The following is a 115343-nucleotide window of genomic DNA, read 5'->3' on the forward strand; positions in this document are numbered from 1 at the left end:
CACCTTAATATTGGCTTTTATTACATCACCTGTAGCCGTTACAAATCCTTCTTTGGTGACTTCTTTTACCTGCACACCTAAATGTAATTTTACTCCGAGTTTTGATAAAACGGTTTGTGCTCTAGCGCTGACTTGTTCAGGCAGCTGCGGTAAAATTTTATTTGAGGCTTCAATAAGATTAATGTCTAGATGATCTTTACTGATATTTTGATAGCCGTACTCTTTAACAGATTCAATCACATGATGTAGTTCAGCAGCTAATTCAACACCTGTAGCCCCTGCGCCTACAATACCAATGCCTAGCTGATCCTGGGTTTCATTGAGTTGTAATAAGGCATCCATCAATTTGTGGTGAAATAAATTTGCACTATCGAGACTGTCTAGAAATATACAGTGCTTTTCGGCACCGGGCGTATTAAAGCTGTTTGAAACCCCGCCTAAAGCTAATACCAGGGTGTCATATTCGATATGACGTGCAGCAATGATCTCCTCTCCTTCATCGTTACTGACAGGAGCGAGCTGAATAGACTTAGTTTGAGGATCACACTGCGCAATTTCACCTCGAACATAGCGATAGCCATTTTTTAAGCCATGATCTCGGTATTGCACCCCTTCAATTGATTGATCTATAACTCCCACAGCAACTTCATGTAATTTGGGCTTCCAAATATGAACGGTGTTCTTATCAATCAAGCTGATATCGACTAAAGGATTGTTACCGAATTTACGCCCCAATTTTGAGGCTAAAGCTAAACCAGCAGCCCCGCCACCCACGATAACAATTCTTTGTTGCATAATTTACCTCTGAAACCCTATAAAACAATACGACTAACAAAATCAACTGACATTAAAAAGGCCCTAATGGGCCTTATACTGCTTCTTCGTTTTCTTCACCGGTACGGATACGAATAACGCGCTCGACATCAGTCACGAAAATTTTACCATCACCAATTTTACCTGTTCTGGCGGTATCAACAATCACATCGATGGCTCTCTCTAGTAGCTCATCTTGGATCACGAGCTCAATTTTAACCTTAGGTAAAAAATCAACCATGTATTCTGCACCGCGATAAAGCTCAGTATGGCCTTTTTGGCGTCCAAACCCTTTTACTTCTGACACTGTCATACCCGTAATGCCAATCTCAGCGAGTGACTCACGCACATCATCAAGTTTAAATGGTTTAATAATGGCTTCGACTTTTTTCATTACATACTCCTGTCATCGGCTAATTCTTGGTTAAGCGTTTGTCGTAGTTGACGTTTATGGTAACCAAATTTATTGCAAATATCTTACTTGAATCTACAGCAAATTGTCGCTGCTATTTTGCGTATTTAGAAAAAGATATTTCACAGCAAACACATTGGTCATTTTCTATACTATTGAGCTCATGGCTGGATGCTCCACTAGATTAAGGATGAACTAACATGACCGCTATTTATCTCACTAAGGGCTTTAGCCTTATTGAAGTCATTGTAACAAGTTTGCTAATTATGTTGCTCTCACTCATTGCTATCCCCTCTTTTAGTGCCGTTAATGAACAGATTAGAGCGCAAAGCAGTATTAAAGTAATACAACAAACAATTCAATTTGGTCGTAATATGGCCATTACTTATGGAACAAGGGTGACGGTATGCCCTATTGTTGATAACAAATGTTCTGCTGATTGGAGTATTGGTTTAAGCGTATTTATTGATCAAGGCAAAAAGAATCAATTAGATGCTAATGATCAAATACTACAGCAAACATCTGCATTTAATGAAAATGATTATGTTAGCTATAACCGCGCAGCTGTTCGCTTTCAACCTGATGGATTAGCATCTGGCACTAATGGCACACTAACGTATTGCCCTGGGACGGTTGATAGCGAATACTCAAAAGCTGTGATTGTCAATCAAGCTGGCCGAGCAAGAATGTCGAAAAAGAAGAACATCATATGTAAGTCAAATTAACTTAGTAAATAGTGAGATAGATATTGTGAAATGACCGAACCTCAAGACAATAAATAACCAATTAAACGCTGTAATTCACGCTGTGCTTAGTTATACTCTTCTTATATAGCTGAGGATACACACATGAAAAATTTACAGCCAGGTTTTACCTTAGTCGAGGTGATGGTTACGGTTGTTATAGCCGCAATTCTTATTACTGTTGCAGTGCCTTCATTGAATTCTCTCTATGAAGGAATAAGAGCAAGAAGCGCAATTAGCACTATTGAATCTTCACTCGTGTTTGCTAGAAGCCAAGCTGTTAGTTATGGCAGTAGAGTATCTGTTTGCCCCATGACATCGACATCCTGTGGTACTGACTGGACACAAGGTTTTAGCGTATTTATTGATAACGGGACTATTGGTGCAATAGATACTACTAACGGTATTACTGATACTGTATTACGTAAAGTTGATGCATTTCACAGTAACGACATTATTAAATCTGACTTATCTCGATATAGTTTTAACCCAGATGGCATGGCGACTAATGGGCTAAGTGGCACTTTCAGATACTGCCCTGGTGCTGCTGACAGCAGCTCTTCTGAGGCCGTCAGCATTAATTCATCAGGTAGAATGTCTAAAGTTACTACAACAGTGACTTGCAGTTAGTAAAAAGGCTTACAAATGTAAGCCTTTTTCATTTTAAACTTGAATCAATAATTAATGTGTACGCTGAGCATCCTGTTCTCTGACTAAGACATCTTTAAATACTTTATCTTCGGTAATGCACTCAATGACTCTTTTCACTATCAATCGTTCATTAGTAATGGTAGGCACATAATCGGCAAGTAACGCGCTTTGCTCTTGCACAACCTGTGCTGCATCCCACGTAAACAACGCAATATTTGAGCCATTAGGAGTCTCTATATGACACTTATAAGGTGTTAATGTCGTTGTTTCATCCGCTATTACATTCATTGATAATAACAAGGTTAACACTGTAACAATCGGTTTAATCATGTTCATTTCCAACACTCCGTAGGGGACTTGGTACCTGTTGAAGTTAGCGATATTGTAGCACAAGCCGTATCTCGAGTAGCCTGAACCCCAACAGCTGTTGCAGTGACAGTATAATCATCCCCGCTTAATGTGGTGTCCACTTTATAGTAGGTATTTTCTACAATCCAAGGATCTGCTGACAAGCCGATTTTAGTCATATCGTTAGTAAATGCACGGTGATCAAGATAATACTGCTCTTGCAAATTAGCCACGTGCATTACACCAGCCAATCCATCACCTCTTGCCCCTTTGGCAACAAACTGGGTATAACTTGGATAAGCGATTGAAGCCAAAATCCCCACAATTACAACGGTAATCATGACTTCAATTAAAGTAAATCCTCTTGCATTGGTAATCATTATTTTTTGCTCATTGCTATTCATCTATATGATAATAAATTTTATTTACGCCTAAACCACCACCGATACATTTATCATCACCAGCGGCACAGCCATCACTTTCATCATCGTCTACTTTTTCCATGTCATCGCCCGCGGAGCCAATACCAATTAAGTACATATAACTTTCTGATGTACCATTTGGCGGTATGACTAACTGTGGAGTGTCTGGAACCCTGGCACCCATCTCTAAATATTCTTGAGTATAGGTACGAGTGCCCTTGTGCAAATCAAAACCGTATAACCGGCCTTGACCAACCGCTAAACATTGGTTTGCAGAGGTATTGTCCCCTGGAACATAAGAGGTAAAGTACACCTTTCCTTGAATGATTGTAGAAGCAGATAAGCTTTTTTCGCCTTTAGATGCAAAGCTATAATACCACCCACGCTTACTGCCAAATGCAATATTCTGTGCTTCTGTTGTTGGCGCGACTGAAGTGACATCATACAAATCAGTTAATTCAAGTGCGGCTGGTATTTCTTTACCTGTCGCACCAGTAAATGATTTGGTAACAACATTTCGATCTTGCAACATAAAGAACATATCTGAACGAGTTGTATCTAATGGATGTGGTCGATGACCTGTCCCGACAGTCACAGCATCGTAAGGGATGTTTTGATAGGTCAAACTTGTTGTCGTATTTTTTGATGCATCTGTCACTGTCACTTGAGATATATTTGTAAACACTGTTTGGGCCACTGCGGCTTCGGCAAAAAAGCGTCTATCTGTTGCTTGTGTTGAACCACCTAAACTTGCAAATTTAAATGCTGTCCACGGGCTAGTTGAACTAGTAGGAGATGCACTGGGTAAATCCATACGCCAAATATTAGCGCCAGTATCAGTTGCATACAATCTGTCGGTTAAGTTGTCATTATTACTGTCTAATATAGCAACGCTATTGGGGATACTGTCAACAATGCCAGGTAATTGCGTACCACTAGCACCTGTGCCAAATCGATAAACAAGCGCTCCTGTATCAGCATTTAAGATGTAAACACTGCGACCAGTTGTGTCATCGGTACCGACCCCTGATCCATCTTTTGTTGAAGGATTATAGCCACCACCAATAATCACCACAGGAGATGCACTATCTGCTGATGTATTACCGGCTGGAACGCCAGGGATCAAGGTAACTACAGGTTCAGACCATGATTGGCCCATGTCACTCATGCCTGTGGAGCTAGGGTCTACTTTCCATTTAAACTGTGGTGAATCAGGATTAGTAATGTCGAGTGCGTAGTACGACTTACCACCACGACGCATACCAACAAATAACCAAGCCTTATCAATAGTACCTGAAGCATTTCTTTTTACATATGCCACTGGCGGGCTATCCATACCATAAACAGAATGAACCCCTGTTGGCACGTTTGCCCTTAATTCACGAAGGTTAGGCAATAACTCTTGCGGCATAAATGCCCACGACTCTTCTACATTAGCACCGCTATCTTTAAACATGTGTAGAAAACCAGCGTTAGTGCCAAGCAAAATGCGAACATCTGGAGACCCCTCAGTACCATAGTTAATAGCTAATGGTTTAGAATGCAATGGATCGCCCATAATATCGGCACGCTTATCGGTTGTTGAGCCGTCGTCATCTTCATCATCGACATCGATACCAATCGTCCAATCAAATAATTTAGTTAGCTCTGTTTTATCAACGCCCATAAACGTCGCTAACGCAGCTTCACTCCCTAAACTAGTCGCAGCATTTGACTTGTTAAATGCTTTAAGTGCACCGCCTGTACCAAAATTACCATATAAGGTTCTACTAGAAGTCGATTGCAACTTAGTTAATGCACCTCCAATTTGAACGTTATTACCATCACCCCCACCACTCGTTGCGCTACAGACTGAATCATCAGTCCAATAAGAACAAGCCGACGAGGCTAAATTACCATCATCGCCAATGGCATCATTACCATTTTTATCGACAATGTCCCCTGAACCAGTCACTTTGAACTTTTTCAAGTTACCGACCCAACGAGGGCCTTCATTAGGTAAAAACATCGCATAATAAACAGAATCTAAAGTTTGGGTTCTGTCAAAGTTATTACTAGCAATAGAAGGAGAGGTAAAACTAGAGTTAGTTTCTAAAATATTTGAGAAAATTGACTGCAATGCTTCCTGTAATTTTTGAGCGTCAGATGCAGTGTATGTCGCTCCACCACCACGTGAAGCAGTTTCTTTCAAAATACCGGCAACTGACGCGGCATCAGAACCAAAACCGATAGTGTAAGTCGATACAGTCTGAGTGCCATCAAGGCTAGTATTAACATCGTTGTTATTTAACCAACCAGCAAGCGCCGGTAAATAGTTACCTGAATATGCACTTGTAATACCTGGAAGATTTTTTATCTCATTATTAGCATTATTGTCGTTTGTGGGTAATCCATCAGTGATATAAATGACATAGGCCTTGTCTTGGCACTGCTTACCAACAAAAGGCGATTTGTATACACTACTGACTTCTACGCTTGTATCCCTGTAAGGAGTTCTAGTTGGCTCATCATCACCATAACGAACCCCTTGACCAGAAAAATAAAGATAGGCTTCATAAAGATTTTCACACAAAGGAGTCCATCCATCGGCATTAAATGAACCAATTGTAGATAGCAAGTTAGATTTATTGGCTTCATTATTAGTGGTTATACCATACACGATTCGCCCACCACTGTTTGAGCTGCCTGAGTTTGTGTTAAACACAGACAGGCCAAAATCAACACCAGGAGTGGTAACAATGGTGTCTTCAATTACACGTTGAGCAACAGATAATCTTGAATAATTTTTTTGGCTTTTAGTGCTGTGATACCAGCTCACATATTTTTCTGTATAAAGTGTAATGGGTTGCCCGATACCAAAATTTGTTAACTTAGCTTTTTCAATTGCTGCATCAATTTCGGCTGTGGATGATGAGTTATTAGCGGCCACATAACGGATAGGATCTGCACTGCTACCTAGGCCATCAACAGGAAACCCCCAAAAATTAGTGCCATTATTATAATAGTTTCGCTCGGCAATATCTTCGTAACAATCAACTTGTTTGATTGAACTACCGTCTGTCAGTGGTAATTCAGACCAAACACCATTTTCACCTACATACTTGTGCTCACGAATATAACCGGTGAACATACCGTAATCTTCAAGGTATTTTTCACCCACATCACAGCCGTTTACACTGTGCAAGAAAAACTGACTACTGCTCACTTCAGGAATATTTGAACTACTGCGAGTAAAATACAACTTAGTGTCACCCTTTAAGGTACCCTTTGAAGTGTTTTCATTGCCTCGTTCATAAGGCTCGTCTGTTTTAAAAGTAGAACTCATACTACCAGACGTATCAAAAATAATGAGCACTTGTGGTTTAGACCCCGTACGAGCGGTGGATTCAAGTACATACAATTCGGTATCATCGGCCAAGCTGATGGACGAGTAAGCCAAAATTGCAAATAGCAATGTAGATAATAATTGTTTTAAAAACATGACTAACTCCCTGTTAACACTTCTTGTTCAATACCAGCAACAACGGTTACTAACCCCATATCGCTGCGGCCGAATGTCGCGGCACTCGAAACTTCCACTCTACGACAACTGATTAAATTTCCTGAACTCGCTGTAGCACTTCGCTGACAACTGACATCACCAGCATTCATAGGCGTTATAGTATTAGAAACACCTAAAGCACCATCTAAAGAGGTAGTTTCTACCGTCATTGTTGCCATTGTGCTACCAGCATTAGCTGAAATGACTTTATCTTGCGCGCCTTTTGCTGATGCCATTGCTTCAATTCGCTCAGAACCCGCACCAGCCATACGTAATGACTGAGTAGAATTAACAGCCAATGCAACACCGATAATGGTCATCAGCACGAGCACTATCAATGAAAAAAACAACACGATACCTTGTTGCTTTTTTTGCGATGTAATCATTGTTAACACCTTCTAAAAGTAAACCAAGCAATACACCAGCATTATGGTGTACTCATAAAACTAAAGATTAATTAAAATGGGGTTTTCTAAAATAATAGTACTAGACACAACCTTGCGACGATATTTGTCATTAAGCGGCCCTATCGTTTTATCACCCAACGAGTACTTATTATCATTTTTATAACTATTGTCTTCTTCACTTGCACGAACTAACAAAAACACTCTAAGCGCAACTAATCGTTGAAACAGCTCATTATCCCACATCAATGTGGTGACATTTTGCGCTGGCATATAGCTGTCCGCAGTACCGTCACCATCATTATCGAAGCCGTACATAATACGCATATTTTCTATGCCTTCTACGAGTTGCTCTTCGTTATTCATGCCATTATTGATTGATAGGGTGCGCCTTCTCAGCACAGGAGTTGAGCCGTCATCGCGAATAAAATAAACATGATGCTGAAACTCCCACACACGACTGTTTAGAAGAGTAGGCGGAGTTGCGCTACCATCAAAAAAGATAATTTCATTAGACGTAGTTGAAGCGTAGTAACGTGAAGATGTCAACGGAGCTGTGGCTGGTGGACCAATCAAACGTTTTATTTGGATAACATCAGTACCACTATTAGGTGAAACACAAGCCAATGAGTCAGCGCTGACACCTTGCTCGTAGCCCCAAAGTCGACGAAAATGAGCTGGTTGGGCATTAGGAAAGCTGGCATTGTTTAACCCTGCACCCACACAATCTGCCGTCACCGCTGTAGATGACATAGTGGTATTAGTACCTATAATAAAATCAGTACCAGTAATATCCCCCATAAAACCTAATTGGCTTAAGTCTCGCTCCATAATAGCCAACGCAATACGGCCGTTTTCTTGCAATTGATTAAACTGACTTGTTGTGGTGACGTTACTCGATGACATACTGAACATGGTAAAAAGACCAGCTGTTAAAAACAAACTGATCAGCATTGCAACCATTAATTCAACAAGTGACATACCCTGTTGTTTTTTTATTGCTTTCATCATCTTATAATCGCCGTATTAACTGCTAACGCGCGTCGTTTATCGCTGCTGCTACCACAGCCTTTTATAAAGGTTGACTGACCTTCGGTGCCATCTGAGGTTGCACGTACACCTTTCCATGTCATCACAACAGTGACATCCGTGCCAGTTACACTAATACACGCCGTAGCAGAATCGAGCCCACCAACATTATTATTATCTGATGATTTTTCATTTTCACCAGCAAATGCGCGTTCCCACTGATATAAATCCCAAGTTCTTGTTTCGGTATTAGTGCAAACGGCATTCACACCAACGGCTACATCGCAGGCTTTAGCAGATGTGATTGAAGTGCCTGAGTAAGTGCCTGCGTAATTTGCAAGTTCACTACTATTAATACGCATGCGATTGATAATATCATTAGCATAATACGAGGCTTGGGTTTGTTGAAAAGACTCAAAACTGCCTTTTTTGGCAACGAGATGCAGATTAAAAATGCCAATAAGGCCTATCACCAGAATAACTAGTGAAACCATTACTTCGATTAAGGAAAATCCATTCCTTTTTGATGACATCAGAGCCAAACCTCCATGAAAAGGCAATAAAAACTTTGGTTTGCCTTAAACCTAATCTACTGATAATTACATTAACCAATTTATAATCATAGCTGAGTTAAATGTAATCAGTAAGTAGCATGAATATATATTTACATTGATTTATAAAGTTAACATTTATTCAGTATTATACTCGGTTTAACGCACAAGTACAAAAAACCCGCAACCTAATTTAAGTTGCGGGTTTATATTTGTAGTCAATTGAATTTATTAGCGTAATTCAGCAGGGACCGCAAAAACCGTGTCTTCTTTTCTGCCTTCTACCTCAGTGATAACACTCGGGGCTAATGTAGCGATGGCGTTAACAACCTGTTGTACCAAAACCTCTGGTGCCGAAGCCCCAGCAGTGACAGCAACCTTTTTAACATGACTAAACCAGGCAGCTTCAACATCTGCAGCGGTATCAACTAGATAAGATTGGGTACCTGTTTTTTCAGCTAACTCACGTAGTCGATTAGAATTAGAGCTATTTTTTGACCCCACAACGATAAGCAAGTCGACTTCTGCTGACAAACTTCTTACTGCATCTTGACGATTTTGCGTTGCATAGCAAATATCATCTTTACGTGGCCCTTCGATGGATGGGAAACGTTTTTGTAGAGCAGCAATGATATCTAATGTGTCATCAACAGAAAGCGTTGTTTGAGTAACAAAGCATAAGTTATCAGGGTTGCTCACCTGTAGATTATTTACATCTTCTGGTGACTCAATCAGATAAACCCCGCCTTTAGGGTTGTCGTACTGGCCCATCGTACCTTCAACTTCTGGGTGACCTTGATGCCCAATTAGAATGCATTCTATGCCTTTACGACTCGCACGAGTCACTTGTAGATGCACTTTAGTCACCAACGGACAAGTTGCGTCAAATACTTTTAACCCACGGGTTTTCGCTTCTTTCCTAACGGCTTGCGATACACCATGAGCACTAAATATAACGATGCTGTTATTTGGTACTTGCTCGAGTTCATCAACAAAAATAGCGCCACGCTGCTTTAGGTTTTCAACCACATAACGATTATGCACCACTTCATGACGCACATAGATAGGCGGTTCAAATAACTCTAAGGCTCGCTCCACAATGCTAATGGCACGATCTACCCCTGCACAAAAACCACGAGGATTAGCGAGTAAAATGCTTAACTCTGGCGATGTAGGATCTACTTTCAACATGTTTTGCCTTTATTCGGTAATAACACTGACGACATCAAGTTCAAACGTAACGGTATGCCCTGCAAGTGGATGGTTTAAATCTACAGTAATTGAATCCCCAGCTGTATCACGCACAATACCAGGTATTTCACTGCCACCAGGACCTGCAAAACTGACAATGACACCGGCTTCCAGTTTCATGTCTGCAGGAAAACGGCTGCGGTCCATATAATGGATTGCGTCAGGATTCGACTCACCAAAAGCATCTTGTGGCGCTAGAGTAAACTTGTGTTTATCTCCTGCTTTTAGTCCTTTAAGTTGGGCCTCAAATGCAGGGCTAAGGCTATTGTCACCAATATTCAGCCTTGCAGGTTTTCCTGATGCTTTAGTGCTATCAGCTGTTGAGCCGTCTTCAAGCACGATATTCATGTGGCACAATAATGCATGGTTATCTTGTTTAGATAAATCAGTCACGGCTTGATTGCTCCTCTGATGCTTTAACATCAGGTTTGAACGATTCCCAAATAATCAATATGGCACCAACAAAGATGCCAGCATCTGCGATATTAAACGCTGGGTAATGGCTGGTATTCCAGTAAAAATCGATAAAATCCACAACAAAACCGTGCATTAAGCGATCAACTAAGTTACCTAACGCTCCACCTATGACGAGAGTAAAAGCCAAATTACTGCGCCACATGGTGTGCGATTGTTTACGCAACCAAATGGTCAATAAGGTACTAAACCCAATAGCAACAATGGTAAACAACCAACGCTGCCAACCACCGGCATCACTTAAAAAACTAAATGCTGCGCCATAATTTCTCACATAAGTGAAATTGAAAAATGGCAGTAGTTTTACCGACTCGTACAGTTCAAAATTAGCCAAGACCCATTGCTTAGATAGCTGATCGGCTAAAAACACCAATGCAGCCACCCAATACCAACGCAAGCCACTGTCTTTCCACGTTAATGGCACAGAACTCATTATTATTCCCTTAAGCGAATTCGCGTTGCTCGCCTTCACCTTCAATATTAGTCACACAACGTTGACATAATGTTGGGTGAGCCTCGATGGTGCCAACTTCTTCACGGTAGTGCCAACAGCGCTCGCACTTTTCAGCTTCGCTTTTATTAACGACTAATTTAAGCGAACTTAATTCGGTATCGATGGCATCGTTACCTGCTTGCGACATGTCTGCAACAGCGGCTTTTGAGGTCAGTAACACAAAACGCAATTCATCACCGACTTTAGCCAATTGCGCCGCTAAATCAGCATCTGCAAATAAGGTCACTTCAGCCTCTAATGAACCACCAATACGCTTATCACGGCGTGCTTGTTCAAGTACTTTGTTCACTTCGTTACGAACATCTAACAATTTAGCCCAGTAGTCATCGCTTAAATCACTGTCTAATGTGACAGCTTCTAAACCTTGGTACCACTCCTGGGTAAACACATACTTTTCACGCTTGCCTGGCAGTAATTGCCATACTTCGTCAGCAGTGAAACTTAAAATAGGCGTCATCCAACGTACCATGGCCTCTGCAATATGGAATAATGCAGACTGACAACTGCGACGGGCATGCCCTTCTTGTTTAGCTGTGTATTGGCGATCTTTAATAATATCAAGATAAAAACTGCCTAACTCAACTGAACAGAACTGCATCAGCTTTTGAGTCACCTGGTGGAAATTATATTGATCGTATGCTTCGATGATTTCTTTTTGCAAAGCTGCTGCACGGCGCACAACCCAACGGTCAAGTGCAACCATGTCTTCAGACGCAATCATGTCAGTTTCTGGATTAAAACCACTTAGGTTTGCTAACAAGAAACGCGCGGTATTACGAATACGGCGGTATGCATCTGCACTGCGGTTTAAAATCTCGTCAGATACAGTCATTTCTCCGCTGTAATCAGTTGCAGCAACCCATAAACGTAAAATGTCAGCACCTAGCTTGTTGGTGACCTGTAGTGGCGCAATCACGTTACCTACAGACTTTGACATCTTGCGGCCTTTACCATCAACGGTAAAACCATGAGTTAGCACTTGTTTGTAGGGTGCTTTACCGTTCATCGCGGTTGAAATCATCAGCGACGACATAAACCAACCACGGTGCTGATCGCTACCTTCTAGGTATAAATCAACGCCATGCCCTTGAAATTCAGGGCGCGCAGCAACCACAGATGAGAAGGTTGAACCAGAGTCATACCATACGTCTAATGTGTCTGTGACTTTACGATATTGTTCAGCTTCATCACCAAGTAATTCGCTTGCATCAAGATCCCACCAAGCTTGAATACCTTGCTGTTCAATACGATGTGCGACTCGCTCCATTAATGACACGCTGTCTGGGTGTAACTCTTCTGTTTCGCGATGTACAAACAAAGTAATGGGAACACCCCATGTGCGCTGACGTGAAATACACCAGTCTGGGCGGTTTTCTACCATTTTTTCAATACGGCTTTGACCCCAATCAGGGATCCATTGCGTTTGTTCAATTTCTTGTAATGCTTGCGAACGTAAACCATGGTTATCCATAGAGATAAACCATTGTGGCGTTGCACGGAAAATGATCGGTGTTTTATGGCGCCAACAATGCGGATAGCTATGGCGATAAGGTACATGAAGCAGTAACGCACCCTTTTCTTCAAGTAATTCAACCACACTAGCATTGGCTTTAAATACATGCTGACCTGCAAAAAATTCAGTATCTGGCTTGTAAACGCCATTATCGCCAACAGGGTTTGCCACTTCTAGGCCATATTTTTGGCCAACCACAAAGTCGTCTTGACCATGCCCAGGAGCGGTATGCACAATACCAGTACCAGCATCGGTGGTGACGTGATCGCCTAAGATAGCAGGGACATCGAATGCGTAAAATGGATGATTAAAGCGCATTAATTCAAGCTCAGCACCTTTTACTTCACCTAAAATAGTGTGTGACTGAGCACCATAACGATCAAGACAAGACTCAACTAAAACTTGGGCTAGGATGATGGTTTTGGTTTCGCCGTCTTTTGTAAATTCGACTAAGCTGTAATCTAAATCAGGGCTTAAAGATAATGCGCGGTTAGCTGGTAATGTCCACGGCGTTGTAGTCCAAATTGCCATTGAAACTGAGTTAGCATAGTTTGCAACACCAAATTTAGCCGCCACGGCTGCGCTGTCTACAGCAACAAAGGCCACATCGATTGCAGGTGAGGTTTTATCTTCGTACTCAACTTCTGCTTCTGCTAATGCAGAACCGCAATCGGTACACCAGTGCACAGGCTTAACGCCTTTATGCAAATGGCCGCTGTCAATCACTTTTGCCAATGAACGAACGATATTGGCTTCAGTTGAAAAATCCATGGTTAAATACGGATTTTGCCAATCGCCGAGCACGCCTAAACGGATAAAGTCGTCACGTTGACCTTCAACCTGAGTGGCAGCATATTTACGGCATTCTTCACGAAATTCCGCCGCAGAAATCTTGATACCAGGCTTACCGACTTTTTGCTCTACTTTTAATTCTATCGGTAGACCATGGCAATCCCAACCTGGAATATATGGGGCGTCAAAACCAGACATGGTTTTAGACTTAATAATAATGTCTTTAAGAATTTTATTTACAGAGTGACCAATATGAATGCTGCCATTGGCGTATGGAGGGCCGTCATGCAAGATGAAAGGTTTACGACCTGTACGGCTGTCGCGGATCTGCTGATACAGCCCGTCTTCCGTCCAACGGTTTAACATTTCTGGCTCGCGATTTGCCAAATTACCGCGCATCGGAAACTCAGTTTCCGGCAAATTCAAAGTAAATTTATAGTCGCTCATTGATCCCATACCGTTATTAAAGCTGATTCTTTTCAGCTAGCATCGTTGCTAAACAAAGCGCGTGCTTCATTTGCATCATTTAAAATTTGTTTTTTTAGCGCGTCCAATGATTCAAAAGGTTGTTCATCACGGATTTTTGCTACTAATTCTACTTCCACTCGTTTACCGTATAAGTCACCGGAAAAATCAAACAAGTGAACTTCTAATCTGCAAGTTTGCCCATCAACTGTGGGCCTAAAACCCACATTGGCAACACCTTCATATATATCACTGTCATCCCAATATACACGTACTGCAAATACACCGCGTACTGGAACCACATTTCGCTTCAAAGCAATATTAGCTGTAGGAAATCCAATCGTGCGGCCAATTTTTTGCCCATGAGCAACACGACCACTGAGTATAAAAGGATGCCCAAGCAAACGTCTTGCTTGCTCTAAGTGCCCAAGTGCAAGTTGCTCTCGAACAGCAGTAGAGCTAACCCTTAACGACCCCACCATAAAACTTTGAGTACTCACGACGGTAAAGCCAAACTTTTTACCCGCCTCAACTAGCATACTAAAATTACCCGTTCGCCCCTTACCAAAGCAAAAATCATCTCCCACAACCAGGTACTTAATCCCTAGTTTTTTAACCAATAAATCTTCAATAAAGACTTCGGCGGGTTGGTTTGCAAAGGCGACAGTAAAATTGATACACAGCAATCTGTCGACGTTAAGTTCATCGAGTAATCTAATCTTGTCGCGTAACAAGCTTAAACGGGCTGGCGCATCTGCCCCCCTAAAGCGTTCTTGGGGCTGAGGCTCAAATGTCATTAAAGTTGCAGGTAGTTGAAAGTGATGCGCTTTATTGACTAAATTGCTTATCACCTGCGCATGACCACGATGGACACCGTCAAAATTCCCAATGGTTAATACGCAACCATGATGAGAAGGTAAAATATTGTGTATACCGCGGATTAATTCCATTGCGCCCAATTACTGCCAATTATAAATCGGCAGATTATATACCCAAACCAATGTCAGATGCGAGTTTCAACCTCAGTTTATTACGGAAGTTTGCTTACTTAATCCCTTGTTGGATTATTAAATTACCCAAGCGAGTAATTTATGCTAACTATGCCTGACGTTTAATCTTCCATGGACGAACGCCAAGTAGCAATAAACTGGCTAAATAAACAAGGGCACCACCGATAATAAGCTCTATTAACATCATCATACGTTGTAACGTAGGCCACTCCAACCACACGCTTATTTGTGGCATAACGTATATGATTGCAAAAGCCATAAGGGCTGTGGCAATTATGACTTTACCTGAAAAAATAAGTGTTTGACGAGACACTCTATACACACCAGCAAGATGTAAGCCGCGATAAAGCAAAGCAGCATTTAATAAAGCTGACATAGAGGTTGCCATTGCTAGACCGACATAACCAAATGGAATGGCTAAAATAAGGTTAAACACCATATTACTCACCATGGCAATGATGCCAAATTTTACTGGTGTCTTAGTATCTTGACGTGAATAATACCCAGGCGCCAACACTTTAATCATCATAAAACTTAATAAGCCGCAGCCATAAGCGACTAAACTGTAAGAGGCCATTTCAACGTCATTAATAGTAAATGCGCCGCGCATAAACAACACCATTAACATAGGTTTGGCTAAAATAATTAACCCCAACATTGCAGGGGCGCCAAGTAATAAAATAGCTTTCACCCCCCAATCCATTGTCAGGCTAAATCCGCTACCTTCGGCATTGACGTGTTTTTTAGATAACGCTGGGAGAATGACAGTTGCAATAGCAATACCAAATAGCCCTAATGGAAACTCGAGTAATCTGTCTGCGTAGTACAACCAGCTTATTGAGCCTGTCATTAAAAAGCTGGCGATAAAGGTATCAAACAATAAATTGATTTGTGAAACTGATACACCAAATAATGCCGGGATCATCAAGGTTCTGATTTTTACAACGCCAGGGTGAGTCCACCCCCACGAAGGTTTAACTAACGCTTTTTCGCGAAGTAAAAATGGAATTTGGAACAAAAACTGAATTAAGCCACCAGCAAAGACACCCCATGCTAAACCAATTTCAGGGTTCTCGAGGGTGTGGGCGTACCACATAGCAACGGCAATAATGGCGACATTTAAAAATACTGGTGTAAAGGCCGACACAGCAAAGCGTCCTCGTGTATTTAAAATAGAGCCAGCAAGAGCCGTAAACGTGATAAACCAAAGATAAGGAAACGTTATTTTTAGCATTAATGATGCTAACTCAAACTTCTCTGCATTGGGGCCATCATTAAGCCAATCTAAAAACCAGCCACCACCAAATAATGCTGCTAATACTGGCGAGCAAATAACACCAAACAAAGTGACAACTGATACAAGCACGCCCAATGTACCAGCAACCTTACCAATTAACTCACGGGTTTCTTCAGGCGTTTGTTTTTCTTGATACTCGGTTAACACAGGCACAAAAGCTTGAGCAAAAGCTCCTTCTGCAAAGAGTCGCCTTAAAAAGTTTGGAATTTTATTAGCAAAGAAAAATACATCGGCGCTACTGCCAGCCCCCATTAAATTGGCAATTACCACATCGCGAACTAAACCTAATACTCGCGAAATCAGCGTCATAACACTAACTATAAGACCTGATTTAAATAATTTTTTGCTCAAACAGCCCCCAGACACACGGTCACTTCAAATAAAATTAATGGGAATTATACAAATATTCGGTTCTAGCTCTGTCACACAGACCCAAGAGCTGGTAGAATTGCGCCACATATTACACGAGTTGGGTTGAAGATAGGCATGCTAGGTTGGATTAATTTATCTTTATGATGAATATTCAATCGTAGACGTTGACAAGACGACAAAAAGCAGGCATATTCCTCGGCCTTTAAAAGTATCAAATCCAGTTTTTAGGAGTTGCACCTTGGCTAATAGCAAGTCTGCAAAGAAGCGCGCGCTTCAGTCTGAAAAGCGTCGTCAGCATAACGCTAGCCGTCGCTCAATGTTACGTACATACGTTAAAAAAGTTATCGCTGCTATCAAAAGCGGTGACCATAAAGCGGCTACAGAAGCATTCGCTACTGCACAACCAATTGTTGACCGTATGGCGACTAAAGGCCTTATTCACAAGAATAAAGCTGCTCGTCAAAAGGCACGCTTAAACGCAAGAATCAAAGCACTAGTTGCTTAATTCTTCTGATTTAAGATTTAAAAAACCGGCTTAGGCCGGTTTTTTTATATCTGCACGTTAGGGACTGTTGCTCGTAAACGTTAAAAAGTAACATTACCAAACGATTTTTCTGCGTTTCATTTTTGCATTCATTTGCCAAACCGTTCATTCCCCCCCAGTACAACTAATTCCAGTGCGTTATACAAATCAGGATAAATAAGTGATCAAAGATTGCATAAGAATAGTCGTATAGAATACGGCAGAAATAGCAGCGACCTAGTTGCTCTACCTTCAACATTTCTGAGCGATATTAACCAGTAAAAATGATCACATTCTTGTGCTGGTAGGTATTAGCACAGGTCAAGCACAATGGCAGGCCACTATGTTATGTCTGTGAACCCCTTTGAGTAATATGTGGTGTGAAGGTATATAAGAAACGTCTTAATGAGCTTTCATTAAGACGTTCGTGAGGCGGTATTAATTAATGGCAATACATATTATTTAGCACTTGGATCAGCTCTTTTACCTCATCACTCTTTAATGAATAAAAAACAGTCTGCGCTTCTTTTCTGGTGCACACTAAATTATCTTTTCGAAGCCATGCTAAATGCTGAGACAACGCCGACTGGCTCAATCCCAACTTTTTATTCATTTCTCCGACACACATTTCACCTTCATTAAGAAGATGGCACAAAATAAACAATCTACGTTCATTTGCTAATGCTTTTAGCAACACTACTGCATGATCTGCTTGCTGCTGCATTTTTTCAATATTCATCACGAGTATGTTCTCCTAATCTAACCCCGCACTAATATAGCGTTCCCTTACAAATAGAGTCGGGACATAAAGCACACTTTTTGGTAGATTGTTGTAAAAAATGAGACTTAGCTAAAATATTCGAAGGAAACTCATGAAACACTTTCAAAAAGCCAGCCTGGTTGGCGCTATTTTTGTTGCGCTAATTGGTTGCCAAACCGTATCACCAATCAAAACAACCACACCTAAATTAATAATTAATGATTCTGATGATGCGCAAATCAGTCAACAACTTGCTAAGCAAGCATTATCATCACGATTAAGCTACGACATTGTTGAATCGCTTACCGTTGAAGTCGGTCCTCGATTAGCCGGAACCGATAAAGACATTGTTGCAGTCGATTGGGCAATGGAAAAACTGTGGTTGATGGGATTTGATAAAGTCTATAAAGAGTCTGTGCAAGTGCCTGCATGGTCTCGTGGAACTGCACATGCCAGTATTGTTTCACCTTATGAGCAACCCTTGGTGATAACGGCTCTGGGAGGCAGCATTGGTACTCCGCTAAACGGTATACAAGCTCCTATCGTTAGATTTGAAAGCCTAGAAGAACTTCAGGCCGCCTCCCCTGGGCGTATTGAAGGAAAGATCGTGTTTATAGACCATAAGACCGAGCGCCATATTTCTGGTAAGGGTTACGGCGAAAGCGTTGGTGGCCGCTCTCGAGGTGCAATTGCTGCGGCAGAAAAAGGCGCCTTAGCCATAGTAATCCGCTCAATTGGCACCGACCATGACCGTATGGCACACACAGGAATGATGCGTTACGAAGAAGGGATCCCTAAAATTCCTGCTGCAGCAATGTCTAACCCAGATGCAGACTTAATTAATGCCATGTTAAAACGTGATCCTAATATTGTGCTGTCATTAAATATGACTTCAGAAAACCAGGGGATTGCAACGTCATATAATGTGATTGCTGAAGTAACAGGGAGCAGTAAACCAGATGAAATCGTATTAATTGGTGCGCATTTAGACTCATGGGATGAAGGCACAGGAGCCATTGACGATGGCGCAGGTGTCGCCATAGTGACAACAGCAGCTAAATTGATTTTAGACTTACCTCAAAAACCAGCCCGTACAATTAGAGTGGTATTATTTGCTGCAGAAGAAGTCGGTATTGTTGGCGCAAAAGCCTATGCAGAACAACATGCAGATGAATTAGATAAGCACTATATTGCAGCTGAGTCTGATTTTGGTGCTGGGCCTGTGTATAAAATTGATTTTAATGTCAATCCAGAGACTTTTGAACAGGTTAAGCAAGAGCATTCAGCCATGACATTATTTGGCGTAGAACTTGGCAACAATGAAGCCTCTGGCGGTCCTGATGTATCAATCATGCCAGGCTTAGGAGTGCCTGTAGCGTCATTGCATCAAGATGGTACTGACTATTTTGATTATCACCACACACCCAATGATACCTTAGATAAAATTGACCCTAAAAAGCTCGCTCAAAGTGCAGCCGCTTATGCTCAATTTGCTTATATGATGGCGCAGTCTGAAATTGATTTAAGACCAATAAAACCCAAAGATCCTCAGCAATAATACCGAAACGACTTGCCGAACTCATCAAAAAAGCCCCTAGTGAAATAATCTAGGGGCTTTTTTGTATGTTCATTTAACTATCAGCCTTGTTCTGCACGTAAAAAAACAGGTGCTGACGGAGTTGATTGCTCTGGGCTGTAATAATAGCCTTCGAGATCAAACTGGGTTAGTTGTTCGATACTTTTAGGCTGATTGTCTACAATATAACGCGCCATCAGACCGCGCGCTTTTTTGGCATAAAAGCTAATCACTTTAAATTGACCATTTTTACAGTCTTTAAACACTGGCGTAATAAGCGTTCCTGCAAGTTGCTTGACTTTGACCGACTTAAAATATTCGTTCGATGCTAAGTTAACAATAATATCATCGCCCTGCTCTTTTACTGCCTTATTCACTTCCTCGGTAATGCTGTCGCCCCAAAATGCATACAGGTTACTGCCTTTAGGATTAGCGAGTTTGGTGCCCATTTCTAAACGGTATGGTTGAATTAAATCAAGCGGCTTAAGTAAGCCATACAAACCAGACAAAATCCGCAGGTGCTTTTGGCTTGCCTTAATTTGCTCACCCGATAAGTTATCAGCATCAAAACCGGTATACACATCGCCTCTAAAAGCAAAAATTGCTTGTTTTGCATTATCTAATGTAAAAGGCGGCTGCCATTGTGAAAAGCGTGCAGCATTTAATCCGGCAATGTTATCGCTCACCTTCATTAAGCTGGCGATGTCCATTGGAGTGAGTTCACGGCAAACGTCTATCAAGTCTTGGCTTTGTGCTAATAATGGCGCTTGAGTAAAATCATTCGTGATTGGAGGATTTTCAAAATCCAATGTTTTTGCAGGTGAAATCAAAACCAGCATATGTTCGCTCCAAATAAAATCATAGCGTTATGATACTGGACTGACATAAAAAAACCATGCCGCAATGACATGGTTTTTTCGATTACCTTAACCTACAAATATCATTTTTTGGCAGGTTCGGTAGAGTTTGGCCAAATTTTTTCTTCTAGCTGATCTTCAAGCTCAGGAAATTTACTGGTATCAAACTTAGGATCGATCCCTGCATCAATCTGCTCACGATAATCATTGATTACTCTTACCGCTAGACCAGACAACAAGACTAACGCGACCAAGTTAACAATCGCCATCAATCCCATTGATACATCGGCCAGATCCCACACTAAACTGATTTTAGCCAGCGAGCCAAACATCACCATAGCCAAAACAACTAAACGAAACAGTGGTAGCGCTTTTTTGCTGTTACCAGATAAAAACATCACATTAGTTTCTGCATATGAATAGTTAGCAATAATTGACGTAAAACAGAAAAGCAAAATAGCAAAAGCAATGAAAGCACCACCCCAATCACCAACATGACTTGTTAATGCACTAATTGTTTTTGCAATACCATCGGAGCCTTCTGCAGCATCACCTGAGAGCAAAATAATCGCGGCGGTAGCTGTACAAATCACAATAGTGTCCACAAACACCCCCATCATTTGCACAAAACCTTGTGAGGCTGGATGGTTAGGATTAGGTGAAGCACTTGCTGCTACATTAGCAGCACTCCCCATACCGGCTTCGTTTGAAAATAAACCACGGGCAATACCGGCCTGCATAGCTTGAGCAACACTATAGGCAATACCACCAGCGGCGACTTCTTGCCATCCAAATGCACTATTGATAACTAACATAAATACATCTGGTAACTTCTCAATATTCATTGCAACCACAACAAATGCAATTGCAATATAGGCTATTGCCATAATAGGTACGATTAACTCTGAGGCTTTTGCCACTTTTTTTAATCCACCCACAATCACAAATGCACTACAAATAACAATACCGATACCAACATAGATTGGTTCAAAACCAAATACTTGGGTCATCGCACCTGTAATGGTATTAGCTTGGACGGCATTAAAGACTAAACCAAACGCTAAGATTAAAAAGAATGAAAACAGCACACCCATCCAACGCTGGCCTAAGCCTTTTTCCATATAATAAGCAGGACCGCCGCGATATTGCCCATCACCATCCTTAACTTTATAAACTTGCGCCAGAGTCGACTCTATCATCGCTGTTGCCATACCTAATACAGCAATAGCCCACATCCAGAAAACGGCGCCTGGGCCTGCGGTACCAATTGCAACAGCCACACCAGCCATATTACCAGCACCGACTCTTGCAGCCATACTGGTACAAAAGACCTGAAATGACGACAACCCGTGCTTACCAGGACGACGACTGATAGCCAACACTTTAATACCATGAACAAAGTGAGTTATCTGTATAAAGCCCAGACGGACGGTAAAATATAACCCAGCACCAACCAAGCCATACACTAACAATTTACCCCAAAGCAAACTGTTCATGAAATTAACAATCGTTTCTAACATCGCCATATTGTTTTTTCTTCCCGTTATAAGGTTATTTTTTTTGTTTCAGGTGTAATCCCGATGTAAATCATCACAAAACAGCCAGAGCACGTCACTGTGCAAACTGTTATGCACTAATGCAGACCACTAAATCATCAAAGTGAAGCCAACATTATAAAAGCTAAAACTTGTAGATTAATAGGTATTGTTTGTTTCGGCTTTATAATGCTAAGAGCTTGTTACTTACCGGATACTTGATTTAAGTAAATAGCACGGCAATGCAACAAAAATAAAACAAAAACCACAAGTGACCTCCATCACACTTTATCACTTCCAACGTGAATGCTCTATTCATAAACCGCTGGATAATCGTTATTAAATTTCAAGCAATTAAGCTGCAATTGACGAAAAGTGAGATTCAGGCATACAAACAATCGCTAAAAGTTAGATAAAGGCCACATTATTGTAACTAAATTACGAATACAGTGTTCTCAAAGAAAGTTAATTTAATATTTTCACTTTTAACCGAGGTCACTATGACTAACTCAAATGAAATCATCGCGCTAAAAAAATATGTAAGAGCAACCAACTTCCTTGCGACTTCACAAATTTATCTAAAGCAAAATGTGCTATTCAAACGTCCTTTACAGCACACAGATATCAAACCACGTTTATTAGGTCACTGGGGTACTTGTCCGGGGATCAACTTTGTTTACGCCAACGTAAACCGTTTGATTGTAAAACATAAGCGTGAATTCATTTACCTTGTTGGTCCTGGTCATGGTTTCCCTGCGGTACAAGCTAACTTATTTGTTGAAGGTTCATTAAGCCATTTCTACCCTGAAACGATCCCTTATACCGAAACGGGTATTGAAGATATCTGTAAAAAATTCTCAGCTGCATACGGCTACCCATCACATGCAAACCCTGAAGCGCCAGGCCAAATTTTAGAAGGTGGCGAATTAGGCTATTCACTTTCTGTAGCATGGGGCTCTGTACTCGACAATCCTAATCTAATTGCCGCCTGCTTAATCGGTGATGGCGAAGCTGAAACCGGCCCTTTAGCTGCATCTTGGTATGCTAACCGCTTGGTATCTCCAGCTAATAACGGTGCTGTATTACCCATCGTTCATATTAATGGCTATAAGATTTCAGGCCCAACACGTATGGGCCGTATGAGCCATGAGGAATTAGATTTAGAATTCCGTGGCCTTGGTTACCATCCGATTATTGTTGATGACCAACTAGATACTGACATTTTTGAACAAATGACAGCAGCAATGGACTTATCATATGAGATGATAAATGACATTCAGCGTCGAGCTCGCTCTGGTGAGGATGTGGTTAAACCACGTTGGCCAGTTATTTTAATGCGCACAGCAAAAGGTTGGACAGGTACCTCTGAATATAATGGTAAAAAATTAGAAGGAAACTGCGAATCTCACCAAGTTATTGTCAATAATTGCGCTACAGACAAAGGCCACCTTGCAGCACTTGATGCTTGGTTAGCCAGCTATAAATTTGACGAATTAGTACAAACGACAGAAACAGGTGAGCTAGTTTTTGATAAAGACATCATGTCGTTAATGCCACCAAAAGAGCTTTGTTGTGGACGTCAACGTTTGAGCTACGGTGGTGAAGTGGTACGTGCATTAGCAAACCCAGATTTAACCAAGCTCAGCTATGGCGCAGAGACGCCTCGAGGTCAACGTGGTTACTCTATGCTTAAAATGGGTCAGTGGATGCGCGATGCATTCAAATTAAACCGTGACCAACGTAACTTACGCATCTTCAGCCCAGATGAAACTTATTCAAACCAGCTTCAAGCTGTATTTGAAGAGACAGATCGCGCTTGGCAGTGGCCAATTGAAAGCTGGGATGAAGACATGTCTCGCGATGGTCGTGTTATCGAGCTGCTATCAGAAAACTTGCTTTTCGGTATGCTCCACGGCTATACCGTAACAGGCCGTCACGGTATGTTCCCAACGTATGAGGCTTTTTCTCAAGTGGTGTCATCAATGGCCGATCAATACTGTAAATATGTACATGCGAGCCAAGGCATTCATTTCCGTAAGCCTATTCCTGCATGTAACGTAGTACTTTCATCGCTTCTAGAGCGTCAAGATCACAACGGTTATTCTCACCAGAATCCATCGTTCCTTGGCGCTATGTTAGAAAAACACCCAGACATTATCTCTGCTTATTTACCAGCAGATGCTAACAGCACCTTGGTTTATACCGAGCGCGCTTATGCAGACAGAGACAAGTTAAACATTATTGTTGCGGGTAAAAAATCGCTACCACAATGGTTATCATTAGATGAAGCTCGTAAACAAGCTAAAGATGGCGTGATGGTATGGGATTTTGCCTCTGACGAAAACCCAGATGTGGTACTTGCAGGTTGTGGTGATTACGCCACTCAAGAATGTATGGCATCACTGGTATTAATTCGTGAAATCTTACCAAGAGTTCGCATTCGCTTTGTCAGCGTATCTGAATTACACAGTAGCGGTTTGGGTAGCCTTAAATTCCAAAGCAAGCCTTGGATGATGGATGAAGTATTCACCGCAGATAAAGGGGTTGTCTTTAACTATCACGGTTATCCAAACACCATCAAAAAATTAGTGTTTGACTATAAAGGCAACCGTCGCTTCCGTATCAAAGGTTATGAGGAAGAAGGTTCAACAACCACACCATTCGACATGGGCGTGCGTAATGGTACGTCTCGATACCACTTAGTTATCGATATGGCTTATAAGTTGTTCCAACAAGGTGTAATTGATGAAACACAACATGTGGCCATTACAACAGACATGCTTCAGCGCTTGGTCGACCACAAGAACTACATCAAAGCTAACGGTGTAGATCCTGAAGAAATAGAAAACTGGGTATGGACACGTTAATTTAAGTGACTATAGCTCTCAGAAATACGCCGTTAAGGCGTATTTCTGTTTTAACTATGCCCAAAATCCAATAATCTGAGGCGTATTTGATTAACTCATTAAAAATAAAGACGATATTTAACACTCATTAAAAATCCTCCTCAAGACAAAACAATAAGCCTTAACATCTGTTTTTACAGACTTTTTTAATTAAAAGTCAAATAAACAGCGGTGCCTTATAATTGACCATTACAAAAAATTAATCCTTTTTACTATGGAAAAACATCTAATTACAGCCCATAATTGCGCCGCTGACTAAAACACAAAGAATCACCACGCTAAGTGTCAGTAATGCATGACCCTAACAACTCCGTTACATGCATGTATGGTGGAGTAAAATAACAATGGACTAAAAATTATGATGAAGAACACATTAAAAGTAGTATTACTCACCTCAATGTTACCTTTCGCAGCGTCTGCAGCAGAAGGCTTGTCGCCTTGGTATGTTGGTGGTGGTTTAGGTATTAATGATTATGAACAGAACTGCGATAACGCATTAACATGTGGTGACGATGACCCATATGCTTGGGATGTGTTTGGTGGTTACTTATTTAACGAATATATCGGTATTGAATTAGGTTACCGCGATTTAGGTAACGCTGATTGGACTGGTAATGATAACCGCAAATATGACGTTGCCGCTTCAGGTGTTAGCGTTGGTGTTGTCGGTTTTTACCCTTTAGCTGACAAATGGAGTCTTTCTTCTGAAGTTGGTACCTACAGCTACCTACTAGAAAACGACCAAAAATTTAACGGCGTTAACCTAAGTGACTCAGGTGTAGCTCTATTCCTTGGTGCCGGTGTTGGTTATAACTTTACTGACAATCTTAAGCTTCAAGCAAAATACCGTCGTTATGAAAACATGGACGCCGATGTATTAAATAACTTAAAAATGGAAAGCAACTACTGGGGATTAGCATTAAGCTATCGCTTCGGTACTGCTGCTGCCGCTCCAGTTGCTGCTGCTCCAGTTGTTGCACCAGTTGTTGTTGCAGCTGGCGATGATGACAAAGATGGCGTAACAAATAACATCGATAAGTGTCCAGATACTCCAATGACACACAAAGTTGATGCAACTGGTTGTACTGTTTATGAAAACGTAACAACCAAGTATGATTTAGGTGGCATTTTATTTGCTAACGATTCAGCTGAAATCCGCGCGGGTTCATTTGCTGATTTAGAAAAACTAGCAGACCACTTAACTAAGTACCCACAACACACTGTATCTATTGAAGGCCACGCGTCTAATGTAGGTAAAGCAGAATACAACATGAAGCTTTCTGAGCGTCGTGCGGTTGCAGTTGCAAATGCATTGAATAACAAATACGGTATCAAAACTACACGTATTAGCTCAATTGGTTATGGCGTGACTAAACCTGTTATGCAAGGCAACTCAGCTGAAGCTAACCGTGTTAACCGTCGTATCGAAGCAATTGTTACTGGTACTGAAAAACGTCCAGTAATGCGTTAATTGTCACAATAATACGCTACACTTTAAAAGTCGCTGCTTGCAGCGGCTTTTTTGTTTTCAGAACAACCTAAACTTAGTACAACAGTGATTAGTACTGACGTTGCAGTGATAGAGTGGCAAGCACCTTTCAACTTGGTTAACCAATTCTGTCTATTTAGCAACAATATCCACCTAAACAGGGCGTAAATAATGGATTATTTCGTAATTTTTTTACAATTTAAGTTGGAATAATCCGCAAAATCGCTTCTAATAACGATATAGTTCTATATTTATTGCTTATCGAGAGGAAATTTTCATGGCCAACACACTCGCGCAACTCAAATCATTTACCACCATCGTTGCTGACACTGGCGATATAGAGGCAATTAAGCGTTATCAGCCTGAAGATGCGACCACCAACCCATCATTAATCTTAAAAGCATCTCAAATTCCAGAATATGCACCGCTTATTGATGATGCAATTGCATGGGCAAAAACACAAAGCAACAATATTGAACAACAAATCGAAGATGCAGGCGATAAATTGGCTGTGAACATCGGTGTTGAAATTTTAAAACTAGTGCCAGGCCGTATCTCTACAGAAGTTGATGCTCGTCTATCGTTTGATAAACAACGCTCAATTGATAAAGCACATAAACTAATTAAGCTTTATCAAGCAGCAGGTATCGACAAATCTCGTATCTTAATTAAATTAGCTTCCACCTGGGAAGGCATTTGCGCAGCCAAAGAATTAGAACAGCAAGGTATCAACTGCAACTTAACCTTACTGTTTAGTTTTGCTCAAGCTAGAGCTTGTGCTGAAGCTGGCGTATACCTTATCTCGCCTTTTGTAGGCCGTATTTTAGATTGGTATAAAAAAGACACAGGTCAAGATTACACCGCAGAAACTGACCCTGGTGTGGTTTCAGTAACTGAAATTTACAACTACTACAAGCAACACGGCTATAGCACGGTTGTGATGGGTGCAAGCTTCAGAAACATCGGTGAGATAATCGAATTAGCTGGCTGTGATCGCCTCACTATTGGCCCTGCATTACTTGAGGAACTCGCGAACAGCGATGTCACAATTAGCCGCAAGCTAGTTGCTGCTACATCAACTGTTCCGGCACCTGCGGCATTGACTGAAGAGCAATTCCGTTGGGACTTTAATGAAGACCCAATGGCTGTTGACAAGTTAGCAGAAGGTATTCGTAACTTTGCCATCGATCAGGGCAAACTTGAAGTTATGCTAAAAAGCAAATTAAGCTAAACAGTAGGAGGCTTTACTCGTGACTACACTCACTCAAAGCGCTACGTGGAAAGCACTGCAAGCTCACACAAGTCAATTACCTCATATGCGCACACTGTTTGATCAAAACCCACAACGTTTTGAACAAATGAGTGTTAAGGCTTGTGGGCTGTTTTTAGATTATTCTAAAAACCGCATCAACAGTGACACACTTGAACTGCTCTTCTCACTGGCGAATGAAGCCAATTTAAGTGAAAAAATTAGCGCCATGTTCAAAGGTGATGTGATAAACAATACAGAGCAGCGTTCAGTATTGCATACCGCCCTTAGAAGCAAAGCCGATCAAGTGATTATCGCTGAAGGCGCTAATATCGTACCAGAAGTACAACAAACCCTAGCCAAAATGGCCGAATTTGTTGAGTCGGTTCAATCTGGACAATGGAAAGGCTACACAGGTAAAACCATTACAGATGTAGTCAGTATTGGTATTGGCGGCTCATTTCTTGGGCCTAAGATTGTCTCTCAAGCGTTAAGACCTTATTGGCATGCAGGGCTTAATTGCCACTTTGTCGCCAACGTTGATGCAACATCGATTTGTGAAAAGCTTAAAGGCCTTAATGCTGAGACAACTTTATTTGTCATGTCATCAAAGTCATTTGGCACTCAAGAGACGCTCACAAATACGTTAAGTGCTAAAAACTGGTTCTTAGCCCAAGGCGCGACACAGCAAGATATTGCAAAGCATTTTGTCGCCGTAACATCCAATGTCACTAAAGCAACTGAATTTGGAATGGATGCCAACAACATTTTCCCAATGTGGGACTGGGTTGGTGGACGCTATTCTTTGTGGTCAGCGATTGGTTTACCTATTGCGCTATTAGTTGGGATGGATAACTTTAAAGCCTTACTTGATGGTGCTCACCAAATGGATGAGCATTTTGTGTCAGCCCCTTTAGCGCAAAATATGCCGGTGATTATGGCTATGCTGTCTGTGTTATATGGTAATTTCCATGGTGCACAGTCTCATGTAATTTTGACCTACGATCATTATTTACGTGGCTTACCTGCATACTTCCAACAGCTTGATATGGAAAGTAACGGCAAGTCAGTCACCCTTAATGGCACTGATGTAGATTACAGTACTGGCCCGGTAATTTGGGGAGGCGAAGGCACAAATGGCCAACACGCTTATCACCAATTACTGCATCAAGGTACTGCGTTAATTCCTGCTGACTTTATCATGCCACTACAAAGTCATAATCCTTTGGGTGAACATCATGATCAGCTAGCATCAAACTGCTTTGGACAAACTCAAGCATTGATGCAAGGTCGTACGTTTGAAGAAGCATTAGCGGAGCTCAGTAACAGTAAACTTGATGAGCAGCAAAAAGCACTTATTGCCAAACATAAGGTGATGTCAGGTAACAAACCAAGCAATACCTTATTAATGGATAAACTAACCCCAACCACCTTAGGCGCATTAATTGCGCTATATGAACACCGCACATTTGTGCAAGGTGCAATATGGCAAATTAACTCATTTGATCAATGGGGTGTCGAGCTTGGTAAGCAGTTAGGCAATGATGTACTAGAGCGCATTGGTGCAGACCAAGATGCAACAGAACTAGACAGTTCAAGTAATGCTTTAATAAACCTATATCGTCAAGGTAAATTATAAAAGCCCACTAGTGTGAACCGATAAAGCGTGGTTAATTAATAATGCCGTTCAACTTGTTTGAACGGCATTATTGTTTTCTAGCAAATTCACTAAACTGTGATTTTTTAGTAACTAAAATGCAACACAAGTGTTGCACCCTATAGTTGAAATATGATATTTATTCATTGAGAGACATCATAATAACAAGGGAGGTTACCATGGATCGATTAGACTATGGTGGTGCGCTAGACGAAGTTGTTGAAAGACCAAGCCGCTCAAAAAGCTCGTCAAAGAAACGTAAATGGCGTGAAATTGAAGCCATTAAAGATAAACAACGTTTACTCAAGGAATTGCAAGATATCGATGATTCATTCGATTTCGATGTTAGTACATTAGTTCTCTAATGACCCCAACGCACAATCTTTGATTGTCGCTATCATCACTAAAAAGAGCGCATTTAGCGCTCTTTTTGTTAGGCATGATTCAACAAGACGCTAGATTGGGTTTTCAGCTTTTTCTATGTAAGCACGTAACTCTTCAAACATGGATTTATCATTGTCATTAAATAAAGGGTCATCCACAAGACGTTGTTGACAAAGAACCGATACCCTATCCCAATCATTCTCATTTAACGTGCTGACAAAAAGCGGAAATACCTCTCTTTCTTCGTACTCCATATGTAATTGCTGTAATTGTATATAATCTCCTAGATCTTTGATTAATTTCTCACGAGAAATAACCACATCAGACAAAATCATATTTAGACTATAAATCAATGAGCCTGACGCTTCTGCTAACTTATGATGTTCGTTATATAACTGGCCACAGTTTGCCAATCCGGCCTTATTACTATAGTAATCGTAAATAATATCTTCCAATGGGTGATGGCTATGCTCGGCATAACCTTGCATATACTCAACAATATCCCTGACAAGATTAAAGTTAACCCCATGCCCCTCAGCTAATCGAGCCAATTTATTGGAAAGTATATTCAACAAAATGGCAATATGCTTATGATCGCGCATTAAACGTTGCAACATAACCTTCTCCCGTCATTTCGTAACAGCAATGTATAAATAATAGCCAATATTGGTGCTTTTTCTAATCTACACCATGATATGCAAAATGAGGTATGACCAAGATCATAATATTGGAATATAAAAAAACACCTAACCACAACCCTGTTGCGTGTTAGGTGTTAGAGCAAAACCAAGACGTTACTTTAATACAGAAAACATATGAGCTTTTAGCTGCTCAAAATCGGCGTCTAATTCTGCAGATAATATGGGCTTTTGTGCAACTGCGACTAATTCAGGAGGTAAAGGCAAATCCGTCGATAATTGTTGATCGACCACATCTTTAAATTTAGCAGGGTGAGCGGTGCCAAGGAAAATCCCTCTTTCACTCCCTGTTAACCCCAACGTTAATGCTTGAGCCGCAATAGCAGCATGTGGCTCAGACTGATAGCCCAATTGATAAAGCTCGGCTAATGCCAAAGCCGTTTCTGATTCGGACAAAGCAACGCCTGTCACTAACGATAAAGGCCAGCCCATTTGCTCACAAATGGCTTCAACTCTTGGCCAGTTACTTGGCTCAGAAACATCCATTGCATTAGACATAGTCGCCACTGTTTTATGTGGCTGCCAAGCGCCATCGTGCAAATAACGCGGTACTGTATCATTGCTATTAGTTGCAGCAATAAAACGTTTAATAGGTAAACCCATTGCTTTTGCAAACAATCCCGCGGTTAAATTACCAAAGTTACCGCTTGGCACTGAAACAACAATGTCATCATTACCCGCTTTTTTCGACTGAGCAACTGCCTCAAAGTAATAACAAATTTGGGCTAACAATCGGCTGATATTAATTGAGTTAGCAGAGTTTAATGCTAAACCATCACGCACATCACTGTCGTCAAATGCTTGCTTAACAAGGTGCTGACAAGCATCAAAATCTGAAGTCACAGCGACGGTATGGATATTTTTACCTAACGTAGTAAACATCTTTTCTTGTAGCTCGCTGATTTTCCCCTTGGGATACAGCACCATCACATTCACTTTATCTAAGCCATAAAATGCATCAGCTACCGCAGCCCCCGTATCGCCTGAGGTTGCAGTTAAAATAGTCAGCTTTTTATCACCTGCAAGTAAGTTAACGCACTGAGCCATAAAGCGGGCGCCAAAGTCTTTAAAGGCTAATGTAGGCCCGTGAAACAACTCTAAACAAGCGCGCTTTTCATCAACGTTGACTAGAGGCACATCAAAGGTAAAAGCATTATCAACAAGCTTATCAACACTATCTTGACCAAGCTCATCGGCCAACCAAGCCCCTAAAACCTTTTTGCTTCGCTCAGCAAAAGGTAATGCCAACAATGCATCAATATCAGTTAACACAGGGATCGATTTTGGAAAAAACAACCCTCTGTCTTTGCCTAATCCCAGCTGTACCGCTTGACTGAAATTAACTACCTGTGATGGATGTTTTAAATTGTATAATTCCATTACGACTGCCTTTTTTAAATTCAAAAAATAAATAATGTCGAGTTAAACGCAGCGAGTGCCTAACTCATCAAGTTTACACACATGTGCAAACCCACCAGATTCAGAAATATAATGCTCAATCAACCAGGCTTTTGCTTTTTCTGCGGTGGCGAGATCATCGGTAACACTAAATAATGTCGGGCCGCTGCCTGAAATCCCCGTGGTTAACATACCCAGCTCAGCTAATGCAGCTCGTGCATCGGTATAACCCGGGATCGCTGCGGCACGATATGGCTCAGCTAATACATCTTTAAGCATTTCAATAGCCAATGGGGCATCTTGTTGGTAACTGGCATGAACAAAAGCACTTAAGTAGCGACCAAAATCAATGGCGACTGATTTGTCATATTGTGCTGGCAGTAATTCACGCATTTTTGCCGTAGACAATGAAATACCAGGATAGGCTACCACCCAGTACCAGTTATCAAAACTGGGAATAGCAGCACAAGCTTTATTGCTTGCATTAAGCATTAATTGCATGCCACCTAAATAACAAGGTGCGACATTATCATAATGCACGCTGCCTGAAATTTTGCCTTCAAACTCCCCCATTAGCCCTAGCAAAGCTTGCTCATCAAACGGTTTTCCAAAATGCTCATTTAACGCATAAAGCGCTGCAACGACCGAGCTCGCACTCGATCCTAAACCACTCCCAACCGGAAGATTTTTTTCTAAACTAATCTTAACGCCATCTTGGCGTTCCAGCTTCTGTAAAAAAAATTCAGCACATTGGTAAACAATATTGTCTTTACCTTCAGCGGGTAATTTATGAGCCCACTGGCCTACTTGGCTAAAATGAACCCCACTGCTAGCCGCACTGATCATCACTCTATCGCCAAGTAATGAGCCATCGATGGGCGCTAGCGCTGCGCCCAGTAAATCAAAACCTACACCTACATTGCCCATTGACGCTGGCGCATACACAGTAAGCATCTCTTGGCTTACCTTTACCGCTTGATTCATAGCCCAACCTCACGAGTCCAGTTTAGGGTTCTTAACACGTCAGCAAAAGCACCTGCTGCGGTAACATCAGTACCGGCACCATAACCTCTAAGCACAAAAGGAATAGGTTGATAATAACGGCTGTAGAACGCAAGCGCATTCTCACCACCTTTAACGCTGTATAATGGATTTGTGGCATCAACCTCAACGATTCTTACATGGCATTGCCCCTCATCGATTTGGCCAACATAACGTAGCACTTTACCTTGGGCTTTAGCCGCGGCGACTCTTTCTGAAATCGCCACATCAAGAGATGCTAGGTTAGCCATAAACTGCTCAACATCACCTGAATCATCAAATGATGCAGGCAGAACTGACTCAACATTAATATCTGAGAGCTCAAGCGGCAACCCTACTTCACGAGCAAGAATAAGTACTTTACGGGCAACATCCATACCGCTTAAATCATCACGAGGATCTGGCTCTGTAAAGCACTTTTCGCGCGCAATAGCAGTTGCTTGAGACAAACTCATGCCCTCATCTAACATGCCAAAAATATACGACAACGAACCAGAAAGAATGCCGTTAAACTTGTGCAACTTATCGCCGGCATAAAGCAGTTTTTTCAAGTTATCAATAACAGGCAAACCTGCCCCGACAGTGGTTTCATATAAAAACTGTCGACGCTGGGCCAATGCCGTTTGGCGTAGTGCTTGATAATAAGCATAATCACGAGTGTTCGACTTTTTATTAGGAGTCACCACATGGAAGCCTGCATTCATGACTTCAATATAACAATCAGAAACCAGTTCGCTAGAGGTACAATCAACGAGAACTGGGTTTAACAATTGCTGTTCTTGACCCCATTCGAGTAACTTAGTTAAATCGTAATCTTGGCCCTTTTCAGCTAATAATGATTGCCATTCATTAAGCTCTATCCCCTGGCTATTGAGCAGCATTTGGCGAGAATTGGCGATACCACATACGCGAATACTGATATGTTGTTCTTTTAACATGGCTGTTTGTTGCTTAATTTGATCCAACAATCCAGCCCCTACATTGCCGCTGCCCACTAAAAAGACATCAACATATTGCTGCACATCAAAAAAGGCTTGATGACAGGCACCTATAGCGTGCTTTGTCTTTTTTTGCTGAATAACGGTTGAAATCGAGCGTTCTGATGATCCTTGAGCAATAGCAACAATGTTCACACTCGCTTTAGCTAATGCACTAAAAAACTTAGCGGCTACGCCTTTGTGGGTTTTCATTCCATCGCCAATCAATGACACTATCGACAGGTCTTTACGCTGCTCAATTGGCTCTAACAACTCATTTTTTATTTCAAGCTCAAACTCTTGTTCTAACGCAGATTTGGCTTTGTTTGCCTCATGAGTCGCCACACAAAAACTGATGCTATACTCAGATGAGCTCTGTGTAATAAGCGACACAGAAATACCACTACGAGAAATGGCCGCTAAAGTACGACTTGCCATCCCCACCATGCCTTTCATTCCTGGACCTGAAACGTTAAACATGGTTTGGTTATCTAAATTAGAAATCGCCTTAACTTGCAACCCTGTTTTATCTACCTCATTGGACACTAAAGTACCGGGAGCCGAAGGATTGAAGCTATTTTTGATGTAGCAAGGAATGTGATACTGAGCAATAGGCGCAATTGTTTTAGGATGCAATACCTTAGCACCGAAATAAGACAGCTCCATCGCCTCCTGATAACTTAATTGCGACAAAAGTTTTGCATCCGCTACAACACGAGGATCAGTGTTGTACACGCCGTCTACGTCTGTCCAAATCTCACAGCTTGATGCATCTAAACATGCTGCTAATACAGCTGCTGAATAATCAGAACCATTACGCCCTAACGTCACCACATTTCCGTGGGCATCGGCAGCGGTAAAACCAGGCATCACCCAAACACGATATTTATCTAAAGGCAGGTTTGCAAATCGAGGTTTACTCACGCTGATATCAACCACAGACTCTAATGGTTGGCCTTGACCTAAAAACAAAGCAACGGGGTCTAATTGTGAAGACGACAGCCCTTTAGCCAACATAACCTGTTCCATTAATGCTGCGGATAAGCGCTCACCCGTCACCACAATTTGCGCTCGTACGCTGTCAGGACATTCACCAAGCAACTTAATACCATGGAGTTTGTCTTGCCAAACCAACATTTGCGCCGCAAGTTTTGCTGATAATTGTTCAAATTGTTGCACATTAAGAAGTGAAACAGATGCTTCGGTAAACAAACTGCTAAATACTTGGTTTATGTGGTCTAAAACAACTTGATAATCTTGTTGGCTAACGGCCAAATCGACCATTTCAAGCAATGCGTTAGTCACTGTAGCAGGGGCAGAAAGTACCGTAGCAACAGATTCTGTAACTGAAGAGTCTGCAATAATATCTGCTGCCATTGAAAAACGAGACCAATTTGCCAGCGAAGTTCCGCCAAATTTCATTACTTTCATTTACTTCTCCCTGCCACCAAAGCATGGTGACCATAATTTAATATTATTGAATTAAAAACAAAAAAGCCCGCTTCTATTGTGGGAAGCGGGCTTGTTGTACAAATCTTTTAGGGTGTAATCAGCCCGCCCCCACTATGGTGATAGTGGTGGTTGTAATGGTAGTAATTACAACGAGCATGATGGTCAACATTAACAATCTCATTTTTATTTTAGCGGCAAATACAGAGTTGCCGCTAAATCAGCTGATACACATTGGGTAACAGAATTGCTTTTTTTACCTAGACTTGTCAACCCCTGCTTACAGTTTATTTGTTAGTTATTTTTAAAAATAAGTTGATTTATATTATTTTCAAACTTCACAGTTTAGCAATAACGACATTCGGCCAGTTTTTTTCTCCCTAAATCGCCTAAAAATCACACTTAACACGGCGCTATAAAATTTAAACATCTGTTTATAATGATTTTTTAAAATATTCAAAAATACGTATCTAACAACTATCACAAAGAGGAACGCGCGATAAACACAAACTGAAACAGCATAGTGACAATGTGCCGCATAAAGTGATTTATTTTCAACATAACCTCAATTTTGACATTTAACTGGCTACAAAATAAAAAAAGCTGTGATTGAATAAGCAAAAACTGATGTTTATCGTCGCAGGCGACTCGTAAAATACGGTATGATGCGCAAATCACGAATTGGAGGCGATATGAAAATTACAAAACATGCAGCGGTCACGATTCATTACCGCTTATCTGATGAGCAAGGTGAATTGATCGAAAGTTCTTTTGAAGGTGAACCAATGGTTTACTTACATGGGACAGAAAACTTAATCCCTGGTCTCGAATCAGTCTTAGAAGGCAAATCCGCTGGCGAAAAAGTAGAAGCCAATATCCCCGCAGCTCAAGGTTATGGTGAGTACCACCCTGGCCTAAAGCAAGAAGTCCCTATCAGTGCTTTTGGTGACATCGAAGATATTATTCCTGGCATGCGTTTTATTGCCGAAACAGAATTAGGTCAACGCCCTGTTCAGGTTACTGAAGTAAAAGATGACGTCATTGTAGTTGATGGTAATCATCCTCTAGCTGGCCAGTCATTAAACTTTAGCGTTGAAGTGATTGCTGTACGTGAAGCGAGTGCAGAAGAGCTTGCACATGGCCATATTCATGCGCAAGGTGGTTGTGGGAGTCACGGACACGATCATGACCATGAACACGGTTCGTGTGGCTCAGAAAAACCAGGGTGTGATGGTAATGGTGGCTGTGGCTGTCACTAATAACGCTGAGTAAAACTCACTCTGCGTCATCAGAAAGATTGAAAAAACAACAAGGCATTGTCTAAGTTCTAGGCAGTGCCTTTCTATTTACGTTATACTTTAATCAGAAAACAACAATTAGTTAGACTTATCCCCATGGTGGAAATGGACAACAAAACCATGATGATCCTTTACTAATTGCCTACTCATATAAAAATTAATACATAGCGACGGAGTGCTTATGTTAATCAAACCAATATACGAACTATTGCCATACAGCTACATGATTGTTGGCACAGCTAGCATATTTTTGCTAGAACCAAGTTACGCCCTTGCGGCTTCGATAGTGGTGTATTTATACGGTGCTCACATCTATAACTTACGCTCTAAAAATCGTCGCACGGATCCCAAGCGCAAACGTAAAGCAGGAGCATTACCTGAGACCTTGTACGGTTTAATGCCTTTTATCTATGTATTTTCGGCGCTCAGTCTTTATCGTTTTTACCCCAAAGATTCGAGCACGCTATTTGCTTTGTGTTTAGCCACCTATGGCGCTTACTTGTTTATGCGACGGTCAAGCTACCGACACCATAAATACCCTAAAGGGATACGGCAATAAACGAGCATAACAATTAAGCCAACAGGCTCTAGTCAAGAATTAACTTTCTGACCTTAGCTCGTTGGCTTGCAGACATATTTTTTAAATAGTTTGAACATCGAGTAATGGTTGCGATACTCACTTGATGTTCTGATGCAATTTGTCGCTGGCTCATTTCACCTGCTAACAATGTTTGAAATACCTGTAATCGCCCTGACACCGCACTGCGCTCTTCTTCTGTTAATAATAATTGAAATAACACTGACAAGTCTTCTTCGTTTGTATGGGTCAATATTTTATCTACAACTAAATTCCAGTTGGCACGCATAATTTTTTCTCTTTGTAGTAATGCCGAAACAGTACAAGTGTATCAATTATTCTCAGTACTTTGCAAAAGTACTCCGTTGATAAGTAGTAAGAAAACTTATCGCATCTAGATATAAAAATTGTGTAGAATAAACCGTGACTGATTGCACATTTATACTATTAACGATATGTAGATCAGACTAAACCAAGTGCTTATGGAACCCTTACTATTACTAGAAAGATGAGAAGGAATATGATGAAAAAGACATTACTTGCCATTGTAGCAACTGCAATAATCATCCCTGCAGCAATCGCTAACAACTTTGAAAAGCCGACTGATGCCATTGAATATCGTCAATCTGCGTTTAGCCTAATTGCATACAACTTTGGTGATATGGGCGCCATGCTCAAAGGCAAAAAGCCATTTGACGCAGGTGTATTTAGTGCTCGTGCAGACAATGTAGCAGCACTTTCTAAGCTCCCTCATGAAGGCTTTATTGATGGAACCGAAACAGGTGACACTGAAGCGTTAGCTAAAATTTGGCAAGACAAAGCAGACTTCGATAGCAAAATGACAGCATTTAAAGATAACGCTGCAGCATTGGCCGTTGCCGCTAAATCAAGTGACCAAAACCAAATCAAACAAGCTTTTGCTAACACGGGTAAAAGCTGTAAAGGTTGTCATGACGTTTACAAAAAAGATTAATAAGTACTAGAACAATCTAAAAAATAAAGCCCGTTATGGGCTTTATTTTTATCATCGCAAAAATGCTGATCTACAAAAAGCTCACCACAGGCCCTAACAATAGCAACCAAATACCAGCAAACAACAACGCCACTATCACCAATGCTAACCAAGGTGAGCGTAATGCAGGCGCAGTTACTTGACCACTCACATATTTATAACCACTAAACATCGCCTTAACTAGATTTTCGCCTTTAACCACGTGCACAATCACAGCAGCCACGTGCAATACAACTAAACCTAAAATCACATTAAAATTTGTTTTATGTAACCAAGTTAGCCAATTGGCAGTATCAGAAGACACTAGATGAATTAACGGGCCTTCTGTAAAAATCTCATCTGTGGCAAATAAGCCCGTTGTTAATTGCAACATTATCAATCCAAGTAAGGCAAATACCATATAGGCACCCAAAGGGTTATGCCCTAAAGAACGGGGTTTAGGCTTGGTCAATGCATATTGAATGACTTTTTTAGGCCCAACAAAAAAATGGCTAAACTTAGCCGTTTCACTGCCTATAAATCCCCAAACCAGCCTAAATAAAATCAGCGTCATTAACACATAGGCCAACACTTGATGCCATTGCATTTCACCTATTTCGGCGGTCCACCACAAGCCAGCCAGTAAGCCAACCATAGACCAATGGAATAATCGTATTGGAAAATCCCACACCTTTATTTTTTGCTGTTCTATACTCATTGATAACTGCCTATAACCATTTGCTTACGGGGATTATAATCCAAATCTGTGTCAGATTTTGCTGCTTTAGGAAAAAAGACTCAGGCAGTGTCAAGCGCTGATTTATCGTGCTCACACAATGGTGGATAAACGAACAGCTAACTCTGTTTTATAAGCTAACTATGTTTTATAAGCTAACTATGTTTTATAAGAGTGGAGTAACAAGAGGAGTAAAACAAACGCAGTAACAATGCAGATTTTAGTAGCTTACCCGACGTTGTAAATAGTGCAATAAATACACAAAAAAGTTAATAGAGTATCAACTTATTCATTCAAATATGAGCTGTTCTGCTGCGTAACACAAGCACATTTTGCCATTTTTTCGTTAAAAATGCCTAAGCGATCAAATATGCGGCAGTCAAAAATAAACACAGGCAAAAATGTGATTTAGATCACGATTTTTATGTTCAACCTTGGTAATCTGAAGTCAAGCAAACAACAAGAAGGTTCTAAATATGCTGAAAATCACTAGCAAACAACTTGAAGTCACTGCCCTTATCCGCGAACGCATTGAAGGAAGATTAGAAAAACTATCTCGACACGATATTCAATTAATTAATCCGCACGTTATTATCACACAAGAAAAGCAACTGTTTAAAATTGAGGCTTCGGTTGGATTACCTAGTGGAGATTTATTTGCCCAGGCGAAAAGTGAAAACCTATACGCAGCGATTACTGCAATGGGACAAAAGCTGGAAAAACAGCTAAACCGCCTGACTCACAAACCCCATGCTCAACGACATGTGTCATTACCCAATGACACAGATGACGAGTTTGAGTATGTCTATAAGGAGGAAAACGCAGCTTGATGTTATTTACTATTAACCAGCGCACCTTCGGGTGCGCTTTATTTTGTCAGCAATTCATCCTTGTTGAGTAAAATTACATTGACAGGTTAACCCAGTAGCTTTAGTTTTAATCCATGAACACAAAAATATTCAGCCTTTTTATTTTCTTTTTTTCTCAGCCCACCCATGGAGGCGGATTTTCTGTGTAAAAACGAAAATGAAAATTCCAAAGCCTCCCAATTGGGAGGCTTTTTTGTATTATAAATACTGTTGTATCCAACCTACATCAGTCTGTTGCGTCACATTGAGGTTAATATGCAAAAACCACCAGAGTTAAGTCAAACTCGTGAACAAATAACAGCCTTAGATAAATCGTTATTAGAGTTGCTGTCTAAACGTCGTCAATTGAGCTTAAATGTGGCGCGCAGTAAAGAAATCGATGTCAGACCAATACGAGACACCCAAAGAGAAAAAGAACTCCTAGAACGCTTAGTGCAGCAGGGGCGGGAGCAAGGGCTTGACGCACACTTTGTTCTGTCTCTATATCAAAATATCATTGAAGACTCAGTTTTATTTCAACAAACCTACCTGCATGGCCGGGCTAATCCTGATACTCAAAAACAACAATATACCGTTGCCTATTTAGGCGCGCGAGGTTCTTACTCCTATTTAGCAGCCACTCGCTATTGTTCACGCCGTCAAGTAGACATGATTGACTTTGGTTGCCAAAGTTTTGATGACATCGTCAACGCAGTAGAATCAGGCCATGCTGATTACGGTTTTTTACCCATAGAAAATACCTCGTCAGGTTCAATCAATGAAGTGTATGACGTACTGCAACACACCACATTATCCATTGTGGGTGAAACCACCATCGAAGTTGGCCACTGTTTACTGACAAAACCTGATAGCAAGATAAGTGATATCAAAACCATTTACGCTCATCCGCAGCCTATTAGCCAATGTAGTCGTTATTTAAGTCAGTACCCTCATATTAAGCTTGAGTATTGCTCCAGTAGTGCAGAAGCGATGACAAAAGTAATTGAAGCTGATAATAACACTGTGGCCGCCATTGGTAGTGCTGAAGGTGGAGCACTTTATCAATTAGTAGCGTTAGAAAAAGGATTGGCTAATCAAAAAATAAATCAAAGCCGTTTTATCGTGGTTGCCAGAAAAGCATCTGCTGTTCCATCGCAGCTGCCGGCAAAAACTACATTGATTATGGCAACAGGTCAAAAGCCAGGTGCGCTCGTTGAAGCGCTATTGGTATTAAAGGCACATAACTTAAACATGAGCAAACTGGAATCTCGCCCTATTCCAGGTACTCCATGGGAAGAGATGTTTTATTTGGACATTGATGGCAACTTAGCTACTCGCGAAGTGCAGCAGGCAATTAAAGAGCTTGAGCGATTAACACGCTTCATTAAGGTGTTAGGATGTTACCCTTGTGAAACGGTTAAACCCACTCAATTATCTCAAGCACAATTGCTGATAGAGCCAGACAGTTCTAAACAAGAGCCCGTAAAAACTCAACCTAACAATCAAGCAAAACATGCTAGAGCTTATAAAGCCCAGGATACACAGTTAATTTGTCAGCATTTTCAACTAGGTGCCGGTCAATTTAGTGCACTGCAACAAATTAATTTACCAATAGACAATACCGTACTGGCAACCCAGGCAAAACTGATTAAAGAATCGGGTTTTCAAGCAATACTGCTTAATGACTTAAAAAATCAATTAAATGAGCAACAGCTAAAGCAACACGTTCAAGTCATTGAACAAGCCGGTCTTCTTTGCGTAATGCAAATTGAGCAAGAGCAAGAGTTCGTTTTAGCGAGTCCATTAGCTGACATGTTAATACTGGCGGGTAAACAAATGTATAATCCGGACATGCTAGCGTTAATTGGTTCGGTGAATTTGCCGGTAATATTAGAGCGAAATACAATGGCGAGTATTGATGATTGGTTAAGCGCCGCTGATACGGTTCTTAGCCACGGCAATCAACAACTTGGATTGTGCGAGTCGGGGGTTAGAAGTTTCACTCATCCTGAACAGCTCAACCTGGACCTAGCGGGTATTGTTGAAGTGAAATCGCGCAGTCATTTGCCCGTGATTGTGAATACCAGTTTTTGTATCAACGAAGCATTATTACCTAATCATGCCAATGCCATTAAACAACTCAAAGCTGATGGTATTGTGCTACTGCATCATGATGAGAGTTCTCAAGCAGACATTATTCATGCCTTGTATCATAATCTGAGTACTTAACCCACTTGAACATAAAGTAAAACGCCATAAAAAAAGCCGAAATGACTTTCGGCTTTTTTATACCAATTACGATTAAAGACTTCCCAGTTTAGCCCAATCTCTGTGACACAATCTTTTTACCCTGTCCTTGCACTCAATGAATGTATTCCATGCACGACAGCATTCCTCACTAAACCTTGGTTCAAGAAGCTTGATACCCAATCATTCACACTTCGACGACTGACATTTAAGCGCCTGGCGACTTCTGAGCGATTATTAATTTGCATAAACATCGCAACTGCTAATAAGCGGATCCTCTTATTAGCTTTTTTCTCTTGTTTAGCGTAATAGAGTATTTCTTGGTAGGTTAACGTTTTCATTCATAAACGGGGTTGAATGTTGTGCTGTTATTAGATCACATTTCAATCATAATTGGTATTATTTGGGGATTAAAAAATTTAAACAGCTATTCCATCATTAAGGCTTATCCAACCTTTAAATATCCGGTAACTAAACCAGCTAACGCCAAGCAAATACATAGGTACGCTTAACCACAATGGGCTAGTCCAATAACCCGCAATAAAAAATGGGCATAAACCAATTATACTTATACGTTGCCAACGTAAATGGCTGGCTAGCACTGAGTCTGGATTAACGTTTTTTTGAATTAAATTAACCCATAGGCTCAATAAAACAGGCACAAAAAATAATGGGAAAGCACTCATTAAGCCGTAAAGAAAATGCCCAAGGGAATTATCTTCAACCTGTTGTATAGGCAACATATTCGATGGCGTCATCGACATGGTTCTCCTCCAAAGGCAAATTTTTGATGCAAGCTAAAATAAATAAACCAACAAGTTCAGTATATCTTATTAGCTAAACATAAGCCTTGTGTCACGGTTTAGCAATAATTTGAACGATTAAAAATCATTAACCTGCTTTCATATCATTAACAGACTGTAACATGGCACGGCTTTCATGCTGAAACTGCGGTGCGAAATCGCCAAACCATTTTGCAACACGTTGAAATTGCTCTACAAACTCTTCTCTGTTACCCGACTTTAGCATGGCAAGCGCATCACGATAGTTATCTAAATAATCACTAATTGCGTGCAAACTACCTTCTTGGGCAAAAATAATATCGGCATAAAGCTCAGGATCTTGAGCAAATAGTCGGCCAACCATAGCAAGCTCTAATCGATAAATAGGTGAACTAAACTGCAACAAATTATCAATATCGGCTTCCTCTTTACAGAGGTTTAAACCATAAACAAATGTCGAAAAATGGCGCATTGCTTGAACAAGTTGCATTGCATTATCATGACGTTCGGCTTGTGCTTCAACAATACGCGCACCCCAGATTTCAATTTGCTGTAATAGCCATTGATAGGCATCTGATTGACGCCCATGACACACCACCACAACTTGTTTAGCTAGGCTGCCTACATCTGGGCCAAACATTGGGTGTAACCCCACTACCGGCCCTTTATGAGCTTCAAGCATGGCAGCCAGTGGTTTCTCTTTTATGGAGGTTAAATCGGCTAAAATACACTGTTCAGGCAAATGGGTTAACTTTTCGCGGATAACTTCACAGGTGACATTAATCGGTACAGTAACAATGACTAGGCCAGCACCATCAAAAATTGCATCAGCATGTTGCCAATCATTTTTGTCCAGGCTTTTAACCTTATAGCCAGATAACTTCAGCATCTGGCTAAAAAGTTGTCCTAACTTGCCTTCACCGCCCACAATCACAACATGCCCTAAATCTTGCTTAATTTGCTTAAAGCCGACATCCTTTTCATTAAGATACGATTCACGCATTAATCGCCGCAAAATATCTTCAATTAATTGCGGCGAAACATTCATGTTTTCAGCTTCGGCGCGTCGCTTAGCTAGCATAGATGCTTCACGTTGTGGAGCATAAATTGGCACACCAGCTGAGTGCTTAACGGCTCCAACTTGAGCCACTAAATCTAAACGTTTTCGAAGTAAATGTAACAATTGCTGATCTACACCGTCTATTAGATCACGTAAATTCTCAAGATCAGCAGTAGTCTTTTCGTTCATATTCTTATCCATTAACCATTGGCGACCTGTAGCATATCGAATCGCGTCGGTAAAACTGCAGACAACTGGTTAGCGCCTTGTCGTAAAATCGTTTCAGTTGTTTCCCAATCAATACAGGCATCGGTTACAGAAACACCGTATTTAAGCTCTGATAATGGCTTATCTGAACTTTGATTGCCTTCATTGATATTGCTCTCAAGCATAACACCAATGATCGATTTATTGCCTGCTTCAATTTGGTTAAATACATCTTCACAAACATTTTTTTGACGTAAATGGTCTTTAGAGGAATTACCGTGACTGCAATCAACGACTAAACGAGCATTAAGTTTGGCCTTGTGAAGTTGTGCTTCACATTCTGCCACGCTAGCTGCGTCATAATTGGGTACAGAGCCACCACGTAAAATAATATGACCATCTGGATTACCTGCAGTTTGCAATAATGACACTTGGCCTTCTTGGTTTATTCCCATAAAACGATGGCTGCTCGCAGCTGACTTTAATGCATTAATTGCTACATCTAATTTACCATCCGTGCCATTTTTAAAACCTACAGGCATCGATAAACCTGAGGCCATTTCACGGTGGGTTTGCGACTCAGTTGTACGCGCGCCGATAGCAGACCAGGTCACGAGCTCTGAAAGATACTGCGGGCTAATAGGATCTAATGCTTCTGTAGCAATTGGAAGCTCAAGTTCAGCTAACCAAATCATCAGCTCGCGCGCCATCCTTAAACCCTTTTCAACATCAAATGACTCGTCCATATCTGGGTCATTAATCAAGCCTTTCCAGCCAACTGTTGTGCGTGGCTTTTCAAAATAAACACGCATTAAAATATAGAAATCATCACTGAGTTCATCATGAAGTTTTTTTAGCTTTAATGCATATTCTTTCGCGGCATCAATGTCATGAATAGAGCACGGACCGGTAACGACTAACACTCGGTTATCACGTTTATGAACAATATCTGCCACTTGTTTACGCGCATTGAGAATATACTGATAAGCATGACTCGATAAGGGTAATTCTTGCTTTAATTCTGCTGGCGTTACTAATACTTGTTCTGAACTAATGTGCACATTGTTAATCGTATCTTGTTGCATACTCATTACTCTCTTATGACTGCTGGCCTAGACCACACGTAAACTGTTATTTTGTTATTGATGTATTTTTGTAACGCTACACCATTACACCTTTTAAGCAACTATGCCTGCGCTCACATCAGAGATCAAGGCTTATTTAAGTAAATGATTAAAATTAATTAAAATGCAGATAATGTTAAATAGAAGTGAATGAGATATGCCTCATTTTGGTTGTAAGCAAGAGTAATACCAATTCCACTAATTATCTGGTCATTCAGCGGGAATTCTGTGCCTTCTAGGCAAGTAATAGGATTGTAGGCATAGTTGCTCTACGTCAAAATACTATTAAGCAGCATAGAAGGCACAGAAACCCGCCTTGCAGGAGACGCTCAGACAGTCCATTTCTTTGTTGCATTGCCTTAGAAGGGAATAACCATTATTTCAACAATGCGCCTCAAACTGAACAGTCTGAGCGACTCTGATTGGTCACATAATTAATGGAAATGGTATAATATCCATCAGCACAAGAATGTGAACATTCTGACTGGTTAACATCGCTTATAACCTCGTTAGAAATATTGAAGATAGCACAACTTGCTCGCTGCAATTTTGCCTAATTTTAAGCGATTTTCCTACGCAATCTCTGATCACTTATTATAAATCAGCAATTGATTGAGAAGATTAATACCTGAAAACAAAAACCCGCCTTTCGGCGGGTTGTTGTGCGAACACTGCATCTTTATTCTGTATCGGTAACTATTACTTAGTTGCCAATTTTTCACGGATACGTGCAGACTTACCTGAACGCTCACGTAAATAGTACAGCTTAGCACGACGTACACGGCCGCGACGCTTAACTTCGATGCTAGCAATTAATGGGCTGTGCGTTTGGAAAGCACGCTCAACACCTTCGCCATTAGAGATTTTGCGAACTGTGAATGCAGAGTGCAAACCACGGTTACGCTTAGCAATAACGATACCTTCAAAAGCCTGAAGACGCTCTTTATCACCTTCTTTAACACGTACTTGAACCACTACTGTATCACCAGCACCGAATTCAGGTACGTCTGTTTTCATTTGCTCATCGTTGAGCATTTTAATGATGTTGTTCATAACTACTCCGTTCTAGAATTAACTGAGCATTGACTATGCGGACTTGTCCGTTTCATTCACGAACTGCGCTAATAAAGTCGTTTGTTCGTCAGTCAGAGCTAGATTTTCAAATAATTCTGGTCGTCTCAAAAAAGTTCTTCCGATACTTTGCTGTAAACGCCAGAGTCTAATTTTTTCGTGGTCACCGCTTAACAGCACTGCCGGTACATCCATACCATCCAATTGTTCAGGGCGTGTGTAATGAGGACAATCCAGTAAACCTTGAGAGAAAGAATCTTGCTCTGCAGAAGCTTGCTTGCCTAGTACACCAGGTACCAAACGCGCCACTGAATCGATTAATGTCATTGCCGGTAATTCGCCACCCGAAAGTACGTAATCACCTACAGACCATTCTTCATCCACTTCCGTTTGAATAATGCGTTCATCAACACCTTCGTATCGACCACACACTAAAATCATTCGGTCTGATTTAGCCAACTCAGTCACGCCACGCTGATCCAGCTTGCGTCCCTGAGGTGACAAATAAATCACTTTTGCCCCATCACCTGCAGCAGCTTTTGCTGCATGGATGGCATCGCGTAAAGGTTGCACCATCATTAACATTCCTGGGCCACCACCATAAGGACGGTCATCCACAGTACTGTGTCTATCATGGGTGAAATCACGAGGATTCCACGTTTGCACCTTAAGCAGGCCGCTTTTCACGGCTCGACCCGTAACACCAAAGTCTGTAACGGCACGAAACATCTCAGGAAACAGGGTGATTACCCCTAACCACATATGTTGTACCTCGACTTAGAAGTCAGGATCCCAATCCACTAAAATCTGTTTACCTTGCACATCCACCTGTTTGATGAATTGCTCAGGGACAAAGGGGATCATACGTTCCGCTTTGCCGAAGGCATCTTTAGCGTTAGCTTTAACTAGCAGTACGTCGTTTGATCCTGTTTCCACGATCTGATCAACAATACCCATGTTATAGCCGTTTATATTGGTTACTGCACAGCCGATAAGATCACGGTGATAAAATTCATCATCAGCGAGTTCTTTCATTTGTTCCGGCAAAATCGCAATCTCACAATTTGTGAGCATTTGCGCATGCTCTCGTGTAGTCACACCTTCAAGTTCAGCCACAAGTGCCTTACCCTGAAAACGCCACTGCGCAACCTTAACTTCACGCCACACGCCTTGTTCTTTAATCAACCAAGGCGAATAATCGAAAATACCTTCAACAGAATCGGCATAGGAAGTGATTTTTAGCCAACCTTTAATACCATGACTGGATCCTAATTTACCCAGTACGATTGGCTGTTGGTTATCGCTCATCTATCTATACCTATATATTTACGCAATTAAGCAGCAGCTTTACGTGCGTCTTTGATCAGTTTTGCAACACGCTCAGATGTTGCAGCGCCAGTAGCAACCCAGTGCTCAACACGATCAAGATCTAAACGTAATGTTTCTTCTTGGCCACGAGCCAATGGATTGAAGAAACCAACACGTTCGATGAAACGACCGTCACGAGCATTGCGGCTATCAGCAACAACGATATTGTAAAATGGACGCTTTTTTGCGCCGCCACGAGCTAAACGAATGGTAACCATGCGTTTTATTCCTCTAATGATTTGCTAGAAGCAAAAATAAAAACTGGAACTCCGTGTTCGCGAAGAGTCCCAGAAAGAAAGCCGGAAGATTTTACCTGACTTTTGAACTAATGCAACCCAATCTGATGATTTTTAACTCACAGATTTTATTGCATTAGATTCAACGCCATAACCTAACCAACTGAAGTAAGTGAATATTAACCGTATTTATGTGTGAAAGGCAGCTAAATTATCTTCCTGGAAACTTCATTCCGGGAGGTAACATGCCGCTCATTCCACGCATCATTTTTTTCATTCCACCCTTTGCAGACATTTTTTTCATCATTTTCTGCATTTGAGTAAATTGCTTCAATAAACGGTTAACGTCTTGGATTTGAGTGCCAGAACCTAATGCAATTCTGCGCTTACGAGAACCTTTGATTAAATCTGGGTTTTTACGCTCTTTGGCTGTCATGGAGTTAATAATCGCTTCCATTTGACCGGTCATTTTACCGTCTTGCACCTGAGCTAGGGCTTCTGGTGGCAATTGCCCAACACCTGGGAGCTTTTCAAGCATGCTCATCATGCCGCCCATGTTTTTCATTTGCTGTAATTGCTCACGAAAATCTTCAAGATCGAAACTGCCGCCAGACTTTACTTTAGAAGCAAGCTTCATGGCTTTGTCTTTATCAACGCCACGTTCAACTTCTTCAATCAACGACAGCACATCACCCATTCCTAAAATGCGTGAAGCGATACGATCAGGATGGAATGGCTCTAAGGCATCGGTTTTTTCACCCACACCTAAAAATTTAATCGGCTTACCCGTGATATTACGGATTGATAACGCAGCACCGCCACGGGCATCACCATCAACTTTGGTTAAAATAACCCCTGTTAACGGTAAAGCTTCGTTAAAGGCTTTTGCTGTATTAGCCGCATCTTGACCTGTCATGGCGTCAACAACAAACAAGGTTTCAACCGGCTTAACCGTTGCATGAAGCGCCTTGATTTCGTCCATCATGGCTTCATCAACGTGCAAGCGACCTGCCGTATCGACAATAACAACGTCAATAAACTTAAGTTTAGCGTGACTAATTGCCGCATTGGCGATATCAACTGGTTTTTGGCTAACATCTGATGGGAAAAACTGCACATCAACTTCTGCCGCCAGTGTTTCTAGCTGTTTAATCGCAGCCGGACGGTATACGTCAGCACTCACCACTAAAACTGATTTTTTGTGGCGAGTACGCAATAGTTTACCTAACTTAGCCACGGAGGTGGTTTTACCCGCCCCTTGTAAACCTGCCATCATGATCACGGCGGGTGGGGTTGCGGCTAAATCAAGTGCTTCATTTGACTCGCCCATGGCTTTTTCAAGCTCACTTTGAACGATTTTGATGAATGCTTGGCCAGGGCTGAGGCTTTTAGAGACCTCTTGACCTACAGCGCGTTCTTTTACGCTGTTAACAAATTCTCTGACAACGGGTAAAGCGACATCCGCTTCAAGTAGCGCCATACGTACTTCGCGCAGGGTTTCTTTAATGTTGTCTTCTGTTAAGCGACCACGACCACTAATATTTTTTAGTGTACGTGACAGTCTGTCGGATAAATTTTCAAACATTGATGAGCTCTTTTAAGCATATCGATAATTGACGCTATTATACCCAAGCCACCTTAAATTACGATACTTACGACGATCAGTTATTGTGATTAGGTAAATTATTTGCCGCTAAGGGTAAGATACTGTTAAATTTTGAGCCTCAGGTCACTGCCATATTAGGCCCTGATCATGTTAATCTAATGAAAATAATGAAAATGCGATATGCAAGCACTACATTCTGGCATTCACTTAAGTTAACAATCGCTTTTCAGTAACGCGTTCACTACTTTGATAGGTTGATTTCAAATGGTAATTTTTTCAGCTGCGGCCATGTTATTTTATTGCATTGCATTGGTCTTGGTCACCAGTCGACTGTTCCATGCTCAAGGCCCCAATCGTAAAGCGGTTATGGTCGCATCTTGTATTGCCGTTATACTTCATGGTGTTGCACTGTCTAATGCCATTTTTACCCTAGATGGGCAAAATTTTAGTTTAACTAACGTTATTTCGTTAGTTAACTGGATTATTGCACTCACCTTTACGATTACAATGCCTCGCTTAAAAGTCATCATTGTCGTACCAGTGGTGTATGCCTGTTCGGTGTTATCGGTGGCATTATTATGGCTATTGCCTCCACAATTTATTACCCACTTTGAACTGCACCCAGAAATTTTAGCCCATGTTGTATTATCACTCATGGCATACAGTGCATTAATGATTGCAGCGCTCTACGCGATTCAACTGTCGTTTATTCAATCTAAGCTCAAAAAGAAACAAATGATGATGAGCCCTGCTATGCCGCCACTAATGACAGTAGAGAGGCAGTTGTATCACCTTATTATTATTGGCTTTGTACTGTTGAGTTTATCGTTAGTAACAGGATTTGTGTTTTTAGAAGACATGTTTATTGACGGTAAAGGCCACAAAGCCGTGCTTTCTATTATGGCTTGGGTCGTTTATGCCATTATGTTGTGGCAACAATACACCGTAGGCTGTAGAATTCGCACCGCAGTTATCTACAGTTTATCTGGTGCAGGTTTGCTATCACTAGCCTATTTTGGCGCAAGAATTGTTAAAGAATTGATATTAAATTAGTTTTATAATCAAAATCCTTAGTAGCAAGACTTAACTGATCGAAATATCAATAAGATAACTTGACACTAACAGCCATTAATAAATAATGGCTGTTAAATTTTATGTATTGGCGATGTTTGCCAACTTTACTGTACTTAAATGGGGCCCCCTTTTTGGACGCTATATCTACCAGCGCACTCCTTATCTTCCTTCTGGTTTTAATTGTTATTTCTGCTTACTTTTCAGGTTCAGAAACGGCAATGATGAGCTTAAACCGTTACCGCCTACGACACCTCGCGGGAAATGGTCATAAAGGCGCACAACGTGCACTCAAAATGCTTGATCGTCCAGACCGACTCATTGGCTTAATCTTAATCGGAAATAACCTAGTAAACATTTTAGCCTCAGCTATCGCAACCATTATTGGTATGCGCTTATTTGGCGACCTAGGTGTGGCCATCGCAACTGGCGTGTTAACTATTGTGGTGTTGGTGTTTGCCGAAGTAACACCGAAAACCTTCGCGGCATTACATCCTGAGCGGATCGCTTTTCCATCAAGCATTTTATTAGGCTGGTTATTAATTTTGTTATCGCCATTAGTTAAAGCGATTAACTTAATTACATCAGGCTTTTTGCGTTTAATGGGCATTAAAACGGTAAAAACCAGCGATGCGTTAAGCCAGGAAGAATTACGTACTGTCGTTCATGAAGCAGGCGCACTGATCCCTCAGCGACACCAAGAAATGCTGTTATCTATCCTTGATTTAGAAAAAGTCACCGTTGAAGACATTATGATTTCGCGAGCAGACATTTACGCCATAAACGTGAATGACGACTTTAAACTGATCAACAAATTAGTGATCCAAAGCCCTCATACACGGGTGTTAGTCTATCGTGACAATATTGATGATGCTGTTGGCTTTATTCATTTGCGAGATGCATTGCGTTTGCAATCAAAAGAGCAATTCAGTAAGTCATCACTGTTGCGAGCCGTAAAAGAGCTGTACTTTATTCCTGAAGGCACGCCACTAAACGTGCAGCTGAGTAATTTTCAGCAAAACAAAGAACGCATCGGTTTAGTGGTTGATGAGTATGGCGATATTCAAGGTTTAGTCACACTAGAAGACATTCTTGAAGAAATTGTTGGCGACTTTACTACGTCAATGATAACCACACCGAGTGAAGATATTAATATTCAGCAAGATGGCAGCTTTCTTATTGATGCAACCATTAACATTCGTGATTTAAACAAAGAAATGAAGTGGCATTTCCCGATTGATGGCCCTAAAACACTTAATGGATTGATCATTGAATATTTAGAGGAAATCCCAGCAGCTAATACAAGTTTACGAATTGCAGGTTATCATATCGAAGTGATTGAAGTTGCAGACAATATGATTAAAGCTGTAAGGGTTTTACCGAGTAATTTAGATGTTATCACCAGTGATAATGACGACGAATAGCCTTCGAAAAGCCAAATAATGAGTAGCAAAAAGGCGCGTTAAGCGCCTTTTTTAATTATGTTATCTGTCACCCGTGATTAGTGACGTAACACTAGCTCTTTAGCTTCGCCTCTAGTGCTCGACGCTTATCTCTTGCAATAGGTTTGATTTCGGCTGCCAACTCTTTTTCCCATCCCAGCATAAAGTACACTTCAGCCATCAGAAAAAACGGACCAATTAACAACTGATTTAAATCATCCATAAAGGCCGGTTTTGCTTTCTCATATTTGTGACCAATAAACTGGATAGCCCAACCCACAACAAAAAAACTTATGGCAATAACAAAAGGATGTTCGCTATGCACCACCAACTCCGTAGTGTAGAGAACAGGTAAAATAAACAATACTAAGCCTAATGCTAGGCGCACATGCAGCATCATATAATATGCAAGCACAACAAGGGTAACGATCATTGCCAAACTAATCTGGTAATCTTGCCACGCAAATCTTAAGGTGCCTAACATTAAAAATGCTGACCAAATAATCATAGGAACCCCAATAAAATGGGTGCGAATATTGTTAGGATTTAAGTGGACACTTTTATAAGTTGATAATTGTTCTACGGCCGATTTCATGTTGAGTCTCGTTATATTAGTTTTTGTTATCTTGTTAATTTAACCTAGTTCATCCTCTTTTAAAAGGGCACAAAAAAGGCGCTAATGCGCCTTTATAGAATAATTATCTCTCTAAAATGACGGTGGCAACGGCATAGTGTTGCTCATCTGCAATACTAATAAAACCTTTATTACCACCAAGTTGCGTTAATCGTGCTAAAGCGCCATCGGTAAAATGGATGATTGGGGCTCCGTTGATGTCATTATCAATGTGGATATGTTGAAACGACACGCCTCGACCAATCCCTGTACCTAAGGCCTTAGCTGCAGCCTCTTTTGCGGCAAAGCGCTTTGCTAAAAAACGCTCTGCTTGCTTAGACTGCAGGTATATTGCAAGTTCTACCTCGGTTAGCACCCGCTTAGCTAATTTATCACCTAAACGTTCACGCTGCTCATGTATTCGGGCTATCTCAACAATATCAGTCCCTATACCTACAATTGCCATTACTCGCCTCTGCGGCCTTCTAACATTAGCTTTTTCATATCGCGCACGGCCTTTTCTAAGCCATCAATGGCGGCACGTGCTACAACGGCATGGCCGATGTTTAACTCATACAATTCAGGAATGGCCGCTATGGGTTTTACATTATGATAATGCAAACCATGTCCAGCATTCACCACTAAGCCTTTACTGTGAGCATATTTAGCCATTGAGGCAATGCGGGCTAATTCTTGGGCTTGCTCTGCATCAGTTTGTGCATCTGCATAACAGCCTGTGTGAATTTCAATGTAAGGTGCTCCAACTGCAACAGCTGCATCGATTTGGGTTTTATCGGCATCAATAAATAATGACACTTTAATCCCTTCGGCGGCTAGGCGGGCAACTGCTGAGGAAATTTTATCTAATTGCCCCGCAACATCGAGCCCGCCTTCTGTGGTGAGTTCTTCACGCTTTTCAGGAACTAAACACGCATATGCGGGCTTTATATCACACGCGATAGCAATCATTTCTTCGGTCACAGCAAACTCAAAGTTCATTCGAGTTTTGAGTGTTTTTGCTAATAAGTACACATCGCGGTCTTGGATATGACGTCGGTCTTCACGCAAATGAATCGTAATGCCATCCGCTCCCGCATGTTCAGCTACGGCTGCTGCGTGAATTGGATCAGGGTAATGAGTGCCACGAGCCTGACGTAATGTAGCAATGTGATCGATGTTAATACCTAATAAAATTCCGCTCACCACGAGCTCCTTAAAGTTAATAAATAAAGAAAACACTTAGCGCTAACCTTGTACGAAATGAATTGTACTTGGTTCAGTTCATAATACGAAAAGCTTATTGTGCATTTTTGGCAAATAACTGCCGACTTAACAGCGGTTTGTTACCGAGTAATGGCGTTAATAAATATCGCATTAACCCTTTGGCCTGATTAAGTTGTTCGGCATGTAGATTATGTGAGGCTAGCGCCAATAGCATTGCGCCAGACAAAATGCCTTTACCGTGTGAAAAACCGTCTGAATGCTGCACCACAGGTAAAAAACCACTTTCTGCTACAAAACGATAGTTGCAGTCTGCAACTAATGCATTACCCTGTGTGTCGTAGTTTAATGACGGAAAGGCCCCTAGCTCAAGCAGCAAAGCCATTTCAAAATAACGCAAATGGCTGGAGCAAAAGCCTGTAGCAAGTGACATTAGCGCGCGATGATACGCTATAAATAGCCCTTCAGCCTGATGCTCTACAGACAATAAGCGTACGAGTAATTCGTTAAGGTAAAAACCAGAATACAAACTATTACCGACTAACGGCATAGCCGGTGCTGCTGCTTCTATTTGGGTGATGGTTTTTAAACCAAGATTTTTGGCTTCTGATTGGGCACTAAATTGAACAATAAGCGGTTGGAAAGGCTGCAAAATACTTTTGATTGAGCGTTTACCTGTGCCGACGCGAGTAATGGCATCAACTCGACCAATACCTTCTATCAATAAATTGACAATCACACTCGATTCGCGAAACGGTCGGTGATGCAGAACATAGCCACGTTTCATGGTGGCCATGCCTACTGCATAACACTAAACAGCAAGAGCGACGACTTAATCTTCGCCATAGCCTAAGCTTCTTAAGGCGCGCTCATCATCTGCCCAGCCTGATTTGACTTTAACCCAGACTTCAAGAAACACTTTATTATCAAATAAGGTTTCCATATCAAGTCTTGATTGGGTCGCAATGGTGCGTATACGCTCACCTTTATTGCCAATCACCATGCGTTTTTGACCTTCACGTTCCACTAAAATTAACGCATTAATTTGATAGACACCGTTTTCCATCATCTTAAATTGCTCGATCTCAACCGTAGCATCATAAGGTAATTCATCACCTAAAAAACGCATCAGCTTTTCACGGACAATTTCTGATGCCATAAAGCGTTGCGAGCGATCGGTAACGTAATCTTCAGGGAAATAAAAAGGCGCTTCAGGTAACGACTCGCGTGCCATATCTAATATACGCTGTACGTTAGTGCCTTTACTGGCTGAAATAGGTAGAATTTCGTCAAAGTCGAATTTTTTTGCTAATTCAGTTAAATACGGGAAGAGCGCTTCTTTATCTTTAATATTATCAACTTTGTTGATGGCTAAAATAATTTTACGATCGTCATTACGGTGTTGCAGCTTTTTGAGCACCATTTCATCGTCTGCTGTCCATGTCATGCCGTCAACCACAAAGATAACCATGGCAACGTCAGCTAACGAACTTGCAGCCGCGCGGTTCATTAAGCGGTTAATGGCGCGTTTTTCTTCAATGTGTAAGCCTGGCGTGTCAATAAACACGATTTGGCTTGGGCCATCGGTATGGATCCCCATAATACGGTGACGCGTGGTTTGTGGTTTTTTAGAAGTAATACTGACTTTTTGGCCAAGCAGTTTATTCAGTAGTGTCGATTTGCCTACGTTAGGACGACCGACAATCGCCACCATGCCACAATAAGTAACATCATATTGCGCTGCGGCGGTTGGGGCTGCTTGGTTCATCCTTGCTAGCAGTTCGTCTAAGCTAGGCTCTTGATTAGCAGCCGCTGGCAAGTCTGTTTTTTTGGTCATTTATTCAGTAACTCCAATACCTGAGCAGCAGCAAGCTGTTCAGCTTTTCTTCTAGAACTTGCCACACCTGTGACAACTTGGTTCAATTCGCTAATTTTACACTCTACAGTAAAGGTTTGATCATGCGCTTCACCTTCAACAGCGACCACTTGGTAATCGGGTAATGGTTTTTTAAATCCCTGTAAGTGTTCTTGCAATATTGTTTTAGGATCTTTTTGGTTAATGCCTGGCTTAATTTTGGCTAATCTTTCTTCATACCATTTCAATAATAAATCACGGCAAGTATCAAGATTTGCATCAAGGTATATGGCCCCAATAATGGCCTCTACTGCATCAGCTAATATCGATTCGCGTCTAAATCCGCCACTTTTTAACTCACCTGGGCCCAAATAGAGGTAATCACCCAATTTAAATTCTTTTGCAATAAGCGTTAAGGTGTCACCTTTAACTAAAGTGGCACGCATGCGGCTTAAATCGCCCTCTGTGGCTTTCGGAAATTGGTGATATAAGGCATCTGAAATCACTATCGATAAAATCGAATCACCTAAAAACTCTAAACGCTCATTATGCTTATTTGCTGCGCTACGGTGAGTTAACGCCTGAGTAAGTAACTCAAGGTTAGTAAACTCGTACCCTAGAGTACGACATAGTCGCGGCAAATTTTTAATGGGTTCCATCAATGTATTCCACCTACTCTATCAAAACGCACACCCGTAGGTACCCATGTAGGTAACCAATCATTTGGGCTACGCTCAAATTCAAAACTAATCCAAATAGCAACAGCTTTACCGACTAAATGCTCTTCTGGAACAAATCCCCAAAAGCGGCTATCGGTGCTGTTATCACGGTTATCACCCATGGCAAAGTACATGCCTTTTGGTACAACAAACTCACCGGCAGGTAAATTAGGCTGCGGATAAAAGTGTTGTCTAAAGTCTGGGCGAGATGGATTAATCAAAATATCATGATTAACGTTTCCGAGTTGCTCGTTTAAACGAATTAACGGCACGTCATTTTGACTAAACTCACCGCGATTAAGCTCGTTATGTTCAATGATTTTTGGCTCTGGGCAATCAGTCCCATTAGCGCAAGCTTCTTGGATGATTAACTGCTTATTACGATATATAATTTTATCACCTGGTAAACCTATTACGCGCTTAATGTAGTCGATTTTAGGATTTTCAGGGTATTTGAAAACAAAAACGTCTCCACGTTCAGGCTCGCCAGTTTCAACTAATTTACTGCGCCATACTGGGTCACGTAACCCGTAGCTGAATTTTTCAACCAAAATGAAATCACCAACAAGCAGTGTTGGCATCATTGAGCCTGAAGGAATTTGAAATGGCTCATAAATAAACGAGCGTAAAATCAACACAAATGCAATGACAGGAAATATAGAATGGGCCGTCTCTACTAACATTGGCTCTCGTACAATTTTGTCTATTGCATCTGCACTTAATTGATTTGAATTAGCTTGGGCTAGCGCTAATTTCTCACGGCGTTTAGGCGCAAAAAATATAACGTCAATCAACCAGATAAGACCGCTACCTAAGGTTACGAGCACTAGAATAAGTGAAAAATAGGCTGCCATTACTGATTTATCTCCTGCAGGATAATGTCGTTGTATTTGTAGGGTTAGTCTAAAAACCCAATGTACTCATTCTAGTATGGTGATTCACTTAAAAACATTCACCCTGTTGAGTGTTACAAAATATATAGAAAATATAACGATAACGCCGCAATGCGCGGCGTTATTAAGCAAACTAAAACAATTAATTATTATTAATCGTTAAGTTTTAGTACCGCTAAAAATGCCTCTTGTGGCACTTCTACGTTACCCACTTGCTTCATGCGCTTTTTACCTTCTTTCTGCTTATTAAGCAGTTTCTTCTTACGCGAAACGTCACCACCGTAACATTTAGCGGTTACGTCTTTACGTAATGCTTTAATCGTTGAACGCGCAATAATCTGACTGCCTACAGCAGCCTGAATGGCAATATCAAACATCTGGCGTGGGATCAGTTCTTTCATCTTTTCAACTAGCGCTAAGCCACGATGACGAATGTTAGAGCGGTGAATAATCATCGCTAGAGCATCAACACGATCACCGTTAATTAAGATATCTAAACGCACCATATCTGCTGGATCAAAACGAATAAAGTTATATTCAAGTGAGGCATAACCACGACTGGTTGATTTTAGACGGTCAAAGAAGTCCATTACCACTTCTGCCATTGGCAAATGATAGGTTACTGCCACTTGGTTGCCGTGATAAACCATATTGGTTTGCGAACCGCGCTTTTCGATACATAAAGTAATAACGTTACCTAAGTACTCTTTTGGCACAAGGATATTGGCTTCAACTATCGGCTCACGTAGCTCTTCGATATTATTCAGAGCAGGTAAATCCGATGGATTATCAACATATACGACATTGCCATTGGTCATCAACACTTCGTAGACTACGGTCGGCGCTGTGGTGATCAAATCAAGGTTATATTCACGTTCTAAGCGCTCTTGAACAATCTCCATGTGGAGTAAGCCCAAATAACCAATACGGAAACCAAAACCAAGTGCACTTGAGGTCTCTGGTTCAAAAAACAGCGACGCATCGTTCAAGCTCAGCTTGTTTAATGCATCACGGAAGTTTTCGTATTCGTCAGTAGAAATAGGGAACACACCAGCATAAACCTGTGGAGTAACCTTTTTAAATCCTGGCAAGGGTTTGTCGGCACCATTTTTTGCGTGAGTTAACGTATCACCCACTGGTGCACCGTGAATTTCTTTAATACCCGAAATAACATAACCTACTTCGCCTGCGCGCAGTTCAGGTTCATCTTTTTCTTTAGGCGTAAAAATACCTACGCGGTCAGCGTTGTAGTTTTGACCTGTCGACATCACTTTAAACTTGTCGCCTTTCTTTAATACGCCGTGTTTAATACGTACTAATGAAACAACACCAAGGTATGCATCAAACCATGAGTCAATAATCAACGCTTGTAATGGGGCATTCTCATCACCTTCTGGTGGTGGAATTTTTGCAATGATTTCTTCTAAAACAAGATCAACACCGACACCGGTTTTTGCTGAACAACGAACAGCATCTTTAGCATCAATACCAACAATATCTTCGATCTCAGCCGCGACACGCTCAGGCTCTGCTTGTGGTAAGTCGATTTTGTTAAGGACTGGCACCACATCAAGATCCATATCAAGTGCGGTGTAACAGTTTGCCAGAGTTTGCGCTTCAACACCTTGACCCGCATCAACGACCAATAATGCACCTTCACAAGCAGCAAGCGAACGCGATACTTCGTAAGAGAAGTCAACGTGGCCTGGGGTATCAATAAAGTTTAATTGGTAGGTATTACCATCTTTTGCATGGTAATCAAGGGTTACGCTTTGGGCTTTGATCGTAATGCCACGCTCACGTTCTAGATCCATCGAATCTAAAACCTGTGCAGCCATTTCACGGTCAGTTAAGCCGCCACATACCTGGATCAGGCGATCGGATAAAGTTGATTTACCATGGTCGATATGGGCAATAATCGAGAAGTTTCTAATGTGTTTCATTATGCTGCAATGACTACTACTAAATTTGATTAAAATTAAGGTGGCAAATTGTACCTGATTAGGGGGGCAATACCAATCAGATTAAGCAATAGTCTCCATTTTGCCTCAAAGACAGGCCAAAATGCCAAGTTTATTTGGGAAATGATAGCCCTTACGGGTAACTCACACAGGAAGATTTTGGTATTAAGTGGCTAATCAGAGAGAAATCTGCCACTAATAATAGCAACTTCTTGCCCTAAATAGGCAATGACCACTGGTGATGCATCCTTTTCCAACTGATTGGCAAAACGTTTACCAATAAACCAAGCCAAACCAGCGCCAAAAGCGCCGAAAATCATCGCGAATGCATTGGTGTTTAAGTCTAGCCCAGAGGCAAGTAATTGTCCCAGTAAGGCAAACACAAACAAACCCAACAAAGGCAACAAATACACTAACGCTGCCGCCTTAATAATCACGCTTTCTGGCAAGCCGACTTTAAGTAAATCACCTTCACGGCAAGGTTTATCGGCAGGTAATGAAAAACGCTGTGTTTTAACAGAGAAAGCTTTAGCAACAGTTGATGTACCGCAGTTGTCACTGCTAGCACAATGATTACAGGCACTTTTTAATTCAACTTCTACCGTTGCCCAGCCATTTTGATAGTCGACCACTCGGGCAATTTCTTCCATCATTGTTGTTTGAGGCGCTGCGGATTGGCTCATAAAAATAACCTTTAACCTAAGATAAGCAAATGTTAGCACAAAGCGAATTAGCACAGTTATTTCTTTGTGTATGATGCTAATGCTGAATCATTTGAGGGATAGTGATGAGCAAAATTAGAAAAATATCAAAGCAGGTTAAAGCACCAATTGATGCTTTAACCATAACAAGTTTCCAAAATTGTCATTTGTATTGCTAAATCAAGTGAATTAACGCAGTTAGCAACACAAAGGGCTGTTTGAATAGCGTTTGTTATCTAAAATCAGGCTATTTCAATACCAGACTGTTGGCTATTTTCTCTAGTGTTTCAGCAGGGACTTTACCAATAGCAACCACTTCTAAATTGCCCACCTGAACAACCACCATGGATAAGCCATTTCGGGTCAGTAATTCATTTGGCATGGGGTTTTCACCTGAGCGTGCAACATAAACAGATATATTAGCCAAACCATCAGTGAGCGCGATGTATTCTACGGGCTCATGAATACCAATCAACCGATGATGATCACGAACAACCACATCAAAACCTTGAGGTAGCCATGTAAACTGCCAGTTTTTACCGTCTGAACGCTCTGCTTGGTTCATTACGGCTGGCCAATCTTGCTTAGCAGCTTGGATCAAAATATTGGCAGGTTCAGAAAGCTCAATCAACTCAACGACCATGGTTTGCTCAAGCAGCTGCTTTTCTTTGTTTAAGGTATCAAAACGAAGCGGCAAAAATGTGTCCATGTCGATCCACACTTGGGCATCGTAACGGTTTTCGTCATTTGCCAATAAGCGGATCATTTGCCCTGGGCGCCCCGCTATTCGACTCCGCCCACCAATCACAAACTGATAGCCTTTTTCAAGTTGGCTAATATCACCTGCTAACGCCGCGGGCCAAACCCCTTGAATACGAGGAGCTGTCACACTATATGGGGTTTGATCATGTTCAATAAAAGTAACCCGATTGCCAACTCTTACAGCATTTTTAGGTGGTCCATTGAGGTATTCTAGCAAGGCAATCTCTTGATTGTCGACAATGCCATGGACGTATAAAAGCGGGCGAATATGATCGGCTTGTAGTTGAATAATAGAAACTTTGAATTGCTTATCTCGCAAAGCTTGGCTCATATTTTTTAGCCAAGCTTTTGCCGATAAATCTTCTTCAGCGTGTGTAGAAAAGGTTAAAACTAACAGTGCTAGCAGGATAAGGCGCAAGCTAACTCCTAAAATGATAAGCCAAGGTTTCGCTACAGATTATTGATTAACCGCAGCATCTTGATTGCTATTTTCATCGATAACCACACCAGGATTCAAGCGTTGTTGCAACATATGATCCTGAATATAGGCATTGATACGACGACGCTGTTCAATGACTTGCTCGTTTGAGTAATTTTGTTGATTTTGCACCGAACCAGTTTGATAACTAACAGGCGAAACCGTACCCACTAAAGGACGTGTAGTTAACACGGGTAATGGTGACTCTGCATCATTTGTTTGATTGTATGACTGTACGCCCACGATGGCGACCATAGCAACTGTCGCAGCAATAGCATATTGACCAAACTGCTTGAAAAATGGCACCACATTGCTGGTTTTAGCCGCTGGTGCAATTTGCTCTGGCTCGGCTTGCTGAGCTTTAGGCGCGATAATTGTTGGCTCAAGCTCAATTGCTGCCATGATGTTAGCAGAAAAATCTAAGTCAATGGCCTCAGGCAATTCGCCGCGCATCGTATCACCAATCATGTGATAACGTTGCCATTGTGCATGTGAATCAACGTCAGCAGAGAGTTTCGCTAATGTTTTATCATCGGCTTCACCGTCAACTGCTGCAGATACCCATTCTTGACTTGATTTAAGCATTATTCACCTATTTAGCGTTAAGGCAGTTACTTTTCCAGCAAAGGCTGGAGCTGTTTGTCGATTGCTTCTCGAGCACGGAAGATACGTGATCTTACGGTCCCTACTGGACAATCCATGATATTGGCAATATCTTCGTAACTCATACCGTCTAGTTCTCTAAGCGATATCGCCATTTTTAATTCTTCAGGTAACGTGTCGAGCGTATCAAAAATCACTTTACTCATTTGATCTTTCATCAACAAACGTTCTGGCGATGCAAACTCTTTTAACGCGTCGCTACCTTCATAATATTCTGCATCTTCAACATCAACATCGTTTGCAGGTGCTCTGCGCCCTTGTGATGTAAGATGGTTTTTTGCGGTGTTTACCGCAATACGGTACAACCAAGTATAAAACGCACTTTCACCTCGAAAATTTGCCAACGCTCTATATGCTTTAATAAAGGCTTCTTGGGTGACATCTTGCACATCCGCTTGATTGCGAATATAACGAGAAATCAAACTCATCACTTTATTTTGATACTTCAGCACTAACAGGTTAAATGCGTTTTTATCGCCTTGCTGTACTCGTTCAACTAATTGTTGATCACTATATTGTCCACTCATCCGAGCCGACTACTCCTAAATCTGTAACACTGATTTCTCAGTCGCTCGAATCCTGTTCATATAAGTAGACTCACTGATATGAAAAAAGTTCGATGTTGAATTAAAAAAAGTTAATTATTTTGAGATATAAATAAAATAAACTCGGTCAAACCGCAATAAAACACGCTGTAAAAGTACCCAGCCTAGATATTTTGATTTACTATAATCAAACCACTTGGCCACACCATGATACCTGATGAAACAAGCAGTTGAACACCAATCTGACATTTTGGTCATCGGCAGCGGCGCTGCAGGACTGACTTTAGCATTACATCTAGCTGAAAAATCAAAAGTAATTCTACTTTCAAAAGGGCCTTTATCTGAAGGTTCAACCTTATACGCCCAAGGTGGAATTGCCTCAGTTTTTGATGAAGACGACACAATTGAGTCACACGTTAATGATACCTTAATTGCAGGTGCTGGGCTTTGCGACAAATCCGTTGTGACTTACACAGCAGAAAACGCCAAAAGTGCCATGCAATGGCTTATTAATTGCGGCGTTGCATTTGATAAGGAAGAAAATAACACTGCTGATAGCTCTGCTTCAATGCCATATCACCTCACCCGTGAGGGAGGCCACAGTCATCGACGCATTTTACATTCTGCCGATGCAACGGGTAAAGCGGTACAGACCACTTTGCAAGAATGTGCATTAGCCCATCCCAACATTACCGTCTTAGAACGCTACAATGCCATCGACTTAATCACCACACGAAAATTAAATCGTCCAGGCAACCGAGTATTAGGTGCCTATGTTTGGAATAGAGATAAAGAGCATGTTGAAACGGTTAAAGCCAAATTTGTCGCGTTAGCTACTGGCGGCAGTTCAAAAGTATATCAATATACCTCAAACCCTGACATAGCCAGTGGTGATGGTATCGCCATGGCCTGGCGTGCAGGATGCCGTGTGGCTAACATGGAGTTTAACCAATTTCACCCAACCTGCTTATTTCACCCAAATGCCAGAAACTTTCTTCTCACTGAAGCGTTACGTGGTGAAGGTGCATATTTACGTCGCCCTGATGGCAGCCGTTTTATGCCCGACTTTGATGAGCGTGCAGAACTTGCCCCACGAGACATCGTCGCACGAGCAATAGACTATGAAATGAAACGCCTTGGTGCTGATTGTGTTTATTTAGATATTAGTCACAAACCAGCTGACTTTATTATCAAACACTTTCCAACCATTTATCAGCGTTGTCTTGAGTTAGGCATAGATATCACCAAAGACCCGATCCCAGCCGTTCCAGCAGCACATTATACCTGTGGTGGCGTGATGACAGACTTACATGGTCAAACCGACATCAATGGTTTGTATGCAATTGGTGAAGTAGCGTATACAGGTTTGCATGGTGCCAACCGTCTAGCGAGCAACTCATTATTAGAGTGTCTAGTGTTTGCACGAGCGGCCTCTCAAGATATTGAAAGCCAGTTGCATAAAATACCCATGCCATGCCCATTACCCGTTTGGGATGAAAGCAAAGTCAGTAACTCAGATGAAGAAGTTGTCATTGCCCATAACTGGCATGAGCTACGCTTATTTATGTGGGATTATGTTGGCATAGTGCGAACTGACAAACGTTTAGAGCGCGCATTACGTCGCTGCTTGATGCTGCAACAAGAAATTGAAGAGTATTACTCAAACTTCAGAGTAAGTAATAATTTACTGGAGCTGCGTAATTTAGTCCAAGTTGCAGAACTGATTATTCGCTGCGCGATGGATCGAAAAGAAAGCCGTGGTTTACATTACAACATTGACTATCCTGAACAAATAGATAATCCCAAGCCAACTATTTTACAGCCGGGACGCTAGGACGGTTGACCTTTCAAAGTTGTTTTGCGGCCAATTGCTAGGGTCTGTTGATCTTTCAAGGTTATTTTTGCAGCGAATTGTTGGTCTTTTATACAAGGCGGAGACTTTGAGGTGTAGTTATTCTACATAAAAAGTCGATAACGAAGTAAAAATGGCCAACAAACGCTGCCTGAAAGGTTCGGCTAAAAACGTTTTACTCTTTGTTGAGTGGATTTTGCTTAGATGACTAGGCATCAATCCATTCGTCTCGATTAAAACGTTTTTAACTCGAACAAAATTCAAACAGCAAAGATCAACAGACCCTAAGCAATCTTAAGTTGTAATAATAACCGACATAGAGTGCGATATTCTGTGTCGGTTAACATATCATGCCAAATCCAAAACCATCGTTTTTCACCGCTTTTGACATCTTGAAAAAACACCACACACAACAAAGTACTTACCATAGCCGGCCGGCTCAATACCACCCGAGCAGCCGATAAACCATGTTCAGATAACGTTATACTACCAAGGTGATTTAAACTCAAACAACATTGCCATACAGTCAACTTACGCCAACAATAGAACAGTAAACCTAAGGTGAGCAGGACGAGCAATAATTGAATACCCAGAAATATCAATGAAGTCCATTGTGGCCAAGCAAGAAAACTGCAAAGCAAAATGGCAAACCAACACAACAGAAATAAACGAGATAGAAATGAAGCACTCAACCCAAATTGATGCTGATGAGTGCGAAAGGAAGACGTTGTAACTTGCGAGGCCTTAAGGTGCTGCTCGTCCACGAACGGTAACAATCATGTCAGCAAGTAACGGATCAGGACATTGCTCATGTCCCATAAACCAAGCAAATAACTCTGGGTCTTCGCATTCTAATAAGCGAATAAACGTTTGCTTGTCGGCATCGGACAATGCTTCGTATTGGGTTTCAACAAAGGGTTGAAACAACACATCTAACTCTAACATTCCGCGGCGACATGCCCAGCGAACACGGGCAATATTCATTAATTCCAACACAATTCTCCTGATGTTTCTGTTAAAGCTACCCTAAACGATACTCAAAATCTTGTACTTGTTGATCTCGCCCTGCAAACAAATCACCAAAATCAGTCGCTAGCAAAGATTTAACGGCCGGGTGTTGAATCATTCGCTCAGCAAACATGACATGATATTCTTCTTTTATATCGGTAGTTTCGCCCAATAAAACCATTCCTTGCGACAGTATATCATGACGATAAATAGACGGTGCGACAAAAATGCCGCGATTAAAATACCCAAACGCTTTCATCATTTCGGCATCATCAAATTCACCTAAAATACTCACATCAAGATTCTTCTCGGCAAACCAACGGTGTAATTGTTGCCCAAGTGAGGTTCGCTTTCCCGGAATAAGTAACTTACGCTCTTCTAAACACGCAGGAAAAGGCAATGACGACGCTTCTGCGGCAAAAAAACTAATACCGCATTCACCTAATTTTTTAGATAAAATCTCAGGATACTTTAGCGAACCGCCAGCACAATCAGATAAAATCATGTCCAGTTTATGCTCACGTAATCGCTCAATTAGACTTTCATGGGTTGATTCATAACAGGCTAAATGCACCGAACCATCATTTGGAATAACCGTTAATAACACCCGACTGACCAGCGCTTTAGATAAAGCATCGGCAATACCCACCTCAAATAATAAAGAATTATTTTTCTGGTAATTAAGCAAATCAAGCATTTCATAACTGAGACTAAACATTTTATCGGTATACCGAAAAACCAACTCACCTAACTCAGTGGCTTCAAGGTTACGCCCTACTCGTTTGAACACAGCCCCATTTAAACGCTCTTCCAACGCTCGAATTTGCCCAGTAATAGTCTGCGGGGCTAAACACAATGCTTCAGCCGCTTTTGTTACTGAGCCTTTCTTTTGTACCATCCAAAAATAATACAAATGGTTATAATTTAAATGCTGCATATCAGTCTAATACCTAAAAAAATCAATTAACTTACTATAGCAAATAACCCTTCAAATCCAGGAAATGTTGAGTTTGCTGAGTGCAATATTATTCGAGAGAAAACGGATTATACCAATCAGCACAACGAATGAATGCCGCCTGGCAATTTACGCAACAACTGCTCAGCAAAGCTGGAGCCGTTTTTAGCCGCCCCTTCGCTACAAAAACTGACAACATAACCAGCTAAACAAAAACGCAGCCTGGAGGCTGCGTTAATAACAAGGCGATTGCTATTTAGGTCGTGGGCAATCCATTAAACTGGTAATAACAATTTCTAACTCGTCGCTATTGCTCACATTATTTAATGACACTTGCTCAGTTAATGCCGAAACCACCTCAGACTTAACCAACACATGGCTTGCACAATAATTGATGTTAGCCGTTTGGTAACGTTTACCGGCACGATACTTTAGCGCACGAGATTCATAGTTATTGGGATCAATTCGTTTTTTTGCCTGGTTATCACGGTACATCATGGCACCATCAACCACACCTTCTAGATAACTTTGGCAAGTGGCTGACTCTGATGACTTAAGGCAAACGTCAAATGAATTTGCAGACACAGGTAAAATAAACGTGCTGAGTAATAATCCTAGCGATAATTTAAATAGTTTCATGGTTTTCTCCTGTTTTAGGCAGAACTTTGGCTAACCAAAAATAACCAATTAGCGCTGCAATTAACGATCCTGTTAAAATACCTAACCTTGCATAATCCCCATACTCTGCGGGTGAATGTTCAAATGCCAACGATGCGATAAAGACTGACATGGTAAAACCAATACCGCACATAACAGCAACGGGTATTATGTGTCTCCAACCAATTCCAGGAGGCAACTCAGCCAATTTACACTTCACTGCCAAGTAACTAAATAGCAACACACCTATAGGTTTACCTAACATTAACCCCATCACAACACCTAAGGTAATAGGTTCTGCAAACGACTCGATAGACATATTCGTTAATGACAATCCTGCGTTGGCAAATGCAAATACGGGAAGAATTAAAAACGTACTCCACGGGTGTAACTTATGTTCTAAATGTCCCGAGGGGGATGTGCCATCTTTGGCCCGTAACGGGATACAAAATGCGATAATCACACCAGCTAATGTAGCATGCACACCAGATTTTAGTACTGCAACCCATAGCATAAATCCAACTAGTGCATAGGGTGTTATTGCGGTTATGCCTTTGCGATTCAGCGCCACCATCAACACGATTGATACTGCGGCAATGATTAAGCTCATCATTGACAAGTCTGTGCTGTAAAACAATGCAATAATCACAATGACGCCTAAATCATCGATAATGGCTAAGGCCAATAAAAACACCTTTAATGCAACAGGCACCCTATTACCAAGCAATGCCATAATACCCAAAGCAAATGCAATATCCGTTGCAGCAGGTATAGCCCAACCCACTTGAGTTTCAGGGTTTGAATAATTAAATGCTAAATAAAATAACGCAGGAAAAACCATACCACCAATCGCTGCAAAGCTCGGTAATGAGGCTTTAGCGACGCTCGACAATGCGCCTTCTAGTAACTCACGCTTAACCTCAAGTCCTATCAATAAAAAGAATAACGCCATTAAGCCATCGTTAATCCATAGCAATAATGGTTTATTAATATCGAGCTCGCCGATACGCATTTGAACGCCTGTGCTCAAGAAGCCTTGATACAAACCCGCTAATGGCGAGTTAGCTAATATCATTGCTAAAGCCACCGCGACCACTAACAAAATACCGCCAGCAGACTCTTGGCTTAAAAAGTTTCTTATTGCACGTTCCATATGACACTCCTAAATGAACAATACATTGACTCTAGCGTATCCTTTCAAACAATAATAATCGATTGTTTCTTGCTTTAAACTCGAAATTTCCGAGTTATTGGTGATTTTTATGCTGGAATGTCTCGCAATTAAACCTAACACGTTTACAGATTTGCCCGCGTTGATTAGGTATAATCACATTACGCAAAAAAAGGAATTGAAACAAATGAAACAGTATTTAGATTTGTGTAAACGCATTGTCAACGAAGGCCAATGGGTTAACAATGCCCGTACCAATAAAAAGTGCCTTACCGTCATTAATGCCGATCTTGTATATGATGTTGGTAATAATCAATTCCCATTAGTGACAACACGTAAAAGTTTTTGGAAATCGGCAATTGCCGAAATACTAGGCTACTTACGCGGTTATCAAAATGCAGCCGATTTTAGAGCATTAGGAACCAAAACATGGGATGCTAACGCCAATGAAAACCAGACTTGGCTCAATAACCCAAACCGTAAAGGCCATGATGATATGGGACTCATTTACGGTGCTTTAGGTCGTGCGTTTCCAAAACCGACAGGCGGTCATGTTGATTTGCTTCAACAAATTGTAGATGATTTAAGTCAGGGCATTGACAACCGTGGAGAGATTTTAACTTTTTATCATCCTGGTGCTTTCGAACTTGGCTGTTTACGCCCATGCATGTATGAGCATCACTTCTCACTCCTAGGTGACACCTTATACCTCAACAGCACTCAACGCAGTTGTGATGTGCCCCTTGGGCTCAATTTCAATATGGTACAAGTGTATGTGTTACTCGCGTTAATGGCACAAATAACCGGACACAAGCCCGGTAAGGCATATCATAAAATTGTTAACGCACACATATATGAAGATCAACTGGCTCCAATGCGTGATGTTCAATTAACTCGTGAACCTTTTGATCCACCCAAATTAATCATCAACCCAGAGATAAAGAGCTTAAAAGACATTGAAACCTGGGTCACATTAGACGATTTTAGCGTTGAAGGTTATCAACACCATGACGCCATTCAATATCCATTTGCGGTATAAATAGACTAAAAGTCAACGCCCTTGTTATAACTTAACAAGGGCGTTTTTATTTGGGTAAATCGTTGGGCTAAGATGAGCTGATTTCTCAACAAAATTGAAATCTGCATTAACTTATTTGTGTTAACTTAACAGTAGTTTTAAGCCAACCACAATCAATAAACAGGCAAATATTTTCTTCAGCACGGGGGTTGGCCACGTACTTGCCGCTTTGACTCCCAAAGGTGCACACAATATTGAACTAATGATAATGCCACACAAGGCTGGTAAATAAATAAACCCTACGGCTCCAGCAGGTAAATTAGGCGCATCAATACCTGCAATGACATAACCAATGGTGCCAGATATGGCAATAAACATCCCGGTAACCGACGAGAAGCCAACTGCCTGGCGCATTTGCAATCCACAGTAACTTAAAAAAGGCACCAACAATACTCCGCCGCCAATCCCCATCAAGCCAGCAATTAAAGCGATGAGAACAGAAATCGAAAATAACACGCCAAATTTTGGCATGTTATCACCGGTTTTCACCTTAAAAGGGAATGCCATTTGTATGGCCATTAACACCACAAAAATAGCAAAAGCCTGCTGTAAATCTTCAGATGATATTTGTTCAGAAACAAACGCCGAGGCCAATGAACCCACCACAATTCCCGGCATAATAGGCTTGAACAATGACCATGGCACATTACCCCTCTTGTGATGAGCAGTAGCAGAAGACATAGAGGTTAAGATAATTGATGCTAACGAGGTAGCAATGGCCACATGAGTCAGTTGAGCGACATTAATCCCAACTGACGGTAGAATGTATAACAGCGCTGGCACAATAATAAGGCCACCACCGATACCGAGTAACCCAGCAAGAAAACCAACGACTGAGCCAAGCAACAGACAAATAATAAAAACCTGAAGCATACTATCCATGATGACATCCTTTTTAATAAGCTATTATGGATTGATCAAATCAGCTAAATCGTGAGTTTGCATAAATTGTCCCAGTAACGTGCGCACTTGCTGCCCGTTAGATTGCCTGAGTACTATCTTAAGTAACTCCGACAGATCTTGTTGAGATACACGTCTTACTATGTAGTTAATTCTGGCTAAGCTAGCTTGGTTCATGCTTAACTTTCGATACCCCATTGCCACAAGCAGCAAAGCACCATAAGGTTCACCCGCTAACTCACCACAAACACTCACATCTAAATCATATTGGTGGCATTCATCAACAGCCAATTGCAGCGCCCGTAAAATACCCGGATGATAACTGTCAAACAATGAACTGACACTGGGGTTATTACGATCTACGGCTAACAAATACTGAGTTAAATCGTTACTGCCCACAGACACAAAATCGACTCTTTTAGCCACGTCCTGTAATTGGTAAAGCAATGCTGGAACTTCCAGCATGACACCCACTTTTGGTCGAACTAAAATAGTGTTGAGCTCTTGATTTAGCTCAGTAAATGCTTGCTCGAGATACGCTAATGTCTGATCTATCTCGTCAAGGTTGCTTACCATTGGCAGTAGTATTTGCAGTTGATTGCCTCTACCGCCAGCTTGTAACATGGCACGTAATTGCACTAAAAATAATTCTGGATGGTCTAACGACAAGCGAATACCGCGCCAACCTAAAAACGGGTTATCTTCTTTAATCGGGAAATAAGGTAAAGGTTTATCACCACCAACGTCCAGGGTACGCATCACTACAGGCCGTTCACCTGCCGCACTTAATACTCGTTTGTAAACATCGATTTGCTCGCTTTCACTAGGAAATCGTTGATGCAACATAAATGGTATTTCAGTCCGATACAGGCCAATACCATCGGCGCCTTCTGCTATTTCAGAGGCAATACCACTGAGTAAACCAGCATTAAGGTAAAGTTGGATCCGTTGGCCATCAGTGGTCACCGATGGCAAACTTAATTCTGCTGAAAATTGCTTTTGTTTTTCAACATCGGCATCAAGTAATAATTGATATTCTTCAACCACCGCAGGTGAAGGCGACACTAATAACTGACCACGTGTCGCATTAAGCACTAAAAGCTTTTTATCAATGTCTGTCGACAATACATCGTCGGTACCAACAATTGCAGGCACCCCTAAAGCACGCGCTAAAATGGCAGCATGGGCATTAACGCCGCCACGCTCAGTAACAATACCAGCCAACTTTTGGCGGGGAAACTCGGCCAACAGGGTCGCATCCACTTCATTGGCAACTAAAATAACCGGTTTGTCTGGGTCTACCTCTAAACGGCCAGGCTCTATCAATTGGCGTAATACTTTTTGGCCCAGTTCGCGAATATCACTCGCGCGCTCTTTTAAGTAAGGGTCCTCCATGGCCAAAAACTGCTCTATATAGCGCAGAGACACACGGCTTACAGCAGACTCAGGCTGCCAGCCCAGAGCCACTTCACGAGCGTACTCACCACCTAAACTTGACTCATCGAGTAGTAATTGGAAAGCGGTAAAAATAGAGGCAACATCACCAGACTTTTCGCGCTCAAAACGTTGCGAAATTGCCGACAACATATCACTGCAGCGCTGCATGGCCTGCTTAAGTCGCAACAACTCACTGTCAATATCAACGCAATGTAATTCTGGTTGCTCTAACGAAATGGTACCGCCCAAAACCAAACCATGGGCAATAGCAATACCACTTGATGCTGTAACACCATTAAATACAACTTGTTGTTGTACATTAGTGATTGTCGCTTTGTGCTTAAGGCTTTTAATCACTACGGCAAGCTGTGCTGCCAAAGTCATTAAAAAAGCCTCTTCGTTTTCGCTAAATTGTCGAGCTTCGGGTTGCTGCACAACAATGACACCAACCACTAATTTTTGAAAAATAATCGGCACTGCCAAAAAGGCACGATAATCTTCTTCAACTGCTTCAGGAAATAATTTAAACCTGGGGTGAATACGCGCATCAGCAAGGTTAATGGCTTCTTCACGCTGAGCAACTAACCCAACTAACCCTTCTGTTAATGGCATGCTTACACGGCCAACAGCTGACTTTTCAAGCCCTTCGGTAGCCGATAACACAAGATTATGTTGCTCGAGGATGTATATAGAACAGCAATGCGTCGCCATAGCAATACGAGTTTGCGACACTAAAATATTTAACGCACTCTCCAGGCTGTTTGCTCTTGCAACAGCCTGGGTGATATCCCTGAGCATATTTAACACTGTTCCAACCCTCTATGAAATCAGTTAACTCCGTTGTTTGCTTCGTTTCTTACTAAACTCACGCGTTTGCAGCGCTAATGTCGTCGATGCGAACTCTTTCATTACTTTTCTATATACATCGCGCTTAAAAGACACAACTTGACGTACAGGATACCAATAGCTTACCCAGCGCCAATCATCAAATTCAGGGTGACCTGAAGAGTTTAAATTGATTGTGTTGTCGTGGCCTTTTAACTGTAGTAAAAACCATTTCTGCTTTTGACCAATGCAAACAGGTTTGCTTTCTTGGCGAACCAAACGCTTAGGTAACCGATAACGTAACCAAGAGCGAGTGGATGTCAAAATTTGAACATGCTCAGGTCGCAGTCCCACTTCTTCGTAAAGTTCACGATACATGGCTTCTTCGGCCGACTCGCCATCGTCTAACCCACCTTGTGGAAACTGCCATGAATGTTGACCAAAACGTCTAGCCCACATGACTTGTCCAAATTTATTACAGATAATGATGCCCACATTTGCGCGAAAGCCGTCGCTATCAATCACATGGACTCCAAAATTAACAAATTTTATATGATCTGATTGTTTCACAAAGCATGCCTATCGGCAAACCTCTATTTAGTAACAATTAGGCTTAGTGAGTGTAATAATTGAACTAAAATCAGGAAATTGCACATTATTCAATCTTTACAATGCTTCTGGCTGCATTTCATATACTAATACTGGCGGTTAACCTTGGATATTTACCCGTCAAACACTGATGAATATTTTTGCTGTTTAGCTGACGCGAAAAAGTGGTAATTGTGGATAATTTAATAACATTGTGTACAAACGCAAATTATCAACAGCCAAAGACCACTCACCTGCAGATTATCCACAAAATCTGTGGATATCTCTGTTCGAAACTTTGGTAAACCTCAATTACGTTGTAAAAAACACCGAATTTCAATTTATTAAAACACCCCAAAATAAACTAATAAACCAAATAAAATCATACAAATACAACAACACCGAATTAAATCAAACTATCGATCGCCACGATCGAACAAAAATCAAACACCTCTAAATAAGTACCTCACTCGGTTAAATCAACCTATGAGTTATACACAAATAACAAGGCTTTTTTTAAAATAAACCGATAAAAAAGCGATTTTATTGCGTTGACTTGGCGTTTTTAATCAGTTAAAGGCAACAAAAATTACAGTTATCCATTAAAACTGTGGATAACTGTGTGTGAAATACAGGGGAAATAGGAGAGTAACTTGGGACAAAGTGATTCAACACAAAACACCTAACGACTTATTCATTTAAAAACAGTGACTTAGTTGGTATTGAAAAGATATTTTATTAGCGAACAAATTGGCGGTTATTTTTTAAACAACACCAGTTCAGCGACTAAGTTTGTTTTTTTTGCTCAATACTTGCTAGCATATTGCAGGTAAGTAATTAACACAAAACGAATCACATCACTGCAATTAACTTGAAGGTATTTCACAGGCTCATGGCAAAATCCCCCCCCAAAGACATCGATGAATTAATGCAAAGAGCACATAATATGGCTGGGGTCCGTCTTGCCGATATCGCTATGGAGCACTCTATTTCAGTCCCTGATAACCTAAGACGCGACAAAGGTTGGGTTGGGCAATTAATTGAAGCCGAGTTAGGCGCATTAGCAGGCTCAAAACCCCAACCTGATTTTATTCATCTTGGAGTAGAACTGAAAACGATACCAATCGATCATAAAGGAAAACCGCTTGAAACAACCTACGTGACAGTAGCGCCTTTGGTTAACATTCAAGGATTAACATGGCAAGAAAGCGTCGTCTTTCATAAACTGCAACATGTGTTATGGGTACCCGTTGAAGGAGAGCGCAGCATAGCAGTTGGTGAAAGACGGATCGGCACACCGGTACTTTGGCAACCCAATGCATTGCAAGCACAGCAACTTCAACAAGATTGGGAAGAAATAATGGAGCTAATCGCCCTGGGCAAAGTTGATAAAATTACCGCGCGACATGGTGAAGTGCTACAACTGAGACCTAAAGCTGCTAACAGTTATACCTTGACCGAAAGCATTGCAGAAGATGGCAGTATACAACTTTCAAATCCGCGAGGATTTTATTTAAAAATACCGTTCACTCAACAAATACTAAACAATGCCTTTGGCTAACGACATGAGGACCGGCAGCTATTATCCTAAATAAAGGATAAAACTTTGTACCAGAGCACACTTTTATGCACTTCTATAGATCTAAATCACAAATTAACTATCGCAAATGAACCGTTCTTATATAAACTACAGCGCTTACAACTAAGCTATTCGGATACCTTACTTCCAAGTGAAAGCACGCCGTCAAACTCAAAAATTATTATTCGCAGTGTTTGCTTGGAGCGTTGCGATGGCGTCATTTGTGTTTTTTCGTTATTCACAATCGGCACAACTTCCTGATTGGGCAATAAGCAATGCCGACTTAGCCACGCTTGCCGTTTTTATGGGGTTTGTATTTGGTGGCCTACATTGGATGTCAAACGTCATTGCCGACTTTAGCGCAATTAGTCGCCTTCCTTACTTGTTTTCAGTGGTATTTAAAGGTTTGTTTCTACTTCTTGGGGCGACCACTCTGGCTTATCTCACACAATTTTTAAATATGTGGACAGTCGATAATCATATGGTGACATTACGGCAAATGCTCAGTATTCACATCATATACAGTCCGTCATTTCAAGCGCTTGTGGTGTATTTAGTCGTCGTGAGAGTCAGCCTTGCCTTTATTGAACAAATGGCACTTTTAGTTGGCCCAAAAGTATTACTTAACATTGGCTTAGGCAAATACCATAAACCGAGATACGAACATCAATTATTTTTATTTATTGATATGGTGTCATCGACAGCGCATGCAGAAACATTGGGTGATTACCGCTTTAGCCGTCTCATACAAGACAGCTTTAGCATGTTGGCAGACACTGTCTCAAACAATGAAGCAGAGATCTACCGTTATATGGGTGATGCTGTATTAATTCATTGGCCTTTAGAACAAGGCATAAAACACGACCGTTGCATGAACATTTATTTTGAGTTTTGCCAACAACTTAAATGGCAGACTCAGTATTTTGAACAGCAATATGGCTTTGTACCTAAATTTAAAGCAGCCGCACATTGTGGTCAGGTGGTTGCTGCCGTTGTGGGCGTTCACAAACAAGAAATAAGCTTCTTTAGTGATGTACTCAATACGTTGGCAAGGCTTCAAGACCAATGCAACCCATTGGGGCAACGGATGCTGCTATCTGGGGATGTGGTCCATCGGCTTGAGCAGCAAAACAGTCAATATGAATTAACCAATTTAGGCCCAATTGTATTAAAGGGTAAGCAGCACCCGATTGAAGTCTTTGGCGCTGCACCTATCAAATCGCCGCACTTGTAACTAATTTTTGTTTGGTAATTCTTGAGCAAGCAATTTTTTCTGTATTGCTAACCCTAAGGTTCTAAAGGTAGAAATTCGGCTAGTGGTTTGACGCCATACTAAACCAATATCTCGGTATGGTGCTTCGCCTGGTGGATCCATCGCAATCAAATCAGTGTCATTTAATATGCCGGTATCTATTGCCATTTGCGGTAAAAAGGTCGTTCCTAACTTACTATTAACCATTTGCACTAACGTATGCAAACTGGTTGCTGCAAACGGATTAACTTTAGTACTGTCACCTAATTGGCAGGCTGTAATTGCATGGCCTGTAATACAATGTTCTGCTTGCAGTAAAAAAATACTTTCATCAGGCATTTTTTGATAATCGATTGGTTGTATTACATCTTGCGATAACTCTTTATGCATCACCATCTTAAATGGGTCGATCCCCACTTTCATGCTGTGAAACCCATTAGTATCAACAGGTAAGGCCAAAATCAATAAATCGAGTTCCCCTTTGGCTAACGCATCAAGCAGTCTTTCTGTGGTGTCTTCTTTTAACAGCAAACTTAATTTTGGGTAATCTTGCTGGCACAATTTCACCACACGACTTAGCAAAAATGGCGCAATCGTCGGGATGCAGCCTAAGCGGATTTCGCCAGTCATTGGCTCACCCTGATTTTTAACCAACTCAACTAAGTCATCAACATTAGTTAAGATATTGCGTGCACGCTCAACCACTTCCTCGCCTATTGCGGTAAACATAAACGATTTATGATCACGCTCAATCAACTGATAACCCAGTTGCTCTTCAAGGTTTTGTATGCCACTAGACAAGGTTGATTGGCTAACAAAACACATTTTGGCAGCACGGTTAAAATTTTGCTCTTGATGCAAATGCACCAAATAATAGAGATTTTTAAGGCTAGGAAGGTTTTTCATATAAGCGATTACTGTTATCGATGTTGATTCAAATAATGAATTAAATAAACAAAAATAACAAGTCGACGGTCGCGATCTGCGCCCATAAAAAATGCCTCAAATAATGAGGCATTGATATAAAGCACAATAGCGCATTAAGCTTTGGCTTCTAGGTACTCTTTTAACTGTTGTAAATCTTTAGCTGCGTGCTCAACAATTTGATTAAGCCAGGTTTTATGTTCATCGTCCCAATTGGCTTCTTCGCTATGTTGAAGTAGCTGAGCAAATTGTTGAATACGCTTTAAACCAACAGAGCCTGCAGCACCTTTAAACTTGTGCGCTTCGGCACATAAGGTTTCTTTATCGCTCGCATCATCAGCTTTAACAAGGCTGCTGACATACTCCGGCATTAACTGTTCAAATAACACGACGCTTTTTAATAAAGTTCCAGCACCAATTGCGCTGATATACTGCTCGAGCGTATTGAGATCCAATATTGAGTCTAACTGCGTTGTGGCCATTAAGGCACCTCTATTAAAAATCTAACTCTATAAAATTACAAACATAATACCGAGTAAAATGCCCTATGCAAGACTTGCCAACCAATCACGTCACTTTTATTTGAACTGATAACAACTCATTAACAGCACAACACCACAGACATTACCAATGTTTAAAAAAAGCTCATTTTGAGAGTTTTTCAATCAAAATGAGTAATAAGTTAGACTTAGAAAACAATCCTAAGCTCACATTAAGCGATTTTGTTAACCCAATTAAGCGCACTGCCTTGACCACCATATTCTCTTAACTCATCCACAATGGCGACCAATCCATCCCAACGGTAGGCACACCAATCGGGGGCAAGTAACATGGGTTTTTGAGCATAAGCTGTCACCCTATGGTAAATAATATCTCTTGGAGTGTTACGTATTAAGGTTGCCGCGGCAGAAGCATATTCATCGAGTGTCAATAAATCCATGGCCTTATATCGCCACTGTTTGGCCATAGTGCTCCCCTCAACGATGTGCAAAGGATGCAGCTTTAATCCATCCACACCTATGCCTAACACGGTTTGCAAACTATTCATATAATCAGTGGATGTTTCACCGGGCAGACCTAAAATGAGGTGGGTACAGACTTTAATTCCCCGCGATCTCGCCGCAATCACCGTTTGGCGATATTCTGTCAATTGATGACCACGATTAATTTTTTTCAACGTGCGATTATTACTGGTTTGTAAGCCAAGTTCTAACCAGACATCTAACCCACTGTTTTGATATTCAGCTAATAAATCGAGTACCGCATCTGGCACACAATCAGGGCGGGTGCCAATATGTAATCCCACGATCTGCTTATCTTCTATTGCTAGGTCGTATTTTAGTTTTAAGTGATGAAATTCATCATAAGTGCTGGTGTAGGCTTGAAAATAAGCAATGTATTTATCTGAAGACACTGGAGCGGGTAGCGACTTATTAACACATTTAACCCGTGAATGAGCTCGCTCTTTACCCTGGGAAAGTTGCACGCTTATCGACGATGTTTGCCCAAGCTGAGCATTAAAAGAGGCCACATTACAAAATGTGCATCCGCCAAAACCTAGAGTGCCGTCACGATTTGGGCAAGTAAATTGGGCATCTATAGTCAGTTTTTTAACACGTTCACCATATCGTGCTTTGCAATAAGCGCCAAAAGTATTAACGTAATCGTCTAAACCCACAAAACCTCCGCTCTTCAATCAAAAGGCGTCAGTTTAGGTAGCAGTTAAACGCTTGTCTTGGTGCTAAATCAATAAACACACCGATTAAGCCCAGTAGGCTGCAAACTGGCCAACATTGGGTAAAATCGTTTTAAACAATGTCTCACTTGTCTACATTACCAAAAATGAATATTTACTCATTTAGAATAATTTTTTACCCAATTACTGTGTTTGAAATAAAATTCACTATTTTTATTTCAAAAACAATTCTAAAGCATTGTTGCAAAAAGGTAACCATTTGTTTGAATAATTTCTAAAATTCTTTTTATTCATAATGTTATAGCAACAAACCAACAGTTTACGTTAACGTCAATCTTGTAGCTTATAACCTTTTTTTGGTAATTATATTTCAGTTTGTTGCATTTTTTTGGTTTGACCTTTAAGCATTCTCAGTTTAATTTGAATGGTTCGGGTGCATATCTATGGAATGTTTCACATTTACCCCGAGTCGTATCCAGTAGAGGTTTAGGGGGTTTTTTGTATGAGCTTGTATCATCCCAGTTTTGAGCGTGACAATTGCGGATTTGGGTTAATAGCACAAATGGACGGTGACGCAAGTCATCGCATTGTGCGCACCGCAATTCATGGTCTCGATCGAATGAAGCATCGTGGTGGTATTGCAGCTGACGGACGCACAGGTGATGGCTGTGGTTTATTAATGCAAATGCCAACGGCGTTCTTTGAAGCTATCGCCGCAGAAAACGATTGGCATTTAAGCCGAAAGTTTGCCGTAGGTATGCTATTTCTCAGCCAAGACGAACAACGCGCTGACGAAGCTAAATTTATCTTAGAAAAAGAACTACAAAGAGAAACACTGAGTGTTGCAGGTTGGCGTAAGGTTCCGGTTAATCCAGATGTTCTGGGGGAGATTGGCCGAGCAAGTTTACCGCAAATTTATCAAGTGTTGATTAATGCGCCTGTCGGATGGCGTGAAAAAGATCTTGAGCGCCGCCTATATATGGCTCGTCGCCGTCTTGAGCAACAAATTACCGACGACAAAGATTTTTATGTTGCCAGTTTGTCTGGCCAAGTGATTGTCTATAAAGGCCTAATGATGCCAGCAGACTTGCCATCATTTTATACTGACCTTGCCGACATTCGCTTAAAAAGTGCAATTTGTTTATTCCATCAGCGCTTTTCAACAAATACATCGCCAAAATGGCCACTTGCACAACCGTTTCGCTACTTAGCTCACAACGGTGAAATCAATACCATTACGGGTAACCGTCAATGGGCGCGTGCCCGTGCATACAAATTTAATTCTCCACTGCTGCCCGATTTGCAACAAGCCGCGCCATTTGTGAACGAAACAGGCTCAGACTCATCATCATTAGATAACATGCTCGAAATGTTATTATCAGGTGGTATGGACTTATACCGTGCAATGCGTTTGCTTATTCCACCTGCATGGCAGTCAAATCCAGAAATGGATGACGAGCTTAAAGCCTTTTATGACTTTAACTCAATGCACATGGAACCCTGGGATGGCCCTGCGGGTATCGTAATGACCAATGGCCGTCATGCAGCCTGCGCCGTTGACCGTAATGGCTTGCGTCCTTCGCGTTATGTCATCACTAAAGATCGTATTTTAACCTTAGCTTCAGAAGTGGGCATTTGGGATTATGCCGCCGATGAAGTGATTGAAAAGGGCCGCGTAGGCCCTGGTGAGTTATTGGTTTTAGATACCGTAAACGGCCGTTTATATCAGTCATTCGAAATCGACAATGACTTAAAACGCCGTCATCCTTACAAAGAATGGATGGCAAAAAACAGCCAAACGCTAATTCCAGCAGAACAAATGCCACCGGCTAAGTTAGGTGCAAGCGGATTTGATTCAAAAACCTTACTGCAATACCAAAAGCAATTTGGCTTTACTCGCGAAGAGCTAGAGCAAGTGATTTGGGTGCTAGCCACCAAAGGCGAAGAAGCGGTCGGTTCAATGGGTGACGATACACCAATGGCTGTATTGTCTAAAAAGTCACGCTCGTTGTATGACTATTTCCGTCAAAAGTTTGCCCAGGTAACTAACCCACCAATCGATCCATTACGTGAAAAACACGTCATGTCGTTAGCAACCTGCGTAGGTCGCGAGCAAAACCTGTTTAGCGAAACCACAGGTAATGCCTACCGTGTTATGTTTAACTCACCGATCTTACTGTTCAGTGACTTTAACCAATTACTCGGATTAGACAGCACTAACTATCGAGCGAATACCGTAGATTTAAACTACGACGTGAACGAAAGCCTAGAGCAAGCCATACATCGAATTACCGATGAGGCTGAGCGTCTAGCACGCAGCGGCACAACCTTATTAGTACTGTCTGATCGCGCTGTGGCACAAAATGCCCAGGTGATCCCAGCTGCTATGGCTGTAGGTTCAGTGCAAACACGCTTGGTTGATAAAAGCTTACGCTGTGACACCAATATCATTGTTGAAACTGCCTCAGCACGTGACCCACATCATTTTGCTGTGTTACTTGGTTTTGGTGCGACTGCCATTTATCCATATCTAGCGTATGAATCGATTTCATCAATGGCCAAACTGCACCAAATAGAAGACGTTACCCCATTGATGCTTAACTTCCGTTATGGCATTGAAAAGGGCTTACGTAAAATCATGTCTAAAATGGGCATCAGCACCGTAGGTTCTTACCGTTGTAGTCAGCAATTTGAAGCCGTTGGTCTGGCTCGTGATGTGATTGATTTATGCTTTAAAGGCGTGATCAGTCGTATTGAAGGTGTCAGTTTTGAACACATCGCTAACGATCAAAAAATTCTCCACACAGCAGCTTATCGAGCACACATACCATTACCGCAAGGTGGATTGCTCAAATATGTGGAAGGTGGTGAATACCATGCCTTTAACCCTGATGTGGTGAATACATTACAGGCATCACTTAAAAATCAAGACTATGTCGAGTACAAAAAGTTTGCTCGTTTAGTCGATGACCGTCCGGTTGCGACACTACGTGATTTAATCGGGATCAAAGGACAACTTGACGTAATTGATATCAATCAGGTTGAAGGAGCCCAAACGCTGTATCCACGTTTTGACAGCGCGGCAATGAGTATTGGTGCATTAAGCCCAGAGGCTCACGAAGCCTTAGCTGTTGCAATGAACCGCCTAGGCGGCCGCTCTAACTCAGGTGAAGGTGGAGAAGACGCAAAACGCTTTAACAGCGAGCGTAACTCAGCGATTAAACAAATTGCATCTGGCCGCTTTGGCGTAACAGCCCATTACCTTGTTAATGCCGATGTATTGCAAATTAAAGTGGCTCAAGGTGCTAAACCTGGCGAAGGTGGTCAGTTACCAGGTCATAAAGTCAGTGTCGAGATTGCCGGTCTGCGTCATGCACGCCCTGGGGTAACATTGATTTCGCCTCCACCGCATCACGACATCTACTCAATCGAAGATTTAGCCCAGCTTATTTTCGATTTAAAACAGATTAATCCAAAAGCGCTTGTGTCGGTAAAACTGGTTTCTGAGCCAGGTGTTGGCACTATTGCTACTGGTGTTGCAAAAGCCTACGCAGATATGATCACCATTTCAGGTTACGATGGCGGCACTGGTGCAAGCCCTATTACCTCTGTTAAATATGCCGGTTCTCCGTGGGAACTTGGTTTAGCCGAAGTTCATCAGTCACTTGTTGAAAATGGCCTTCGTCATAAAATTCGTTTACAAGTCGATGGCGGTTTAAAAACCGGTACTGATGTGATTAAAGCGGCACTACTGGGTGCTGAAAGCTTTGGTTTTGGTACTGTGCCAATGATCGCATTGGGCTGTAAATACCTTCGTATTTGCCACCTTAATAACTGTGCGACAGGCGTAGCAACTCAAGATAAAAACTTACGTGAAAAACACTATCACGGCTTACCAGAACGCGTAATGACTTACTTTGAGTTTGTGGCTCAGGAAGTGCGCGAATGGATGGCAACGCTAGGTGTCGCCAAGTTTGAAGATCTTGTAGGGCGCAGCGAATGGCTGCACACTCTTGAGGGCCAAACTGACAAGCAACGTGGTTTAGACTTAGCACCTATTTTATATAAGCCAACTGTAAAACCAAACTCAGCATTGACCTGGAAAGAAATCAATCCTCCGTCAGATACTGGCAAGTTAAACCAAACCTTACTTGCTGATTGTGCTGCCGCTGTTGAAGCTGGAGAAGCTTATTCGTATCAATATCCAATCAACAATACCGACCGCTCTGTTGGCGCTGCATTGTCTGGTTTTATTGCTACAAAAATGGGTGTAAAAGGCACAAAAGAGACAATAAGCCTTGGCTTTAACGGCAGTGCAGGTCAGAGCTTTGGTGTGTGGAACAGCCCAGGTCTCGAGCTTAAGTTATGCGGTGACGCTAACGACTATGTTGGCAAAGGTATGTCTGGCGGTAAGATCGTGATTCATCCACCTATTGGCAGCCCATTCCAAAGCGAGCGCAGCGCGATTATGGGTAACACCTGTTTGTATGGTGCAACCGGCGGTAAATTATTTGCCGCAGGTCAAGCAGGCGAACGTTTCGGTGTTCGTAACTCAGGCGCAATTGCAGTTGTTGAAGGTGTCGGTGATAACGGCTGTGAATACATGACCGGCGGTATCGTGGTCATTTTAGGTAAAACTGGGGTGAACTTCGGTGCCGGTATGACTGGTGGGTTTGCTTACGTGTTCGACCAATTTGGCCGATTTAATCGCCGAGTAAACACTGAAATGGTTGATACTCAAAAAGTAGAGTCAACTATCCACCAGCAACACTTAAAAAGCCTAATTGAAACTCACTTTGCAGAAACAGGCAGCGAACATGCCCATATGATTTTAAGTGACTTTGAAAACTGGTTAGATTGTTTTGTACTCGTTAAACCAAAAAATATTGCCGTTGCTGACCTGCTGAAAATTGAGCAGAAGAGTCCGGAATTAGTTGTAAAGGCAGGATAATCATGAGCAATGACTTTCAATTTATTGAAGTGGGTCGTATAGACCCTGTAAAACATGAAGCAAAAAAACGTGCTACACAATTTATAGAAATTTATCAGCCATTTACTCAACCTGAAGTAAAACAGCAAGCCGATCGTTGTCTTGACTGTGGTAACCCTTATTGTGAATGGAAATGCCCACTGCATAACTACATTCCAAACTGGTTAAAACTGGCTGAACAAGGTCGCATTATGGAAGCAGCAGACTTGGTTCACGAAACCAACACACTGCCTGAAATATGCGGCCGAGTATGCCCACAAGACCGATTATGTGAAGGTGCGTGTACTCTAAATGACGATTTTGGCGCCGTGACAATTGGTAATGTTGAAAAGTACATTACCGATACCGCTATATCTCAAGGCTGGCGTCCAGATATGACTAAAGTCACGCCGCGTAAAGAGCGTGTGGCCATTGTTGGAGCCGGTCCTGCGGGGCTAGGTTGTGCGGATATTTTAGCTCGCAATGGCGTACAAGCCGTGGTGTACGACAAATACCCGCAAATTGGTGGCTTACTCACCTACGGCATTCCATCATTTAAACTTGATAAAGACGTCATGGCGACTCGCCGCTCTGTGCTAGAAGGCATGGGCATTCAATTTAAAATGGGCGTGACCGTTGGTAAAGATGTGAGCTTTCAAAGCTTGTTAGATGAGTACGATGCTGTGTTCCTTGGCATGGGGACTTACACCGCGATGAAAGCCAAACTCCCCAACGAAGATGCGCAAGGTGTTATTCAGGCACTACCATACTTAATTGGTAACACGCACCACTTAATGGGCACACAAGACGATTCAACGCCCTATTTAAGCCTTGAAGGCAAAAACGTAGTGGTACTAGGCGGTGGTGACACTGCCATGGATTGCGTGCGAACAGCAGTACGTCAGGGCGCTAAAAGCGTAACCTGTGCATACCGTCGTGACGAAGCCAACATGCCAGGTTCGCGCCGTGAAGTGCAAAATGCACGTGAAGAAGGCGTTAATTTCTTATTTAACCGCCAACCCGTTGCCATTAAAGCTGAAAACGGTGTAGTGGTAGGTATTGAATGTGTGGAAACCCAAATGGGCGAAGCAGACGCAAGTGGCCGTCAACGTGCAGAAGTGATTGCTGGCAGTGAGCAAGTGCTAGAAACTGATGCGCTAATTATCGCCTTTGGCTTCCAAGCAAGCCCTGCACCTTGGTTTAGCGACTTTGGTATCGAAACCAACGAATGGGGCCTAGTTAAAGCCACTAAAGTTGACGATAACCCATTCCAAACCACTAACCCTAAAGTGTTTGCTGGCGGTGATATGGTGCGCGGTTCTGACCTAGTCGTAACCGCTATTGCAGAAGGTCGTGATGCCGCTATGGGCATTTTAAACTACTTAGATTAATGAGATAAACCAATATAGCCTGTGATTGATTACAGGCTAATAATGAACAGAATGTACCGAGTTTGCTTGTGAATTTTAGCGCATCTTTATGATGCGCATTTTTTTGCCCTAAACGCGGTAATTATTTATTCGCTGTGCTCACTAAAAAGTGGCTAAACAGTTTATTTTTTAATTCTGGGTGTTCATCTGAAAACTTAACGCCTACCGTCATCTCAGTGTCAAACTGCTGCACTTTAACTGCGGTTCCGGTTAAAATACCAGACAAGTTTTCATCGATAGAAATGGCCACATCTATTTCAGCATCTTGTTCAAGAGCCATCGATTTAGGTGCTAAAGTGACAAAGCAACCCGTCAAAGAAAAATCGAGCATTTTTGCAATAATTTTATTGTCGTTGTGCATAATAAACACATCTTGCTCAATATCGACTCGCAACTGCTCCCTAACTTTTTTCTTAGTAATCGATTTTGGCACGCTCAAACACAGCATGCGCACAGGTAGATTAACAACAGACAAAATAGTCGACTTAAAGGCAATAATGTCTTTAAAACCGCTGTTTGTCATGGCCCTTACCACAATTTCTGCATTAGCTAGCATATGCTGGTAAGCTTCTGAAAAATCTTTGGTAGGGAATTCAATCAAAATAAAACGATTGATTTGAAAACCAATCAAACTCGAACGAGATTGGACTTTTTTACCATTAGCAAAATGGATCTCAACAAACAAATCCATGCCAATATCAATTAAGCGCAAATCGTCAAGCAACTCGCTCACTGGTGTTTTTATCATAAAATTTTCACCCTGTAAGTGGGCGTGATAATGCTCTGCTTCATCAATTTATTGACCCAAAATTTCATCATTAACATAAAGATAACAGATTTCGTATTGTACTTCTTATAGCTTATCACTCTTTCTAAGCAAAAGTTGTTTTGTTCAGCGATGTGCAATTGGCATTGTATGTAGCACAAGCTTATAGGATAGCGTCAAATCGCTGGGAATAAGCCCCTAAAACACATCAGGCCAGCAAATGCTGGCCTGAAATACAAATAGCTAGATGGTTACTTTACCGTAAACTTAGTGTCTTGCTCTCTTAGCAAGTACAAGGCAAAACACGCCGCCCACATTGGCCATGCTGCAAAAAACAATAAGTTATTAAATGCATCAAAATATTGATTAAATGCCGATAGTGTTGAAGCACCATGCATTAAGAAAATCACGCCGTAAGTGATGCGTTTTTTAATCCCAAGCACAAAGGTAATCACCAATAATAATTGCAAACCACCCATAATATACGCAGCGACTTCACTCACGCCGCCTATTCCGTAAAACTTCTCAAATATCTTAATGCTGTGGCCAGGATTAACAAATTTATCCAAAGTCCACACAAGCATCACGATAAAAACGCCAAGACGAAGAGACAGTAACGACCATTGCAATTTACCTTGAACGTCGCTGTTTAGTGTTGTTTGCATCATAATTCCTTAAAAAATATAAATAAAACTCATTCTGCTGAGTGATTAATAAGCTAGACTAACCCTGTCAGATTAACGCGTTAGTCAGCGCCTAATTGACCGAGCCAAACAAAATTATGTTGCACAACCACTTATTCCATTTAATTCTAAACTGACTTTATTTGGCATAAGATTGTTGTAATAAATACCATCGTTAGTGGGTCTTTTAGGCCAAGTTCATCACATGCAGAAGATATTATGCCTATTTACCGTGTCCCAAATTATTCCATAACAGCCGTGGCTGTTGGCTTAGCCTTATTTTCTTCGTTAACCCTTGCCGCAGATGACACTTCAACGATTGAAGTAATCAATGTGTCAGGCAAAACGATTAACGACAAAGGGTTGTCACCTAAAAACAGCACCGTTGATGGCCCATTTGGTGATGGTATTGCATTAAAAGATATTGCCCGCTCGGTCACCCCGATCACCAGCGAAATGATTGAACAGCTTAATATCACCGACTTGGCCGACATTCAAAAAGTCAGCCCTAATAGCTATTCGGCTAGCGGCTTTGGCGCCTCAAGCTTGCCAACTATTCGTGGTCAGTTAGGTGAGTTATACCAAGATGGTGTGCGCCGCCAAGCAGGAAATAATGGCTTTGGGATCCCAATGTCGTTTAACGCCATTGAGCAAATTGATGTGGTAAAAGGTGCGCCTCCCGTGTTGCTGGGCACCAGCCAACGCAATGGTGGCTTTGTTAATGTGCACTCTAAAGTAGCACCCACTAATGACAAATTTACCAACCTTACCGCCTCTGCCGGCAGTTGGGATCATTACCGTGCTCAATTAGATGTGGCAACCGATATTGTCGAAAACCAAAGTGGCGTGCGGTTAAGTGTCGAGCATATCGATAATGGCAGCTATTATGATTACTCAGGTTTTCAAAGCGACAGTATTTTTGCAGCATTTCGCCTATTACCAGACGATGCCAGCACCTGGGACATCAATGTCGAATATTATGATGTCGATTTTACCGACAACGCTGGGATAAACCGCCCAACCCAAGCACTAATTGATGATGGTTTATATGTGACTGGTCAAGGCGTTCAACCTAATGGCAGCACCATACCAGGCGCTAATGCCATTGTGTCGCCGACAGGGTTAGTAAAAATAGATCGCAGCCAGGTACTGACCGATCCTGACAACATCAATAACGCGCAAACGTTTATCGTTCACAGTACCTACATGCGTGAGTTAAGCGATAAAGCCACCTTTAAAAATATCACTTACTATCAGCACTTAGAACGTGAAGAAATAGCCCAAAACAGTTTTGTTGAAATCATCGATGGCGCTGACACTGCACAAAACCGGGTTGAGCTAGCCTATCAATGGAATAATGATCAAAACACTATTGTTGCCGCCGACATACGCTACAACAAGGTGTTAGGTTACAGCCAATTTACCACCGAAGCCGATTTACCTATCGATTTAACAGGCCCAATTGAAAATCGCCGAATCCCACTGACTGCAGAACAACAAGCCAGGCTAGTTGAACTGCGCCCAGGGGTGTTTGTGTCACCGGGGGCACAATACGACATTGATGGTGATGGCAACGGCGACTATTCATTATCAGACACCACAGACTCAACCAGCTGGCAAACAGGCTTAGCCATTCAACACAATAGTCAATGGACCGATAAATTATCGACCAGCATAGGGTATCGTGCCGACTTTTATGATGTTGAGGCTCGAGATGCCTTAGCGCCCCAAGGTCAAACCGCCGCCAGTGATTCAATTAATGAAATGCTCGAATCTGGGCAAATTAGTATTAGCTATCAACTGAGCGACTTTATCACCACTTATGCCAGTGCCAGTTATAACGAATCCACCTCAAACAGCATGGCGGGTGGCACCACATTAGGCGCCAATAACCAAATTAGCAGCCAAAACTTTGCCACCGAAAACACCTTAACCGAAGTGGGCATTAAATATTCGCCAAGCGATAGTGCCTGGTATGTCGATGCAGCAGTGTTTGATCAAAAACGCAGTTTGCGAAACCGTGATGGCAGCAACACAGGTATTCGCACTAAAGGCTTTGAGGCCCAAGCCTTTTATGATGCCGACCCTTATTGGTTTAGTGCGGGCTACAGTTATTTAGATGCTCGTTATGATAATTCGGCCAGTAGCCAGGATACGGTTCAAGTCGCCGATGCCTTTGATAATTCACGTCCAGATATCATTGCAGGCACCGGAATAGGCGCACCCAATTTTGCCTCATTTGCGCCATCAAATAGCCGTGTACAAGGTTTACCTGAACAATCGCTCACAATTAATGGCGGAATTGCCATTACTGAGAAATGGCAAGCCGGTTTCTCCGGTCTATTTACCAAGAGTTATCCATTGGACTATTTAGCGACTGTGTATATTCGCGATCAATACACGCTCAATATCAATACTCGTTATGACTTTAGCGAACAAACCAGCGTAAGACTTGACGTGAATAACGTCACAGACCAAAAGAACTGGCGCCCAGTATTTGAAGGCGGTTATTTCGGTTCTACCTTGGTTTACCCTGAGCTACCGATTAATGCCACCCTGACATTGCAGCATTCATTTTAAGGCGATAAAACATGTTGAAAAAAATTATTCTATTACTGATTGCAGCAACGCTGGTGGGGTTATTTTTCCACTTTAATTTAAACCAACTACTCACGCTTGATGGCCTAAAAGGCTCAATGGCGCAATTTAGCCAACTGCGCCAGGAGTCACCATTGTTAGTCATCGGTGGCTTCTTTGCATTGTATGTGGCTGTCACTGCATTGTCCTTACCTGGCGCCGCGATACTTACCATTGCCTCAGGTGCGTTATTTGGCATCGTCGAAGGCTTAATTATTGCTTCATTTGCCTCAAGCATTGGTGCCACACTCGCCTTTTTGGTGTCGCGCTACTTATTACGCGACTCCATTAAACAGCGCTTTCCAGAGCGCTTAGCGGCCATTGATGCTGGGATTGAAAAAGAAGGTGGTTTTTATCTATTCACTCTACGTTTAGTGCCTATTTTCCCGTTCTTTTTAATTAACATGCTAATGGGTGTGACGGCGTTTAAATCGTGGACTTTCTATTGGGTAAGCCAGGTCGGTATGTTTTTAGGCACCTTTGTTTACGTCAATGCCGGGACTCAATTAGCGCAAATCGACAGTCTGTCTAACATTTTATCGTTCAACCTAATTGTGTCATTTGCCCTATTAGGCTTATTCCCGCTTATTGCTAAAGCCATCGTCAATATGATTAAAAAGCGTCGCGTTTACAGTAGCTGGACAAAGCCCGCTAAATTTGACCGAAATATGATTGTGATTGGTGCAGGTGCTGGTGGTCTTGTCACCAGTTATATTGCCGCTGCCGTAAAAGCTAAGGTGACCTTAATTGAAGCCGGTGAAATGGGCGGCGACTGTTTAAACTATGGCTGTGTACCCAGTAAAGCCATTATTAAAAGTGCCAAAATAGCCCAGCAAATCCGTAATGCCCATCATTACGGCCTAGAAGACAGCACCCCTGAGTTTTCGTTTAAAAAAGTCATGGCCCGTGTACATCAAGTGGTTGCCGATATAGCCCCACACGACAGTGTTGAGCGTTACACCAATTTAGGGGTTGATGTGGTTAAAGGTTACGGCAAGTTAATTGACCCATGGACAGTCGAAATTACCTACTCAGAAGGTAACACCACTCGCTTAACCGCGCGCAGTATTGTGATAGCCACCGGCGCTCGACCATTTGTGCCGCCATTACCGGGCATTGAAGAAGTCGGTTACGTCACCAGTGACACCTTATGGGACGAGTTTGCCAAACTCGATACTGCACCACAAAAATTAGTGGTACTTGGCGGCGGTCCAATTGGCTCTGAGCTTGCCCAAAGCTTTGCCCGTTTAGGCTCACAAGTCACTCAAGTTGAAATGGCCGAGCGCATCATGATCAAAGAAGATGTTGAAGTGTCTGAGTTTGCTACCCAAGCTTTGAAAAACAGTGGCGTGAATATATTAACCTCACACCAAGCGCTGCGCTGCGAACTGCGAGACGGTAAAAAATACCTTATCGTTAAACATCAAGAGCAAGAACTAGCGTTAGAGTACGACCAGCTTTTATGTGCCGTCGGTCGTAGTGCACGCTTAAGTGGTTACGGACTAGAAGAATTAGGCATTGAAACCAACCGAACCATTCAAACCAATGAATATTTAGAAACCTTGTATCCTAATATTTATGCCGCAGGCGACATTGTTGGCCCATATCAATTTACTCATGTGGCCGCGCATCAAGGCTGGTACGCAGCAGTCAACGCGCTGTTTGGTCATTTGAAAAAGTTTAAAGTCGACTACCGCGTTATCCCGTGGACCACCTTTATCGATCCAGAAGTGGCGCGCGTGGGCATTAATGAATATGAAGCCAAGCAACAAGGTATTGATTACGAAGTGACTCGTTTTGATTTTGCCGAGCTTGACCGTGCGATTACCGACAGCGCGACCGAAGGCTTTATTAAAGTCATTACGCCTAAGGGGAAAGATAAAATTTTAGGCGTCACCGTGGTGTCAGAACATGCTGGTGACTTAATAGCTGAATTTGTATTAGCGATGAAACACGGCCTAGGGCTTAACAAGATTTTAGGTACTATCCACAGCTACCCAACATGGGCCGAAGGCAACAAGTACGCTGCCGGTGAATGGAAACGTAACCATGCCCCAGCAACAGTGCTACGTTGGTTAGAAAAATACCATACATGGCGCCGTGGTTAATGCTTTAAAAGGCATAAAATGGTGGCAGTTAACCCAAGTTAACTGCCAGTCATTAAATGAAACACGCGTGAATCAATAGCAAACTGCCCGGCAAGGGATGATGCCAATCGCAGTAAGAGAGCCAAATAAAATGAACACCATATTCAAGGCATTTATCAAAAGTGTTGTCATTGCGCCCCTACTCTTTAGCACCTTACTATTTAGTCAAATCAGTGTGGCTGCCGATGCAATTCCAGCAACAACTGAGCAGGCCTTACACCAACAATGGCAAGCCCTGGTGAGTCAGCACGTAAAGCCTATCAATAATGGCAACAGTAGCGCGGTAGATTATGCAGCAATGCAGCTGCAACGCACTCAACTGCAAAGCTACCTCAAGCAGCTAAGTAACATCAGTCAGACGCAATTTGATGCATGGGATAAATCAACACAATTGGCCATACTCATCAATGCCTATAACGCCTGGACCGTTGAGCTCATCTTAACTAAATATCCAGATATTGAATCGATAAAAGATCTCGGCGGATTATTTAGCTCGCCCTGGGACAAAAGCTTTATTCCTTTGCTTGGTAAAACCCGCAGCCTCAATGACATTGAGCACAAGCTTATTCGCGGCAGCGACAGATACAATGACCCGAGAATTCATTTTGCGGTAAATTGTGCAAGTATTGGCTGCCCAGCCCTGCTAGAAGAAGCCTATACCGGTGCTAAGCTCGAGCAGCAACTCGATGCACAAACCAAGCGTTTTTTAGCTGACACTAGTCGTAATTATGCCAAAGGCGACACGATTTATTTGTCTGCCATTTTTAAATGGTATGGCGATGACTTTACTCAAGGCTTTGCCGGGGCGGATTCTGTTGAAGCGTTTTTATTGTTGTACCCTAACGCATTACAACTCAATACGGTTCAGCAAGCGGCAGCAAAAAAACAACAATTAGATATCAACTTTCTCGATTATAACTGGTCGTTAAATGCGGTTCGATAAGCCAATGCTCTCCAGAAAAATAACTAACATAATCAAGCCTATTGTAGCGGCTACAGCATTAGGTATCAGTGTATACGCCTGCCTTTGGACCAGCGTGGCTTACGCACAAACCAAGCAGCTTGCGGTATGGGAACAGATTGAAGCGCGTGGTGTAAATCAAGATGTGTACTTTCATGCTTGGGGCGGCGATCCGCAAATCAATCGCTATATTCAGTGGGTTGCCGAGCAAGTTAAGCAGCAATACCAAATCACATTACACCATGTAAAACTGACCGACACAGGCGAAGCCGTTAGCCGAGTATTGGCAGAAAAATCAGCTAATAACCATAATAACGGTAAAGTCGATTTAGTATGGATTAATGGCGAAAACTTTGCTGCGATGGCAAAGCATCAATTATTAACGCCAAACTGGGTTATGCAATTGCCCAACTTTGCCTTAACCGACCCTGATAATAATCCTGCTATGAGCCGTGATTTTGGCGTGCCGACTCAAGGCATGGAGGCGCCCTGGGGCAAAGCGGCTCTGACGTTTTATTACGACAGCTTATTGACTCAAACGCCGCCACAAACACTACAACAATTAAGCTTATGGGCAAAACAACATCCGGGGCGATTTAGTTATCCTAAGCCGCCTGACTTTTTAGCCATGAGCTTTTTAAAATACGCGCTAATCGCCCTTAACAACAGTCAGCCAGATGCCATTAAAAATAGGCTTTATCAACCCGCTAGCGCTCAAAGCCAGGCTTTATTATTGCCACCACTTTGGCAATATTTAGACAATTTACACCCGCACTTATGGCGTAAAGGACAACACTTTATGTCTAGCGGTTTAGCACTGCGCCGATTAATGGGCGATGGCGAGCTTGCACTGGCATTTACCTTTTCAGCCGCCGAAGTGCCCGCGGCTGTCGCGCGTTTTGATTTACCAGACAGCACCCGTAGTTATCGTATGCGTGACGGCAGTTTGAGCAACATCCATTTTGTCGCCATGACTTACAATGCCGCCCACCCAGATAGCGCCAAATTAGTGGTTAACTTTTTACTCAGCCCAAAAGCTCAGGCAAAAAAGCAACAAGCAAAAGTATGGGGCGACACCAGCGTGCTTGCATTATCGCAATTGCCAGCAAAGCAACAGGCGTGGTTTGAGCCACCCGCACAGTCACATCCAAGCGCTAATATTGTGAACCAAGATATCAGCCCCGCATTAAGTGAGCCCCACCCAAGCTGGACAAACGTCATTGCAACGCAGTGGTTGGAACGCTATGGAGTGATACGGTGATAACAGCAAAAAGTGGTTTCAACACCTTGGTTCGCAGCAGTCCCTATTTAATGATGGCATTGCTAGTGCTGCCTGTTATTGGTGGCTTGATTGCAGTGGTGTTACCGGCTTTTGGCTGGTTTCCGGTACTTGGTCACACTCAATTTAATGTCAGTGGCTTTGTGGATTTATGGCATACACCCGGTATTGGGTATATGGCACAGCTCAGTGTGTCCACCAGCTTTATCAGCACCTTACTGGCTTTTGTCATTACCATATTGATTTTGGCCAGTTACTTTACCAGCCCTTGGCTAGGCTATATTCAACGCTTGTTAGGGCCAATTTTAGTGATCCCTCATGCCGCCGCAGCGATTGCCATAGGCTTTTTAATTACCCCGTCTGGGATGTTTTCTCGGCTGGTTTCCCCCTGGTTAAGCGGCTGGGATACGCCACCTGATTGGTTATTCCCACATGATGCTATGGGGCTAAGTATTATTTTAGGCCTAACACTCAAAGAGCTCCCTTTCTTATTGTTGATGGCACTGGGTGTGCTGGCGCAGCCTGAATTAGGCCATACGTTGCGGGCTCAGCATCGAGTGGCACTAAGCCTGGGTTATTGCCCGATGACCGCTTTTTTCAAAGTGGTGCTGCCCAGCTTATATCCGTTTTTACGTTTGCCGATTTTAGCGGTACTTGCCTATGCCAGTGCCAGTGTAGAGATCCCGTTAATTTTAGGCCCCAATAGTCCGCCAACGCTTGCCGTGGCCATTATGCAATGGTTTCACGATGTGGATTTAAGCTTGCGTATTAAAGCTTCGGCTGGTGCCATTGTGCAGATAGCCCTAACGTTACTCTTACTGCTTGGCTGGTGGCTGGCAGAAAAGCTCATCAAAACGCTGTCTCAATCTATGCTGGTTAATGGTAAACGCGAATATGCCGGCGCCATTATGCAAAACATCACTCACGTGATTACCATGCTGATGTTAACGGTTATCGGCTTAGCATTACTGGGTATGGTGTTATGGTCTTTCGCGGGTTTTTGGGCTTATCCTGATCTGCTGCCTAACACGTTTGTGACTCAGCATTGGCAATCGGCGTTACAACAAATGCGCACGCCGCTTGTCGATACACTGTTAATTGGCGTTTGTGCGACAGGATTAGCAGTAGTGCTAACCTTGTTGACACTTGAAGCCGAGCAACATACCAACAAAACGGCATCAAGATTAAGTAGTGTAATCATTTACTTACCTTTGCTTATTCCCAGCATTGCGTTTTTATTTGGCTTAGTGTGGGTATTGGAGCAAATTAACAGCCACCATACCTTTATTAACGTGGTGTTAGCCCACTTACTCTTTGTATTACCTTATGTATTTTTATCGCTCGCGAGTAGTTTTCGACATTTAGACCCACGGTTTAGCTATGTTGCCGCGAGCCTAGGCGCCAGCCAGGCAAAAATATTTTGGCAAATAAAACTGCCCATGTTACTGGCGCCCATTTTTATTGCTGCGGCATTGGGTTTAGCGATTAGTTTTAGCCAATATTTACCGACATTATTGGCCGGAGGTGGGCGTATCAACACCATTACCACTGAGGCAGTATCGCTAGCTAATGGCGCAAGTAGACGCACTAGTGCGGTTTATGCGTTAGTCCAAATGTTGCTCCCAGCACTTGGTTTTCTGCTCGCATGGGCACTGCCTAAAATGCTGTTAACACACCGCGAATAAGGACACATATGCAAACGCACGAACAAACAACCTCGGCAAGTTCAAACACTTCTTCGTTGGTGATTGAGCAGTTAACCCTAAAGCGGCAACAACAGCTGTTGTTATCATTAAACGAAACCATTGTTGGTGGTGATATTCTGACGATTATGGGGCCATCAGGTAGCGGTAAATCGACGCTGTTAAATTGGCTCACCGGAATGCTGCCTAAAGGATTCAGCGCCAAAGGCAATGTATACCTAAATGGACAGCTCATCACTGACACTGCCAGCCACATGCGTCGTATTGGCTTATTATATCAAGACCCTTTACTGTTCCCGCATCTCACTGTCGCAGGTAATATTAGCTTTGCCATGCCAGCCGGAGTTAAAGCACAACGCCAAGCTGATATTAGCCAGGCATTATCTCAAGTAGGATTAGCCGGTTTAGAGCATCGCAACCCACAAAGCTTATCGGGTGGGCAACAAGCTAGAGTCGCACTGCTGAGGGTGTTATTAAGTCAGCCCAAAGCCATTTTACTTGATGAGCCTTTTAGTAAGCTTGATAGCCAATTACGCCAAGAAACACGGCAGTTGGTGTTTGAACAAATTCGTCAGCACAAGCTACCCGCGATAATGGTCACCCATGATCAAAGCGATGCTGACGCAGCTCAGGGTAAAATTATTTCGTTGTTTTAGCGTTGATTTAATCAGCAAAGATTATTCAATAGACATAAACAACAAATGTATCAATAAATTGGAAACCACAAATGCTAGATAGATTTATTACACCGGTGATTAAGCCGATGCTTAAACCGCTTGTATTGCTACTGGATAAAAAACAAGTACAGCCAGACCAACTCACACTCATAGGCTTTGTGGTGGGTATGTTAGCTGTGCCATTTTTAGCCATACAAGCATGGTATGTGGCATTATTTTTTATCGTATTAAACCGTATCATTGACGGACTTGACGGCGCCCTTGCCCGTCATCAAAAACACACTACACCAGCAGGCGGCTATTTAGATATCTGTCTCGATTTTTTGTTTTACGCAGCCATTCCTCTAGGGTTTGCACTCGCGAATCCCAATGAAAATGCGTTAGCCGCTGCTGTGCTTCTTACTGTGTTTATCGGGACTGGTTCAAGCTTTTTAGCCTTTGCTATTCCGGCTGAAAAAATCAATTTACCGCGACCACAGTTTGCCCATAAAAGTTTTTATTTTTTGAATGGCCTTACCGAAGGCACTGAAACCATAGCTTTTTTTGTGGCATTTTGTTTGTGGCCAGCTTACTTTCCAGAGCTGGCTTACACGTTTGCTTTTTTAGGGGCTATTACTATTTTTACCCGTATTCATGGGGGATACAACACCTTAAAAAACCATTCAAGTAACCAGCAAACTAGAACAAATATCGTTGAGGAGCCTAAAACATGATAGATGATATGGCAGCAATCAGATTGGGGGTGTTTTTAACCATTTTGGCGTTAATGATGAGTCTAGAATTATTATTTCCAGCCAGAACACTGAGTAAATCACCTAAAACAGCCTCAATGGCTACACGGTGGCTGGGTAACTTTGGCTTGCTAATTATTTCATCGCTAATCGCAAGGTTGATTCTACCAATAGGATTGGCCGGTTTTGCCCTGTATGTCAGCTCACAACAATGGGGGCTATTACACTATTTAAGCTTGCCAGTTTGGCTGAATATTGCTGTCAGTGTGTTGCTGCTTGATATGTTGATTTATTGGCAGCACAGGTTGTTTCATCGCATTCCATTATTGTGGTGTCTGCACAAAGTGCATCATGCTGACCGTCATGTCGACAGCAGCACCGCACTGAGGTTTCACCCTACTGAAATCATTGCTAGCCTTGGCATTAAAGCCGTCGCCATTGTACTCTTTGGTATTCCAGCAGAAGCGGTCATCTTGTTTGAGATATTGCTCAATGGTTTTGCTATTTTTAACCACGCCAATATTCGCTTACCCGCAAAAATTGAAAACCTAGCCCGTTTAGTGCTGGTCACTCAGGTATTGCATCGTATTCATCACAGCCAACTGATGAGTGAAAGTAACAGCAACTTTGGCTTTAGTATTATTTGGTGGGACAAACTGTTTGGCACCTACACCGCACAGGCCAGTAAACCAGATACTCAAATTGATATTGGTTTAACCCAATACCCTAACGCCAAACAAAATGCCTGGCTTAGCGGTTTATTGTGGATGCCTTTTGCCCGCAAAAAATAATCATAAGGTCACTCTAATCTCAAGTTAAAGTCCTTTTAGTGCATTGTAACTATCAAAGTGTCATATCTTTATTATTGTTGTTTGTGATGCACAACACTTGGCGAGCTTGATTAAAAAAGCAAATTTACTCACTATATTACTAATGTATAAATAACCAATAGAGATATTATGATCGGTTTTACCCAGAGCTTAAAAGCAAACATTGCCGATTTAAAGCAGCAGCTGACCAAAACAAAACAGCAGCATGCAGATGAGCTCTCTCAATTGCATCAGCATATTGCACAATTAACTCAGCAATTAGCAGAATCTGATAATCAATCCGAATACGATGCTCAACGCGCCAATTTGCAATTGCAAGGTGCAACGATGCTTAACGATATTCGAGATACCACCCTCGCTAACTCAATCAAGCTCGATGAAGAAAAACACATGTTGTCTGAAGTCGATAAACTGTTCGGTCAGACACGAGTCGCTATCGGTAACTTGAAAGAACGTGCGGGACATTTAAATGATCATGCAGAAAAGAGCATGGAGACTGCGGCTCAATTAAGTCAATCAGCCAATGGTATTAGTAATTTAGTGTCATCGATCCAACAGATTTCAGAACAAACTAACTTACTGGCACTCAATGCCGCCATTGAAGCTGCGCGTGCAGGAGATGCTGGTAGAGGGTTTGCCGTAGTCGCAAGCGAAGTAAGGCAATTAGCCAGCAACGCCCATGATGCCAGTGCCAATATTGAAAAATTAGTCGCTACCGTTATTGAGCAAACCGAGCAAATTAAACAAGTTGTCATTACAAACCAAACTTGTTCGAGTGATATTGCAGCCTCTTCTGAACAAATTGATCAAGTCGTCACCGAAGTGCTTAAAAGTTCAGGAGTCATGAAGCGTGTCATTGGCGAAGCGTCAATGACCGCATTTTTAACCACTGTGAAGTTAGACCACAGCGTATGGAAGAGCAACGTATACAGTATTTTGGCCAACAAAGATGTGACGGCAAACGTCAATAGCCACACTGAATGCCGTCTCGGAAAATGGTATTACCATGGTGAAGGCCAACAATATGCAAGCTTGTCGAGCTTTAAAGCTATTGAGCAACCACATAAAGCAGTTCATACCGCTGGAAAAGCGGCTGTCGCTGCGATGCAATCTGGAGATGAGTCAGCAATTTTAACTCATCTTGATACCATGGAAGATGCCAGTATTCGTGTGGTTAAATCTATCGATAGTTTACTGTCGCAAAGCCAGCATCACTAGTTGACTCGCACTCAATTGTCCATAAAACATCCGTTAGCTGAACAACTTACCGCTAACGGATTGCATTGCTTTTCACAACTGACTTAAATTACTCTACTTTTCACAAAATCGCCCGCCCATGCTATATTAGCGCCCATTCGAATTTGTTTAATCAGTTAAGGTTTATCCATGAAAATCGGTATTATTGGCGCTATGGAGCCAGAAGTTGTTCATTTAGTACAAGCCATTGTTGAGCCCGAGCATACAACTATCGCAGGCATCGAATTTATTAGCGGTAATATCGGCGATAAACAAGTGGTTGTCACCCGCTCAGGCATTGGTAAAGTGGCAGCTAGTATTGCCACAACGTTACTGATTGAAAAGTTTGCAGTGACACATGTGATTAATACCGGTTCAGCTGGTGGTTTTGTCGATACACTCGCCATTGGCGATATTGTGATTTCATCTGAGGTGCGCCACCACGATGTTGATGTCACCGCTTTTGGTTACGAGATTGGTCAGATGGCACAGCAGCCGGCCGCATTTTTACCAGACAGCAAGCTAGTCAATGCCGCTAAACAGGCCGTTGTAGAATTAGGGGAAGTGAACGCCATTGAAGGATTAATTTGTACCGGCGACAGCTTTATTTGCGATCCTGTTCGCACCAAAGTGATGCGCGAAAACTTCCCAACGATGGCCGCATGTGAAATGGAAGGAGCAGCTATTGCTCAGGTTTGTCACCAGTTTAAGGTGCCATTTGTAGTGATTCGGTCACTGTCAGACAATGCTAATAATGATTCGCCAGTGGATTTCGACTCGTACATCATTAAAGCGGGTATGCACTCAGCCTTGATGGTCATTGCGCTATTGCAACAGCTATAATGGACTACGCGGGTTTAACTGCTTATCACCCTGCTAAACCCGTGCTTTTAGTATTACAAAAACTTACTTAATCTGATGCGCAGCCGCTAACTATTGAGTCTCTATGGTCAATCAATTATTCGATCCACAATTACTTAGCCAAGACGGCGGTGTATTGCAAAGCTGCTGCATTTTATTTTGCGCGTTAATTTTGGCTCGATTTGCCCCTATCCCTCGAGACTTACAACCACTGTTGTGGTTTAACCGTATTGCAGTGCTGATTGCCGCTAAAGTGAATCACCCTGAGCGTGCGGTGAGCCAACAGCTAACAGCAGGCATTTTAGCGACATTAATTCTAGTAGTACCAAGCGGTATTATTGTTAGCTTTTTACTGGGTCTTGCCGCTTACCCATGGTTTTTTGAGCTGATTATTTTATATTTTTGTTTGTGTGACTCCGCGTTTAAACCCGTGGCAGAACAAATAGCGAATGCAATAAAAACCGGTAACAAGCAGCATGCCAAAGGGCTACTCAGCCCCTGGGTTAGCCAAAACACTCAAGTGCTTTCAGAGGTGGGATTAAGTAAAACTGCCATAGAGAAACTGTTTACCACTCCCATTTATGGCACTTTAGCCACCATTTTATTTTTTGCGTTGGGCGGTGCAACCATGGCTCTGGTGGCCAGAATGCTAAGGCAACTAGAGCACAGTTGGCCCACATATCACCCACACTTTCATATTTTTTCGAGTTTTGTGGGGCAATTTAATCGCGTGATATTTTTTATTCCGACCTTGCTTTGGCATTGCTCATTGGCAATTCAATTTGGCCAACTTGGATTGTCTTCCATCGTGTCGTCAATGCAGCCAGCACCTGGTCCCAAACAGCAGTTAAATAATCATTATGGCAGTTACGCTTTAGCCGCAAAATTACTCAAAATTGAACTTGGAGGCCCACAGCAATTTATGACCAACAAAGGCCAAACCATTCGAGTAGACTTACCCAAGGTGAAAGCTGGTCCGTTACCTGATTATCGCCACATCAACCACGCCATCACAGTGACGCAAACTGCAAACCTATTTTGGATCTGCCTAACCTTGTTATTGCCTCTTATTTGGACTGGATTAAGATTTATTTAAAACCGGTAAATCCTGTTTTAAACTAGCCACTTTTTAGCGATAATACCCCAAGGTTTAACATTGAAGTCGCTATGCTCAAGATTGTCATAATGACCCGCTATCATAAGACTTCTAATGCTGACATCTTTAAAACATAAATCCTCTATAGTCAGCAACTGTTGATTATTATCAGTTTAAGACCTGCTTAGGAATGCCATGTTTCTCAACAACTTGCATATATCATTAACCACTCCGGCACTATTGTTTCCGGCAATCTCGTTATTATTGCTCGCATACACCAACCGATTTTTCTCTCTTGCTGCCCTCATTCGTAACCTCAGCAGTAATGACAAGCCGGTACAAGACGAGCAAATCAAAAACTTACGCCAACGAATTATTATCATCCGAAAAATGCAAGAAGCTGGTGTCAGCAGTTTTGCCTTGTGCGTGCTGTGTATGATTTTTATTTACACCGGTTTTAACCAAACTGGCTCGGTGATATTTGGCTTAAGTTTACTGCTTCTACTCTACTCATTGATCTTGTCTGTAGTGGAAATCCGCATCTCAGTTGATGCACTCAACATTCATCTCAAAGAGTTAAGTAAATGAGTCAGTGGATCTATTTTTTCGATTTATGTGGTACTGCCGTTTTTGCACTTTCTGGAGCGTTGGCAGCAGGTAAACACCGCATGGATCCATTCGGGGTAATTGTGCTTGCCTCAGTAACCGCCATTGGCGGTGGCAGTATTCGTGATGCGTTAATTGGCGCAACCCCAGTATTTTGGATCCGCGATCCTAATTACATCATTGTGATTTTAGCTACGGTTTTGGCTTGTTTAGTGTTAGTGCGTAAACCGCATAAATTACCCACACTCACCTTACCTGTTGCCGATGCTCTTGGGTTGGCATTGTTTACTGTTATTGGCGCTGAGAAAGCATTATTAATGGGACTTTCAGGCATGATTGCTGTTGTGATGGGCTTAATTACAGGCGTGGGTGGTGGCATTATTCGTGATTTGCTGTGTCGCCAAATCCCGATGGTATTACGCACCGAAATTTACGCAACTGCTTCCATCGTGGGTGGGATCTGTTATACCTTAAGTTTGGCTGTGGGCATGGACAGTATGACATCGATGTTTATCGCAATGATCAGTATTTTAATCATTCGATTAAGCGCAATCCGCTGGCATTTATCTTTACCGGCTTTCGATTTAAAAACAAAGAGAATTTAATGTGCGAATAATATTGCTATTATGTTGTTTAGTCTGCAGTTTTTCAATCAGTGCCAATATTGGTGATATGCCTAAAGAGCAACAGCTCGCCATGAAATATATGGAGGCGTTAACCGATCATGACTACTCTACTTTACGGCGTTTTTATTCCCGTGATACCGTTTTTTTCGACAAAACAGCAAACACAACCTACACAGGCAGTCGGCAAATCATTGGTTTTTTACAGCGCGCTCATGAAGGGGTACTTGAGTACCGTTTAAACATAGAGCATATGTTTAATACGGGTTCGTTAGTGGTGATTATTGGCAGTTATCGTTTACGAGGCCCTGGGGATCAATTCGGAAAGCCCGGTAAAATTATCGATTTGGCGATACCTGGCGTTACCACGCTAAAATTTGACAATAATACAGAGCGATTAATTGAACAAATGGATCTTATGGACTATCAAACCATGTCAGACCAACTCGAGTCTCAATAACGTCATTCATTAATCAGGATAAATAAGTGAGCCGAAATTGCAGCGAGCGAGTTGTTCTACCTTCAAAATGCATAACAACGTTATAAGCGATGCTAACCAGTAAGAATGATCACATTCTTGTGCTGATTGGTATAAACAACGCAGATAAAAAAAACGGCTTAAATGATAAGCCGTTTATTTATTCGTAAAAATACGTTATTTTAAAATCACTTTGGCAAATTTGCGTTTACCAACCTGGAAAACCGCTTCCAGACCAGCATTAAAGCTAAGACGACTGTCTTCTACTTTTTCGCCATCCATTTTTACAGCACCTTGCTTAATCATCCGCATACCGTCAGATGTTGAGCCCACAAGCCCTGCATCTTTAAGTAAGTTAGCAATCGCTAAGCCTTCACCCGCTTCTAATATCACTTCTTCGATATCATCTGGGATAGCCCCTTTTTGGAAACGATCAATAAAGGCCTGATGAGCAGCTTGCGCTTGTGCTTCGTCATGAAAACGCGCAATGATTTCTTTAGCTAATAAAATCTTAATGTCGCGTGGATTTGTGCCGTTTTCAACGTCTAACTTAAACTGCGCAAGCTCTTCAAGCGGACGGAAAGACAATAACTCAAGGTAGCGCCACATTAAATCATCTGAAATCGACATAATTTTGCCGAACATTTCATTAGCAGGCTCACTCACACCAATATAGTTATGCGCCGACTTAGACATTTTCTTAACGCCGTCTAACCCTTCAAGCAGCGGCATCATAATCACAGTTTGTGGTTTTTGTCCTTCGGCTTTTTGCAGTTCGCGACCCATCAATAAATTGAATTTTTGATCTGTACCGCCCAATTCAACATCAGCCTGTAACGCAACAGAATCATAGCCTTGCAACAATGGGTACATAAACTCGTGGATCGCAATCGATTGGCCTGATGCATAACGCTTTTTAAAGTCGTCACGTTCCATCATACGGGCAACCGTTTGTTGCGATGCCAAACGGATCATACCAGCAGCGCCTAATGGCTCTAACCAGCTAGAGTTAAATTCGATACGGGTTTTAGCAGGGTCTAAAATTTTATAAACCTGCTCTTTATAGGTTTCAGCGTTAGCAAGCACTTGCTCACGGGTTAACGGAGGACGAGTACTGTTTTTACCACTTGGATCACCAACCATACCGGTAAAATCACCAATCAAGAAAATCACTTCGTGACCTAGCTCTTGAAAAGTACGCATTTTATTTAAAATAACCGTGTGACCTAAGTGAATATCAGGAGCGGTAGGATCTGCACCTAACTTGATGCGTAATGGACGCCCTTCTTTCAGTTTCTCAAGCAAATCCGCTTCAAGTAATATCTCATCGGTGCCACGCTTAATTTCTGCCAATACTTGATCTAAATTCGCCATCTCTACTGCAACTCCTAGGGCTTGCACAAAAAATAAAGAGGTCTATGTTACTTGTTAGCCACGGCAAATGAAAGAGTGTACACTTAGCAGATAATAACACGAGAGAGAAATTGGTACCTGAGTCAATGGCAAAGCTTCTAACTTTATTCACATTGTTGCCAAAAGCACATCAAATCACCCTGTCTTTATTGGTGATGTTAACCACGATTATTCTGATGTTTCCATCGGAAGACGCACAAGCCTCTAAACAAACCCAAATAGTAAGCCAAACAAATGATAAAGATGCGTTAGAAACCAATAGCGATTATTCCGTGCCACTGGCATTTAGAACACCTACGGCACCCAAAATTGATAAAAATGATGCCGATGCTGAAGAAATCGCTGACAATATTTTTGTTAACGACACATTACCACCACAACAATTAGGTGATTCATCTGACGATGTGTCAGAAACACCTGATGATGAAGCCTTTGCTCAGCATATTGCAATGTTACGCACGCGCCCAGAGGGCATTGACGGTGTGATTCATGATATCGACAATCAAGTCGCTAAACAAAAAGCAAAAATAACTCAGCAAGCTAGTAACGATGATTACACAGTAGAATATTACGAAGTGGCAAAAGGCGATACCTTAGGTGGTTTATTCAGCCGTGCAGGCCTTAGCGCTAAAGATGTATACGACATCACCCAACTGCCTTTAGCAAAAAAGAATTTACTCACTATTATGCCAGGTGAAGAAATCGCCATTAGCAAAAATGAGTTAGGTGAATTAAAAGAACTCAGTTACCGCATGGACAAGGTGTCAACCTTAGTGATCAGCCATAACAATGATCGCTATAAAGAAGTGGTTAACACCAAAGAAGTTGAAAATCGTACTTCATTTATCACCGCCACCATCAAAAGCAATTTTTGGAATGCAGCAGCAGATGCAGGCTTGTCTGGCAATCATATTATGGAACTGGCCAATATTTTTGGCTGGGACGTCGACTTTGCGTTAGATATTCGTAAGGGCGATCATTTTTCATTATTGTTTGACCAAGAATATGCCGACGGCCAATTTTTACGTAATGGCAATATTTTAGCCGCTGAATTTATCAACCAGGGTGAGCGTTACACTGCCATACGTTATACCGATGGTGAATATTATTCAGAAAACGGCAACAGCATGCGCAAAGCTTTTTTACGCTCTCCAGTCGATTTTAAATATGTCAGCTCAAACTTTAACCCACGCCGTTTACACCCAGTAACAGGGCAAATTAAAGCCCACCGTGGAGTGGATTATGTTGCTGCGATTGGCACCCCAATTAAAGCTGCTGGTAAAGGCAAGGTGATTGAGTCTGGTTATAACCAATTTAATGGTAACTATGTGTTTATTAAACACAATGAAACCTATACAACGAAATACCTGCACTTAACTAAGCGCAAAGTAAATCGTGGTGACACAGTCAAACAAGGGCAAGTAATTGGTACTTTAGGTAAAACCGGTCGGGTTACCGGCGCTCATTTACATTACGAGTTTATTGTTAATGGTGTGCACCGTAATCCACGCACGGTAGATTTGCCTAAATCAATGCCGATTAATCGCAGTGAAAAAGGCAAGTTTACCTCCTTGAGTAAACAGCTAATGGCGCAACTCAAATCAAACCAACAGCAGCAATTGGCTAGTAATTAATTGCTCGCGGCTTCTATTCAGAGAGAATTTCATGTCTAAGCCAGAATATTTTATCGGCCTTATGTCAGGCACAAGCATGGACGGTGTTGATGCCGTGCTAGTTGACTTTGCCGGTGAGCACCCAAGGTTAATTGCAGGCCACACGGAAGCCATTCCGAGCCATTTGTTAAAAGGCTTACAGCGTTTGTGTCAGCCCGCTGTTGATGATGAAATAAACCGATTAGGACGGCTTGACCGCAGCGTGGGCAAGTTATTTGCTCAGGCGGTCAATAACTTGCTCGCTAAAACTGAAGTGAAGCCTGAACAAATCATCGCCATAGGGTCGCACGGACAAACCGTGCGCCATATGCCAAACCTAGAAATGGGCTTTACCCTGCAAATTGGCGACCCAAATACCATTGCTATTGAAACCAACATTGATGTAATTGCCGACTTTAGGCGCAAAGATATTGCGCTTGGTGGACAAGGCGCGCCTTTAGTGCCGGCTTTTCATCAACAGGTATTTGCCCAAGCTGGCCACACCCGAGTCATTTTAAACATTGGCGGTATCGCTAATGTGACCTATTTACCCGGAAACAGTGATGACGTGCTTGGTTTTGATACCGGCCCAGGTAACACCCTGATAGATTACTTTGTTCATCAAAATTTAGGTCATGCATTTGATGAAGATGGCGCATGGGCTGCATCAGGCGAAACCAATGCGGCATTTCTTAAGCAACTATTATCGCATTCATATTTCGCGTTATCTGCGCCTAAAAGTACCGGCAGAGAATTGTTTAACCAAGCCTGGCTTGAGCAGCAATTAGCAGAATATAGCCATTTAGATCAAGAAGATATTCAGTCAACATTACTCGATTTAACTTGTCACAGTATTGCTAATGACATTAATAAGCTGTCAGCTACCGGTGAGCTATTTGTGTGTGGTGGCGGCGCACTGAACACTGAATTAATGCAACGTTTAACGCAATTGGTTCCTGGTTACAAAGTAGATACAACCGCAGCATTAGGCGTTGATGCTAAATGGGTAGAAGGCATTGCCTTTGCGTGGCTAGCAATGCGTCATCATAATGACTTACCAGCTAATTTACCGGCAGTAACCGGTGCTTCACGCCCAGCCGTTCTTGGTGGCCGTTACCGAGCAAGATAACTTTTTCAATGCGGTTGTCGATGTTATGATGAGCGCAAATTTGCTCAGCTCTTTGGGTTGGCAAAGTCTTTACTAAATAATGAGAGTTAATATGAGCAACAAAGCCAAAAGTGTATCAGAACTAATGAATCTAACCCCAGAGGGTCGTTACGATTACATGGTTGAGCAAGTTAAAGCCGAGCAAACAATTTGGACCCTGCAAGATCAAGATGGCTGCGTGATGTTAACCACCGAAGATGAAGACTGCATTCCAATGTGGCCATCAGAAGAAACCGCCGCACTTTGGGCCGTTGACGAATGGAATGAGTGTGAGCCATTAGCTATTCCGTTATCTGAATTCCAGGAACGTTGGGTTAGTGGTATGGAAGATGACGACCTATTTATTGCCGTTTTCCCAGTGCAAGAAGATTTAGGTGTTGTTGTACCACCCTATGAAGTGAATGAACGTTTAACGCCAAAATCACACGCTAAGCATTAGTCTGTATCCAGTGAGTAAAACATAATGACTCAGGACACACATCAACCCAATACGACGCCAGATGAAGTCAAACCGCATTTACCCAAACGCCTGATTGCGTTAATGCTGGCGTATGTTATCGCTGCAGTGGCAGGGTTAATGTTGGCGCAATCGCTAGCTGAACTCAGTGCAATGTTCAGTATTTTAACGCTTATGCTAGTGTTGGGTATTATAGGTAGGCAAAAAGCAGCACTTTATTTATTACGCACTTATAGTCTGCTGCAATTAGTGCTGTACAGTATGATGCCAATCATCATGTATGATCCAGATAACCTTGATGCCGGCCCAACCACCATGGACTTTGGTTTGTTTCAAAGTGTGGTGCCAGAGTGGCTTATCTATAGTGTTTTTATCGCTTTAGGTATGTTGCAAGTGTGGATTAGCTTTAATGCCAAGGTAAAAACCTGGTTCAAGCCGCGTGTTAACTTTAATATTATTGCCAGTTAATACGCACAAAAAAGCCGTCGCAAGACGGCTTTTTTTATTAGCTCGTTATAATAAATATTAAAAACGATTACACCGAGAAACTTGCTCCACAACCACAGGTTGTTGTTGCATTAGGGTTCTTAACAAAAAAACGAGACCCTTCAAGACCAGATGTATAATCCACTTCGCCACCCATAAGATATTGAAGACTCATTGGATCAACCACAAGTTGCACACCTTGCTTTTCAATAGTGAAGTCACCTTCGTTGACTTTTTCATCGAATGTAAAGCCATACTGAAAACCAGAGCAACCACCACCTGTAACGTACACACGCAGTTTTAATTCAGGATTCTGTTCTTCTTCTAACAGCCCTTTTACCTTAGTTGCTGCAGCATCGGTAAATTGGATCGGCATTGCTGCATCAGTTTGTTCAGTCATTACTACCTCTTACTTCGGTTTCTACTGAGAATTATCCTTTACCTGACTATTTTGTTCAAGTATTACCCGCAGTTCTTTTTCACCCATTAATAGCTCTGGCACATTATAAGTTTGTTCAATGGACCCGCCTTTAACACCACGACTGGCATTGACAGTCACTTTAACGGCTATCTTTTGTAAACTAAAACCCGCAGGCAAAACGATATCGCTGTCCATAATTTGAAAATAACTAAATTCAAATGCTAATTTTTTATTAAGCAGCTTATTTAAATTAAGCGAACTGGCCTTGCCATTTTGGCTTCCGATAAGGGTCACTTCTGCGTTAGCTTTCACTTTGGTTTTGCGTTTTTGCAATTGCGTTAACACGATACGTAGTTGAAAACGCTCCGCACTTGCGCCTTGCACTAACTCAACCGTGTTAATGGCCACACCTTCAGCGTCGGCATCAGTCACCATAACACTGCGATAAAACGCCAGTTCTTTTTCGAGCGTTTTTTGTTCAACAAGCTGACGGCTGAACATATCTTGCATTTCTTTATTGGCGTTTTCAGCAATACTTAGAGCCAAATTTCGACTGGCTAACACTTGAGCTTGCTCGTCGAGCTGTTGTAATAATTTGCGTTTACCACTGGCACTGTTAGGCGTGGCTTCTGGCGCAAATGACAGCCAAACATTATAACTGACGGCGCCTAACAAAAAAGACACGAACATAAGGCTGAGTAAGTATTTGCTCGAAGTCCGATTTTTACGCTCTAAAACTTGCAGTCTGTCTAACCAACGGTGATAATTTAACATTAGGTAACAACCTTTTAAAGAATACAAATGCCACTCAGCTTAGAGTCATACTGTGCAGTTTAAGATAAATAAAGTCGCTATTATTCACGCCAAAAGAGCTGCGCGCAAATATCTGCATAACGAATTTAGAGATAAATTATCTCAAGCCAAAATTAGTGTACAACTTTGTGCACTTGCTCTGCTGTTTGCAATTATTGCATCAATCGTCATCATTTTATTTCGCCTAAGTTTACTTTGGGCTGAACAATATCTGCTTTCTGACACCAATACCATCAGTTCAACATTAACTGATTGGCGAAGTTACCTACCGCTAATGGGTGCTGCATTAATATGGCTATTGTCATTAATAGGGTCAAAGCGCTATCGCCGAATGGGAATAGCCTATGTATTGCACCGGTTTAAGTTACATTATGGCAAGGTGCCACTACAGTCGGCGGCTGGGCAATTTTTTCAGGCATTAATCGCATTAATGACTAACTTTTCGGTCGGTAAAGAAGGACCCGCTATTCATCTCGGTGCAGTGAGCGCCAGTGTGATGGCGGAAAAATTCAGCCTACCAGATAACAGCGTGCGTATTATGTGTGCTAGCGGCATTGCCGCAGGGATTGCCGCGATCTTTAATGCGCCATTGGCAGCAGTATTATTTGTATTTGAGGTCATTGTTCGCGAATACAAAATCCACTATTTCTTCCCGATTATGCTTTCAGCAATTTGTGGTGCGGTATCAAGCCAGCTCGTTTTTGGTAATGTGCATGAGTATGATCTTATCAATGTTATTCGCATTCCACTCGACCACTACCCGATATTGCTTATTGGTGGCGTAGTGCTTGGTTGTGTAGCTGCACTGTTTAACTTCTCATTGTTAAGCGTTACCGCTAAAGGGCAAAAGTGGCCATTAATTTACCGATTATTTATTGCGGCTACATTCACGACCTTGATTGGGTTAGTGATGCCTCAAGCCCTTGGTTCGGGTGACTTTGCCATTCACGAAGCCATTATTGAAGATCCTAATTTATTATTTTTAATCGCTCTGTTGTTTGCAAAAATGCTGGCGACCGTTGCCGCAATAGGCTTTGGCGTGCCGGGAGGGTTAATCGGCCCGCTCTACGGCATAGGGGCTTTAGTTGGCGCCATTTTAGCGATTTTAAGCAGCCTGATATTCCCATCCATTGCGCCTTATGTGGGGTTATATACTGTCATCGGCATGACTGCCATGATGGGAGTATGTTTAAGCGCCCCTTTAGCGGCATTAGTTGCCCTGCTTGAGCTAACCAACGATGCATCGATTATTCTCCCCGCGATGTTTATTACCATCCCGGCTTTTCTGGTTGCCTATCAGGGCTTTAATACTAGCTCAATATTCTTAAAACAATTAGATATTATGGGGCTTGGTTACAAGGTTGCACCGTTAAACCAGGGCTTACAAAAGAAAGGGGTTAGAGTATTAATGGACCGGCGCTTTGTGATCGTCAATGACGATGATGAACTGCTGCTTGAAGTGCTTAAGCGTGCAGAAGGACGTCCCGTTTTAGTCCGAAATAACAAGGGCCAAATCGAAATGTTACGCCTAGAAATGCAATCATTTGAAGATTCAACAACCCTGTCTCGTCACCCTATGCCTGGGTTGCCAGACAGCGCTACGCTCAATGAAGCCTATGAAGCGCTAGCCGCTAAACGCTCAGGCGAGGTGTATATTTATCGAGACAGCCCTAATAACCCTAACGGTCAAAAAGTGGTTGGGGTGATCAGTTGGTCTAATTTATTGCAAGAGATCCGCTCAGGACAAATTTAACCATACTGGAATGGGTATTCTTAACACGCCGCCAAGGCCAAATATGTTAAGTCTTCTTTGCCCCCTTACGGTCCTATTTCGTAACAAGTGATTCTTGTTGGGTATATTTATCTGTTGTTTATTTTCTGCTACAATTTTGCCTCAGCCACATTATAAAAAAACCGATAAATACCCTATAAATAACGGTAAAATAACCTGCTTTTTAATGGATATTTTACCCTACACTCTGGAAATCAGGCTGATGATGCAGTTCGAAGGTTCACATATCCTTTCCGTAAACCAGTTAGATCTGGATTCGATAAACACTATTTTTAACATTGCTAACAAAATGACGCCCTATGCGTTGCGTGAAAAACGCACCAAGGTATTAGAAGGCGCTATTTTGGGCAATTTGTTTTTTGAACCCAGCACCCGTACTCGCGTCAGCTTTGGCTGTGCGTTCAACTTACTTGGTGGTCATGTTCGCGAAACCACCGGGATGGCATCATCGTCGTTATCAAAAGGTGAGTCGCTATACGATACCGCTAGAGTACTGTCGACTTATTCAGACGTTATCGCCATGCGCCACCCTGACGCCTATTCGGTAAAAGAGTTTGCCGAGGGTAGCCGAGTTCCTGTGATTAATGGTGGCGACGGCCCCAACGAGCACCCAACTCAAGCCTTACTTGATTTATTTACCATCAAAAAAGAATTAAGCCATTCAGGCATGGGCATCGACGGAATGCACATCGCGATGGTAGGTGATTTAAAATATGGCCGCACAGTCCATTCGTTATCGCGCTTACTTTGCATGCATAAAGACATTCAGTTCACATTGATATCACCAAGTGAACTAGCAATGCCTGACTATGTGATCGCCGACATTGAAAATGCTGGCCATAAGATCACAATAACCGAACAACTTGAAGGTAATTTGCATCAAGCAGATATTTTGTACTTAACCCGCATTCAAGAAGAGCGTTTTCCGTCACAAGAAGAAGCTAATAAGTATCGCGGCAAGTTTCGCTTAAATCACAATATTTATACGCAACATTGCAAATCAAATACCGTGATCATGCACCCATTACCGCGAGACTCGCGCGCACAGGCAAACGAGCTCGACAATGATTTAAACAGCCACCCAAGTTTGGCTATTTTTAGACAAGCCGATAACGGCTTACTTATCCGTATGGCACTTTTTGCATTAACACTTGGGGTTGAAAACCAACTCGAAAAGTATGAGTGCCCAGTAAACTGGTATTCACGTAAAGCCGATAGATAATTGGCACAATATTAAGGATTAGACATGACCCGTTCCGAAGTCTTATTTGAACAGGCTAAAAAGACCATTCCAGGTGGCGTTAACTCACCCGTTCGTGCCTTTAATGGTGTTGGTGGTTCGCCGTTATTTATCGAAAAAGCCGATGGCGCTTATATTTTCGATGCTGACGGTAAAAAATATATCGACTATGTGGGTTCATGGGGACCGATGATTTTAGGCCATAACCACCCTAAAATCCGTCAAGCGGTATTAGCGGCTGTTGAAAATGGTTTATCTTTTGGTGCACCGACAGAATTAGAAGTCAAAATGGCTGAAAAAGTCATTTCTATGGTGCCATCAATGGAACAGGTTCGTATGGTGAGCTCAGGGACTGAAGCCACCATGAGTGCCATTCGTTTAGCGCGCGGCTTTACAAACCGCGACAATATTTTAAAGTTCGAAGGTTGTTACCATGGCCATGCAGACTGCTTACTGGTTAAAGCAGGCTCTGGCGCATTAACACTTGGCCAGCCAAGCTCGCCAGGTATTCCTGAAGATTTTGCAAAGCACACATTAACTGCTACTTATAATGATCTTGATTCTGTTCGAGCCATATTCGAACAATACCCACAAGATATCGCCTGTATCATCCTTGAGCCGGTTGCTGGCAACATGAACTGCATTCCGCCTGTAGAAGGTTTTTTACAAGGTTTACGCGCTATTTGTGACGAGTTTGGCGCCTTATTAATCATCGACGAAGTGATGACAGGTTTCCGGGTTTCGATGAGCGGTGCCCAGGGTTTCTATGGCGTTAAGCCAGACTTAACCACACTAGGTAAAGTGATTGGCGGTGGTATGCCAGTAGGTGCTTTTGGTGGCCGTAAAGATGTAATGCAATTTATTGCGCCTACAGGCCCTGTTTATCAAGCGGGTACGTTATCAGGCAACCCAATTGCAATGACCGCAGGTTTAGCGCAAATGGATGCCTTGTGTGAACCAGGCTTATACGATGCACTTGCAGATAAAACCAAACGTGTCGCAGAAGGCTTTAAAGCCGCAGCTGACAAACACGGTATTCCATTAAGCATTACTTATGCAGGCGGAATGTTTGGTTTCTTCTTCACAGAAGATAAAAATCCAATGACCTCTTTTGCTCAAGTCACAAAATGCAACATGGAGCATTTCCGTCACTTCTATCATGCCATGCTAGACGAAGGCGTGTACTTAGCACCGAGTGCCTATGAAGCCGGCTTCTTGTCTATGGCCCATGGCGATGAAGAAATTGCATACACCTTAGCAGCTGTCGACCGTGTTTTTGCTGCAATGAAATAACCTAAATACAGTTAACCTTATTTAGGTTAACAAGTGTGGTCACAAAAAGGATAAACGATGCGTCGTCTATCCTTTTTTTGCATTTATCTTACCTTCCCTATCTTGTGACATCAGTATTCAAAATAACCAACCAGATTTTGATCAAAATTAACAAAATAACTGTGATCTGTATTGCGAAAATAGTTGCGGTGTGATTTGATCGCCTCGCCAAACGGAAGCTTAATTTAATCTTAAAATGAGATTAAATTAGGTTAGCAAAAATTCTCGGTAATGCTCTTGATTACCTACAACATACAGTTGGAATTGCAGTCATGCTAGAAACCTTTCTAATCTCACTTGCGGTGCTTGCGCTGTTAAGTATTGTGCTCGAAGAAGTTACCCATATAAACAAAGCTAAAACGACTTTATTTTTAGGCTGTATTGCTTGGATCACCCTCTTTATTGTCTCTGGTAGCCCAGAAAACAGCAAAGTGGTTAGTGAGCAACTCAATGAAAACTTACTTGAAATTGCCACTCTATGGTTATTTTTAATGTCTACCATGACCTTTGTGGCATACCTTAATGCTAAGGGTATGATCCAGGTAATGGTTCAAAAAATCTTTCCACAACAAGTCTCTGTGCGTATGTTGATGTTGCAAGTGGGTATGTTTTCACTAGTGTTATCAACATTTTGTGACAACGTCACCGCCACTTTAGTGTCTTTAGGCTTACTCACCACCTTTAATTTAGACAAGCAAATGCGCCGCCGCATGGCAGTGTTAATTATTTTTGCGGTCAACTCTGGTGGTGTTGCGTTAATCACAGGCGATGTGACTACTCTGATGATTTTCCTTGCTGGCAAAGTCGACATTTCTGAATTACTCATTCTGTTTATTCCAGCGAGTTTCAGTGTATTATTACTAGCGATTTTGTTCTCACTTAAAGCTGAAGGGCGAGTAAGCACCTCACCCATCGAACAAAGCTACAGTACGGTTGATATTGTCATTGGCTTAATTTTCTTTATCACCATTATTTTAACCATGGTGTTAAACGTGCTCTTTGGTGTTCCTCCTGTTTTAACCTTCTTATTTGGCTTGTCTGTTATGTTCTTAGTCGGGCGCACCAGTAAAAGTAATAAAGAAGAAGTACAGGTATTAGAATATATTCGCCAGGTTGAGTTTGATACCTTGTTATTCTTCCTCGGTATTTTGCTATTAGTTGGTATGCTTAAAGAAATTGGAACGCTTACCCTATTAACAGACGTTTACAGCATGTATAACCCAAGCATTTCTAACTTCTTTACCGGGATGGGTTCTGCATTAATAGACAACGTGCCATTAACCGCTGCACTATTAAAAGCCGACCCTATACTGAGTACAGCACAGTGGTTAGGCTTAACATACGCTGTGGGTGTGGGTGGTTCGCTATTAATTATTGGTTCTGCCGCCGGCATTATTGCCATGAGCAAAGTAGAAGAACTCACCTTTGTGAGTTACTTAAAATATGTACCCGCTTTGTTGTTATGCTATTGCTTAGGTTATGGATTAACCTTGTTTTTAGCTAACACCATTTACGGCTAATCAGGATAAATAAGTGATCAGAGATTACGTAGGAAAAATCGCTTAGAATAAGGCAGAAATTGCAGCGAGCTCGTTGTACTACCTTCAAAATGTCTAACGACATTATAAGCGATGTTAACCTGTAAGAATGATCACATTCTTGTGCTAGTTGGAACACTCTGTTTAAAATAAAAAAGGCGCGACAGCGCCTTTTTTATTAGCCATTGTATTGATTAACCTGAACTATTTCGTCATGCTCGCGCAGTTATACCATTTCCATTAATTATGTGACCAATCAGATAATTAGTGGAATTGGTATTATTAAATTGCCGGGACTCTAAACTGCTGCCCCTGAATATCTAACACAATATCTCGAGGACGAATTTCAATAATCGTCAGCTTATTTTTAATCATGTCACCTTGTTGTAGTTCAATTCCATCGACATTTAACCAACGATTACTTGGCTCGGTGGCGTATACGTGTGCGACAACATTAAATTCAGGCACCTGTAATTGCACACTAGCAGGTAAATCACCATAGCTAGGGATCTGCTGATTGTTCGGTCTTGGAATTGGATCCAGCTTGGCTTCTGTTACTTGCTGATTTGCTGACTGTTCAAATTCAACCTCTTTTAGAGCAGTTTCAAACGCTGCCATTAAGTTATTACGCTCATCAATAGACGGTGCTTTTACAGAAGCAAAATCGACATCTTGTGCAGCGGTTTGTACCTGTAATCGCAACGCTTCTAGCTCAGCAAGTCCACGCTGATTCGCATTTGCACCCAATATAATAGGCTCTTGTTGTTGCGAAGACGTGTATTGAGGCTCATAAAGCGCATTTTCGGTGTCGGCTGATGTCGATTCTGTTGACTGGGTGGGCATATTCCCATTGCTAGAATATAAATACGGATCAGCTGCAGGCTCAACATACGCGTTATTTGCAGCAACGGATGCATTAGCGTAATGATTAAATGGTTTAGCGATAGGCAATGCCACTTTACCGGCTAAACGTATATCGTCATTGGTTGCGTTGTCTTGCCTAGCAGGCTGTTGAGTTTCAGCAGCGGGATTCATCGCAACAGGGCTAATTACAACAGGACTGGCTACAACAGGCTCGGAGTCAGTATCAGTCTTTGTGTGCCCGAGTAATGACGACGTTGACGGTTGTAATAACACACTCATTCCCCACGCAGCACCAATCCCCACGATGATTGCACCGGCAAGTACTGTATATTTAGTTAATTTGCTTTTTTGTCGCG

General features: G+C 42.0%; 106 protein-coding genes and 1 other annotated feature (2 of these 107 only partly in view). Of the genes, 45 read left to right on the forward strand and 61 right to left on the reverse strand.

The features are described from left to right. Positions 1–798, reverse strand: partial view of an NAD(P)/FAD-dependent oxidoreductase gene (locus tag K8B83_RS18010; protein ID WP_188739377.1) — the 5' portion only. 492 nt of this gene lie to the left of the window's left edge; 798 of the gene's 1290 nt are visible here — the first part of the coding sequence; it begins with the start codon at positions 796–798; its stop codon lies beyond the left edge, outside the window. A gap of 70 nt (positions 799–868) precedes the next feature. Next, complete coding sequence (glnB, locus tag K8B83_RS18015; RefSeq protein ID WP_124017158.1) at positions 869–1207, reverse strand: nitrogen regulatory protein P-II; 339 nt, start codon at positions 1205–1207, stop codon at positions 869–871. 218 nt (positions 1208–1425) lie between these two features. Here glnB and K8B83_RS18020 point away from each other — a divergent pair, with 218 nt between their 5' ends. Beyond that, positions 1426–1950 carry a GspH/FimT family pseudopilin gene (locus K8B83_RS18020; protein WP_188739311.1) on the forward strand — a complete coding sequence of 175 codons (525 nt, stop codon included), beginning with the start codon at positions 1426–1428 and terminating at the stop codon, positions 1948–1950. A 123-nt stretch (positions 1951–2073) separates the two neighbouring features. Further along, a complete protein-coding gene (locus K8B83_RS18025) occupies positions 2074–2598 on the forward strand; it encodes a GspH/FimT family pseudopilin (protein WP_188739310.1) in 525 nt (174 codons plus the stop codon). A 51-nt stretch (positions 2599–2649) separates the two neighbouring features. Here the strand turns inward: K8B83_RS18025 and K8B83_RS18030 are convergent, their stop codons facing one another. The 12 genes from K8B83_RS18030 to murJ form a co-directional block, all read right to left on the reverse strand. Further along, positions 2650–2955: a TapY2 family type IVa secretion system protein gene (locus tag K8B83_RS18030; protein WP_188739309.1), complete on the reverse strand. Its 306-nt coding sequence runs from the start codon at positions 2953–2955 to the stop codon at positions 2650–2652. After that, positions 2952–3347, reverse strand: a complete 396-nt coding sequence (locus K8B83_RS18035) for a type IV pilin protein (RefSeq protein ID WP_223418583.1) — start codon at positions 3345–3347, stop codon at positions 2952–2954. The genes K8B83_RS18030 and K8B83_RS18035 overlap by 4 nt, the downstream gene beginning before the upstream one ends. 16 nt (positions 3348–3363) lie before the next feature. Beyond that, a complete protein-coding gene (locus tag K8B83_RS18040) occupies positions 3364–6870 on the reverse strand; it encodes a pilus assembly protein (RefSeq protein ID WP_188739307.1) in 3507 nt (1168 codons plus the stop codon). 2 nt (positions 6871–6872) lie between these two features. Further along, positions 6873–7316: a pilus assembly PilX family protein gene (locus K8B83_RS18045; protein ID WP_188739306.1), complete on the reverse strand. Its 444-nt coding sequence runs from the start codon at positions 7314–7316 to the stop codon at positions 6873–6875. 60 nt (positions 7317–7376) lie between these two features. Continuing rightward, positions 7377–8345, reverse strand: a complete 969-nt coding sequence (locus K8B83_RS18050) for a PilW family protein (RefSeq protein WP_373284913.1) — start codon at positions 8343–8345, stop codon at positions 7377–7379. After that, a complete protein-coding gene (pilV, locus tag K8B83_RS18055) occupies positions 8342–8896 on the reverse strand; it encodes a type IV pilus modification protein PilV (RefSeq protein ID WP_188739305.1) in 555 nt (184 codons plus the stop codon). Before pilV ends, K8B83_RS18050 begins: the two co-directional genes overlap by 4 nt. 249 nt (positions 8897–9145) lie before the next feature. Then, positions 9146–10105, reverse strand: a complete 960-nt coding sequence (gene ispH / locus K8B83_RS18060; RefSeq protein WP_188739304.1) for a 4-hydroxy-3-methylbut-2-enyl diphosphate reductase — start codon at positions 10103–10105, stop codon at positions 9146–9148. 9 nt (positions 10106–10114) lie between these two features. Further along, complete coding sequence (gene fkpB / locus K8B83_RS18065; RefSeq protein WP_223418585.1) at positions 10115–10558, reverse strand: FKBP-type peptidyl-prolyl cis-trans isomerase; 444 nt, start codon at positions 10556–10558, stop codon at positions 10115–10117. After that, complete coding sequence (gene lspA / locus K8B83_RS18070) at positions 10551–11063, reverse strand: signal peptidase II (RefSeq protein WP_188739375.1); 513 nt, start codon at positions 11061–11063, stop codon at positions 10551–10553. Before lspA ends, fkpB begins: the two co-directional genes overlap by 8 nt. A 19-nt stretch (positions 11064–11082) precedes the next feature. Next, a complete protein-coding gene (gene ileS, locus K8B83_RS18075) occupies positions 11083–13905 on the reverse strand; it encodes an isoleucine--tRNA ligase (RefSeq protein ID WP_188739302.1) in 2823 nt (940 codons plus the stop codon). A 32-nt stretch (positions 13906–13937) separates the two neighbouring features. After that, positions 13938–14873 (reverse strand): bifunctional riboflavin kinase/FAD synthetase, encoded by a 936-nt coding sequence (gene ribF / locus K8B83_RS18080; protein WP_188739301.1) that lies wholly within the window; start codon positions 14871–14873, stop codon positions 13938–13940. Positions 14874–15021: 148 nt separating this feature from the next. Next, positions 15022–16581, reverse strand: coding sequence for a murein biosynthesis integral membrane protein MurJ (gene murJ, locus K8B83_RS18085; protein WP_223418587.1), 1560 nt, complete (start codon positions 16579–16581; stop codon positions 15022–15024). 259 nt (positions 16582–16840) lie between these two features. Here murJ and rpsT point away from each other — a divergent pair, with 259 nt between their 5' ends. Next, positions 16841–17107 (forward strand): 30S ribosomal protein S20, encoded by a 267-nt coding sequence (gene rpsT, locus K8B83_RS18090; RefSeq protein ID WP_160053085.1) that lies wholly within the window; start codon positions 16841–16843, stop codon positions 17105–17107. A 460-nt stretch (positions 17108–17567) separates the two neighbouring features. Here the strand turns inward: rpsT and K8B83_RS18095 are convergent, their stop codons facing one another. After that, positions 17568–17864, reverse strand: a complete 297-nt coding sequence (locus K8B83_RS18095) for an ArsR/SmtB family transcription factor (RefSeq protein ID WP_188739374.1) — start codon at positions 17862–17864, stop codon at positions 17568–17570. Between the two features lie 133 nt (positions 17865–17997). On the opposite strand from K8B83_RS18095, the gene K8B83_RS18100 reads away from it, so the two are divergent. Beyond that, the gene (locus K8B83_RS18100) at positions 17998–19443 is read left to right on the forward strand and encodes a M20/M25/M40 family metallo-hydrolase (RefSeq protein WP_223418588.1); all 1446 of its coding nucleotides are present in this window, start codon (positions 17998–18000) and stop codon (positions 19441–19443) included. 80 nt (positions 19444–19523) lie between these two features. Here the strand turns inward: K8B83_RS18100 and yaaA are convergent, their stop codons facing one another. Beyond that, positions 19524–20300 (reverse strand): peroxide stress protein YaaA, encoded by a 777-nt coding sequence (gene yaaA, locus K8B83_RS18105; RefSeq protein ID WP_188739298.1) that lies wholly within the window; start codon positions 20298–20300, stop codon positions 19524–19526. Positions 20301–20401: 101 nt separating this feature from the next. Continuing rightward, complete coding sequence (locus K8B83_RS18110; protein WP_223420108.1) at positions 20402–21838, reverse strand: alanine/glycine:cation symporter family protein; 1437 nt, start codon at positions 21836–21838, stop codon at positions 20402–20404. Between the two features lie 515 nt (positions 21839–22353). On the opposite strand from K8B83_RS18110, the gene K8B83_RS18115 reads away from it, so the two are divergent. The 5 genes from K8B83_RS18115 to K8B83_RS18135 all read left to right on the forward strand — a co-directional run bounded on the left by K8B83_RS18115 (position 22354) and on the right by K8B83_RS18135 (position 29519). Continuing rightward, positions 22354–24720, forward strand: coding sequence for a phosphoketolase family protein (locus K8B83_RS18115; protein ID WP_223418590.1), 2367 nt, complete (start codon positions 22354–22356; stop codon positions 24718–24720). Between the two features lie 397 nt (positions 24721–25117). Next, complete coding sequence (locus K8B83_RS18120) at positions 25118–26230, forward strand: OmpA family protein (RefSeq protein ID WP_188739296.1); 1113 nt, start codon at positions 25118–25120, stop codon at positions 26228–26230. A gap of 295 nt (positions 26231–26525) precedes the next feature. Beyond that, positions 26526–27479, forward strand: a complete 954-nt coding sequence (tal, locus tag K8B83_RS18125; protein WP_223418592.1) for a transaldolase — start codon at positions 26526–26528, stop codon at positions 27477–27479. Between the two features lie 19 nt (positions 27480–27498). Next, positions 27499–29136 (forward strand): glucose-6-phosphate isomerase, encoded by a 1638-nt coding sequence (gene pgi / locus K8B83_RS18130; RefSeq protein ID WP_223418593.1) that lies wholly within the window; start codon positions 27499–27501, stop codon positions 29134–29136. A gap of 197 nt (positions 29137–29333) precedes the next feature. Continuing rightward, positions 29334–29519: a DUF3545 family protein gene (locus K8B83_RS18135; protein ID WP_160053078.1), complete on the forward strand. Its 186-nt coding sequence runs from the start codon at positions 29334–29336 to the stop codon at positions 29517–29519. Positions 29520–29609: 90 nt separating this feature from the next. Here the strand turns inward: K8B83_RS18135 and K8B83_RS18140 are convergent, their stop codons facing one another. The 4 genes from K8B83_RS18140 to thrA form a co-directional block, all read right to left on the reverse strand. Next, positions 29610–30155 carry a hemerythrin domain-containing protein gene (locus tag K8B83_RS18140; protein WP_188739293.1) on the reverse strand — a complete coding sequence of 182 codons (546 nt, stop codon included), beginning with the start codon at positions 30153–30155 and terminating at the stop codon, positions 29610–29612. A 177-nt stretch (positions 30156–30332) separates the two neighbouring features. After that, positions 30333–31616 carry a threonine synthase gene (gene thrC, locus K8B83_RS18145; protein ID WP_223418595.1) on the reverse strand — a complete coding sequence of 428 codons (1284 nt, stop codon included), beginning with the start codon at positions 31614–31616 and terminating at the stop codon, positions 30333–30335. Between the two features lie 42 nt (positions 31617–31658). Beyond that, positions 31659–32618: a homoserine kinase gene (gene thrB, locus K8B83_RS18150; protein WP_188739291.1), complete on the reverse strand. Its 960-nt coding sequence runs from the start codon at positions 32616–32618 to the stop codon at positions 31659–31661. Continuing rightward, positions 32615–35083, reverse strand: a complete 2469-nt coding sequence (thrA, locus tag K8B83_RS18155) for a bifunctional aspartate kinase/homoserine dehydrogenase I (RefSeq protein ID WP_223418597.1) — start codon at positions 35081–35083, stop codon at positions 32615–32617. The genes thrB and thrA overlap by 4 nt, the downstream gene beginning before the upstream one ends. A 710-nt stretch (positions 35084–35793) precedes the next feature. Here thrA and slyD point away from each other — a divergent pair. Continuing rightward, positions 35794–36360, forward strand: coding sequence for a peptidylprolyl isomerase (slyD, locus tag K8B83_RS18160; protein WP_188739289.1), 567 nt, complete (start codon positions 35794–35796; stop codon positions 36358–36360). 220 nt (positions 36361–36580) lie between these two features. Beyond that, positions 36581–36958, forward strand: a complete 378-nt coding sequence (locus K8B83_RS18165) for a hypothetical protein (protein WP_188739288.1) — start codon at positions 36581–36583, stop codon at positions 36956–36958. Between the two features lie 28 nt (positions 36959–36986). On the opposite strand, the gene trpR is transcribed toward K8B83_RS18165, so the two are convergent. Beyond that, on the reverse strand, positions 36987–37265 hold the full coding sequence (trpR, locus tag K8B83_RS18170) for a trp operon repressor (protein WP_188739287.1): 279 nt from the start codon (positions 37263–37265) through the stop codon (positions 36987–36989). 234 nt (positions 37266–37499) lie between these two features. Here trpR and K8B83_RS18175 point away from each other — a divergent pair, with 234 nt between their 5' ends. Next, positions 37500–37949, forward strand: coding sequence for a c-type cytochrome (locus K8B83_RS18175; RefSeq protein WP_223420110.1), 450 nt, complete (start codon positions 37500–37502; stop codon positions 37947–37949). A 70-nt stretch (positions 37950–38019) separates the two neighbouring features. Here K8B83_RS18175 and K8B83_RS18180 read toward each other — a convergent pair whose 3' ends face one another. Beyond that, positions 38020–38685, reverse strand: a complete 666-nt coding sequence (locus tag K8B83_RS18180; RefSeq protein ID WP_188739286.1) for a cytochrome b/b6 domain-containing protein — start codon at positions 38683–38685, stop codon at positions 38020–38022. A 494-nt stretch (positions 38686–39179) separates the two neighbouring features. Here K8B83_RS18180 and hpf point away from each other — a divergent pair, with 494 nt between their 5' ends. Further along, positions 39180–39533, forward strand: coding sequence for a ribosome hibernation-promoting factor, HPF/YfiA family (gene hpf / locus K8B83_RS18185; protein WP_188739285.1), 354 nt, complete (start codon positions 39180–39182; stop codon positions 39531–39533). Positions 39534–39648: 115 nt separating this feature from the next. After that, positions 39649–39770 (forward strand) — a sequence feature (Phe leader region). A 57-nt stretch (positions 39771–39827) separates the two neighbouring features. Then, a complete protein-coding gene (locus tag K8B83_RS18190) occupies positions 39828–41780 on the forward strand; it encodes a chorismate mutase (protein ID WP_188739284.1) in 1953 nt (650 codons plus the stop codon). A gap of 116 nt (positions 41781–41896) precedes the next feature. Here the strand turns inward: K8B83_RS18190 and K8B83_RS18195 are convergent, their stop codons facing one another. The 9 genes from K8B83_RS18195 to ffh form a co-directional block, all read right to left on the reverse strand. Continuing rightward, positions 41897–42139, reverse strand: coding sequence for a helix-turn-helix domain-containing protein (locus K8B83_RS18195; RefSeq protein ID WP_223418598.1), 243 nt, complete (start codon positions 42137–42139; stop codon positions 41897–41899). Positions 42140–42217: 78 nt separating this feature from the next. After that, positions 42218–42562 carry a hypothetical protein gene (locus K8B83_RS18200; RefSeq protein ID WP_188739283.1) on the reverse strand — a complete coding sequence of 115 codons (345 nt, stop codon included), beginning with the start codon at positions 42560–42562 and terminating at the stop codon, positions 42218–42220. A gap of 127 nt (positions 42563–42689) precedes the next feature. Continuing rightward, the gene (gene tyrA, locus K8B83_RS18205; protein WP_223418600.1) at positions 42690–43829 is read right to left on the reverse strand and encodes a bifunctional chorismate mutase/prephenate dehydrogenase; all 1140 of its coding nucleotides are present in this window, start codon (positions 43827–43829) and stop codon (positions 42690–42692) included. 11 nt (positions 43830–43840) lie between these two features. Then, positions 43841–44932: a 3-deoxy-7-phosphoheptulonate synthase gene (locus tag K8B83_RS18210; protein WP_317846459.1), complete on the reverse strand. Its 1092-nt coding sequence runs from the start codon at positions 44930–44932 to the stop codon at positions 43841–43843. Positions 44933–45670: 738 nt separating this feature from the next. Continuing rightward, on the reverse strand, positions 45671–46024 hold the full coding sequence (gene rplS, locus K8B83_RS18215) for a 50S ribosomal protein L19 (protein ID WP_188740919.1): 354 nt from the start codon (positions 46022–46024) through the stop codon (positions 45671–45673). Between the two features lie 33 nt (positions 46025–46057). Beyond that, positions 46058–46804: a tRNA (guanosine(37)-N1)-methyltransferase TrmD gene (gene trmD, locus K8B83_RS18220; protein WP_188740920.1), complete on the reverse strand. Its 747-nt coding sequence runs from the start codon at positions 46802–46804 to the stop codon at positions 46058–46060. A 15-nt stretch (positions 46805–46819) separates the two neighbouring features. Beyond that, a complete protein-coding gene (gene rimM / locus K8B83_RS18225; protein WP_188740921.1) occupies positions 46820–47350 on the reverse strand; it encodes a ribosome maturation factor RimM in 531 nt (176 codons plus the stop codon). A 26-nt stretch (positions 47351–47376) separates the two neighbouring features. Beyond that, on the reverse strand, positions 47377–47628 hold the full coding sequence (rpsP, locus tag K8B83_RS18230; RefSeq protein ID WP_160053063.1) for a 30S ribosomal protein S16: 252 nt from the start codon (positions 47626–47628) through the stop codon (positions 47377–47379). Positions 47629–47857: 229 nt separating this feature from the next. Continuing rightward, positions 47858–49231, reverse strand: coding sequence for a signal recognition particle protein (ffh, locus tag K8B83_RS18235; RefSeq protein ID WP_188740922.1), 1374 nt, complete (start codon positions 49229–49231; stop codon positions 47858–47860). A 285-nt stretch (positions 49232–49516) separates the two neighbouring features. On the opposite strand from ffh, the gene K8B83_RS18240 reads away from it, so the two are divergent. Together K8B83_RS18240 and K8B83_RS18245 are read left to right on the forward strand one after the other, a co-directional pair. Then, positions 49517–50305, forward strand: coding sequence for a cytochrome C assembly family protein (locus tag K8B83_RS18240; RefSeq protein ID WP_188740923.1), 789 nt, complete (start codon positions 49517–49519; stop codon positions 50303–50305). Positions 50306–50457: 152 nt separating this feature from the next. Beyond that, entirely contained in the window at positions 50458–51747 is a 1290-nt protein-coding gene (locus tag K8B83_RS18245; protein WP_188740924.1) for an HlyC/CorC family transporter, read from the forward strand. A gap of 91 nt (positions 51748–51838) precedes the next feature. Here K8B83_RS18245 and K8B83_RS18250 read toward each other — a convergent pair whose 3' ends face one another. The 12 genes from K8B83_RS18250 to rpoE all read right to left on the reverse strand — a co-directional run bounded on the left by K8B83_RS18250 (position 51839) and on the right by rpoE (position 62158). Continuing rightward, positions 51839–52360: an Mpo1 family 2-hydroxy fatty acid dioxygenase gene (locus K8B83_RS18250; RefSeq protein ID WP_188740925.1), complete on the reverse strand. Its 522-nt coding sequence runs from the start codon at positions 52358–52360 to the stop codon at positions 51839–51841. Between the two features lie 103 nt (positions 52361–52463). Then, positions 52464–52844: a holo-ACP synthase gene (gene acpS / locus K8B83_RS18255; protein ID WP_188740926.1), complete on the reverse strand. Its 381-nt coding sequence runs from the start codon at positions 52842–52844 to the stop codon at positions 52464–52466. Further along, positions 52844–53581, reverse strand: a complete 738-nt coding sequence (pdxJ, locus tag K8B83_RS18260; protein ID WP_188740927.1) for a pyridoxine 5'-phosphate synthase — start codon at positions 53579–53581, stop codon at positions 52844–52846. The genes acpS and pdxJ overlap by 1 nt, the downstream gene beginning before the upstream one ends. A 94-nt stretch (positions 53582–53675) precedes the next feature. After that, the gene (gene recO / locus K8B83_RS18265) at positions 53676–54386 is read right to left on the reverse strand and encodes a DNA repair protein RecO (RefSeq protein ID WP_188740942.1); all 711 of its coding nucleotides are present in this window, start codon (positions 54384–54386) and stop codon (positions 53676–53678) included. A 45-nt stretch (positions 54387–54431) separates the two neighbouring features. Continuing rightward, positions 54432–55436: a GTPase Era gene (era, locus tag K8B83_RS18270; RefSeq protein ID WP_188740928.1), complete on the reverse strand. Its 1005-nt coding sequence runs from the start codon at positions 55434–55436 to the stop codon at positions 54432–54434. Next, the gene (rnc, locus tag K8B83_RS18275) at positions 55433–56113 is read right to left on the reverse strand and encodes a ribonuclease III (RefSeq protein WP_188740929.1); all 681 of its coding nucleotides are present in this window, start codon (positions 56111–56113) and stop codon (positions 55433–55435) included. Before rnc ends, era begins: the two co-directional genes overlap by 4 nt. After that, a complete protein-coding gene (gene lepB, locus K8B83_RS18280) occupies positions 56113–57027 on the reverse strand; it encodes a signal peptidase I (protein WP_188740930.1) in 915 nt (304 codons plus the stop codon). Before lepB ends, rnc begins: the two co-directional genes overlap by 1 nt. Before the next feature lie 191 nt (positions 57028–57218). Continuing rightward, on the reverse strand, positions 57219–59009 hold the full coding sequence (lepA, locus tag K8B83_RS18285; protein ID WP_188740931.1) for a translation elongation factor 4: 1791 nt from the start codon (positions 59007–59009) through the stop codon (positions 57219–57221). Between the two features lie 191 nt (positions 59010–59200). Continuing rightward, positions 59201–59680, reverse strand: coding sequence for a SoxR reducing system RseC family protein (locus K8B83_RS18290; protein ID WP_188740943.1), 480 nt, complete (start codon positions 59678–59680; stop codon positions 59201–59203). Positions 59681–59975: 295 nt separating this feature from the next. Beyond that, complete coding sequence (locus K8B83_RS18295) at positions 59976–60908, reverse strand: MucB/RseB C-terminal domain-containing protein (RefSeq protein ID WP_188740932.1); 933 nt, start codon at positions 60906–60908, stop codon at positions 59976–59978. Between the two features lie 39 nt (positions 60909–60947). Further along, positions 60948–61553, reverse strand: a complete 606-nt coding sequence (locus K8B83_RS18300) for a sigma-E factor negative regulatory protein (protein ID WP_188740933.1) — start codon at positions 61551–61553, stop codon at positions 60948–60950. 26 nt (positions 61554–61579) lie between these two features. Beyond that, positions 61580–62158 (reverse strand): RNA polymerase sigma factor RpoE, encoded by a 579-nt coding sequence (gene rpoE / locus K8B83_RS18305; RefSeq protein ID WP_160053050.1) that lies wholly within the window; start codon positions 62156–62158, stop codon positions 61580–61582. Positions 62159–62393: 235 nt separating this feature from the next. On the opposite strand from rpoE, the gene nadB reads away from it, so the two are divergent. Further along, entirely contained in the window at positions 62394–64010 is a 1617-nt protein-coding gene (nadB, locus tag K8B83_RS18310; protein ID WP_188740934.1) for an L-aspartate oxidase, read from the forward strand. Positions 64011–64312: 302 nt separating this feature from the next. On the opposite strand, the gene K8B83_RS21765 is transcribed toward nadB, so the two are convergent. Beyond that, positions 64313–64687 (reverse strand): protein YgfX, encoded by a 375-nt coding sequence (locus K8B83_RS21765; protein WP_398410909.1) that lies wholly within the window; start codon positions 64685–64687, stop codon positions 64313–64315. Here K8B83_RS21765 and K8B83_RS21660 point away from each other — a divergent pair. Continuing rightward, positions 64630–64761, forward strand: a complete 132-nt coding sequence (locus K8B83_RS21660; protein WP_263283555.1) for a hypothetical protein — start codon at positions 64630–64632, stop codon at positions 64759–64761. The genes K8B83_RS21765 and K8B83_RS21660 overlap by 58 nt on opposite strands. Before the next feature lie 11 nt (positions 64762–64772). Here the strand turns inward: K8B83_RS21660 and K8B83_RS18325 are convergent, their stop codons facing one another. The 4 genes from K8B83_RS18325 to nhaA all read right to left on the reverse strand — a co-directional run bounded on the left by K8B83_RS18325 (position 64773) and on the right by nhaA (position 67801). Continuing rightward, positions 64773–65021, reverse strand: a complete 249-nt coding sequence (locus K8B83_RS18325; protein WP_188740936.1) for an FAD assembly factor SdhE — start codon at positions 65019–65021, stop codon at positions 64773–64775. A 28-nt stretch (positions 65022–65049) separates the two neighbouring features. Next, positions 65050–65973 carry a transcriptional activator NhaR gene (gene nhaR, locus K8B83_RS18330; protein WP_188740937.1) on the reverse strand — a complete coding sequence of 308 codons (924 nt, stop codon included), beginning with the start codon at positions 65971–65973 and terminating at the stop codon, positions 65050–65052. A 270-nt stretch (positions 65974–66243) separates the two neighbouring features. Beyond that, a complete protein-coding gene (locus K8B83_RS18335; protein ID WP_188740939.1) occupies positions 66244–66630 on the reverse strand; it encodes a hypothetical protein in 387 nt (128 codons plus the stop codon). Next, positions 66617–67801, reverse strand: a complete 1185-nt coding sequence (gene nhaA / locus K8B83_RS18340) for a Na+/H+ antiporter NhaA (protein WP_188740940.1) — start codon at positions 67799–67801, stop codon at positions 66617–66619. The genes K8B83_RS18335 and nhaA overlap by 14 nt, the downstream gene beginning before the upstream one ends. A gap of 205 nt (positions 67802–68006) precedes the next feature. Between nhaA and K8B83_RS18345 the strand changes: the two genes are divergently transcribed. Then, positions 68007–68858, forward strand: coding sequence for a thymidylate synthase (locus tag K8B83_RS18345; RefSeq protein WP_188740941.1), 852 nt, complete (start codon positions 68007–68009; stop codon positions 68856–68858). 120 nt (positions 68859–68978) lie between these two features. Here K8B83_RS18345 and K8B83_RS18350 read toward each other — a convergent pair whose 3' ends face one another. Genes K8B83_RS18350 through rppH form a run of 3 tightly spaced genes read right to left on the reverse strand, consistent with a single transcriptional unit; the run spans position 68979 to position 72584 of the window. After that, entirely contained in the window at positions 68979–69779 is an 801-nt protein-coding gene (locus K8B83_RS18350; protein WP_188741052.1) for a sulfite exporter TauE/SafE family protein, read from the reverse strand. 24 nt (positions 69780–69803) lie between these two features. Then, complete coding sequence (gene ptsP / locus K8B83_RS18355; RefSeq protein ID WP_188741051.1) at positions 69804–72041, reverse strand: phosphoenolpyruvate--protein phosphotransferase; 2238 nt, start codon at positions 72039–72041, stop codon at positions 69804–69806. A gap of 24 nt (positions 72042–72065) precedes the next feature. Next, complete coding sequence (gene rppH, locus K8B83_RS18360; protein ID WP_124017220.1) at positions 72066–72584, reverse strand: RNA pyrophosphohydrolase; 519 nt, start codon at positions 72582–72584, stop codon at positions 72066–72068. A gap of 955 nt (positions 72585–73539) precedes the next feature. Between rppH and mutH the strand changes: the two genes are divergently transcribed. Further along, positions 73540–74208: a DNA mismatch repair endonuclease MutH gene (gene mutH, locus K8B83_RS18365; RefSeq protein ID WP_188741050.1), complete on the forward strand. Its 669-nt coding sequence runs from the start codon at positions 73540–73542 to the stop codon at positions 74206–74208. Positions 74209–74437: 229 nt separating this feature from the next. Continuing rightward, positions 74438–75460, forward strand: a complete 1023-nt coding sequence (locus K8B83_RS18370) for an adenylate/guanylate cyclase domain-containing protein (RefSeq protein WP_223418603.1) — start codon at positions 74438–74440, stop codon at positions 75458–75460. Here the strand turns inward: K8B83_RS18370 and oxyR are convergent, their stop codons facing one another. The 3 genes from oxyR to K8B83_RS18385 all read right to left on the reverse strand — a co-directional run bounded on the left by oxyR (position 75461) and on the right by K8B83_RS18385 (position 78080). Next, positions 75461–76384 (reverse strand): hydrogen peroxide-inducible genes transcriptional activator OxyR, encoded by a 924-nt coding sequence (oxyR, locus tag K8B83_RS18375; protein ID WP_188741048.1) that lies wholly within the window; start codon positions 76382–76384, stop codon positions 75461–75463. 134 nt (positions 76385–76518) lie between these two features. Beyond that, positions 76519–76884, reverse strand: coding sequence for an Hpt domain-containing protein (locus K8B83_RS18380; protein ID WP_188741047.1), 366 nt, complete (start codon positions 76882–76884; stop codon positions 76519–76521). A gap of 230 nt (positions 76885–77114) precedes the next feature. Beyond that, positions 77115–78080, reverse strand: coding sequence for a TIGR01212 family radical SAM protein (locus tag K8B83_RS18385; protein ID WP_188741046.1), 966 nt, complete (start codon positions 78078–78080; stop codon positions 77115–77117). 520 nt (positions 78081–78600) lie between these two features. Between K8B83_RS18385 and gltB the strand changes: the two genes are divergently transcribed. Both gltB and K8B83_RS18395 read left to right on the forward strand, forming a co-directional pair. Then, positions 78601–83049, forward strand: coding sequence for a glutamate synthase large subunit (gltB, locus tag K8B83_RS18390; RefSeq protein WP_188741045.1), 4449 nt, complete (start codon positions 78601–78603; stop codon positions 83047–83049). Positions 83050–83051: 2 nt separating this feature from the next. Next, positions 83052–84458, forward strand: coding sequence for an FAD-dependent oxidoreductase (locus tag K8B83_RS18395; protein WP_188741044.1), 1407 nt, complete (start codon positions 83052–83054; stop codon positions 84456–84458). Between the two features lie 121 nt (positions 84459–84579). Here K8B83_RS18395 and K8B83_RS18400 read toward each other — a convergent pair whose 3' ends face one another. Both K8B83_RS18400 and K8B83_RS18405 read right to left on the reverse strand, forming a co-directional pair. Continuing rightward, entirely contained in the window at positions 84580–85245 is a 666-nt protein-coding gene (locus K8B83_RS18400; protein WP_188741043.1) for a flagellar brake protein, read from the reverse strand. A gap of 269 nt (positions 85246–85514) precedes the next feature. Beyond that, entirely contained in the window at positions 85515–85928 is a 414-nt protein-coding gene (locus K8B83_RS18405; RefSeq protein WP_188741053.1) for a hypothetical protein, read from the reverse strand. 237 nt (positions 85929–86165) lie between these two features. Between K8B83_RS18405 and K8B83_RS18410 the strand changes: the two genes are divergently transcribed. The 14 genes from K8B83_RS18410 (at position 86166) to K8B83_RS18475 (ending at position 101793) form a co-directional block, all read left to right on the forward strand. After that, positions 86166–88526, forward strand: coding sequence for a TonB-dependent receptor (locus K8B83_RS18410; RefSeq protein WP_223418605.1), 2361 nt, complete (start codon positions 86166–86168; stop codon positions 88524–88526). An 11-nt stretch (positions 88527–88537) separates the two neighbouring features. Beyond that, positions 88538–90691 (forward strand): FAD-dependent oxidoreductase, encoded by a 2154-nt coding sequence (locus K8B83_RS18415; RefSeq protein WP_223418607.1) that lies wholly within the window; start codon positions 88538–88540, stop codon positions 90689–90691. 139 nt (positions 90692–90830) lie between these two features. After that, positions 90831–91673 carry a DUF547 domain-containing protein gene (locus K8B83_RS18420; protein ID WP_223420113.1) on the forward strand — a complete coding sequence of 281 codons (843 nt, stop codon included), beginning with the start codon at positions 90831–90833 and terminating at the stop codon, positions 91671–91673. Further along, on the forward strand, positions 91660–92952 hold the full coding sequence (locus tag K8B83_RS18425) for an ABC transporter substrate-binding protein (RefSeq protein ID WP_223418608.1): 1293 nt from the start codon (positions 91660–91662) through the stop codon (positions 92950–92952). Before K8B83_RS18420 ends, K8B83_RS18425 begins: the two co-directional genes overlap by 14 nt. Positions 92953–93002: 50 nt before the next feature. Then, positions 93003–94655: an ABC transporter permease gene (locus tag K8B83_RS18430; RefSeq protein WP_223420114.1), complete on the forward strand. Its 1653-nt coding sequence runs from the start codon at positions 93003–93005 to the stop codon at positions 94653–94655. An 8-nt stretch (positions 94656–94663) separates the two neighbouring features. Next, positions 94664–95329 (forward strand): ATP-binding cassette domain-containing protein, encoded by a 666-nt coding sequence (locus K8B83_RS18435; protein ID WP_223418610.1) that lies wholly within the window; start codon positions 94664–94666, stop codon positions 95327–95329. A 71-nt stretch (positions 95330–95400) separates the two neighbouring features. After that, the gene (locus K8B83_RS18440) at positions 95401–96063 is read left to right on the forward strand and encodes a CDP-alcohol phosphatidyltransferase family protein (RefSeq protein WP_223418611.1); all 663 of its coding nucleotides are present in this window, start codon (positions 95401–95403) and stop codon (positions 96061–96063) included. Further along, positions 96060–96872, forward strand: a complete 813-nt coding sequence (locus tag K8B83_RS18445) for a sterol desaturase family protein (protein ID WP_223418613.1) — start codon at positions 96060–96062, stop codon at positions 96870–96872. The genes K8B83_RS18440 and K8B83_RS18445 overlap by 4 nt, the downstream gene beginning before the upstream one ends. A 168-nt stretch (positions 96873–97040) precedes the next feature. Next, the gene (locus K8B83_RS18450; protein WP_223418615.1) at positions 97041–98129 is read left to right on the forward strand and encodes a methyl-accepting chemotaxis protein; all 1089 of its coding nucleotides are present in this window, start codon (positions 97041–97043) and stop codon (positions 98127–98129) included. Between the two features lie 168 nt (positions 98130–98297). After that, entirely contained in the window at positions 98298–98990 is a 693-nt protein-coding gene (locus tag K8B83_RS18455; protein ID WP_223418617.1) for a 5'-methylthioadenosine/adenosylhomocysteine nucleosidase, read from the forward strand. A 103-nt stretch (positions 98991–99093) separates the two neighbouring features. Next, entirely contained in the window at positions 99094–100104 is a 1011-nt protein-coding gene (locus K8B83_RS18460) for a cobalamin biosynthesis protein CobD/CbiB (protein ID WP_223418619.1), read from the forward strand. Positions 100105–100314: 210 nt separating this feature from the next. Further along, positions 100315–100692 carry a DUF2721 domain-containing protein gene (locus K8B83_RS18465; RefSeq protein WP_188740143.1) on the forward strand — a complete coding sequence of 126 codons (378 nt, stop codon included), beginning with the start codon at positions 100315–100317 and terminating at the stop codon, positions 100690–100692. Beyond that, positions 100689–101315, forward strand: coding sequence for a trimeric intracellular cation channel family protein (locus tag K8B83_RS18470; protein ID WP_188740089.1), 627 nt, complete (start codon positions 100689–100691; stop codon positions 101313–101315). The genes K8B83_RS18465 and K8B83_RS18470 overlap by 4 nt, the downstream gene beginning before the upstream one ends. Before the next feature lies 1 nt (position 101316). Beyond that, positions 101317–101793, forward strand: a complete 477-nt coding sequence (locus K8B83_RS18475) for a nuclear transport factor 2 family protein (RefSeq protein ID WP_223418620.1) — start codon at positions 101317–101319, stop codon at positions 101791–101793. A 195-nt stretch (positions 101794–101988) separates the two neighbouring features. Here the strand turns inward: K8B83_RS18475 and tyrS are convergent, their stop codons facing one another. Further along, positions 101989–103185: a tyrosine--tRNA ligase gene (gene tyrS, locus K8B83_RS18480; protein WP_188740091.1), complete on the reverse strand. Its 1197-nt coding sequence runs from the start codon at positions 103183–103185 to the stop codon at positions 101989–101991. A 125-nt stretch (positions 103186–103310) separates the two neighbouring features. On the opposite strand from tyrS, the gene K8B83_RS18485 reads away from it, so the two are divergent. The 4 genes from K8B83_RS18485 (at position 103311) to K8B83_RS18500 (ending at position 106969) form a co-directional block, all read left to right on the forward strand. Beyond that, positions 103311–104858: a peptidoglycan DD-metalloendopeptidase family protein gene (locus tag K8B83_RS18485; protein WP_188740092.1), complete on the forward strand. Its 1548-nt coding sequence runs from the start codon at positions 103311–103313 to the stop codon at positions 104856–104858. Positions 104859–104889: 31 nt separating this feature from the next. Next, on the forward strand, positions 104890–106005 hold the full coding sequence (locus K8B83_RS18490) for an anhydro-N-acetylmuramic acid kinase (RefSeq protein ID WP_188740093.1): 1116 nt from the start codon (positions 104890–104892) through the stop codon (positions 106003–106005). Positions 106006–106096: 91 nt separating this feature from the next. Further along, on the forward strand, positions 106097–106483 hold the full coding sequence (locus K8B83_RS18495) for a DUF2750 domain-containing protein (RefSeq protein WP_223418622.1): 387 nt from the start codon (positions 106097–106099) through the stop codon (positions 106481–106483). Between the two features lie 24 nt (positions 106484–106507). Then, entirely contained in the window at positions 106508–106969 is a 462-nt protein-coding gene (locus tag K8B83_RS18500; RefSeq protein WP_223418623.1) for a hypothetical protein, read from the forward strand. Between the two features lie 67 nt (positions 106970–107036). Here K8B83_RS18500 and erpA read toward each other — a convergent pair whose 3' ends face one another. Together erpA and K8B83_RS18510 are read right to left on the reverse strand one after the other, a co-directional pair. Further along, positions 107037–107387 carry an iron-sulfur cluster insertion protein ErpA gene (gene erpA, locus K8B83_RS18505; protein WP_160053015.1) on the reverse strand — a complete coding sequence of 117 codons (351 nt, stop codon included), beginning with the start codon at positions 107385–107387 and terminating at the stop codon, positions 107037–107039. A gap of 21 nt (positions 107388–107408) precedes the next feature. Then, a complete protein-coding gene (locus K8B83_RS18510; protein ID WP_188740096.1) occupies positions 107409–108182 on the reverse strand; it encodes a DUF6776 family protein in 774 nt (257 codons plus the stop codon). 52 nt (positions 108183–108234) lie between these two features. Here K8B83_RS18510 and K8B83_RS18515 point away from each other — a divergent pair, with 52 nt between their 5' ends. From K8B83_RS18515 to nhaD, 4 genes are all read left to right on the forward strand, one after another. Further along, on the forward strand, positions 108235–109974 hold the full coding sequence (locus tag K8B83_RS18515; RefSeq protein ID WP_188740097.1) for a chloride channel protein: 1740 nt from the start codon (positions 108235–108237) through the stop codon (positions 109972–109974). A gap of 241 nt (positions 109975–110215) precedes the next feature. After that, positions 110216–111235, forward strand: a complete 1020-nt coding sequence (locus K8B83_RS18520) for an aspartate carbamoyltransferase (RefSeq protein ID WP_188740098.1) — start codon at positions 110216–110218, stop codon at positions 111233–111235. Positions 111236–111259: 24 nt separating this feature from the next. Further along, positions 111260–112546: a glutamate-1-semialdehyde 2,1-aminomutase gene (hemL, locus tag K8B83_RS18525; protein ID WP_188740099.1), complete on the forward strand. Its 1287-nt coding sequence runs from the start codon at positions 111260–111262 to the stop codon at positions 112544–112546. Positions 112547–112857: 311 nt separating this feature from the next. Further along, entirely contained in the window at positions 112858–114105 is a 1248-nt protein-coding gene (nhaD, locus tag K8B83_RS18530; RefSeq protein ID WP_223418625.1) for a sodium:proton antiporter NhaD, read from the forward strand. Positions 114106–114405: 300 nt separating this feature from the next. On the opposite strand, the gene K8B83_RS18535 is transcribed toward nhaD, so the two are convergent. Then, a protein-coding gene (locus tag K8B83_RS18535) for a general secretion pathway protein GspB (RefSeq protein WP_223418626.1) crosses the window boundary here: on the reverse strand, positions 114406–115343 show its 3' portion. Its footprint extends 97 nt past the window's final position; 938 of the gene's 1035 nt are visible here — the last part of the coding sequence; the start codon falls outside the window, past its right edge — the gene reads right to left on this strand; it ends in the stop codon at positions 114406–114408.

This window comes from Shewanella inventionis (assembly GCF_019931735.1).
Lineage (GTDB): Bacteria > Pseudomonadota > Gammaproteobacteria > Enterobacterales > Shewanellaceae > Shewanella > Shewanella inventionis.

What these genes read in the sequence shown, in the direction of transcription:
- glnB (WP_124017158.1), bottom strand. Translation starts at nt 1,207, where the DNA reads ATGAAAAAAGTCGAAGCCATTATTAAACCATTTAAACTTGATGATGTG.
- K8B83_RS18020 (WP_188739311.1), top strand. Translation starts at nt 1,426, where the DNA reads ATGACCGCTATTTATCTCACTAAGGGCTTTAGCCTTATTGAAGTCATT.
- K8B83_RS18025 (WP_188739310.1), top strand. Translation starts at nt 2,074, where the DNA reads ATGAAAAATTTACAGCCAGGTTTTACCTTAGTCGAGGTGATGGTTACG.
- K8B83_RS18030 (WP_188739309.1), bottom strand. Translation starts at nt 2,955, where the DNA reads ATGAACATGATTAAACCGATTGTTACAGTGTTAACCTTGTTATTATCA.
- K8B83_RS18035 (WP_223418583.1), bottom strand. Translation starts at nt 3,347, where the DNA reads ATGATTACCAATGCAAGAGGATTTACTTTAATTGAAGTCATGATTACC.
- K8B83_RS18040 (WP_188739307.1), bottom strand. Translation starts at nt 6,870, where the DNA reads ATGTTTTTAAAACAATTATTATCTACATTGCTATTTGCAATTTTGGCT.
- K8B83_RS18045 (WP_188739306.1), bottom strand. Translation starts at nt 7,316, where the DNA reads ATGATTACATCGCAAAAAAAGCAACAAGGTATCGTGTTGTTTTTTTCA.
- K8B83_RS18050 (WP_373284913.1), bottom strand. Translation starts at nt 8,345, where the DNA reads ATGATGAAAGCAATAAAAAAACAACAGGGTATGTCACTTGTTGAATTA.
- pilV (WP_188739305.1), bottom strand. Translation starts at nt 8,896, where the DNA reads ATGTCATCAAAAAGGAATGGATTTTCCTTAATCGAAGTAATGGTTTCA.
- ispH (WP_188739304.1), bottom strand. Translation starts at nt 10,105, where the DNA reads ATGTTGAAAGTAGATCCTACATCGCCAGAGTTAAGCATTTTACTCGCT.
- ileS (WP_188739302.1), bottom strand. Translation starts at nt 13,905, where the DNA reads ATGAGCGACTATAAATTTACTTTGAATTTGCCGGAAACTGAGTTTCCG.
- ribF (WP_188739301.1), bottom strand. Translation starts at nt 14,873, where the DNA reads ATGGAATTAATCCGCGGTATACACAATATTTTACCTTCTCATCATGGT.
- K8B83_RS18095 (WP_188739374.1), bottom strand. Translation starts at nt 17,864, where the DNA reads ATGAATATTGAAAAAATGCAGCAGCAAGCAGATCATGCAGTAGTGTTG.
- K8B83_RS18100 (WP_223418588.1), top strand. Translation starts at nt 17,998, where the DNA reads ATGAAACACTTTCAAAAAGCCAGCCTGGTTGGCGCTATTTTTGTTGCG.
- yaaA (WP_188739298.1), bottom strand. Translation starts at nt 20,300, where the DNA reads ATGCTGGTTTTGATTTCACCTGCAAAAACATTGGATTTTGAAAATCCT.
- K8B83_RS18110 (WP_223420108.1), bottom strand. Translation starts at nt 21,838, where the DNA reads ATGTTAGAAACGATTGTTAATTTCATGAACAGTTTGCTTTGGGGTAAA.
- K8B83_RS18115 (WP_223418590.1), top strand. Translation starts at nt 22,354, where the DNA reads ATGACTAACTCAAATGAAATCATCGCGCTAAAAAAATATGTAAGAGCA.
- K8B83_RS18120 (WP_188739296.1), top strand. Translation starts at nt 25,118, where the DNA reads ATGATGAAGAACACATTAAAAGTAGTATTACTCACCTCAATGTTACCT.
- tal (WP_223418592.1), top strand. Translation starts at nt 26,526, where the DNA reads ATGGCCAACACACTCGCGCAACTCAAATCATTTACCACCATCGTTGCT.
- K8B83_RS18135 (WP_160053078.1), top strand. Translation starts at nt 29,334, where the DNA reads ATGGATCGATTAGACTATGGTGGTGCGCTAGACGAAGTTGTTGAAAGA.
- K8B83_RS18140 (WP_188739293.1), bottom strand. Translation starts at nt 30,155, where the DNA reads ATGTTGCAACGTTTAATGCGCGATCATAAGCATATTGCCATTTTGTTG.
- thrC (WP_223418595.1), bottom strand. Translation starts at nt 31,616, where the DNA reads ATGGAATTATACAATTTAAAACATCCATCACAGGTAGTTAATTTCAGT.
- thrB (WP_188739291.1), bottom strand. Translation starts at nt 32,618, where the DNA reads ATGAATCAAGCGGTAAAGGTAAGCCAAGAGATGCTTACTGTGTATGCG.
- thrA (WP_223418597.1), bottom strand. Translation starts at nt 35,083, where the DNA reads ATGAAAGTAATGAAATTTGGCGGAACTTCGCTGGCAAATTGGTCTCGT.
- slyD (WP_188739289.1), top strand. Translation starts at nt 35,794, where the DNA reads ATGAAAATTACAAAACATGCAGCGGTCACGATTCATTACCGCTTATCT.
- K8B83_RS18165 (WP_188739288.1), top strand. Translation starts at nt 36,581, where the DNA reads ATGTTAATCAAACCAATATACGAACTATTGCCATACAGCTACATGATT.
- trpR (WP_188739287.1), bottom strand. Translation starts at nt 37,265, where the DNA reads ATGCGTGCCAACTGGAATTTAGTTGTAGATAAAATATTGACCCATACA.
- K8B83_RS18175 (WP_223420110.1), top strand. Translation starts at nt 37,500, where the DNA reads ATGAAAAAGACATTACTTGCCATTGTAGCAACTGCAATAATCATCCCT.
- K8B83_RS18180 (WP_188739286.1), bottom strand. Translation starts at nt 38,685, where the DNA reads ATGAGTATAGAACAGCAAAAAATAAAGGTGTGGGATTTTCCAATACGA.
- hpf (WP_188739285.1), top strand. Translation starts at nt 39,180, where the DNA reads ATGCTGAAAATCACTAGCAAACAACTTGAAGTCACTGCCCTTATCCGC.
- K8B83_RS18190 (WP_188739284.1), top strand. Translation starts at nt 39,828, where the DNA reads ATGCAAAAACCACCAGAGTTAAGTCAAACTCGTGAACAAATAACAGCC.
- K8B83_RS18195 (WP_223418598.1), bottom strand. Translation starts at nt 42,139, where the DNA reads ATGAAAACGTTAACCTACCAAGAAATACTCTATTACGCTAAACAAGAG.
- K8B83_RS18200 (WP_188739283.1), bottom strand. Translation starts at nt 42,562, where the DNA reads ATGTCGATGACGCCATCGAATATGTTGCCTATACAACAGGTTGAAGAT.
- tyrA (WP_223418600.1), bottom strand. Translation starts at nt 43,829, where the DNA reads ATGAACGAAAAGACTACTGCTGATCTTGAGAATTTACGTGATCTAATA.
- K8B83_RS18210 (WP_317846459.1), bottom strand. Translation starts at nt 44,932, where the DNA reads ATGCAACAAGATACGATTAACAATGTGCACATTAGTTCAGAACAAGTA.
- rplS (WP_188740919.1), bottom strand. Translation starts at nt 46,024, where the DNA reads ATGAACAACATCATTAAAATGCTCAACGATGAGCAAATGAAAACAGAC.
- trmD (WP_188740920.1), bottom strand. Translation starts at nt 46,804, where the DNA reads ATGTGGTTAGGGGTAATCACCCTGTTTCCTGAGATGTTTCGTGCCGTT.
- rimM (WP_188740921.1), bottom strand. Translation starts at nt 47,350, where the DNA reads ATGAGCGATAACCAACAGCCAATCGTACTGGGTAAATTAGGATCCAGT.
- rpsP (WP_160053063.1), bottom strand. Translation starts at nt 47,628, where the DNA reads ATGGTTACCATTCGTTTAGCTCGTGGCGGCGCAAAAAAGCGTCCATTT.
- ffh (WP_188740922.1), bottom strand. Translation starts at nt 49,231, where the DNA reads ATGTTTGAAAATTTATCCGACAGACTGTCACGTACACTAAAAAATATT.
- K8B83_RS18240 (WP_188740923.1), top strand. Translation starts at nt 49,517, where the DNA reads ATGGTAATTTTTTCAGCTGCGGCCATGTTATTTTATTGCATTGCATTG.
- K8B83_RS18250 (WP_188740925.1), bottom strand. Translation starts at nt 52,360, where the DNA reads ATGAAATCGGCCGTAGAACAATTATCAACTTATAAAAGTGTCCACTTA.
- acpS (WP_188740926.1), bottom strand. Translation starts at nt 52,844, where the DNA reads ATGGCAATTGTAGGTATAGGGACTGATATTGTTGAGATAGCCCGAATA.
- recO (WP_188740942.1), bottom strand. Translation starts at nt 54,386, where the DNA reads ATGAAACGTGGCTATGTTCTGCATCACCGACCGTTTCGCGAATCGAGT.
- era (WP_188740928.1), bottom strand. Translation starts at nt 55,436, where the DNA reads ATGACCAAAAAAACAGACTTGCCAGCGGCTGCTAATCAAGAGCCTAGC.
- rnc (WP_188740929.1), bottom strand. Translation starts at nt 56,113, where the DNA reads ATGGAACCCATTAAAAATTTGCCGCGACTATGTCGTACTCTAGGGTAC.
- lepB (WP_188740930.1), bottom strand. Translation starts at nt 57,027, where the DNA reads ATGGCAGCCTATTTTTCACTTATTCTAGTGCTCGTAACCTTAGGTAGC.
- lepA (WP_188740931.1), bottom strand. Translation starts at nt 59,009, where the DNA reads ATGAAACACATTAGAAACTTCTCGATTATTGCCCATATCGACCATGGT.
- K8B83_RS18290 (WP_188740943.1), bottom strand. Translation starts at nt 59,680, where the DNA reads ATGATGGAAGAAATTGCCCGAGTGGTCGACTATCAAAATGGCTGGGCA.
- K8B83_RS18300 (WP_188740933.1), bottom strand. Translation starts at nt 61,553, where the DNA reads ATGCTTAAATCAAGTCAAGAATGGGTATCTGCAGCAGTTGACGGTGAA.
- rpoE (WP_160053050.1), bottom strand. Translation starts at nt 62,158, where the DNA reads ATGAGTGGACAATATAGTGATCAACAATTAGTTGAACGAGTACAGCAA.
- nadB (WP_188740934.1), top strand. Translation starts at nt 62,394, where the DNA reads ATGAAACAAGCAGTTGAACACCAATCTGACATTTTGGTCATCGGCAGC.
- K8B83_RS21660 (WP_263283555.1), top strand. Translation starts at nt 64,630, where the DNA reads ATGAAGTCCATTGTGGCCAAGCAAGAAAACTGCAAAGCAAAATGGCAA.
- nhaR (WP_188740937.1), bottom strand. Translation starts at nt 65,973, where the DNA reads ATGCAGCATTTAAATTATAACCATTTGTATTATTTTTGGATGGTACAA.
- K8B83_RS18335 (WP_188740939.1), bottom strand. Translation starts at nt 66,630, where the DNA reads ATGAAACTATTTAAATTATCGCTAGGATTATTACTCAGCACGTTTATT.
- nhaA (WP_188740940.1), bottom strand. Translation starts at nt 67,801, where the DNA reads ATGGAACGTGCAATAAGAAACTTTTTAAGCCAAGAGTCTGCTGGCGGT.
- K8B83_RS18345 (WP_188740941.1), top strand. Translation starts at nt 68,007, where the DNA reads ATGAAACAGTATTTAGATTTGTGTAAACGCATTGTCAACGAAGGCCAA.
- K8B83_RS18350 (WP_188741052.1), bottom strand. Translation starts at nt 69,779, where the DNA reads ATGGATAGTATGCTTCAGGTTTTTATTATTTGTCTGTTGCTTGGCTCA.
- mutH (WP_188741050.1), top strand. Translation starts at nt 73,540, where the DNA reads ATGGCAAAATCCCCCCCCAAAGACATCGATGAATTAATGCAAAGAGCA.
- K8B83_RS18370 (WP_223418603.1), top strand. Translation starts at nt 74,438, where the DNA reads ATGGCGTCATTTGTGTTTTTTCGTTATTCACAATCGGCACAACTTCCT.
- oxyR (WP_188741048.1), bottom strand. Translation starts at nt 76,384, where the DNA reads ATGAAAAACCTTCCTAGCCTTAAAAATCTCTATTATTTGGTGCATTTG.
- K8B83_RS18380 (WP_188741047.1), bottom strand. Translation starts at nt 76,884, where the DNA reads ATGGCCACAACGCAGTTAGACTCAATATTGGATCTCAATACGCTCGAG.
- gltB (WP_188741045.1), top strand. Translation starts at nt 78,601, where the DNA reads ATGAGCTTGTATCATCCCAGTTTTGAGCGTGACAATTGCGGATTTGGG.
- K8B83_RS18395 (WP_188741044.1), top strand. Translation starts at nt 83,052, where the DNA reads ATGAGCAATGACTTTCAATTTATTGAAGTGGGTCGTATAGACCCTGTA.
- K8B83_RS18400 (WP_188741043.1), bottom strand. Translation starts at nt 85,245, where the DNA reads ATGATAAAAACACCAGTGAGCGAGTTGCTTGACGATTTGCGCTTAATT.
- K8B83_RS18405 (WP_188741053.1), bottom strand. Translation starts at nt 85,928, where the DNA reads ATGCAAACAACACTAAACAGCGACGTTCAAGGTAAATTGCAATGGTCG.
- K8B83_RS18410 (WP_223418605.1), top strand. Translation starts at nt 86,166, where the DNA reads ATGCCTATTTACCGTGTCCCAAATTATTCCATAACAGCCGTGGCTGTT.
- K8B83_RS18415 (WP_223418607.1), top strand. Translation starts at nt 88,538, where the DNA reads ATGTTGAAAAAAATTATTCTATTACTGATTGCAGCAACGCTGGTGGGG.
- K8B83_RS18425 (WP_223418608.1), top strand. Translation starts at nt 91,660, where the DNA reads ATGCGGTTCGATAAGCCAATGCTCTCCAGAAAAATAACTAACATAATC.
- K8B83_RS18430 (WP_223420114.1), top strand. Translation starts at nt 93,003, where the DNA reads ATGATGGCATTGCTAGTGCTGCCTGTTATTGGTGGCTTGATTGCAGTG.
- K8B83_RS18435 (WP_223418610.1), top strand. Translation starts at nt 94,664, where the DNA reads ATGCAAACGCACGAACAAACAACCTCGGCAAGTTCAAACACTTCTTCG.
- K8B83_RS18440 (WP_223418611.1), top strand. Translation starts at nt 95,401, where the DNA reads ATGCTAGATAGATTTATTACACCGGTGATTAAGCCGATGCTTAAACCG.
- K8B83_RS18445 (WP_223418613.1), top strand. Translation starts at nt 96,060, where the DNA reads ATGATAGATGATATGGCAGCAATCAGATTGGGGGTGTTTTTAACCATT.
- K8B83_RS18450 (WP_223418615.1), top strand. Translation starts at nt 97,041, where the DNA reads ATGATCGGTTTTACCCAGAGCTTAAAAGCAAACATTGCCGATTTAAAG.
- K8B83_RS18455 (WP_223418617.1), top strand. Translation starts at nt 98,298, where the DNA reads ATGAAAATCGGTATTATTGGCGCTATGGAGCCAGAAGTTGTTCATTTA.
- K8B83_RS18460 (WP_223418619.1), top strand. Translation starts at nt 99,094, where the DNA reads ATGGTCAATCAATTATTCGATCCACAATTACTTAGCCAAGACGGCGGT.
- K8B83_RS18470 (WP_188740089.1), top strand. Translation starts at nt 100,689, where the DNA reads ATGAGTCAGTGGATCTATTTTTTCGATTTATGTGGTACTGCCGTTTTT.
- tyrS (WP_188740091.1), bottom strand. Translation starts at nt 103,185, where the DNA reads ATGGCGAATTTAGATCAAGTATTGGCAGAAATTAAGCGTGGCACCGAT.
- K8B83_RS18485 (WP_188740092.1), top strand. Translation starts at nt 103,311, where the DNA reads ATGGCAAAGCTTCTAACTTTATTCACATTGTTGCCAAAAGCACATCAA.
- K8B83_RS18490 (WP_188740093.1), top strand. Translation starts at nt 104,890, where the DNA reads ATGTCTAAGCCAGAATATTTTATCGGCCTTATGTCAGGCACAAGCATG.
- K8B83_RS18495 (WP_223418622.1), top strand. Translation starts at nt 106,097, where the DNA reads ATGAGCAACAAAGCCAAAAGTGTATCAGAACTAATGAATCTAACCCCA.
- K8B83_RS18500 (WP_223418623.1), top strand. Translation starts at nt 106,508, where the DNA reads ATGACTCAGGACACACATCAACCCAATACGACGCCAGATGAAGTCAAA.
- erpA (WP_160053015.1), bottom strand. Translation starts at nt 107,387, where the DNA reads ATGACTGAACAAACTGATGCAGCAATGCCGATCCAATTTACCGATGCT.
- K8B83_RS18510 (WP_188740096.1), bottom strand. Translation starts at nt 108,182, where the DNA reads ATGTTAAATTATCACCGTTGGTTAGACAGACTGCAAGTTTTAGAGCGT.
- K8B83_RS18520 (WP_188740098.1), top strand. Translation starts at nt 110,216, where the DNA reads ATGATGCAGTTCGAAGGTTCACATATCCTTTCCGTAAACCAGTTAGAT.
- hemL (WP_188740099.1), top strand. Translation starts at nt 111,260, where the DNA reads ATGACCCGTTCCGAAGTCTTATTTGAACAGGCTAAAAAGACCATTCCA.
- nhaD (WP_223418625.1), top strand. Translation starts at nt 112,858, where the DNA reads ATGCTAGAAACCTTTCTAATCTCACTTGCGGTGCTTGCGCTGTTAAGT.